This is a genomic window from Kosakonia sp. (genome assembly GCF_032052965.1).
GTDB lineage: Bacteria > Pseudomonadota > Gammaproteobacteria > Enterobacterales > Enterobacteriaceae > Kosakonia.
This window is the reverse complement of sequence record NZ_DAMBVN010000010.1, coordinates 1-115,343: the sequence shown is the minus strand read 5'-3', so window position 1 is coordinate 115,343 and position 115,343 is coordinate 1. Positions and strand designations below refer to the sequence as shown.

Sequence of the window (115,343 nt, the reverse complement as noted above, 5' to 3'; positions counted from 1 at the left end):
GAGCCGCTTAGGGTGCCAGGCGCGTGTGACCGACGAGGATTTAGTGGTTGAGATCCCGCGTTACACCATTAACCATGCGCGGGAGCATTGATATGGGCCTGAAATGGACAGACAGCCGTGAAATCGGCGAGGCGCTGTATGACAGCCGCCCGGATGTGGACCCGAAAACCGTGCGTTTTACCGATATGCACCAGTGGATTTGCGAACTGGAAGAGTTCGATGATGATCCGAATGCATCGAATGAAAAAATTCTCGAAGCGATTCTGCTAGTCTGGTTAGACGAAGCATCGTAATCATCAGCGGGCTGCCTTCGGGTGGCCCGTTTTCACGAATACGTCAGGCTATAAACGTAGGCCGGATACGTTAACACTGCCGTCCGGCTACTGCTAATAAGGATAAATACAATGACAGAAGCCATGAAAATTACGTTAACCACACAACCTGCCGATGCGCGCTGGGGTGAAAAAGCCGCGTACAGCATCAATGGAGACGGCATTGCGTTGCACCTGACCGGGAAAGACGATCTCGGGCTTATTCAGCGCGCGGCGCGCAAAATCGACGGCATGGGTATTAAACATGTCGCGCTGAGCGGCGAAGGCTGGGATGCCGATCGCAGCTGGGCGTTCTGGGCCGGTTACAAAGGGCCGAAAGGTACGCGTAAAGTTGAATGGGCGTCGCTGAGTGAGAGCGAACAGCAAGAGCTGGACAGCCGCCTGAAAGTGATCGACTGGGTGCGCGACACCATCAACGCTCCGGCAGAGGATCTGGGGCCGGAGCAACTGGCGCAGCGCGCCGTGGATTTGCTGCACAGTGTCGGTGGCGACCACGTTTCTTACCGCATCACCAAAGGTGAAGATCTGCGTGAGCAGAACTATCTTGGTTTGCACACCGTAGGGCGCGGCTCCGAGCGCCCGCCCGTGTTGCTGGCGCTGGACTATAACCCAACAGGCAACCCGGACGCGCCGGTTTACGCTGCGCTGGTTGGTAAAGGTATTACCTTTGATTCCGGTGGCTACAGCATCAAGCAAAGCGCGTTTATGGATTCGATGAAATCCGATATGGGCGGTGCAGCGCTGGTGACGGGTGCGCTGGCATTTGCCATTAACCGCGGCCTGAATAAACGCGTCAAACTGTGGCTGTGCTGCGCCGACAACCTGATTAGCGGCAACGCCTTCAAACTGGGCGATATTATTCACTACCGCAACGGCAAAACCGTCGAAATCATGAATACCGATGCCGAAGGGCGGCTGGTGCTGGCGGATGGTTTGATCGACGCTTCCGCGCAGAAACCGGAGCTGATTATCGACGCCGCCACACTGACCGGCGCGGCAAAAACTGCGCTGGGTAATGATTACCACGCGCTGTTCAGCTTTGATGACGCGCTGGCGGGTCGCTTGCTCAGCAGCGCGGCAGACGAAAACGAACCGTTCTGGCGTCTGCCTCTGGCTGAATTCCATCGTCACCAGTTACCGTCAAACTTCGCGGAACTGAACAATACCGCCAGCGCGGCGTTCCCGGCGGGAGCCAGTACCGCAGCCGGTTTCCTCTCTCACTTTGTTGAAAACTACCAGCAGGGCTGGTTGCATATCGACTGCTCCGCAACCTACCGTAAAGCGGCGGTTGAACAATGGGCAGCAGGTGCGACAGGGTTGGGCGTGCGTACACTCGCAAATTTGTTAACCCGGTAATCTTTTTCCTCTCCTCGCGGGGAGAGGAATGTTTGGAACTCCTATGTCAGACACGAAAAACGAATTAGAAACCCTGCTGGCGCAAGCGGCTACCGAGCCTGCTTATCGTCCGGCGTTTTTCCGCACGCTGTTGGTTTCCACCGTTTGGGTACCGGGAAACGCGGCGGAAGGTGAGGCCATTGTTGAAGACAGCGCGCTGGATCTGCAGCACTGGGAAAAAGATGACGGTACCTCGGTGATCCCGTTTTTTACCTCGCTGGAGGCCCTGCAACAGGCCGTTGAAGATGAACAGGCCTTCGTGGTCATGCCTGCTCGCACCCTGTTTGAAATGACGCTGGGAGAAACCCTGTTTCTCAACGCTAAGCTGCCAACCGGGAAAGAGTTTACTCCGCGCGAAATCAGTCATCTGGTCGGGGAAGAGGGCAGTCCTCTCAGCCAACAGGAAGTTCTGGAAGGCGGCAGTGCATTACTGCTTTCCGAAGTGGCAGAACCTCCGGCGCAAATGGTCGATTCGCTGACCACGCTGTTCAAAAGCATCAAAACAGTGAAGCGGGCTTTTCTCTGCTCTATTAAAGAAAAAGCGGATGAGCAGGCCAACCTGTTGATCGGTATTGAAGCCGAAGGCGATATTGAAGAGATTATTCACGCGGCGGGCAGTGTAGCAACCGATACGCTGCCGGGTGATGAACCGATTGATATTTGCCAGGTGGCAGAAGGCGAGAAAGGGATCAGCCACTTTATGCTGGCGCATATTACCCCCTTCTATGAGCGCCGTTGGGGCAGCTTCCTGCGCGATTTTAAAAACAACCGCATCATCTGATGACCGGGCGGTGCTTTTGCACCGCCTGTAGAATTTTCAATGCCTGAATTTGATGTACTTCCGGCCCATGCCGCACGGAATGGGCCGGAAGTGCCCGGTTTATGCTCATTGCGCCACGGTTAATTTTTATGGATAAAAAAAGCCTGCTCTACTGTTTTGGTATTCCGCTGTTGTTACTGCTCTGGTCCTGCTGGCAGTGTTCACGCCTCAGCAGTAGCGATGCCTGGGTGATCATTGAGTGGGGCACCACGCAGCACAGCGTACTGACCCCGTTTTCGCGGCTCTATCTTGCCGGCGTCTCCGTTATCCTCTCCTTGATTGCTGTGCTCGCCAGCGCAGGTACGGTAGCCTTAAGTTTTTATAGCACCCAACAAGCCCGTATCTCAACAGAGCACTTAGTCCGGGCATTTACACGCTGCCGGAAAATGTTGCCGCTGCTGATGGCCACGTTGATGACGGCTATTGGTTTCGCTCTCGTCACAATTATGTTGTACGAACTGCTGTGGCTACTGACGCTTAAAGATACCCCCACGCTGAATATTAAGCTGTTTGGCATGCTTATCGTGGTGACCGGCTGGCTTATCTTTATGGTGTTGAGCACGCTTTTTTTGCTGAAAAGATGTTACGTGCGCATGCAATCGCAAGAGCGGAGAGTATATGGCGGTTCGGTGACTGAGGATGAGGCACCAGGGCTGTGGCATTGGGTCCGGGAGCTGGCGCAGCGCGGACAGGCAAAAGTGCCGGATAATATCGTGGTGGGTTTGTTTCAGGGGTTTTATGTCACCGCATTGCCGCTGCGGCTGGAGACGGGCCTACGCCTGACGGGCAACACTCTCTATTTTCCCCTTACGCTTGCCGCCTTTCTGGATAAAGACGAAACGGCCGCGGTGATAGGGCATGAATTGGGGCATTTTGCGGGGCAGGATACGGCCTACACGCTACATTTTGCCGGGATCTATTCCGGCATGAAGCGCAGCCTGAGTCACTTTTATCAGAACCTCAAATTCTGCGGCTGGCTTGAGCGCATCGCGCTTTATCCCTCGTTACATATCGGTTTGTGGTTTTACCGCCGCTTTGATGAAACGGTCAGTCGCTGGAGCCGTATGCGTGAGCTGGCGGCGGATAGCGCAGGAGCGCGGGCCAGTTCACCGCAGGCGCTGGCCTCCTCGCTGTTGCGTTACACCACGCTGGAAATGGTCTTGAAAGAGCCCGTGCAGCGCTTTTTTGACCGTCAATTGGTTACAACAAACCTGGTGGATACGCTTTTTGCAGTGCTACACGAGCAAGGCCGGCTGGACGTTGCTGTAGCGCTGGGGTGCAGATTGTCACACCCCACAGACACGCATCCGACCACGCGTGAACGCCTGGAACAGGTGCAAGTGCCGCTGGATGACGCGTTGATGGCGAGGGCTTCGCGGCAGGTGAGCGAGGCGGATTATGCCAGGCTACATCGCCTGTTTGCCGACTTACCGGCGCTATGCCGGACGCTCACTGCCCAGGTGCAGAACGCTCTTCGTGCCAATCATCATGCTTACGTTGAGCAGTTACAGGAGCTGGTCGCCCAGGCTGGCGACACCGTAGAGGTGTTGCTGAAAAAGAGCATCTTGTGGGGCAATATCGCTTTAACGGCGGTAATCGGCCTCGCGGCTGGTGGGTTGTTGATCCTCAATAGCGTGTGGGGGGTGACTTTCCTGCAGTTTGGGATCGTGGTGGGCGGTCTGGTAATAATGGCGCTGATCTGTGCACTGAGCAGTTGGGGAATGTATACCCGGGTGCGGCAGCCACTGCTGGTATTGCATCCTCAGGCCATCGAAAGCTATCAACTCAGCGCGCCGCTACCGCTGGAAAAGATTGAAGCGACAGATACGGGCAAATATCGTGGGCAGCCTTGTCTTGAGTTGTACTGGCAACAGGGCTATCAGCCTCCAAAATGTATTGTCGGGAAGCTGTTGCGAAATTTTATTTTTGACGCCTCAACGCGCAAAGTGATCATCACCTTCCCCGGCGGTTTCACTCAGGGTGAGGAGGGTGAAAAAATGACCCTCGGCGAGTTGCATACCCGCATCCGTGACGCTATCACTGCCGCCTGGGCGCGGAAAAGACTCAACGAGATATAACAGCGATGCAGGGCGAATACGGCGAAGCCGCCGTATTTACTGCGTCGCTTCCAGCAACAGCAGATCCATCAGCAGCACGAGATTGGATTCGAATGAGGTTATGCCTGCCGCTTCGGCGGCAAAATGCACCGCCTCGTCGAACAACGCAAAATGGATATCCGCCATTTCCGCCAGCGTGTTCGCCGACGCACGGGTAAAGGCGACCACCGTCATGCCGACCGTCCGGGCAATGCGCGCTTTATCCAGCACCTGTTCGGTTTCACCACTGCGCGAAACGGCGATAAACACCTGGTAGCGAGCGGCGTTACTGAGGAAAATGTTACGACTGTCGCCAGGCCCGGAAATAAACGCAGTCTTACCCAGTACCTGCAATTTTTTGGTCAGGTACTCGGCAAACAGATACGAGAAGCCGGCGCCATACAGAAAAAAACTTTCGCGCTCGCGCAGCAGCCTGGCGAACTGGCGGCGTTTCTCTGCCGTCACCCAGCGAAAAGTTTGCTGATAATTGGCCATAAACTGGGCAAATAATGCAGGCAGTTCGGCGGTACCTTCAGGCTGCTGTTCAGCGATCCTGGGGGTATCCGCCAGCAGTTGTTTTCCGTACCAGATAAACTCGCTGTAACCGCTAAAGCCCAGCTTCTGGCACAGGCGGATAATGGTGGCGGTAGAGACAAATGTGGCCTGCGCCAGTTCGCGGATCGTTATGTTACCGACCAGAAGCGGATGCTCCGTCAGATGGGCAAGCACACGGTACTCGGCGCGGGTCAGTGACTCCCCGCGCGTGAGCAGTGGCGCAAGTCGGTTGTCCATTTAGGCCGGTTCGATCGGTAAATCATCACGGGCGCCCCATTCACTCCAGGAGCCGTCATACAGGGTCACATTCGGCGCACCCAACGTCGTCAGCGCCAGAATCACCACTGCCGCGGTCACGCCGGAGCCACAACTGGCGATAATGGGCTTATGCAAATCTACACCCTGGCGACGAAAAATGGCCACCAACTCGTCGGTGGTCTTCAGCTCGCCTTCTGTTACCAAATCGCCCCAGGGCACATTCAGCGCGCCAGGAATATGGCCACGTTTGAGTCCCGGACGCGGCTCATCAGCTTCGGCATTAAACCGGGGGGCGGGGCGGGCATCGACAATCTGCGCGGTACCTTCATGGCTCGCCAGCAGCACATCGGTCAGTTTTTTCACCACTGACGGATCAAAGCGGGCGTTGAAGTCAGATTCCGGCAGTGTGACATCGCCTTGTTGCAGCGGCAGGCCATCGCGCTGCCAGCCTGCAAGGCCGCCTGCGAGGATCGAGACGTTTTCCACCCCGTAATGACGCAGCATCCACCATGCGCGCGGGGCAGAGAACAGATCACCTTCATCGTAGATTACCAAATGCTTATCCTGGCTAACGCCCAGTTCGCGCATGGCTACGGCGAAGGCTTCCGGGCGGATCAACATATGCGGCACAGATGTGGCGTGATCGGAGAGGGCTTCAATATCAAAAAAGACCGCACCGGGAAGGTGCCCGGCGCGGTATTCCGCTTTAAGGTCGCGATGCTCCTGGCCCGCCGGTGCCATTCTGGCGTCAATCAGTTGGATTTCAGGATCATCGCTGTGCTCTATCAGCCAGTCGGCCGCGACAAAAAACGAGGTAGACATAGTTGCCTCCGTGTCATCAACAGTAACCTGAATTGTTAACGTTTTTTCATGACCCGACAAGCAGCCTTCGCGAATGCCGCGAGCAACCTCGTTATTTTTTCAACGCCTTGCCGTTTTCCCAGGCTTTTTGCAGCGTCGGCCAGTAGTCGCGGTTAGCCTCGATCATTTCATCCAGGATCGCTTTCGCATGCTGCATAGTGGGCACTGTACGATTGAGCGTAAACGCCTGCACGGCTTTCTCGTAGTTCCCCTCAATGGTGGCTTCGACCAGCAGTTGTTCGGACGCCAGTTGCTGCATTAACAATGTCTGGTAAAACAGCGGTACAGCGCCCATGCGCACTGGCTCCGGGCCGGCGCTGGTAATATAAGCCGGTACTTCTACCATCGCGTCATAGGGCAGATTAGCAATAGCGCCTTTGTTTTCAACAATCACCAGATGGCGTTGACCCAGGTTGAATGCGAGCGAACAGGCAACATCGACAATAAATGCACCATGCACGCCAACGTGGAAGGCGTCCGGCAGGATCCCGGTGCGTTTATACTCTTCGGCAGCGGCAAACAGTTTTTTCTCGCGCCCGTTCATCACTTCATTCGCACGGGTATAGTCCGGATCCTGATGGGCCACAATCTCATTTGGCATCAGGTAATACTGTAAATAGGGGTTCGGCAGGTATTCCGGGAAGTGATCCATAATGGGCTTGATATTACGCCAGGTTTTCACCCATGACGGATCGGCATGTTGCGGGTCGGTCTGCGCGGCATCTTCGGTGAGCAGGCCAAAACGGGCGATATGCTCACGCAATTCAGGCAGACGATCTTCGCCGTCAACGCGTACCTGAGTAAACCAGCCGAAGTGGTTCAGCCCAAAATAATCGACTTCCAGTTGATGGCGATCCACGCCAAGAATGGCCCCCATATTGCGCATTGCCGCCACAGGCATGTCACAAATATTCAGTACCCGCGCTTGAGGGCGCAGGCGGCGTACCCCTTCAGCAACAATTGCTGCCGGGTTTGAATAATTGACGATCCAGGCTTTTTTATCCGCATAGCGGTCGACCAGATCAATCAATTCCACCATCGGTAAAATGGTGCGCAACCCGTATGCCAGCCCGCCAGGGCCGCAAGTTTCCTGCCCGACAACACCATGACGCAGCGGGATTTTTTCATCCTGCTCGCGCATTTTGTACTGACCAACGCGCATTTGAGCAAAGACAAAGTGCGCACCGCTGAAGGCGGTTTCTGCGTCGGTGGTGACCGTAAATTTAATGCTCTGGCTGTGGTCGCGAATCACTTTTTCCACTACCGGCGCAATGGTGCTCTGCCTGGCTTCATCAATGTCATACAGGCGGATCTCCGCCAGCGGGAAGTCCGCCAGCCGGAGCATCAGGCTTTTCACAATGCCCGGCGTATAAGTGCTGCCGCCACCGGCGATGGATAAAATAAACGGGGGTTTAAACATTACTGGACTCCTTCAGAGAAACATCTCAACGGCTTCTCGCATTTTTTTGACATGCAGCCCGTAGACCACCTGAACGTTATTACCTTGTTTGATCACGCCTTTTGCGCCGGTGGCTTTGAGCTGGGGTTCGTTAATGACCGCAACATCTTTCACCGTCACGCGCAGGCGGGTGTAGCAGTTGTCTACCACTTCAATGTTGGCGCGCCCGCCCAGACCTTCGATAATGGCTTCGCCCACACCTGCGTTATTGCCCTTCGCCTGATACTCCTGTTTGCTGTAAAGCCGCGTTTCCTGGTCGTCCTCTTCGCGGCCGGGTGTTTTCATGTCGAAGCGCAAAATCAGGAAGCGGAAGATAAAGAAATAGAGGGCGAACATGATTAAGCCGACGACGATATACATCGGCCAGTTGGACTTTTCCGTTCCCAATGGCAAGTTGTAGAGCACGAAATCGATAATACCGTTGGCACCAATGGCATGGACGCCAAACAACGAGAACAGCATCATGCCGATGCCGGTCAGTACGGCGTGAACGACAAACAGCATCGGGGCGACAAACAGAAACGCGAACTCGATTGGTTCGGTAACGCCCACTAAAAATGAGGTCAGTGCCGCGGGGATCAGAATGGCTTTTGCCGCTGCTTTTCGTTCCGGACTGGCAGTGACGTACATCGCCAGTGCGGCTGCGGGCAAGCCATACATTTTACTGATGCCGCGCGCATCCCAGACGGCGGTGCTGCTCAACTGCGAAACCGTTGGGCAGGCCATTTCCGCAAAGTAGATGTTACGCGCGCCCTGATAAGTACTGCCGCACACATCGGCGGTGCCGCCCAGCTCGGTATAGAGAAACGGCGTATACACCAGATGATGCAATCCGGTGGGCACCAGAATGCGCTCCAGGAAACCATAAATAGCGACGCCAACAGGCCCTGCACCTTTGATGGCCAGCGCCATCGCGCTGATGCCATGCTGGGCGAAAGGCCATAACTCACTCATCACGACGCCCAGCACCATCGCCACGGGGAGCATAATAATGGCGACAAAGCAGTGACCAGAGTAAATGGCCAGCGCCCCGGAAAACTGTACCGGGGAGTATTTATCGTACAGATAACCGGAAAGTGCGCCGGTCAGGATGCCAGCAAAGACGCCCATTTCCAGCACCTGAACGCCTAATACCATGCTTTGTCCGGCGGCCTTCATTTCTGTTGCAGGCGCCAGTGCGCCCTGAAATTGCAGCATCACATTCATGGCATTGATAAAGACGATAAACGTAACCAGGCCAATTAGCGCGGCATAGCCTTTGTCACGTGAGGCAAGCCCGACCGGGATGCCGACGGCAAATACCAGCGCAAGATTTGCCAGTACCGAAACGGCGGATTTCGCAATCAGTTGACCGATATTCTGGATTAACGGATGACCAAGGAAAGGAAGATATTCGGCCAGATTGCCGTTGCCGAGGATATTTCCGCAGGCAATAAACAAGCCGACAATCGGTAAAATGAGCACCGGACCAAAGAGGGACTTACCAAAATTTTGTAGGGCATTCACGGCTCTGGACATAATGTTCTCTCTTATTAGAACCGCACACACAGGTGTACAGACCCGTTAACGTTAGCAGCTGATGGCGTTGTTTTTCCATCTATCTTATTGTTTTAAAAACAAATGACTCGTAACGTAACATGTTACGTTACGGTCTGTGATCGCCGTAACACCAGGCGTTTTCAGGGGGGAAAGGTTTTGCAAGCCACTTTCCACAACCCAGGACACATTTTGTAATTCTTGCCGTTGCGAATAATAATGTGTGGCAATGTTCAACAGGCTTTATGGGCCAGGGATAAAGAATGAAACCGCTACGCATTGCGGCGCTAACCGTCGCGCTGTTCACCACCTTCACGTTAGCTGGCTGTGATAACAACGATAAACCGCAGGCAACCAGCTCGCCTGCTGCCGCATCATCTGCGCAGCAGCAAGGCCAGGCCTCCCCCCCGCAAAGTAAAGAGAAGCTGGCGCAGCTTGCCGCGCGTAGCGAAGGCAAACCGCTCACGCTGCTGGATGCGTCAGAGGTTCAACTGGATGGCGCTGCCACGCTGGTGCTGACCTTTTCCGTTCCGCTAAACCCGGATCAGGATTTTGCCTCGACCGTCCATCTGGTGGACAAAAAGAGCGGCAAAGTCGATGGGGCCTGGGAACTGGCACCGAATTTGAAAGAGCTGCGTTTACGCCACCTGGAACCCAACCGCGAACTGCTGGTCTCGGTCGATCGTGGCCTTGTGGCATTGAACAAAGCCACCTTCGGAAGCGATTACGAGAAAGCGATCACCACGCGCGATGTTCAGCCAAGCGTTGGCTTTGCCAGCCGGGGCTCTTTGCTGCCCGGCAAAGTGGTGGATGGCCTGCCAGTAATGGCGCTCAACGTGAATAACGTAGATGTGAACTTCTACCGTATTAAACCGGAGTCACTGGCGGCGTTTATTAGCCAGTGGGAGTACCGCAATTCGCTGTCAAACTGGGAGTCGGACACCTTACTGAAAATGGCTGACCTGGTATATACCGGCCGTTTTGATCTGAACCCGGCGCGGAACACCCGCGAGAAGTTGCTATTACCGCTGAGCAGCATCCAGCCATTGCAGCAAACCGGCGTCTATATTGCGGTAATGAACCAGGCCGGGCATTACAACTACAGCAATGCCGCTACCCTGTTCACGCTCAGCAATATTGGTCTTTCTGCGCACCGTTATCATAACCGGCTGGATATCTTTACCCAGGGGCTGGAGAACGGTGCTGCGCTCTCCGGCATCGAGGTGGTGCTGCTTAATGAACAGGGGCAGACCCTGGCGCAGGCCACCAGTGATAAAGATGGCCATGCCACGCTGAACACCGACAAAGAGGCGGCCCTGATCCTGGCGCGCAAAGACGGTGAAACCACGCTGCTGGATCTGAAACTGCCCGCGCTGGATCTGGCGGAGTTCGCCATTTCCGGCGATCCTGGCTACAGCAAACAGTTCTTTATGTTCGGGCCGCGCGATCTCTATCGCCCAGGTGAAACGGTGATCCTCAACGGCTTGCTGCGCGATAGCGATGGTAAACCGCTGGCGGCGCAACCGGTGAAGCTGGAAGTGGTGAAACCCGACGGTCAGGTGATCCGCACCGTGGTTAGCCAGCCGCAGAACGGGCTGTATCACTTTACTTATCCTCTGGAGGCCAGCGCGCAAACCGGCATGTGGCATATTCGCGCCAACACCGGTGATAACCAGCTGCGTGAGTGGGGTTTCCATGTAGAAGACTTTATGCCTGAGCGCATGGCACTGAATATTACTCCGCAATCATCACCTGTCGCACCTGCGGACGATGTAGTGTTCAACGTCAATGGTCACTATTTATACGGCGCGCCCGCCAGTGGAAACACGTTGCAGGGGCAGCTCTACCTGCGTCCCCTGCGCGAAGCGGTTCCTGCACTGCCTGGCTTCCAGTTTGGCGATATCGCCGAAGAGAATCTCAGCCGTAGCCTGGATGAAGTGCACCTGACACTGGATGACAAAGGCCTTGGCGAAGTCACTACGACCAGCCAGTGGCAGGAGAGTCACTCGCCGTTAGAAGTCATTTTGCAGGCCAGCTTGCTGGAATCCGGTGGTCGCCCGGTCACCCGCCGTGCCGGGCAGGCTGTCTGGCCTGCGGCAATGCTGCCGGGCATTCGTCCGCAGTTTGCTTCTAAAGCAGTGTACGACTACCGGACCGATACTACCGTTAACCAACCGATTGTTGATGAAGACAGCAACGCGGCGTTCGACATCGTTTATGCAGATGTCGATGGCAAGAAAAAAGCGGTTAACGATTTGCAGGTGCGGCTGATTCGCGAACGCCGCGACTACTTCTGGAACTGGTCAGAAAATGAGGGCTGGCAGTCGCAGTTCAACCAGAAAGATCTGGTTGAAGGCGAGCAGACCCTGAATCTGGCGGCAGATGAAACCGGCAAAGTCTCCTTCCCGGTGGAGTGGGGCGCTTATCGTCTGGAGGTGAAAGCGCCTGATGACACCATCAGCAGCGTGCGTTTCTGGGCAGGTTATAGCTGGCAGGATAACAGCGATGGCGCAGGCGCTGCGCGGCCTGACCGCGTCACGATGAAGCTGGACAAACCGGCCTATAAACCGGGCGATACCCTCAAGCTGCATATCACCGCGCCAGCAGCCGGTAAAGGCTATGCGATGATCGAGTCGGCAGAGGGCCCGCTGTGGTGGCAGGAGATCGACGTTCCGGCTGATGGTCTTGATCTGAGTCTTCCGATCGATCAGAAGTGGCAACGCCATGATCTCTATATCAGCACGCTGGTAGTGCGCCCAGGCGACAAGTCAAAATCTGCTACGCCTAAACGCGCGGTCGGGCTGCTGCATCTGCCTATGGGGGATGAGAATCGCCGCCTTGATCTGACTCTCGATACGCCGCAAAAAATGCGCCCTAATCAGCCGCTGACAGTGAAAGTAAAAGCGGCCGTGAAAAACGGTGAAACCCCGAAACAGGTCAACGTCCTGTTGTCGGCCGTGGACAGTGGCGTACTGAATATTACCGATTACGTTACGCCAGATCCGTGGCAGGGTTTCTTCGGCCAGAAACGTTACGGCGCGGATATTTACGATATCTACGGCCAGGTGATTGAAGGGCAGGGACGTCTGGCTGCGCTGCGTTTTGGTGGCGACGGCGACGAAATGAACCGTGGCGGTAAACCGCCGGTGAATCATGTCACCATTGTTGCGCAGCAGGCACAGCCGGTCACGCTGGATGAACATGGTGAAGGTACGGTCACGCTGCCCATTGGGGATTTTAACGGTGAGTTGCGGGTGATGGCGCAGGCCTGGACGGCAGATGATTTTGGCAGCAGCGAAGGCAAAGTGATTGTTGCGGCACCGGTCATTGCCGACCTGAACATGCCGCGCTTCCTCGGCAGCGGCGACACCTCTCGCCTGACACTGGATGTGACCAACCTTACCGATCAGCCGCAAACCCTTAACGTCACACTGGCGGCCAGCGGCCTGCTGGCGCTGGAAAGCGGCCAGCCAGGTGCTGTGAAACTGGCCGCCGGGCAGCGCACCACGTTATTTATCCCTGTGCGTGCGCTGGATGGGTTTGGCGATGGCGAAATCCATGCACAAATCAGTGGCCTGACCCTGCCGGGTGAAACTTTCGCACCGCAACAGAAAGTGTGGAAACTGGGCGTACGCCCTGCGTTTCCGGCACAGACCGTTAACAGTGGCGCAATGCTGAACCCGGGCGAAAGCTGGCAGGCACCTTCCCAGCATCTGGCGGGGATTGCGCCGTCAACGCTGCAAGGGCGTTTACTGTTCAGCGGCAAACCGCCGTTGAACCTTGCTCGTTACATTCAGGAGTTGAAAGCTTACCCTTACGGCTGCCTGGAGCAAACTGCCAGCGGTCTGTTCCCGTCGCTGTACACCAATGCCGCGCAGCTGAAAGCGCTCGGTATTAAAGGTGAAAGTGACGAGCAGCGTCGCGCCGCGGTGGATATTGGCATTTCCCGCCTGCTGCAAATGCAGCGCGAGGATGGCGGCTTCTCGTTGTGGGATAAGAACGGGCCAGAAGAGTACTGGCTGACGGCCTATGTGACGGACTTCCTCGTCAGTGCTTCTGCACAGGGCTACAGCGTGCCGGGCGAGGCGCTGAACAACGCCAACAACCGCTTGCTGCGTTATCTGCAGGATCCGTCAACCATGGCTATTCGCTATAGCGACGATCTGCCTGCAACGAAATTTGCAGTGCAGAGCTACGCGGCGCTGGTGCTGGCGCGCCAGCAGAAGGCGCCTCTTGGGGCATTACGCGAAGTGTGGCAGCGCCATGAGCAGGCCAAAGCCGCGTTGCCGCTGATGCAGCTTGGCGTCGCCCTGAAAATGATGGGCGATGCCCAGCGTAGCGAGCAGGCGTTGCGCCTGGCGCTGAAAACTCCGCGTGCGCAGAGCAATCGCTGGCTGGCTGATTACGGCAGCGATCTGCGCGACAATGCGCTGATGCTGGCGCTATTGCAGGAAAATAACCTGCTGCCGCAAGAACAGACGCGACTGCTGACCATGCTCTCTGAGCAGGCATACGGCCAGCGCTGGCTGTCTACGCAGGAAAGCAATGCCCTGTTTTTAGCCGGGCGCAACCTGCAAAACGCAACGGGCAACTGGCAGGCGCAAACCTCGCTGGAAGCTGCTGCGCTGGCAGGTGACACCGCGCAAAGTCGTAATGTCACAGCCGATCAACTTGCCTCTTTGCAGGTCACGAACAGTGGCACTGCGCCGCTGTGGTTACGCCTCGATACCACCGGTTACCCTGAGCATGCACCGCTCCCGTCTGCCAAAGTGTTGCAGATTGAGCGCACTATCATGGGCACCGACGGGCGCAGCAAATCCCTGTCATCGCTGAAAAGCGGTGAACTGGTGCTGGTGTGGCTGGAGGTGAGCGCGACGCAGAATGTACCGGATGCGTTGGTGGTTGATCTGCTGCCTGCCGGGCTGGAGCTGGAAAACCAGAACCTCGCCAGCAGCAGTGCCAGTTTGCAGGATAGCGGCAGTGAAGTGCAGGATCTGCTGAACCGCATGCAACAGGCGGATATTCAGCATATGGAGTTCCGCGATGATCGCTTCGTTGCCGCTGTTCCGGTAAGTGAAGGCCAGAGCGTAACGCTGGTCTACCTGGCGCGGGCGGTAACACCGGGAACGTATCATGTGCCGGCACCACAGGTTGAATCTATGTATGTACCGCAGTGGCGGGCAACCGGCGAGACCAGCGGTCCGCTGATCATTGTGCCGTAACGTGAAAATTGTGCGTCTGATGCGCACCCGCTGGCGCTGGCTGGTGGGTGCGCCGTTGTTATTGGTGCTGGCGGTTATCGCGGCTGACAAACTCTGGCCGCTGCCGTTGACCGAGGTCGATCCGGCGCGGGTAGTGGTGGCGGAAGATGGTACACCGCTGTGGCGTTTTGCCGATGCCGACGGCATCTGGCGTTATCCGGTCACAATTGAAGAGGTATCGCCGCGCTATCTGCAGGCACTGATCCAGTATGAAGATCGCTGGTTCTGGGATCATCCCGGCGTCAATCCCTTCTCGATTGCGCGCGCGGCCTGGCAGGATCTCAGTTCGGGGCGCGTAATATCGGGCGGCAGCACGCTGACCATGCAGGTTGCCCGCTTACTGGATCCTCATCCCCGCACTTTTGGCGGTAAAGTGCGCCAGCTCTGGCGTGCATTGCAACTGGAGTGGCATCTTCCCAAACGCGAGATCCTCACGCTGTATCTTAACCGCGCGCCGTTTGGCGGCACTCTGCAGGGCATTGGCGCGGCAAGCTGGGCTTATCTTGGTAAACCACCTTCCAGACTCAGTTATGCAGAAGCTGCCTTGTTGGCAGTATTGCCGCAAGCGCCAAGCCGTTTACGCCCCGATCGCTGGCCGGAGCGGGCGCAGGCCGCACGGGACAAAGTACTGGATCGCATGGTTTCGCAAGGCGCCTGGTCGGCGGAGCAGGTCAAAGAGTCGCGTCAGGAGCCGGTATGGCTTGCGCCCCGGCAAATGCCGCAACTTGCGCCGCTGTTTTCGCGGCGCATGGTGGGAGAGAGCAATGCGTTGAAAATCACCACCACGCTGGACGCCTCTCTACAGCGGCAACTGGAGGAACTGGCGCTCAGTGTCAAAACGCGGCTGCCGCAGCGCAGTTCGCTGGCGATGATCGTGGTGGATCACACAACGATGAAAGTGCGCGGTTGGGTCGGCTCCGTTGACATCAATGACGATAGTCGCTTCAGCCATGTGGACATGGTGAGCGCAGTGCGATCGCCAGGATCGGTTCTGAAGCCGTTTATCTACGGTATGGCGCTCGACGAAGGCCTGATCCATCCCGCATCGCTGCTCCAGGATGTGCCACGTCGGGTGGGTGATTATCGCCCCGGTAACTTCGACAGCGGTTTTCACGGACCGGTAAGCATGAATGAGGCGCTGGTGCGTTCGCTGAACCTGCCCGCGGTACAGGTGCTGGAGGCGTACGGGCCGAAAAAGTTCGCCGGTAATTTGCGTAATGCGGGGCTGCCGTTGATATTACCGGCCGGTGCTGAACCGAACCTGGCGCTGATCCTTGGTGGCGCAGGCGCGCGTCTGGAAGACATTGCTGCCGCTTACAGCGCTTTTGCCCGCGGGGGAAAAGCGGGCAAGCTGCGACTGACACCAGACGCACCGCTGGTTGAACGTCGGCTGATGTCGCCCGGTGCCGCGTGGATCATCCGCCGTATTCTGGCGAACGAAGCCCAGCCAGTGCCCGATGCAGCCTTACCGCAGGTGGTGCCGCTGGCCTGGAAAACCGGTACCAGTTATGGCTACCGTGATGCCTGGGCTATTGGGATTAATGCGCGTTATATCATCGGCATCTGGACTGGCAGACCGGATGGTACGCCAGTCGCCGGGCAGTTTGGTTTTGCCAGTGCCGTGCCGCTGCTCAACCAGGTCAACAACATGTTGCAGGCGCGTTCAGCGCTTGAACAGGGGAAACTCCCGCGCGATCCGCGCCCGGACTCGGTCACGCAAGGGGTCATTTGCTGGCCCGGCGGGCAAAGTTTGCCGGCCGGAGACAACAACTGTCGCCGCCGTCTGGCTACATGGCTGCTTGATGACAGCCAGCCGCCGACGTTGCTGATGCCTGAGCAGGAGGGGCTGCATGGGATCAATTTCCCGCTGTGGTTGAACCATAAAGGGCTTCGGGTGGCGGCGGATTGCCCCGATGCGCAGCAGAAAAACTGGATTGTCTGGCCGTTGCCGCTGGAGCCCTGGCTGCCGCCAGGTGAAAGACGAGCCGCGCGTTTACCCGCCGCCGACCGGCAGTGCCCACCGCGTGATGACAATGCGCCGCCGCCTCTGTTGCTTAGCGGCGTGCGCGACGGAGCGGTGATCCGGCGTGTGCCGGGGCAGTCATTTGCGTTGTTACCCATACAGAGCAGTGGCGGAGAAGGCGCGCGCTGGTGGTTCCTTAACGGTGAACCGCTGTCGACGCACGACAATATAGTCAGCCTGAAACTTGATAAAACCGGGGAGTATCAGTTATTGGTTATGGATGAGGCCGGGCAGGTTGCAACGGTGCAGTTTGTTGTGCAATAACGCAGGAAATGGCGGGTTACGAGAAGGGTGTTGCTGAAACTCGTCTTATTTTAAAAAAATGTTACCTTCATCCATAGGCAAGGCCTGCGTTGCTCTTTATAATCCGCGCCAGGTCATACTTATGTGTATGTACGACAACAGAACAACTTACAGAGGTAATCATGGCTATTGAACGTACTTTTTCCATCATCAAGCCAAACGCGGTGGCAAAAAACGTTATTGGCGCTATCTTCTCTCGCTTTGAAGCGGCAGGATTTAAAATCGTTGGCACTAAAATGCTGCACCTGACTGTTGAGCAGGCGCGTGGCTTCTATGCAGAGCACGAAGGTCGCCCGTTCTTTGACGGTCTGGTTGAGTTCATGACCTCCGGCCCGATCGTGGTTTCTGTGCTGGAAGGCGAAAATGCGGTACAGCGTCACCGCGATCTGCTGGGCGCAACCAATCCGGCGAACGCACTGGCCGGTACCCTGCGCGCTGATTATGCAGACAGCTTCACTGAAAACGGCACCCACGGTTCCGATTCTGTTGAATCTGCAGCCCGCGAAATTGCCTATTTCTTCGCTGAAGGCGAAGTGTGCCCGCGCACTCGCTAATCACACATTAAACCGTGTAACGAGATTTATACTTTAATTTGTGAAATGCTGCGTGCAAACGTGGTATCTGTGCGACAGAATTTGTACAATGTTGCGCCCCAGGTTGAGCCGAAGCTTACCTGGGGCGCTTCTTTTTAACCCTCCAGGGGCCATAACGTGTAATAACGAGGCCGGAATACACTATGTCTGAACAAATTGTCATATCTGAGAACGCTGCTCTCACGGTTCCCAACAAAGATGCAAAAATCAACCTGCTGGATTTAAACCGTCAGCAGATGCGCGAGTTTTTTAAAAACTTAGGCGAAAAACCCTTCCGCGCCGATCAGGTGATGAAGTGGATGTACCACTACTGCTGCGATGACTTTGATGAAATGACCGACATCAACAAAGTGCTGCGTGGCAAATTGAAAGACGTGGCTGAGATCCGCGCCCCGGAAGTGGTGGAAGAGCAGCGCTCCTCCGACGGCACCATTAAATGGGCGATCGCCGTTGGCGACCAGCGCGTGGAAACCGTGTATATCCCGGAAGAAGACCGTGCGACGCTGTGCGTCTCTTCGCAGGTTGGGTGTGCGCTGGAGTGTAAATTCTGTTCCACCGCCCAGCAGGGCTTTAACCGCAACCTGCGCGTCTCCGAAATCATCGGTCAGGTGTGGCGTGCGGCAAAAATCATTGGCGCAGCGAGAATCACCGGCAACCGTCCTATCACTAACGTGGTGATGATGGGCATGGGCGAGCCACTGCTCAACCTGACCAATGTGGTTCCGGCGATGGAGATCATGTTGGACGATTTCGGTTTTGGTCTGTCTAAACGTCGTGTAACGCTCTCTACCTCTGGTGTGGTTCCGGCGCTGGATAAACTCGGCGACATGATTGACGTAGCGCTGGCGATTTCTTTGCATGCGCCGAACGATGAAATTCGTGACGAAATCGTCCCGATCAACAAAAAGTACAATATTGAAACCTTCCTTGCGGCGGTGCGCCGTTACCTTGAGAAGTCCAACGCTAACCAGGGCCGCGTGACCATAGAGTACGTGATGCTGGACCACGTGAACGATGGCACCGAGCATGCGCACCAACTGGCAGAGTTGCTGAAAGATACGCCATGTAAGATCAACCTGATCCCCTGGAACCCGTTCCCGGGTGCGCCGTATGGCCGCAGCTCTAATAGCCGTATCGATCGTTTCTGTAAGGTGCTGATGAGCTATGGGTTTACTACAATTGTTCGTAAAACCCGTGGTGATGATATCGATGCCGCCTGTGGACAACTGGCAGGCGACGTGATTGACCGTACCAAACGTACCATGCGTAAGCGTATGCAGGGCGAGCCCATCGCCGTGAAGTCGCTGTAATGCCAATATGCGGTGCGAAGATTGTGCTGCATTTTGTGAAAATGACGAATATTTGGCCTGTACACATGCAGGCCAATAATAATTACGGTGCGTTTCTCCTGACTTTAAGGCAGTATGTAGTGATGTAACAACGGCTTAGCAAAAAGTGCTGAAAGCGGTTCTGTTATGAGAAGCCTGACAGTCTTATACTATGGGTCCAGGCTTAATTGACCCGGTTTTTTTCGCGGCGCGTGTGGGCATTGCGGTCACGCGCGCCTGAATCTTTAATTTTCACGTACCAGTAGTTGTAGCGAATGAATACTGAAGCCACTCACGACCAAAATGAAGCACAAACCACTGGCGTACGTCTGCGCAGCGCCCGTGAACAACTTGGACTCAGCCAGCAAGCGGTTGCAGAGCGCTTATGCCTGAAGGTTTCCACGGTACGCGATATCGAAGAAGACAGATCCCCTGCCGATCTGGCTTCGACCTTTGTGCGGGGTTATATCCGCTCCTATGCCCGCCTTGTGCATATTCCCGAAGAAGAACTCCTGCCGATGATTGAGAAGCAGGCACCGGTCAGAGCTGCGAAAGTGGCCCCGATGCAGACGTTCGCTTTGGGTAAACCGCGTAAAAAACGCGACGGCTGGCTGATGAGCTTTACCTGGCTGGTGCTGTTTGTGGTAGTGGGGCTGACAGGCGCATGGTGGTGGCAAAACCACAAAGCGCAGCAGGAAGAGATCAGCACTATGGCCGATCAATCCTCTGCCGAGCTCAACGCCAACAACAGTAATGCGCAGAGCGTTCCGCTGAATACCGACACCTCTACTGCCACCGCAGATAACACCTCTACGCCAGTTGAGATGCCAGCGCCAACCACAACGGCACAGGCCCCGGCAGTTGCCCAGCAGGCTCCGGCTAACACCGCCAACCAGAACACCGTTGTGCCGCCGTCTCAGGCGAATGTCGATGCGGCTGCTGGCGCCACGGCCAACACGCTGCCGACCAGTCAGGCAGGAGTGGGCGCAGCTGCGGACAACAACGCACTGGTGATGAGCTTTAATGCGGATTGCTGGCTGGAAGTGAGCGATGCCACAGGCAAAAAACTGTTCAGCGGCATGCAGCGTAAAGATGGCACACTGAATTTAACCGGCCAGGCGCCGTACAAACTGAAAATCGGCGCGCCGTCCGCCGTACAAATCCAGTACCAGGGTAAACCTGTCGATTTGAGTCGATATATCAGAACTAACCAGGTTGCGCGTCTGACCCTCAATGCCGAACAATCAGCAGTACAGTAACAGACGGGCAAAGCGGGAGATTTTTCATGCATAACCAGGCTCCGATTCAGCGTCGGAAATCGAAACGGATCTACGTTGGTAATGTGCCGATTGGCGATGGGGCTCCCATCGCCGTGCAGTCAATGACAAACACCCGCACCACGGATGTTGACGCAACGGTCAACCAAATCAAAGCGCTGGAGCGCGTCGGTGCAGACATTGTCCGTGTTTCTGTTCCAACGATGGATGCAGCAGAAGCGTTTAAACTGATCAAACAGCAAGTGAGTGTTCCGCTGGTGGCGGATATTCATTTTGACTACCGCATTGCGCTGAAAGTCGCCGAATACGGCGTCGATTGCCTGCGTATTAACCCCGGCAATATCGGCAATGAGGAGCGCATTCGCACGGTTGTTGACTGCGCGCGCGACAAAAACATACCTATCCGTATTGGCGTTAATGCCGGCTCGCTGGAAAAAGATCTGCAGGAAAAATACGGCGAACCGACGCCGCAAGCGCTGCTCGAATCCGCCATGCGCCATGTTGATCATCTTGATCGCCTGAACTTCGACCAGTTTAAAGTCAGCGTCAAAGCCTCCGATGTCTTCCTCGCGGTGGAATCCTATCGCCTGCTGGCGAAACAGATCGATCAGCCATTGCACCTCGGCATCACCGAGGCTGGCGGTGCGCGCGCGGGCGCGGTGAAGTCAGCAATTGGCCTCGGCCTGCTGCTCTCCGAAGGGATTGGTGACACGCTGCGTATCTCGCTGGCGGCCGATCCGGTTGAAGAGATCAAAGTCGGTTTCGATATCCTGAAGTCGCTGCGCATTCGTTCGCGGGGTATCAACTTTATCGCTTGCCCGACCTGCTCCCGTCAGGAGTTCGATGTTATCGGCACAGTGAACGCCCTTGAACAGCGGCTTGAAGACATCATCACGCCAATGGATGTTTCCATTATTGGCTGCGTGGTGAACGGGCCTGGCGAAGCGCTGGTTTCGACGCTTGGCGTGACCGGCGGCAACAAGAAAAGCGGCCTGTACGAAGATGGTGTGCGTAAAGACCGCCTTGATAACAGCGATATGATCAGCCAGCTTGAAGCCCGCATTCGCGCGAAAGCGTCGATTCTGGACGAAGCGCGTCGCATTAACGTGCAACAGCTAGAAAAATAACGTGGCTGGGAAGCGGCTGGCTTCCCGTGTATGATGAACCCGCCAGGCGCTACGGCCCTGTGGGTTCATTTTTTGTATTCATAAAGAGAAAAAACGTGGCAAAGAATATTCAAGCCATTCGCGGCATGAACGATTATCTGCCTGGCGAAACCGCCATCTGGCAGCGCATTGAAAGCACCCTAAAAAACGTGCTCGGCAGCTACGGTTACAGTGAAATCCGTTTGCCGATTGTAGAGCAGACCCCGTTATTTAAACGCGCGATCGGCGAAGTGACCGACGTGGTTGAAAAAGAGATGTACACCTTTGACGATCGTAATGGCGATAGCCTGACATTGCGTCCTGAAGGTACGGCGGGCTGCGTACGCGCCGGCATCGAACATGGTCTTCTGTACAATCAGGAACAGCGCTTGTGGTACGTCGGGCCGATGTTCCGCTACGAGCGTCCGCAGAAAGGGCGCTACCGTCAGTTCCATCAGCTGGGTGTTGAAGTGTTTGGCCTGCAAGGTCCGGATATCGACGCTGAGCTGATTATGCTAACCGCACGCTGGTGGCGTGAATTGGGCATTGCTCAGCACGTCGCACTTGAGCTTAACTCCATCGGCTCGCTGGAAGCGCGTGCGACCTATCGCGATGCGCTGGTGGCGTTCCTGGAACAGCATAAAGATAAGCTGGACGAAGACTGCCTGCGTCGCATGTACACCAACCCGCTGCGGGTGCTGGATACCAAAAATCAGGACATTCAGGCTCTGCTGAACGATGCGCCGAAACTGGGTGATTATCTGGATGAAGCGTCCCGCGAACACTTTGCCGGTCTTTGCGCTTTCCTGGATGCGGCAGGTATTGCCTACACCGTGAACCAGCGTCTGGTGCGTGGTCTGGACTATTACAACCGTACCGTTTTCGAATGGGTGACGACCAGTCTTGGCGCCCAGGGTACCGTCTGTGCTGGCGGTCGTTATGACGGTCTGGTTGAGCAACTGGGCGGTCGCGCCACCCCGGCGGTGGGCTTCGCGATGGGCCTTGAACGTCTTGTTTTGTTAGTTCAGGCAGTTAATCCGGAATTTAAAGCAGAATCCGTTGTCGATATATACCTGGTGGCGTCTGGTGCCAATACGCAATCCGCTGCGATGCAGTTGGGTGAACAGGTACGCGATGCGTTACCTGGCGTACGGCTGATGATGAACCACGGCGGCGGCAATTTCAAAAAACAGTTTGCCCGTGCAGATAAGTGGGGCGCTCGCGTCGCACTGGTGCTTGGCGAATCTGAAATCGCCGACGGTAATGTTGTGGTGAAGGATTTACGCTCTGGTGAGCAGAGTACGGTAACGCAGGACAGCGTTGCGGCGCATTTGCGCACACTACTGGGCTAATCTCCCCGGTGAATTATCGTTAAGGAGAAGGACTGCGTGGAAATTTACGAAAACGAAAACGACCAGGTAGACGCGATTAAGCGCTTCTTTGCCGAGAACGGCAAAGCGCTGGCAGTTGGCGTTGTTTTGGGTATTGGTGCGCTGGTTGGCTGGCGCTACTGGACCAGTCATCAGGCAGACACAGCAAAAGTCTCATCGCAAGCCTATGAAAACGCGATCTCCGCGCTTCAGGCTGACAAACCAGAAACGTTCGCAGCGGCGGAGAAATTCGCCGCTGACAACAAAAACACTTACGGTGCGTTAGCGTCGCTGGAACTTGCGCAGCAGTACGTTGAGAAAAACGAACTGGATAAAGCCGCCGCTCAGTTGCAGCAGGGGCTTGCAGCAACCAGCGATGAGAATCTGAAATCGATGATCAACGTGCGTCTGGCCCGTGTCCAGGTTCAACTGAAACAGCAAGATGTTGCGTTGAAAACGCTGGATGCCGTAAAAGGCGACAGCTGGGCAGCTATCGTGGCTGATTTGCGCGGCGAAGCACTGCTGAGCAAAGGTGATAAACAAGGTGCGCGCACCGCATGGGAAAACGGCATTAAAAACAATGCTTCCCCTGCGTTGAGTGAAATGATGCAAATGAAAATTAATAATTTGTCCATCTAAGAGGGACCCGATGCAATTGCGTAAATTACTTCTGCCAGGACTGCTTTCTGTCACGCTATTGAGCGGTTGTTCCCTGTTCAGCGGCGAAGAAGATGTTGTCAAAATGTCCCCGCTGCCGGTGGTTGAAAACCAGTTTACGCCGTCAACGGCGTGGAGCACCTCCGTCGGCAACGGTATCGGCGACTTCTACTCTAATCTGCACCCGGCGTTTGCCGACGGTGTGGTATATGCTGCCGATCGCCACGGCGTGGTGAAAGCGGTGCATGCTGAAGATGGTCGTGAAGTGTGGTCGGTGAATCTGGCCGAAAAAGATGGCTGGTTCACTACTCGCTCAGCACAGTTGTCCGGCGGTGTGACCGTTTCTGGTGGTCATGTGTACGTGGGCAGCGAAAAAGCCCGTGTTTATGCGCTGAACACCAGCGACGGCTCTGTCGCCTGGCAGAGTAAAGTGGCGGGTGAAGCGCTTTCTCGTCCGGTTATCAGCGACGGTCTGGTGTTAATCCATACCAGCAACGGTCAGTTGCAGGCGCTGAATGAAGGTGATGGTGCGGTGAAATGGACCGTTAACCTGGATATGCCAGCGCTCTCTTTGCGCGGTGAATCTGCCCCGACGGCTGCCTTTGGTGCAGCCATTGTGGGTGGCGACAACGGTCGCGTGAGCGCGGTGCTGATGCAGCAAGGGCAGATGATCTGGCAACAACGTATCTCCCAGGCAAACGGCCCGACTGAAATCGACCGCCTGAGCGATGTCGATACGACGCCGGTTGTAGTGAATGGCGTGGTGTACGCGCTGGCCTACAACGGCAACATGACGGCACTGGATCTGCGCAGCGGCCAGATCATGTGGAAACGTGAACTGGGCTCGGTGAGCGACTTCATCGTTGACGGTAACCGTATCTATCTTATCGATCAGAATGACCGTGTTCTGGCACTTACCACCGACGGTGGCGTGACCCTCTGGACACAAAGCGATCTGCTGCACCGTAACCTTACCGCTCCGGCGTTGTATAATGGTTACATAGTGACAGGCGATAGCGAAGGTTATGTTCACTGGATTAACGTTGAAGATGGCCGCTTTGTGGCGCAGCAGAAAGTCGACAGTTCCGGCTTCCTGACCGAGCCGGTGGTTGCCGATGGCAAACTGCTGATCCAGGCAAAAGACGGTACGCTGTACGCCATCACGCGTTAATCGCGCTGAGGTTGTCGTTCCTGAAGACGGCTCCTGTTGCAGGAGCCGTTTTCCTGTTTTTAAAACGCTGCGTCAATCGCGACGTTTTGCTAATGAATTTTCTGTAATGAGGCTTCAAACATGGTACCTGTGGTCGCGCTTGTCGGGCGCCCTAACGTTGGAAAATCCACGCTATTTAACCGTTTAACACGCACCCGTGATGCGCTGGTAGCGGATTTCCCGGGTCTGACTCGTGACCGTAAGTACGGTCGTGCTGAAGTGGAAGGCCGCGAATTTATCTGCATCGATACCGGCGGTATCGACGGCACCGAAGATGGCGTAGAAACCCGCATGGCGGAACAGTCGCTGCTGGCGATTGAAGAAGCAGATGTGGTGCTGTTTATGGTGGACGCACGCGCGGGCCTGATGCCTGCCGACTCGGCCATTGCTAAGCATTTGCGTGCGCGTGAAAAACCGACCTTCCTGGTGGCGAACAAAACCGATGGTCTGGATCCTGACCAGGCCACGGCGGACTTCTACTCGCTGGGGCTGGGGGACATTTACGCTATTGCCGCATCGCATGGTCGCGGCGTAACCAGCCTGCTGGAACACGTGCTAATGCCGTGGATGGACGAACTGAACCCACCTGAAGAGGTGGACGAAGACGCGGAATACTGGGCGCAGTTCGAAGCCAGTGAAAACGGCGAACAAGAAGAGCCGGAAGATGACTTTAACCCGCAGGATCTGCCGATCAAGCTGGCTATTGTCGGGCGTCCGAACGTAGGTAAGTCCACACTCACTAACCGTATTCTGGGCGAAGACCGCGTGGTGGTGTACGACATGCCGGGCACCACCCGCGACAGCATCTACATTCCGATGCAGCGCGACGAACGTGAGTACGTACTGATTGACACCGCGGGTGTCCGCAAGCGCGGTAAAATCACCGACGTGGTAGAAAAGTTCTCCGTCATTAAAACGCTGCAGGCGATTGAAGACGCCAACGTGGTGTTGCTGGTGATCGATGCCCGCGAAGGCATCTCTGACCAGGATCTGTCGCTGCTGGGCTTTATTCTCAACAGCGGTCGCTCGCTGGTGATTGTTGTCAACAAGTGGGATGGCCTGAGTCAGGAAGTGAAAGAACAGGTGAAAGAGACGCTGGACTACCGTCTTGGCTTTATCGACTTTGCCCGCGTTCACTTTATCTCTGCCCTGCACGGCAGCGGCGTGGGTAACCTGTTTGAATCGGTACGTGAAGCTTACGACAGCTCCACTCGCCGTGTCAGCACCGCGATGCTGACCCGTATTATGACCATGGCGGCAGAAGATCATCAGCCTCCGCTGGTGCGTGGCCGCCGCGTGAAGCTGAAATATGCCCACGCCGGGGGTTACAACCCGCCGATTGTGGTGATCCACGGCAATCAGGTAAAAGACCTGCCGGATTCCTACAAGCGCTACCTGATGAACTACTTCCGCAAATCATTGGATGTGATGGGCACGCCAATCCGCATTCAGTTCAAAGAAGGGGAAAACCCGTTTGCGGAGAAACGTAACACTCTGACGCCGAACCAGATGCGTAAGCGTAAGCGCCTGATTAAGCACATCAAGAAAGGTAAGTAATCACTTGCTTAAAACCCGCCGTCCGGCGGGTTTTTTGTAAGTGGCGGTGTATGATAGAGGCAGTGAAACATAAAGGAGCGCAATATGGATCTGAAATGCCCAACCTGTCACACCCCGCTGGAACGTGTGGGAACACATGCCCATTGCCAGGTCTGCGACGTAAACCTTGAGCTCGAAGCCAGTTGCCCGGAGTGCCATCAGCCTCTGCAGGTATTAACCGCCTGTGGCGCGGTGGACTTTTTCTGCCAGCACGGACACGGGCTGATTTCTAAAAAACGCGTAGAATTTACCCTGTGTTAAGACTTGCAGATGCACTCTTCACCTTCGCGCCACAGCTCAACAAACGAGGGTGGCGCTTTGCTTTCCGGGATAAGCAGCAGCACGTTCGGTTGCGGCGAGGTCCAGGTGATTTGCAAACGGTAAAAGCGCTGATCGCCGCGCCCCGGCGATTCCGGCTGGCCGGGCGGTTGCCCCAGCGGTAACGCCTGATGCAGGATCTCAACCAGCCGCTGACGTTGCTCTTCACTGAGCTGGGCAATAATGATTTTGCGTTTGCCGCTCAGTTTCGGGATGTACGCCACCCCGCCTTCACGGGCTAACTCCACCACCGCATCGTCGGTTAATTCGGGTTCGTTCATCATAAAACTCCGACATCTTTCCACGCCTGTTCAATCGCTGCGGCGACTTTTTTACCGGAACGTTTTTCACCATGTTGAATGGTGAGCTTCGCGAACGTCGCAAAATCGGCGTTTTGCGCCAGCGATTTATCACAGACGGTATCGTACCAGGCGTACCCTGTTTGTTCCCAGGCATAACCGCCCACCGCCGTTGCCGCCAGGTAAAATGCGCGGTTAGGAATACCGGAATTCAGGTGGACGCCACCGTTGTCTTCACGGGTTTTGATAAAGTCTTTCATATGCGCAGGTTGCGGATCTTTCCCCAGCAGCGGATCGTCATAAGCGGTACCAGGCTCAGACATTGAGCGTAACCCTTTGCCTTTAATGCCCTTTGCCAGCAACCCTTCGCCAATGATCCAGTCGGCCTGTTCGGCTGTCTGCTGCTGATGGTACTGCTTCACCAGCGAACCGAAGACATCCGATAACGACTCATTCAATGCACCCGCCTGCTCAAAATAGATTAAGTTGGCTTCCGTTTCTGTGACGCCGTGGCTGAGTTCATGCGCCACCACATCAATAGCAATGGTAAAACGGTTGAAGATCTCACCGTCGCCATCGCCAAACACCATCTGCTGACCGTTCCAGAAGGCGTTTTGATACTCTTTACCGTAATGCACGGTACCGCTGAGGATCAGCCCCTGGTTATCCAGGGAGTTTCGCTGGTAAACCTGCCAGAAGAAATCATGTGTGACGCCAAGATAGTCATAGGCTTCATCCACCGCGACATCACCGTTTGACGGCTGGCCTTCATAGCGCACCTGCTCGCCGGGCAGTGTCTCTTTTTGTTGCGCGTCATAAATATCGCGTACCAGTTCACCGGGCGACGTCACCAACGGCGCATCGACTTTACCATGGCTGTGCGCCATCAATGTTTGCACGTGAGTTAAGGTCTGGCGGGCGTTACGTTGTTGTAGCTCAGAACCATTATCAATAATGCGACGAAGAAGGTAGGGCGGAATAACACAATGCAGCGGGCGTGAATTCATGTTGATCTCCTTGATAAACACCAAAAGGAACAACAAAAGTATAGGTTCGCCTGAGGTAATGATCGTACAAATTAGGAGGATTTACGCTGGCGCGGTTTTCTCGCGGGCTTGATAGCCTTGACTTCGCTCTCTACCCAGCCATCGTTCAGCCGTGTCATTAACGCGTCGCCTGCTTTTACCTGTTTTGTCTGTTTCAGCACTTTGCCGTCGGTTGCCGTGGTCACGCTATAGCCGCGCGCCAGAGTTGCCAGCGGGCTGACTGCTTCCAGGTGAGTGATGGCCGTTCCAAAACGCTCGCGTGTGCTGCTTAAGCGGTCTCGAATGTTCTGACTAAGGCGGTACTCCAGCTGCTGCACGCGGGTTTGCGCCCGATGAATTCGCGGTTGGGGGTTTTGCTGGTTCAGGCGTTGAAAGAGGCGTTGCTGGCGCACAGAGGAACGCTTTAGCTGGTTATCCAGCGCGTTGTGCATGCGTTGTTGCAGGCGTTCAAGCACGGTTTGCTGACGCGCCAGCCTCAATTGCGGATGCTGCTGTTGCAGGCGATGATTCAACTGCGCAAAGCGGCGGCTGCGGCCCGCGAGGTAATAATCCATCGCCATTTCGAGGCGCTGCTGCATCGCCTGCACCTGGCGCAATAGCTCCAGTTGATTACGGCTGACGATTTCCGCTGCCGCAGAAGGCGTCGGCGCACGCAGATCGGCGACAAAATCGGCAATCGTCACATCGGTTTCATGCCCGACAGCGCTGACCACTGGAATACGGCTGGCAAAAATCGCCCGCGCCACGCGCTCGTCGTTAAAACTCCATAAATCTTCCAGCGAACCACCGCCACGCCCAACAATCAGCACATCGCATTCCTGCCGCGCATTCGCCAGTTCGATGGCTCGCACAATTTGTGCGGGGGCGTCTTCGCCCTGTACCGCAGTAGGGTAAATCACCACCGGCAGCGACGGATCGCGGCGTTTCAGCACATGCAGAATATCGTGCAGCGCAGCGCCCGTTTTCGAGGTGATCACGCCTATACAGTACGCAGGTGAGGGGAGCGGTTGTTTAAACTGCTGATCAAACAGCCCTTCGGCAGCAAGTTTTGCTTTAAGCTGCTCGTACTTCTGTTGCAGTAAACCTTCGCCCGCCGGTTGCATGCTTTCAACCACCACCTGGTATTCACCACGTGGCTCATACAGGGTGATATTGGCGCGAACCAGCACTTGCTGGCCGTGCTGCGGACGGAAAGTGACACGGCGGTTGCTGTTACGGAACATCGCGCAGCGCACCTGGGCGGTGTCGTCTTTTAACGTGAAGTACCAGTGCCCGGAAGAGGGTTGGGTAAAGTTGGAGATTTCGCCGCTGATCCATACCTGGCCAAGTTCGCGTTCCAGCAGTAAGCGCACCGACTGATTCAGGCGGCTGACGGTATAAATGGAAGGGGACTGGAACGATGACATGTGAGCCAGATCAAATTCTAAATCAGCAGGTTATTCAGTCGATAGTAACCCGATACGAGGGGATAGCAAGTATTTTTCTCAAAAAAGTGTGGATGCAATCGGTTACGCTCTGTATAATGCCACGGCAATATTTAACCCCCCAGGTCAGAGATATTGCCCATGCTACGTATTGCTAAAGAAGCACTGACGTTTGACGACGTCCTCCTCGTTCCCGCTCACTCCACCGTTCTGCCGAATACTGCCGACTTGAGCACGCAGCTCACCAAAACCATTCGCCTGAACATTCCTATGCTCTCTGCGGCGATGGATACCGTGACCGAAGCGCGCCTGGCGATTGCCCTGGCACAGGAAGGCGGCATTGGCTTTATTCACAAAAACATGTCAATTGAGCGCCAGGCAGACGAAGTCCGCCGCGTGAAGAAACATGAATCCGGCGTGGTTAAAGATCCACAGACCGTGCTGCCAACTACCACCCTGCGCGAAGTCAAAGAACTGACCGAACGTAACGGCTTTGCCGGTTACCCGGTTGTCAACGGCGACAACGAACTGGTCGGCATCATCACCGGTCGTGACGTGCGTTTCGTGACCGACCTGAACCAGCCAGTCAGCGTTTATATGACGCCGAAAGAGCGCCTGGTGACCGTTCGTGAAGGCGAATCCCGCGAAGTGGTCTTCGCTAAAATGCACGAAAAACGCGTTGAAAAAGCGCTGGTTGTGGACGAGAGTTTCCACCTGCGCGGCATGATCACCGTTAAAGACTTCCAGAAAGCAGAACGTAAACCAAACGCCTGTAAAGATGAGCAGGGTCGCCTGCGTGTTGGCGCTGCAGTTGGTGCGGGTGCTGGCAACGAAGAGCGCGTCGATGCACTGGTTGCCGCAGGCGTTGACGTCCTGCTGATCGACTCCTCTCACGGCCACTCCGAAGGCGTGTTGCAGCGCATTCGCGAAACCCGCGCAAAATACCCGGATCTGCAAATCATTGGCGGTAACGTCGCGACTGGCGCAGGTGCACGTGCGCTGGCTGAAGCAGGCGTGAGCGCGGTGAAAGTCGGTATCGGCCCTGGCTCCATCTGTACTACCCGGATCGTGACGGGTGTGGGCGTTCCGCAGATCACCGCTGTTTCCGACGCCGTTGAAGCGCTGGAAGGTACTGGCATTCCGGTTATCGCCGATGGCGGTATCCGTTTCTCTGGCGACATCGCCAAAGCTATCGCCGCTGGCGCAGCCGCTGTGATGGTTGGCTCTATGCTGGCGGGCACCGAAGAATCCCCGGGCGAAATCGAACTCTACCAGGGCCGTTCTTACAAATCTTACCGTGGCATGGGTTCCCTGGGCGCGATGTCCAAAGGCTCTTCTGACCGCTACTTCCAGAGCGATAACGCCGCCGACAAGCTGGTGCCGGAAGGCATTGAAGGCCGCGTTGCTTATAAAGGCCGCCTGAAAGAGATCATCCACCAGCAGATGGGCGGCCTGCGTTCCTGTATGGGGCTGACCGGCTGTGGTACTATCGACGACCTGCGCACCAAAGCGGAATTTGTGCGCATCAGCGGTGCGGGTATCCAGGAAAGTCACGTTCACGACGTGACCATCACCAAAGAATCCCCGAACTACCGCATGGGTTCTTAATGATTTTCGCGCCCGGTTTTACCGGGCGCTTTCGTAACTTGCCTCGGAAGTAGCGTCAATGACGGACAACATTCATAAACATCGTATTCTGATCCTCGACTTCGGTTCCCAGTACACCCAGCTGGTTGCGCGCCGCGTGCGTGAACTGGGCGTTTACTGCGAACTGTGGGCGTGGGATGTCACCGAAGCGCAGATCCGCGACTTCAATCCAAGCGGCATCATCCTTTCCGGCGGCCCGGAAAGCACCACCGAAGACAACAGCCCGCGTGCACCGCAGTATGTGTTTGAAGCAGGCGTGCCGGTGCTTGGCGTGTGCTACGGCATGCAGACCATGGCCATGCAGCTGGGCGGCCACGTTGAAGGTTCTAACGAACGTGAATTCGGTTATGCGCAGGTTGAAGTTCAGACCGACAGCGCGCTGATCAGCGGTATTGAAGATTCGCTGACCGCAGACGGCAAAGTATTGCTGGACGTGTGGATGAGCCACGGCGACAAAGTAACGGCGATCCCGGCTGACTTTGTGACCGTTGCCAGCACCGAGACGTGCCCGTTCGCGATTATGGCGAACGAAGAAAAACGCTTCTACGGGGTGCAGTTCCACCCGGAAGTGACCCACACCCGCCAGGGCCTGCGTATGCTGGAGCGCTTTGTGCGCGACATCTGCCAGTGCGAAGCGCTGTGGACGCCGGCAAAAATCATTGATGATGCTGTTGAACGCATCCGCCAGCAGGTTGGCGACGACAAAGTCATCCTCGGCCTTTCCGGCGGTGTGGACTCCTCCGTGACGGCGATGCTGCTGCACCGCGCCATCGGCAAAAACCTGACCTGCGTCTTTGTGGACAACGGCCTGCTGCGCCTGAATGAAGCCCAACAGGTAATGGACATGTTTGGCGATCATTTCGGTCTGAATATTGTTCATGTTGAAGGCGAGTCCCGTTTCCTGGCCGCGCTGGCTGGCGAAAACGATCCGGAAGCGAAACGCAAAATCATTGGCCGCGTGTTCGTGGAAGTGTTCGACGAAGAAGCCCTGAAACTGGAAGACGTGAAATGGCTGGCGCAGGGCACCATTTACCCGGATGTGATCGAATCTGCTGCTTCGGCTACCGGTAAGGCGCACGTTATTAAGTCTCACCACAACGTGGGCGGCCTGCCGAAAGAGATGAAGATGGGCCTGGTTGAACCGCTGCGTGAGCTGTTCAAAGACGAAGTGCGTAAAATTGGTCTGGAACTGGGCCTGCCGTACGACATGCTGTACCGCCACCCATTCCCGGGCCCGGGCCTTGGTGTTCGCGTGCTGGGCGAAGTGAAGAAAGAGTACTGCGATCTGCTGCGTCGCGCCGATGCCATCTTTATTGAAGAGCTGCATAAAGCAGACCTCTACAACAAAGTGAGCCAGGCCTTCACCGTCTTCCTGCCGGTTCGCTCCGTAGGCGTGATGGGTGACGGTCGTAAATACGACTGGGTTGTCTCTCTACGTGCCGTCGAAACCATCGACTTTATGACCGCACACTGGGCGCACCTGCCGTACGATTTCCTCGGCCGTGTCTCCAACCGCATCATCAATGAAGTCAACGGTATCTCCCGCGTGGTATATGACATCAGCGGCAAACCGCCAGCTACCATTGAGTGGGAATAAGATTTAGTTCCTGTTGATATATTAAATCTCAAATATTAAAGCCCGCGAAAGCGGGCTTTTTTGTTTTTAGATAAAGTATTGTTGAGGGGTTATTAGTGGGTAATTAAATCTTTTCATCGGTTAATTAAGGGTAGGGTTAAACATGTATAAATGGTATTTAATGTAATGCGCTTTATAATTTGGGGGATATGGCATATTTACATGGCTGCGTTGTGGTTTGCTTTTGAACGAATAACATTCGCCTGAGATGTTTTTTTGATATAAAAATAAATTGTTAATATCCTTTGGAGGGCATTACTGGTACTTAATTCGGTAAACACGTGATGCTATAGATCTTAGATAGTCAGTTTTAGTGCCAGAAGCAGAATGAAAACGGCGCAACAGCGCCGGTTTATCGTAATATGATCGCATATTTATGTGCTTAGTCAGCCCGTTACTGAACGCTTTTTGTCGAGTGGCTTCTGTTGATGCTAAACATCAGTAAAGCAGCACAACACACTGATAGCAATGGAACAAACAGAGCGATTTTATAGCTGGCCAGCTGTGCCATCAGACCGGCAATCCCGTTACCCGCCATCATGCCTGTACGCATGGCATTGGAGTGAAATGCTGATGCGAAGCCGCTACGTTCAGGCAACGCGTCCTGAATAACAGAAATTCCCAGGCCGACAAAAATACCAAAGAATAATCCGTTAAAAAGTTGCAACACAATCAATTCGGACATGTTAGTGGCCAGCTGAAGCAGGCTGTAATAGACGGCTGCAAAGAGAAATCCGAACATAATCAGTAGCTCTTTCCCTGTTTTCTCTGCCAGATGAGCAGCGGCAAGCATAACGGGAATTTCCATTATCGCGGTTGCGCCTATCAGAAAGCCCGGAAACGAAGCGGGTAAATGAAGCTCGTGTACCAGGTACAGCGGCATAATGGTCAGGTACATATTATTGGATAAATTTGCCAGCATCATTACTGCGCCCAGTGCCCAAATCATACCCGTGATGCCCCCTTTACTGGCTTGAGGCGTTATTGTTCTGCCTGTATCGGCGATTTTTTTATTCTTCCCAGGCAGCAGCAACAGACTGGCAAGTAAGGTCATGGCTGAAAGCAGGGCTGAGGCCAGAAAATTAAAAGTAAATCCAAATTTGTCAGCAAAGACAAATGCCATAGCAGGTCCGGCAATCCATACAATTGACACGCCTGAACGCATTTGCGTATTAAGCCGTGTGGCGTTCAGCCCTGCCGTCAGTGAATGCTTTCGGATCATCGACAGGAGTAATGGAATAGACGCATTGCCTGGCCCCATAAGAAAAATGCCGATGGCCAGAGCCCCAATAGGTTGACGGCAGATACTGAAAGCTAAACCCGCCAGAAAAAGGGCCATAACAGAAATCATGAAAAGTTGCCTGACCGAATATCCCTTATCTGCAAGAGAACCCATCAGCTGGCTGAAAAACAATCCTGACAGGGCAAATCCCAGGCTGTAGAAAGTGATAAAAATAGGGCTTGCATGCAATCCGTTTATCAAAAACAGGCTCATAACAGGCAAAACGAAGGCATATGAAATGGCGGTCATTACGTTTATCAAGAACAGCCGCCCGGCAATCCCAGAAAAAAAAGCCATAAACAACAGTATCTCCATGTAAGTTAATCATATTTTTTAACACGGAAACTTCACAAAGCAATGCAATATTTCACTCCACATGAGTTGTACTGATTTTTTGGCTCTCAGAACTTCGTCGGCAGACTGTGTCAAACTCCTTAGATAGGATCACCCTGAACGTCCGCTTCACGCTCTTAGTGGACATGCAGGTGGTTATTTCCTCCTGATTAGCATTTAAAGGAAATACATCTCCTCTCTGGCACCTCTAAAGACGTTCCCTTTAATCAGAGTAAGTTTTAGTTTTTGTTCTGACAGTTGATTAAAAAATGAGAATCACCATGGAATACAGGACTGGCATCCGGCAGATATCATTGCGAGTTTACGGAAAAAAGGGACATCGTTGGCGGCGCTTTCTCGCGAGTCGGGGCTGGCTTCCTCCACGCTCGCTAATGCCTTAACCTGGCACTGGCCGAAAGGGGAGCGGTTAATTGCCGAAGCCTTAGATACCCGACCAGAAGTCATCTGGCCGTCGCGGTATCCGGGGTGTAAATCCGATCAGCGTGTGTATGAAGTGCAGAGCGTATAAAGTCTGAAGCGAAAAGCGGTAATGCTCCCGTGCCAGGGCCATTACCGCCTTCTCAATACATCCATTTCTCTACAACCTCATCGCCGAGGTGTTCGCGCAGCAGATCCTCATTGTCCTCCTCGTCGTGGGCTGCCAGCAGGCATTTGAACATCAGCACGTCGAGGTACTCGCCCGCGTCGCTGAAGATCTGCGTCAGCATCGGCGAACTGTCGTGATCGAAGTACCACACTTCGCCCGTTTCCCGGTGGAAGCACCACATATTGCCGTTGCCGAGGTAGTCGCCAAAAGCAACTAACTGATCAACCAGCGCCGGGAGTTGTTCTGCATCGGGCGCACCTTCCAGAATGTCGCTAATGCCGGGGTACGCCTCAAGCAGTGGTTCGATGCTGGCGTATTTCTCGGGCGTTACGCTGCACAGCCTTTCCGCCAGATCGAGTGCGCCAATCTGTTCGTGGTAACAGCGCAGCAAAGGGGGCAGGGCGCAGTTCAGGCGCTGCTCCAGTGCATCGATCTCTTCGGGTTGCACAGGCGTGATAGGCGGTGGGTTATTCCATAAGTCGAGGTAAGCCTGCGCGCAGGCTCGCCACCATGCCTGCCGTTCTGCTTCGTCGGTAAATGCTGGCCACGCGAGTGGCGGCAGTGCCTGGTAATCTGAATCCATTATCGTGTCCTGGTTAATAGGTCTGGCTATCGACAGTGAAGCGGTAGTTCATATCCATTTCGGCTGTCGCGTGATTGCGGCCGGTTCTCTTCAGCACGAACTCAATCGCAGGTTCATAATCGTCGCCGCGCAGCACCTCTCCGGCGAGGATCTCAACCTCATACATGCCGTTGTCGATGTCAATTTGCGGTCGTCCCGGCTGGCGATAGCGTTCCTCAAGCACGCGGATTTGCGCATCGGTGAAGTTTTGCAGGATCCGCCAGGTAAACAGCATTACCTGCCGGTTTTCGATGCGCAGCACGTAACCGCCGCGCTGGTGCTGCAAACGGCTCTGTGGCTTGAGCAGTTCCGGGGGTTCATCCGCAAGGGTGAAAAGCACGGTATAGGGGTAATTTTCAATGCCCGCCAGCGGGATAACAATGCCTTGTTGCACCGCGTTGTCGCTGCTCTCATTGCTGATAAATTCCGAAGCCAGGTCGTCCGCCAGCGCATGTTCTTCTTTCCAGGTCTGCAGCAGGCGAATGTCGCCCAGTAAAAAGTAATCAATCAGATCGTTGAGCACTTCAACGAATTCATACCGCATCATCAACTCCTGAGTCAGTTTTGCTGCCAGTGGGGACCATCGTTCAACCGTTCAGCGACGACAGACCCTAACTTATGGCTTTACTGAATGTTTTACTGAACGTTAATGTAATCGAAAATATGTCAACATGCTGAACGGAGCGCGCGATGCAGCGATCACGCTTAATGGGTGAGGGATATGAGCCGCAGGTGTGGCAGGAAGGCGGGCGGCTGACCTACTCGCTGCCTGTGGAGTCTGGATTTGTCAGCTTCGACTTCACATTTGAGATCCAGCAGCCGGATCTGGATGTGCTACTGACCGACGACTACCGCCGCGCGGTGCTGGAAATTGTCGCCCATACGCTGCTCCAGTGCGCGAGTGTGCGGATCAATTTTACGCAGAGCGACTTCGATAAACTGATCGCAGACACGCTACATGCCTCGCCCGAGGGTTTACAAGCGCTCATTGCTCGCGTCAGTCAGGATCATCACATTGGGATTGAACCGTACGCGCAGCAGATCATGGCGCGACGTTGCGGATTGAGGAGGTAGCGGCCTGCCATTTTGCCAGGCTTCAGGTGCGCCAGATTCAACTGACAGCAGGGCACTAACCCCTCGTAATTAGTAGCTTTTTTTTGGAAGGCCTGGCGGTTAAGGTCTAGGCTAATAGTGTCTAAAACGTCAGCAACCCACAAGGCAACTGTCATGTTCAAACGCCTGCTCTCTGCCATCAGCGGCAAAAACGCCTCTGAACCGACACCGACTACCGATACGCACACCACGGAACCGTCGCCAGACGAGCAGCCAATTGTGGCGTACGACGCTTATGGCCGCGAGATGCAGATCTCGCGCAGTGAGTGGCGCGAGAAGGTATTCTTGCCGTCTCTGGAACAGAAGCGTGATAACGCCGACGAACTCTATCAGGCGATTGTCGACGGGCTGAATGATGGATTTGCTGCGGACCTGGTGCAGGCAGCCGAGCGCCTGCTGGCGATTGATCCGGTTCCTGAACGCAGCCATACCATTCATGGCATTGTGCTGATGGATAACGGCCAGCTTACAGCGGCAGAGAACACGCTGCAGGCGGGCATCGCGAAGGTGGGGGCAACCGGCACGCTGCTCACTAATCTGGCGAAAGTGTTTTCTTCGCGCGGGGAAGACGCGCGCGCAGACGAAACGTTATGGCAGGCAGTGCAGGCTGATCCGAATCAGGAAAATGGCCTGATGTGGTGGGCGTCTATCCAGCAGGAGCGGGGTGGCGATGAGGCCTGGCTCGCCGCGCTGAAAACCGCTGCGGCGTTGCCGGGTAGCTGGCGTGCGCAGCTGTGGCTGGCGCGCCATTATTTGCAACAGCAGGATATTGCTGCCGCCCGCGCATTATATGCCGGGGTGCTGGCTGGCGGGCGGTACGACAGTGGCGCGTTGATGATGATTTCCGGGGATCTGGGTAATAACGGGCAGATCCCGATGATTGTTGAATTGGTGGCGCCGGTGTATGACGAACATCGCCACGATCCGATGGCGGGCCTGAATGTGCTGCGTGCCTGGCAGGCACTGGGTAATGCGCAGGAGGGGGAAAAACTGCTGGCGCGCATGTATGCGCTGGGGTATGCGCCTCTGAAGCAGCACCTTGATGAATTTGCCCGCGCGTTCCAGGAGATGAACCAGCAAGAGGCGACTTCAGTCCCTGCCGATGCCGACGGGCTGAAGGTCAACACGCTGGCGATCACCCAGCCGATCTGGCAATACGGCCTGTGTAAAGCCGACTGGTTGTTTGCCAGCAAAACGGAAGACGCGCCGTCTGTCGGCTTTTTTGCGTTGTCCAAACTGCAGAGCGGCCCCGAACGCACGGAATCGCAGCGCGAAGATGATATTGGGCGCATGTCGCGGGCGATCTCGCTCTATTTTGCCGAGGCCGCACACTACTGGAGCGACTATGCCAGCCGTTTCTATGTGCAGGTTGTCGAAGGGGGCGGGCCAGTGCTGATGGGCGGCGAAATCGACGGCCATGTGCTGTTCGATATTGTCCCGCCGACGATGAAATACTTCGTCACCGGGGAGATGGGCTGCACCGGCGAAGGCGCACAGCGTGAGTGGCAGCTTTCATTGAGCCTGTGGGATTGTGCTGCCCGGGCTAAAATATCGAGCATTACAGAGCGTTGCGCGGACGCGGAACTGGGCGCACTGGTGCTCAGTCTTGAGCAACAGTTACTTACGCAAACAGGCGCGCCGCGCCAGCAGCCGCTGGATGCGTTTTACCTGCGCCCGTCAGCAGAGGCGATGGCGATTTACCTGGGCGAGTTAGCGCAGGCATTTACCCTGACGCTGGTGGCGAACGATACTACCCCGCGCGAGGCGATGTGGGGAGAACGGGCGATGCTCGACTGGCCGCTACAAATGGCGCTGCAGTGGCCGCAGGTGGAGGTCCCAAAATTGATGTATCTCTCCGGGCTGGGTAAAGCGTTCGATTACCATTCCGACACCCTGGCTGAGTACCAACAACGCAGCCTGGAGCTGCTGCGCGATGCACAGCGGAGCAATAGCCCGGCAGCCTCGCTTGCGCCGCTGGTGTGGAAAATCTTTGGCATGAACGAGGAATTCAACGCCCACAGGCAGAATTTACCCGACGATGCGGATCCTGCCTACCGCGACTGGCTTCAGCGCGTGGAAGAAAAGTAGCCGTTGTCTTGGGGCCGCAAATCCTGCGTACGTAATGGCTTATTTAAAGCCCTTTACGGGTGTTTTTTCTTACAAAGGGGTTTCTTACGGCCTCTTTCGGGTCTTATTTCTCTCTTAATGATGCTTTATCAATAATGTTCATATATGTCTTTCTTACGCCTTTTGGGGGGAAGGGTTTCTATATGGCCGTTAATGGATGTGCAGCAATCCGCTTGCGTCTAATCTGCATTGACGCTCTTTGCCCACTGGAATCACACATTCTGCCGGGTGTATTGCTGGTTAAAGGCCGAAGAGTACATTGAACAGGCCCTGGCGGCGTTATCACCGTTAAAGATGTATTCGGCTGGCTAAAGATCCCTTACCAAGCCGGGTAGGGCATTGTTAGTGTGCTGACAAAGGCGCATGAAGATATCGAGAAATACCTGTCCCGAACTGCAGATGTGCGTAAACCCACGCGGTGAAACGTGTCGTAAAAGGACGTTAGATTTTAACGTTGGGCGGTGGAATCGATAGTCTGGCTGACTTGTTGCGACTGGACTTTATCCTGATGATGATACCAGGCGCCAATAGTGGAATAGACGAAACGGCCGAAGAAAAACAGGAAGCTGATAAGAAGTACGATACGGGTCATGCGACTGTCAAATCGATGTCGTTTTCGCATACTGGTTGCCTGACTCACAATGGTTCCTTTAAGAAAGCCCGATCAACGGGCGACGGTGCCATTAAGGCACACTCTTTTGGTGAGGTCAATTGCGCCTGGCGCAAAAATGAGGCGAATAAAAAATAAACAGGCTTTATATAAGATAAATTAAATATTTACGTATAGAATAAGTTTTCGCGATTTAGTTAAAAAAATAGCAAAATAATTCTGAGTGACGAGAAATTTTTGATTTAAATCAATTATCGGATATTGTTCAGCACTAAAATTTTGGTTTCTCTAAGCACGGGCACCCTTGTGTCTGCACAGTCAGGTCGGATACCTGCCTGAAACGCCCGCCCGGAACAGGGTTTCTCGTCGAGCATCTATGACATTGTTAAAAAAATATAATCATCTGAAAGATCGGTGGTGGGCACTGCCTCTTGTTGTTCCCGCAGTACTGTTTCCATTATTTAGTCTGGCTAATACTTTTGCGTCAGTCTCCGGCCAGCACGTCATTCTTTATTATCTGCCGATGGCATTGTTAATAAGCCTGATGATGTTTTTTGGCTGGGCGGCATTGCCCGGCATTATTGTCGCGCTGCTCTTGCGTTACGGTGTGCAGGAGCCGTTCATGGTTCTGTTGCATATCCTGCGGCTGCTGATCCCGGTGGTGCTGAGCTGGGGCGGTTACCGTGTGTTCGTAACCCGGCGGCATTGTGTGTCGTATGGTTCTTCGACGCTGATTTCTCAGCGCGTGTTCTGGCAGGTGCTGTGCCCGGCTACGATTTTGCTGATTATTCTTGAAATGGGCGTCTGGCTGAATCTGTACGATCAGCCGGTCAGCGAGTTGAATACACTGTCGCTCAATATGCCAATGTTAATCAACTACCAGGGGTTACTGGTCGGTTTAATTAGCGGCGTTCCGTTTAGTTATGTGGTTATCCGTGTGCTCCGTCATCCGCGTTACGCGCTGACGTGGTTGTCACAGTTGCGTCATGAGTTCGATCCCAAAGTCACCCGCCTGGAAGTGGTTGTCTGGTTTGGTATCGTTGCCGGTATCGTCTTTTTACTGCTCATGCCGCTAAACATGCACAGCTCGATTTTCAGCACCAATTACACCTTATCGTTGCTGTTACCTGTGATGTTGTGGGGCGCGATGCGCTATGGCTACCGCTTTATCTCGGTCATCTGGACGCCATTGCTGATCATCTCCATTCACTTTTTTGATCGCTATTTGCCGAAATTTCCCTCTTACGATGTGCAAATGGCGATCGCCTCGTCCAGTTACCTCGTCTTTACGTTCATTATTATCGCCATGTCGGTAATGGCGACCCGGCAGCGTAAAGTCAACGATCGTGCCCGCCGCCTGGCGTTTATCGATCCAGTGACAAATCTGCCCAACCTGCGGGCACTTAGCCGTGCGTTGGCAGATACACCGTGGTCAGTGCTCTGTTTCCTGCGGGTGCCAGAGCTGGAACTGTTAGGCCGTAATTACGGCGTATTATTGCGCATTCAGTACAAACAGCAGCTGGCAAGCTGGTTAAAGCCTCTGCTGACGGCGGAGGAGTGCGTTTACCAACTATCCGGGCATGATCTGGTTATTCGCCTGAGCACCCAGTCGCACCAGACACGTATCGAAGAACTGGATGCGCGCATTAAACAGTTCCGCTTTGTCTGGGATGATATGCCGCTGCAACCGCAGGTCGGGCTGAGCTATTGCTATGTGCGTTCCCCGGTCAAGCATCTCTATCTACTGCTGGGCGAGATGAGCACTATTGCTGATTTGTCGCTGGCGACTAACCATCCGGAGAATCTGCAAAATCGCGGGGCAGAAAACCTGCAACGTTGTCTGCGTCTGAAAGTCGACATGATGAATCGCCTGCAACTGGCGCTGGAGCAAAACCAGTTTGAGCTGATGGTACAGTTGATCCAGGGCGTTCGCGGAGACAGCTACTATGAAATTCTGCTGCGACTGAGCGACGAAAGGGGCGAAAGTATCAGCCCGGATGAGTTTTTACCGGTGGCCTATGAATTTGGCCTCTCTTCACGCATTGACCTGTGGGTTATCGATCATGTGCTGAGTTTTATGGCCCGCCACCGCGAGCGCCTGCCAGCACAACGCTTTTCCATTAACCTTTCTCCCGCCTCGGTGTGCCGAAAACAGTTCACACAGGAAGTGCGGCGCTTGTTACGTAAATATGGCATTGAAGCCTGGCAACTGATTTTCGAGATCACAGAAAGCAATGCATTGAATAATGTCGCGCAGGCCAACCAGACGCTGGTGCAGTTACAACTGATGGGTTGCCGGGTAGCGATTGATGATTTTGGTACGGGGTACGGAAGCTATGCCCGGCTGAAAACGGTCAATGCAGACATCCTGAAAATCGACGGCAGTTTTATCCGTAATATTGTTTCAAACAGCCTCGACTACCAGATTGTGGCTTCCATTTGCACGCTGGCGCGGATGAAGAAAATGCATGTGGTGGCGGAGTATGTCGAAACGGAAGAGATCCGTAGCGCGGCCATTGCTCTCGGCATTGATTATTTACAAGGGTATATGATTGGTAAACCTGCGCCGCTGGAAAAACTGCTGGAGCCGCCTTTGGCGCAGGTTTAAATGAATGACGAGGCGGTTCAGGCCGCCACGTCAGATTGCTCTTCTTCGATTTTCAACCGCCAGCCGGTCACCGCTTCCCAATAATCCTGCTCTTTTTCCAGATCGAGCAGTACCAGCGCATTCTGACTGAACCAGTCATACGGGAAACTCAGCGTCCAGTGGTTATCGTCGGTTTTCAGGCGCAGCGTCGGCGGTGTTGTCGTCGCCTGACGCTGGTTATTCAGCAGTACCCCGAGGCGTAAAATCTGCACCAGGGGCAAATATTGCTTCTTCTTAAACAGCGTGAAGCGCGGCAGCTCATCAAGCTTAATGCCTTTACGATGGAAGCGCACCAGCGTCGCCATCATCAGCTGTTGCTCCTGATTGAAGCCCGGCAAATCACTGTTTTGCAGAATATACGCTGAATGTCGATGCATACCGCTGTGGTTAATATTCAGCCCGACTTCGTGCAGCATCGCGGCCCACTTCAGCAGCGCTGCCAGTTGCGGATTCCCCAGCCTGGGGTTTTGCGCCAGCCACTGATCGTACATCAGGGTGGTGGTTTCCAGCACGCGTCGCGCCTGCTCGCGGTCAATGTTGTACTGACTGGCGAGACTCTGCGCAGTGCGGCTGCGGATGTCCTGATGGCGGAAGCGGCCCTCCATCTCATACAGCACGCCTTCACGCAGCGCGCCATCGGAGAGACGCAGTTCGCGGATCGCCAGGGCGTCAAACACGCCGCAAAGAATGGCAAGGCCCGGTACAAACACCGCTTTGCGCTCTTCGGACAGCCCCGGCAGGCTAAGTTCACTGAAGTTTTTATACTTCAGCACTTCTGCTACCAGTTTTTCCAGCCGCTCCGGAGTAATAAAACCGTCTTTCTCGCCGGAGGCGATCAGCACTTCGTGCGCGGCTTTAATGCTGCCCGACGCACCCAGCGCCACGTTCCAGCCCTGAATACGGAACTGCCAGGCCAGCGACTCCAGCTTCTGTGTTGCCGCCATGCGCGCACGGCGGAAGTTTTCGCCATTGATCACGCCATTTGGGAAGTACATCTGCGCAAAACTGACGCAGCCCATACGGCGGCTTTCAACCAGCTTCGGTTCGAAGTCTTCACCGATCACCAGTTCGGTTGATCCACCGCCGATGTCGATCACCAGCTTGCGGCCTTTTTCCGGCTGCGTATGTTCCACACCCATAAAAATCAGACGCGCTTCTTCGTTGCCCGGAATGATTTCAATGGGGTAGGGGATCACTTTTTCGGCACGTTTGAGAAACTCCGTGGCGTTCAGCGCCTGGCGCAGCGTATGCGTACCCACGATGCAGACGCTCGACGGATCGAAGCCCTGCAAACGTTCGGCGAATAGCGACAGGCAGGCCAGCCCGCGCTCCATCGCCTCTTCGCTCAGCATATTGTTGCTGTCCAGACCATCTGCCAGATGAACGCGTTGCTTCAGACGGCCGATGATTTGCATCGCGCCATCCACCACACGGGCAATCACCATGTGGAAACTGTTGGAACCCAGGTCGACGGCGGCAAACTCTTCCGGTCGTGGTGTCTTCTCTTGTATCGGCATAGGTTAATCGGGCTGTTCGAGTGATTTGATGTAGTCGTAAATCGCCAGCTGTGCCCGCACTTTGCGGCGGTTGCCGCGCGGCACATAGCGATTACTCAGTTCTTTATCGATATACCTGGCTTTAACGGTATCACTTAAAAGCAAATCAATGATATCCAGAACGCGCTGTTTAAGGCGCGGATCGAGCAGCGGCGCCGCCACTTCGATACGGTAATCGATGTTACGTGTCATCCAGTCAGCGGAAGAGAGATAGACTCTCTTATCGCCGCCATTCTCAAAAATATAGATGCGATCGTGCTCAAGATAACGGTCAACAATGCTGGTGACACGAATATTTTCGCTGATGCCTTCCAAATCCGGGATCAGCGAACACATGCCGCGCACTAATAAGTTCACCGGCACGCCGGAACTTGAGGCCGCATACAGCCTGTCGACCAGACCTTTATCGACGAGGTTATTCAGCTTCAACGTGATCCCCGACGGCTTACCTTCCTGTGCATTGGCAATTTCCGCGTCGATCATGTCATACAGCAGGCGACGTGAGTTCTGCGGCGACACCAGCAGGTAATCAAAGTGCACCGGACGGTACGGGTTTTCAATAAAGTTAAATACCCGGCGAACCTCATTGGTGATCCGCGCATCGGCGGTGATCAACGAGTAGTCGGTATAAAGCCGTGCGGTTTTTTCGTTAAAGTTCCCGGTCCCGATGTGGGCGTAACGTACCACTTCCTCGCCTTCCATACGGGAGATCAGGAACAGCTTGGCGTGAATTTTTAGACCCGGTGCAGAGAAGATAACCTGCACACCGGCTTCGGTCAGACGTTTTGCCCAGTGAATATTCGCCTCTTCGTCGAAGCGTGCCTGCAGCTCCACCACTACGGTCACTTTCTTGCCGTTGTGCGCGGCGTGGATCATAGAATCAATAATGCGGGAGTCTTTCGCCACGCGGTAGATATTGATTTTAATCGCCAGCACGCTCGGGTCGAACGACGCCTGGCGCAGCAGTTCCAGCACATGCTCAAACGTGTGGTAGGGGTAATAGAGCAGGACATCGCGTTCGCGAATGGCGTCGAACCCGTTGCGGAATTTATCAAACCACAGGTGACGCAGGCGCGGCAGCGGCTTGTTGACCAGGTTGGCTTTGCCCACGTTCGGAAAGCCAATAAAGTCTTTAAAGTTGTGGTAACGCCCGCCAGGGATAATGGAGTCATAGCGGGAGATGGTGAGCTTCTCACGCAGCATCTCCACCATTGCATCCGGCATATCGCGCTGGTAAACAAAACGCACCGGTTCGGCTGTCAGTCGCTGTTTCAGGCTGGAGGACATTAGCTCCATCAGGCTCGATTCCATTTCGTGCACCAGATCGTATTCGGCGTCACGGGTCATTTTCATCGAGTAAGCGTTCAGCGTGTCATAATCGAAGAAGCCTTTAAAAATATCATCCAGGCAGTAACGCAGAATGTTATCCAGCAGGATCATGGGCTTACGGCGGCGCGGTGTTTCCGGCGGCAGGTTAACGAAGCGCGGTACTTTGTCGGACGGGATTTCCAGCAGCGCGTAGCGGATTTCATCGCCGCGAATGATTTCTACCGCGAGGTAGGTGTAATCATCTTTCAGGAACTTCACCAGGTTGGTTTCGCGGTTAATCAGCGTTGGCGTAATGTGCTGACGCAGGTACTGTTTAAAGTAGTTGCGCAGCCAGCTTTGCTGGTTTTGCGAGAGCTGCCGTTCGTTAATCAAAAAGATTTGATTACGCGCCATCTCCAGCAGGAGTTCGTTATACAGGCTGTCAAACTCCTGGTCGGCTTTCAGTACGCGGGACTGAATTTTCCCCAGCAAGTGACGCGAGTTAGTCGGTAAGCCTTGCTCTTCGCTGATGATCAGCCGGCGCTTCAGTTCGGCGAAACGCACTTTGTAGAATTCATCGAGGTTATTGGAATAGATGCCCAAAAAACGCATGCGCTCGATCAACGGGTTGCTTTTATCTCCGGCCTCCTGGAGAACGCGTTCGTTGAAGCACAACCAGCTTAGTTCTTTTTCGAGATATAACTTTTCCTGACCCATTCCTGTTTACACTCCGGTTCAATCTCGGGACACGCAAGCCCGTCTCGCGCTTGCGGCGTCCCGACTTACAGGTGAACGTTGCTGGCGTTCCTTCGTATAACACAACTTATTATGGCGAGCTTTGCCATCAGATGTCCAACTGTGCCAAAAAAGTATGACAGTAATCTTTTTTCTGACGTAAGGTGATGAAAATACTGCGGGGAAAAGGCGCGGTTAATGCCGGATAAGCATTGCGCCATCCGGCTACTGGGCCCTGAAAGGTGAGAATTATTCGTCAGCCGCATGGCCTTGTGGCGGTAAGCAGACGCCATCCAGCCAGGCGCTGTTATTTTCCATCTTCAGGCGACCCTCAACAAACCAGCTCACCACCAGCGGATAAATGGCGTGCTCCTGCGCCTGCACGCGTGCGGTGATCTCTTCTTCTGTATCACCGTCAAACACCGGGACTTTGGCCTGCAGGATCACCGGCCCGCCGTCCAGCTCATCGGTCACGAAATGCACCGTGGTGCCGTGCTCGTCGTCGCCGTTCTCCAGCACCTGGCGATGGGTGTGCAGACCAGGGTATTTCGGCAGGAGGGAAGGGTGGATATTCAGTAAGCGCCCGGCATAATGCGCGACAAACGCCGGACTGAGGATACGCATATAACCCGCCAGCACCACCAGATCAGGGGCGTAGGCGTCAATTTCCTGCATCAGTTCACGATCGAAGGCATCGCGGCTGGCAAACTGGTCAGCGGTGAGGGCGTGGGCGGGAATAGCCGCTTCCCGCGCACGTTCAAGGCCGAACGCATCGGCCTTGTTACTGAAGACTGCCCGCAGGGTGCCGTTGATTCTCTTCTGTTTGCAGGCGTCGATAATCGCCTGCAAATTGCTTCCGTTACCGGAAATCAGCACCACGATATTTTTCATTCAATGACCACACGCTCGCTGGAATCGGAGGCTTTGATAATACCGATTTTCCACGCGCTTTCACCTTTTGCATTCAGCAGGGTGATGGCTTTTTCTGCTTCCGCTGCTGGCAGCGCAATCACCATTCCGACACCGCAGTTAAAGGTGCGATACATTTCATGACGGCTGACGTTGCCTGCGCTCTGCAGCCAGTTAAAGACCGCAGGCCACTGCCAGGATGACTCGTCGATCACCGCCTGGGTGTTGTCGGGCAGCACGCGCGGGATGTTCTCCCAGAAACCGCCGCCAGTCAGGTGGGCAATAGCGTGGACGTCGACATTCTCGATCAGATCCAGCACCGACTTCACATAAATGCGCGTTGGCTCCAGCAGGTGATCGGCCAGCGGTTTGCCTTCCAGCTGCGTGGTTTGCGGATCGCAGCCGCTTACTTCAATCACTTTACGTACCAGCGAGTAACCGTTGGAGTGCGGGCCGCTGGACGCCAGTGCCACCAGCACATCACCATCGGTTACTTTCGAACCGTCGATAATTTCTGATTTTTCTACCACGCCGACGCAGAAACCGGCCACATCGTAATCTTCGCCGTGATACATGCCCGGCATTTCGGCCGTTTCACCGCCGACCAGCGCACAACCTGATTGCAGGCAGCCTTCGGCGATACCGTGGATCACACTGGCTGCGGTGTCCACATCCAGTTTGCCGGTTGCGTAATAGTCGAGAAAGAACAGCGGCTCCGCGCCCTGTACCACCAGGTCGTTGACGCACATCGCCACCAGGTCAATGCCAATGGTGTCGTGGCGCTTCAGATCCATTGCCAGACGCAGTTTGGTACCTACGCCATCAGTGCCGGAAACCAGTACTGGCTCACGATATTTTTGCGGCAGAGCGCACAGCGCGCCGAAGCCGCCCAGACCGCCCATGACTTCCGGGCGGCGGGTTTTCTTCACCACACCTTTGATTCGGTCAACCAGAGCATTGCCCGCGTCGATATCAACACCGGCATCTTTGTAGCTAAGAGAGGTTTTATCGGTCACTGCTTCAGTCCCCACGCGTTTACTAGCGGTAGAAATAAAATTCGGCGCAATTCTAGCAGTCCAGGCAAACGTTTGCGAGCCTATTATTGTCGGGCCTGGCTTATAACTTTCGATATACTATTCTCCAGGTTGATTGATCGTGATCAAGCGCCTGCCTGTAGCGCAACGGAAAAAAAGCGGTATAATCCGGCGATTTTTTTTGTGGCTGCCACCTGTCTGGGGAAAGGAGAAGAGTATGAAGATCGTGGAAGTAAAACACCCACTCGTCAAACACAAGCTGGGTCTGATGCGAGAGAACGACATCAGCACCAAACGCTTTCGTGAACTCGCCTCGGAAGTAGGCAGCCTGCTGACCTATGAAGCGACTGCCGACCTGGAAACAGAAAAAGTCACTATCGAAGGCTGGAACGGCCCGGTACAGGTTGATCAGATCAAAGGGAAAAAAATCACCGTTGTGCCGATCCTGCGTGCAGGCCTGGGCATGATGGAAGGCGTGCTGGAGCACGTACCGAGCGCGCGTATCAGCGTGGTGGGTATTTACCGTAACGAAGAGACACTGGAGCCGGTGCCGTACTTCCAGAAGCTGGTGTCCAATATCGATGAACGTATGGCGCTGGTGGTTGACCCGATGCTGGCAACTGGCGGTTCGATGATCGCCACGATCGACCTGCTGAAAAAAGCGGGCTGCCACAGCATTAAAGTGCTGGTGCTGGTAGCCGCGCCGGAAGGTCTGGCGGCGCTGGAGAAAGCGCACCCGGACGTGGAGCTGTACACAGCGTCTATTGATCAGGGCCTTAATGAGCACGGGTACATTATTCCGGGCCTCGGCGATGCCGGCGATAAAATCTTTGGTACGAAATAACGCATTAAATATCGAAAGCCGACTTTGATAGTCGGCTTTTTTTTGGGATTCAAACCACTCCCTGCCGTTAAGGACAGGGAGACACACAACAACACTCAGAGGAAAACACTATGACGCGCCGTGCTATCGGGGTAAGTGAAAGACCACCGCTTTTGCAAACCATCCCGCTTAGTTTGCAGCACTTGTTCGCTATGTTTGGCGCAACCGTGCTGGTGCCAATCCTGTTTCATATTAACCCGGCCACCGTGCTGTTGTTCAACGGTATCGGGACACTGCTCTATATCTTTATTTGTAAGGGAAAAATCCCGGCATATTTAGGTTCCAGCTTTGCCTTTATCTCACCGGTACTGCTGCTGTTGCCGCTCGGTTACGAAGTGGCGCTTGGCGGCTTTATCATGTGCGGCGTGCTGTTTTGCCTGGTCTCTTTTATTGTGAAAAAAGCCGGTACCGGCTGGCTGGACGTGATGTTCCCGCCAGCGGCAATGGGGGCAATCGTTGCCGTTATTGGTCTGGAACTGGCGGGCGTGGCGGCGAACATGGCGGGTCTGCTGCCTGCCGACGGGCAGTCTGCGGACTCCAAAACCGTTATCATCTCGCTGGTGACACTGGGCGTAACGGTTTTTGGTTCCGTGCTGTTCCGTGGTTTTATGGCCATTATCCCGATCCTGATTGGTGTGCTGGCGGGCTACGCGCTCTCCTTTGCAATGGGCGTTGTCGATACCTCGCCCATTGCTCAGGCGCACTGGTTCGCGCTGCCGACGTTCTACACCCCACGTTTTGAGTGGTTTGCCATTTTCACCATTCTGCCTGCGGCGTTAGTTGTGATTGCCGAGCACGTTGGCCACCTGGTGGTGACGGCCAATATCATCAAGAAAGACGTGATCCGCGATCCGGGTCTGCACCGCTCCATGTTTGCCAACGGTCTGTCGACGGTGATTTCGGGTTTCTTCGGCTCCACGCCAAACACTACCTACGGTGAAAACATTGGCGTAATGGCGATCACCCGCGTTTACAGTACCTGGGTGATTGGCGGCGCGGCAATTATCGCTATTCTGCTCTCATGCGTGGGTAAACTGGCGGCGGCGATCCAGATAATCCCGGTGCCGGTGATGGGCGGCGTTTCTCTGCTGTTGTACGGCGTCATTGGTGCGTCCGGTATTCGCGTACTGATCGAATCCAAAGTGGATTACAGCAAAGCGCAAAACCTGATCCTGACCTCCGTTATTCTGATTATCGGCGTGAGCGGCGCGAAAGTGCACATTGGCGCGGCAGAGTTGAAAGGCATGGCGCTGGCGACCATCGTTGGTATTTGCCTGAGCCTGATCTTCAAACTGATCAGCGTCCTGCGCCCGGAAGAAGTGGTGCTGGATGCCGAAGAAAGCGACGTGACGAAGTAATTGTTGCCTCTGTTTGAACCGGGTTTCGCGCCCGGTTCAAACCTCACGCTTTTTTATGATAAACTCACTGCGTTTTTTGTAAGCCCTGTTGAGGTACTTCTGAACACGCCGGCACAGCTCTCCCTGCCATTATATTTACCCGATGATGAAACCTTCGCGAGTTTCTGGCCGGGTGATAACCCCTCTTTACTGGCGGCGTTGCAAAACGTTTTGCGCCAGGCGCACAGCGGTTACATTTATATCTGGTCGCGTGAAGGCGCAGGCCGCAGCCATTTGCTGCATGCTGCCTGTGCGGAGCTTTCTCAGCGCGGCGACGCCGTGGGCTATGTGCCGCTGGATAAACGCACCTGGTTTGTACCGGATGTGCTGGAAGGGATGGAGCAACTCTCGCTGGTCTGCATTGATAATATTGAATGCATTGCCGGTGACGATCTGTGGGAAATGGCGATCTTTAATCTCTATAACCGTATTCTGGAGTCGGGCAAAACCCGGCTTTTGATCACCGGCGATCGCCCGCCACGCCAGCTTAACCTGGGGCTGCCGGATCTGGCATCACGCCTGGACTGGGGGCAAATCTACAAGCTGCAGCCACTGTCTGATGAAGATAAATTGCAGGCGCTGCAATTGCGTGCGCGCTTACGCGGTTTTGAACTGCCAGAAGATGTGGGGCGTTTTCTGCTTAAGCGTCTGGATCGGGAAATGCGTACCCTGTTTGATACGCTGGATGAACTGGATCGTGCCTCAATCACCGCGCAGCGCAAGCTGACCATTCCCTTCGTCAAAGATATTCTCAAGCTGTAAATCACCGGCCGGATACGCGTTGCGCCCTCCGGCCACCTGATTACAGGATTTCCAACACCTGCTCCGGCGGGCGTCCTATACGCGCTTTACCGTTGGCCAGTACGATCGGGCGCTCAATCAGTTTTGGGTTGTCCACCAGTGCCTGCACCAGCGCATCTTCCGCAAGCGTGCTGTCATCCAGCTTCAGCGCTTTATAGAGATCTTCTTTGGTGCGCATCAATTCGCGCGCGCTGGACATGCCAAGCAGCGACAGCAGCTGGCGCACGGTTGCGGCATCCGGCGGCGTGTCGAGGTAGAGCACAACCTCCGGCTCCACACCCTGTTCTTTCAGCAGGTTCAGCGTTTCGCGGCTCTTGGAGCAACGCGGGTTATGGTAAATTTGCACGCCCTTTGACATTTCTTCTCCTTATTACATCTTCTGATACGGCTTGAAACGTTGCTGCATCTGCCGTAGCTGATCAATTCGCGCATCATAACGCGCCTGTTGCAGGCTGCCGAGTTTCACCTGCGAACTGGCACTGCTTAACAGGGTGATGGCCTGATCCAGTTTTCCCACCAGCGCCAGGCTTTCCGCACGGGCGGCCAGTTCCTGATCGCGGTTATTCAGGGCTGCTTCCGCCTGTGCCAGCAAGTCCCAGCCATTCACATCTTCTTTATAGCTAAAGGTATAGCGGTTGAGGATCCGCGCCGCTTCTGCCGGCTGGCCACCCTCGAGATACGCATTCGCCAGGTTAAGCTGTAACACCGGGTTGGTTTTTAGCTCCCGCGCGGCATTCAGCCGTTTAATGGCTTCGCCGCTTTTGTTCTGCCCTAAATCGATATCGGTTGCCAGGTCGATAAACCAGGCATTATTGGGATCGGCATTTAGCAGGGGCTGCAATATTTTTTCCGCCTCGGCAAATTTTTTCGCGTCCATTGCCTGTAGTGCACGGCCATATTGCGCGGCATGTTGCTCTCGCACGTTGCCGTTTGCCCAGCTGTCCAGCAGGTCGCTGGTCAGTTGGTTGCGGCCCGAGTTATACATCCCCAGCGTTCTGGCTTTTGCCATATAGAACTCAGCCGATGATTGCACTACCACCGGGCGCATCTGGTTGGCGCGGTTGCGCGCATCTGACAGGCGGCTTTCCGGTAACGGGTGCGTCAGCAGGATTTCCGGCGGGCGGGTGGAGTAGCGAGACTGGTCAAGCAATTTCTCCAGAAAAGTCGGCATCGCCTGCGGGTCGAAACCGGCGCGCTGCAACACCTGAATGCCGATACGGTCCGCTTCCTGTTCATTCTGCTGCGTAAAGCTGATCATCCCTTGCTGCGTACCGGCCAGCGTACCGGTTAGCGCAGCCATCCCGGCTTGCGGGTTCGCCATTGCCAGTAAAATTGAGCCGAGTGCGCCTGCCCAGGTGAGCGGTGCGCTGCGTTTTTGGTCTTCCATCGCCCTTGCCAGATGGCGCTGGGTGACGTGTGAAATTTCGTGCGCCATTACCGAAGCCAGCTGACTCTCATTATCCGTATAGCGGAACAACGCAGAGTGCAGCACCACATTGCCGCCAAAAAAGGCGAAGGCGTTAATTTCGTCGTTATTAATGAGATAGAAGTGGAAGGGGGTTTTTACCGAATCTGCATGGGCAACCAGCCGCATTCCGAGTGTGTTGATGTACTGAACCAGCAGCGGATCGTTAATCAATGGCGCGCTGCCGCGCAACTGGCGCACATAGTAGTCGCCCATTTGCATCTCCTGACCGATGGAGAGCGTGCTGCCTGCGGAGGTGCCCATATCTGGCAGGCTGTCTGAGGAGTCCGCAAAGGCCGGGGTCAACGGGCCTGCGCTCAGCGCCATGACAAGGGTTGCGACCAGCGTTCGTTTCAACTGCCTGAACATAACCTCTTCCTGTATTGTAGGGGGTACCAATATGACCTGCGTTTGCGGGCTTCGTTCCTGCTTCCGGCACAGGGAGTGTAGCCGCCTTCCCGGTTGAAGAAAATCCTATTCACCACATTGTTATGTTTCCTGGAAAGGATAAGAAAAGCGAAGTCTTTTTTGTGACATTTCGATACACTTCCCCCTCTTACCCGCCAATGAGGCTCAAGAAAAAACGTTATGCTCGAAATGTTGATGCAGTGGTATCGCCGTCGCTTTAGCGATCCGGAAGCGATAGCACTGCTGGTCATTCTCCTCGCGGGATTCTGTATTCTCTTCTTTTTTAGCGGCCTGCTTGCGCCTCTGCTGGTGGCGCTGGTCATTGCTTATCTTCTGGAGTGGCCTACCGCGCGCCTGCAACGCATCGGGTGTTCGCGTAGCGTTGCCGCCACACTGGTGCTGTTGCTGTTTGTGGGCATCCTGCTGGTGATGGCATTTGTGGTAATGCCGGTTGCCTGGCAGCAGGGAATTAACCTGATTCGGGATATGCCCGGCATGCTCAATAAACTCTCCGATTTCGCCGCCACGCTGCCGCGTCGTTACCCGGCATTGATGGATGCCGGCATCATCGATGCGATGGCGGAAAATATGCGATCGCGCATGCTGACCATGGGCGATTCGGTGGTGAAATATTCGCTGGCATCGCTGGTCGGGCTGCTAACGCTGGCGGTCTATCTTGTGCTGGTGCCGCTCATGGTTTTCTTCCTCGTCAAAGACAAAGATCCATTGCTGAACGCCGTGCGCCGTATTTTGCCGCGCAACCGTGGCCTTGCGGGCCAGGTGTGGAAAGAGATGAACCAACAGATCACCAATTATATTCGCGGCAAAGTGCTGGAGATGATTGTGGTCGGCATCGCCACCTGGATTGGCTTTATTCTGTTCGGCCTCAACTACTCGCTGCTGCTGGCGGTGCTGGTGGGGTTCTCCGTGTTGATCCCCTATATCGGCGCGTTTGTGGTAACTATTCCGGTGGTGGGGGTGGCGCTGTTCCAGTTCGGGTTGGGTACCGAGTTCTGGAGCTGTTTCGCGGTCTATCTCATTATTCAGGCGCTGGACGGTAACTTGTTGGTTCCGGTGTTGTTCTCTGAAGCCGTTAACCTGCACCCGCTGGTGATCATCCTGTCGGTGATTATATTTGGCGGACTGTGGGGCTTTTGGGGCGTGTTTTTCGCCATCCCGCTGGCGACGCTGATCAAGGCGGTGATCCACGCGTGGCCGGATTCGCCGGCGATTGAAGAATAAAGATGCCGGGCGGAGGCCTGAGCGCCGCCCGGCAGGTATTCACTGTGCCTAACGCTGATTACGCAGATAAATTATCCAGTACGTCACGCCAACCAGTAACCCGCCGCCGATAATGTTACCCAGCGTCACCGGGATCAGGTTGGCGGTTATAAAGTTGCTGAACGTTAATGCGGGGAAGCTGTCCGCCGTGCTGTGTATGGCGCTCCAGAAGCTGTCCGGTGCGCAGTAACGAATAATAATCGCTAGTGGGATCAAAAACATATTGGCGATGCTGTGCTCAAACCCGCTGGCGACAAACATGCCAATCGGCAGCAGCATTGCCATCACTTTATCGGTCAGCGTATGGCCGGAATAACTCATCCATACTGCCAGGCAGACCATCAAATTGCACAAGGTGCCGAGGCACACCGCTTCAATAAAGGTGTGATGCATTTTATGGTCGGCAGTAAGCAACACATTCAACCCCCACAACCCGTTGCCGCTCATGGGTTGCCCGGCAAACCAGATCAGCGCGACAAAAAACAGCGCTCCGGTCAGGTTGCCAATATAAACGATGACCCAGTTCAGCGTCAGTTGCCGCCAGCTGATCAGGCCACTGGCTTTCGCCATGACGGTCAATACTGTCGAAGTGAACAGATCCGCGCCGCAAACCACCACCAGAATCAGCCCGAGGGAAAAACACAGCCCTCCCGCCAGCCTGGCCAGCGCGCTGGCCGGTGCCGGCCCGGTGGTCACAGTAATATAGAAAACAAAGGCAATAGAGATAAAAACGCCCGCGGTGATGGCGAGAAAGAACGACAGCTCTTTTTTCTTGCTGACTTTATACAGACCAGACTGCTCGGCGACTTTTGCCATTTCCGCAGGAAGTCGCAGGTCAAACGCATTGCCGGTATCCATTTGATTCTCCTGATTCAATGCACATAAGCGAGATAACGGCCTGATTATGCATAGCGCATACCAGTCATCAGCAGGAGAGTGTTAACGGCTTCACATAACAGGAGAGGGTTACAGCACTTCGCGCACCGCAATCCCCAGGCGTTGCATGCGGGACAAGAGCGTGGTGCGTTTCATTCCCAGTTTTGCGGCGGCGCCGCGTGGTCCGGCGACGATACCATTGGTTTCACGCAGGATCTGGATAATACGTTGACGTTCCTCTTCGTCATTTTCCGGCGGTTCGGGGTTTATCATTTTCGCCACTTTCGGCAAGGTAAACGGGAACGGATCGTGCGCCACCGGTTGCACCATGCTGACCGGCTGGGCGTGCAGTTGCAGGCTGAGGGTATTATCGCGCGACAGCAGGACGGCGCGTTCAATCACGTTCTCCAGTTCGCGCACATTGCCCGGCCACTCGTAGCGCATCAACTGGCGTAGGGTGTCGGCCGGAATGGTGTCGATGGTACGGTTCAGGCGACGCGCCAGTTTTTGTGTAAAGTAGCGAGCCAGCAGGGGAATATCTTCCGGTCGTTCACGCAGCGGCGGCAACACCAGCGGGAACACATTCAGCCTATAAAACAGATCGTTACGGAACTCGCGGTCAATCACCATCTGGCGCAGATCGCGGTTGGTGGCGGCGATGACTCGCACGTTAACCGGAATGGTGCGACTACCGCCAATGCGTTCGATCTCCCGCTCCTGCAAAACGCGCAGCAGTTTCGGCTGTAACTCCAGCGGCATATCGCCAATTTCATCCAGAAACAGCGTGCCCTCATCGGCCATTTCAAAGCGCCCGCGATGGGCATTAATCGCCCCGGTAAACGCGCCTTTATCATGACCAAATAGCTCGCTCTCCAGCAGACTGGCAGGAATGGCGGCACAGTTAATTTTTACCAGCGGTTTATCTTTACGCGGGCTCATCTGGTGCAGCGCGCGGGCGATGATCTCTTTGCCGGTACCAGTTTCGCCGAGGATCAGCACCGTGCTGTCGCTCAGCGCCACAATTTTCACCTGCTGGAGCACGTCACGCATGGCGTCGCTCTGGTGAATAATGTCACCGAAGCTCTGGCTGGATGAGATTTGCTCATTCAGTTTGCGGTTTTCGCTGTTGAGGTTCTCTTTCAGTTCAATGACGTTACGCCAGGCGTCGGCATTATCGACGGCGATGCCGATTCTGTCGGCGATCTGTTGCAGTAATCGACAGTTTTGCTCGCTGAACACGCTGTCGTCATGGTGCGCCAGCAACAGTACGCCGGTGGATTTGTGACTGAAGGCCAGCGGCAGAATAAATACTGCTGCCAGTGATTGCGCCGCCAGAGGCTGCAATAGCGGATCGTTTTGCCACAACGCTTCATCCTCTTCCCGGCGCAGCAATGCGCAGTGCTGGTCGTTTAGCGCCGCCAGTAACAATGGGCTTTCACTGCGCAGCGGGAATTGGGCCGTGGTGGGCGGGCAGGGGGGGAAATGGGTGGCGTGGCAAACCAGCTTGCCTGCATGCAAACTGTCGCGCAGGACCATGCGAATATTATCAATGCCAAAAAAACGGTGGATAGCCTGCGACACATCCGCAATCAGCGCATCGAGATCGAGATGTGATAGCACCGAGTTGGTAATGTCCACCAGCACCCGATCGTGATCCCGCTCCTGCTGTAACTGTGCAACAGACTGGCTCAGCTGATCGCGGGCACCTTGCTCTTCCAGCGCCTGGGCGGCCAGTCGGGCCAGCCAGGCAAACAGGGCGTTATCGGCGTCATTAAACGTGCCGTTGTCAGTGCGCACAAAACGCAGTTCCACCATCTCGCGCCCGTCAAGCAGGGCGACATGCACTGAACTGTCGCTGACTTTTCCGCCATATGGCTGGTCGCTACACTCAACGCTGCCATCATCAAAGCAGCGCCAGAAGCGGGTGTTATTGAACGATAACTCGATGTGCTGAACGGGACTGAAGGGCGGCGGCAGGGGGATAAATGCCCGGAGAAGTGAAGCCTGCTCGTTATCGTGTAAAATCATGGATACGTCGCCCTTCCAGATTGACCTGTTATCCCCCAAAGTGAGTAGGCAGAGTACAATATCCCTTGTTTTTGTAGTGTTACAAGCTTCACGGATAAGTCACTGTTCTTGTATAAACCAGAGAAATATCTTAACGAAGCAATCGCACCATCAGATAGAGCGCCGGTTCCTGCGTCATATCCTGCAAATGCTGTAATAACTGGCGGCTCCAGCCGCGCCAGGGTTCCGCTGTGGTTTCTGCCAGCCTTGCCAGCGCGGGGGCCAGCGTATTGACGTGGCTGGCATCCATCACAATTTCGCCAAAGGTTAACAACCCCTGCAATTTGCGGCGTGCGTCGCCTTCTTCCAGCAGGGCGATCCACTGTTGATAGTCTGCAAGCGGGCACTCAAGCACAACATTCAGGCAATCTATTACCCCAACGTGGTGACCAATCGCCAGTGAGTAATACATTACCTGGCGACTTTTCTCTTCCAACTCTACGCTGTCATCAACAAATTTTTGCCGTAACGCCCAGAACATCACTCTGGCTTCTGTTTCAGACATGGTTGCGCTCCAGTGTGGACATCAGCTCCTGGACAATGACAGTCAGCCGCGGATCGTCCGCCTGCTGAAGCCAGGCATTTACCCGTGCTGCTCGTTGCTCTGGTGCGCCTGCTGTTAACAGGGCGAACAGGTGATCGGTGATCTCGCGCCCCTGTCGGTACCCGGCCAGTTGCCGCGCCTGCCGCTCCAGGCTCACCCGCAACGCCAGCGGCAGCGCGGGCCAGCGTAACTGCGCGATTTCACTCTCGCCTTGCTCCGTCTCCACCGCATGCAGTTTTTGCTCCAGCAAACCCAGCGCAACCGCAAAACCATGAATGGTTGCAGCGGGTGTGGGCGGGCAACCTGGGATCCACACATCAATCGGCACGATGGTGTCGCTGCCGCCCCATACGCAATAGAGGTCGTGAAAAATACCGCCACCGACGCCGCAAGCGCCGTAAGAGATGGCGATTTTATGGTCTGGCGCAGCCTCCCAGGCGCGCAGGGCGGGCATGCGCATCGCACGGGTGACTGCGCCGGTAAACAACAAGATATCGGCGTGGCGCGGTGAAGCCACCGCTTTGATACCAAAACGCTCGGCATCGAAGAGCGGGGTGATGGCGGCGAAAATTTCGATTTCACACCCGTTACAACCTCCGCAGTCAACCCGGTAAACATAGGCGGAACGCTGGATGTCGCGCAGCAGCAGTTGTTTGATTTTCTGCGCCGACGCATCAAGCTGTACCGGCTGGCTGACATGCTGGCTAAGCACCTGACTCATGCTTGCTCCTTAAGGTAATAGTGAACATTAACGCTACCGTGGTGTTCCAGCGCGTCGCGACGGCGGCAGGCCGGGCAGACACAGGCCAGGTCGCGTAGCCTCTGTGCCTGCTCTGGTGCTGACTGGTTGAGCGCCAGCAGATCCGCCGCCAGCGCGACGGATTTTTCCGGTGCAAACGCCACACCGCACTGGCTACAGTGCTGCAGACGAAAGGTGGCGCGTACGTACAGATCCGCTTTACGAGTCACAGCCAGTTCAAACTCTTCAGATAAGTGGATGGCCCGTGTCGGGCACACCTCTTCGCAACGCCCACAGTAAATGCAGCGGCCAATAAATAATTGCCAGACACGGCGGTTCTCTTCGGCGAGCGTTTCCATGGTCAGCGCATTCGCCGGGCAGGCGGTGGTGCAGGCACCGCAGGCAATACATTGCCCGGGATCCAGTTCCGGTTTGCCGCGAAATCCTGGGCACACCTCCAGCGGCGCAAACGGGTATTTCACCGTGACGTCACCCGCTCTGAGGATAGTTTTCAACAATTTCAGCATCGTTTCTTTCCTTACTTCAGCGGCGAATGGCGACGTTCAAGGCTGTACCGTTCGATCTCTTTATAGGGAACCGTGGTCGATTTCCGTTTCCGCACATCCACCAGCGTGACCCGGTCAGTACAGGAGTAACAGGGATCGAGACTGCCAATGATCAGCGGCGCGTCGGAGACGGTATTGCCGCGCAGCATATAACGCAGCACGGGCCAGTTGGCGTAGGTGGCCGCCCGGCAGCGCCAGCGAAAAAGCTTTTGGTTATCGCCAAGCATGCTCCAGTGCACGTCCTCGCCACGCGGAGCTTCCACATAACCGAGGGCGAACTGATGCGGCTGATAGCTGAAGCCTTCGGTCAGCAGCGGCGTGTCGGGCAGGTTATCAAGGGCGAACTCAATCATCGCCAGGGAGTCAAACACCTCTTTAACCCGCACCATTACACGCGAGAACACGTCGCCATCCGGCCACGTGAACAGGGTTTTCGGCAAGTTGCCGTAGTCGGCATAGGGGTGATCAAAGCGTAAATCGCGGGTAAAACCGCTGCCGCGGATCAGCGGCCCCACCGGGCTGAAATCCCGGGCAACTTGTCGATCCAGCACGCCAACGCCCTGGGTACGCTGCGCCATGTTCGGCGTGGAGAGCAGCATATCCACCAGTTGTGATACTTCCGCACGCATCTCTTTCACCAATTGAATCGTCTTCACACGCTGCGCTTTCAGGATGTCGCGACGAATACCGCCAATCAGGTTCAGACCATAGGTTTTACGCGAGCCGGTGAGCAGTTCCGCCATGGTCATCGATTTTTCACGGATACGGAAAAACTGCATAAAGCCGGTATCGAAGCCGACAAAGTGGCTGGAAAGGCCAATATTCAGCAGATGGCTGTGCAGGCGTTCGACTTCCAGCAACACTGAGCGGATAGTGTGTGCCCGTTGCGGTACCACAATGCCAAGCGCGTTTTCCACCGAGGTGGTATACGCCACGCTGTGGGCGAAACCGCAAATGCCGCATACCCTGTCCGAGAGAAACGTGACCTCGTTATAGCCCATCCGGGTTTCCGCCAGTTTTTCCATGCCACGGTGTACGTAGAACAGGCGGTAGTCGGCATCGACAATCCGTTCCCCATCAACGAACAGACGAAAATGACCCGGTTCATCAGACGTAATATGTAACGGCCCAATCGGGACAATGCGTGCCGAACTGCCGCCATCGTTAACAAAGGCGTAGTTTTCCGTCTCGCGGGTGGGTTCCGGGCGCAGGCGGTAATCCATGGTGTCTTTACGCAGCGGGTGGAGATCGTCCGGCCAGTCATCTGGCAACACGAGGCGGCGCTGATCCGGCAGACCCACCGGGATCAGACCGTACATATCGCGGATTTCGCGCTCGCCCCATACGGCGGCGGGTACACGTGGCGTCACAGACGGAAACTCGCGGGTTTGTGCATCCACCAACGCTTTGACAACGATCCAGCACTTTTCTGCCCCTTCCATCGAGAGGGCGTAGTAGACCGCATAGTGACCATTCAGGGTGCGTTCATCATTGCCAAACAGCACGGGGAGCCAGCCGTCATGCTGGTAGTAAAGATAGTGCACAATATCTGGCAGCAGGTTGAGTTTCACCGTAATGGTCACCTGCTCAAAGGTTTGACGCTCTTCGTCCAGTACCGCACCAGGAAACTGCGTTTTTAACGCGGCCAGACAAGCGTTGCCGCGCGGTTGTTGAAGACTGACACTGGCTAAATAACTCACTTTGACTCTCCCGGAACATGCAATGGCGTTGCGAAGGTCGTGGTGTCGAAAGCAGTCCACAGCCCGCTAAATGAGGGTGACGGTTGATCGTTGCCAGACAAGACAATCGTGGAGGCTTTCGCCAGCAGGCTGCTGACCGGCTGCGGAATATGGGTGCCCATCACCAGCATCATCGCCAGCAAAATCATCATTGGTAGGGTCGTCAGCCAGCCCAGCTCGCCGCCTGCTACTTGCTGCGGCGGAGTGGCAAACAGCGCTTTGGCGACCATGCGCACCAGCCCGCCGAGCACCAGTGTCAGCAGTAGCAATAACAGCACGGTCACCAGCAGGTGCTCTGCCGCCAGCCCGGCTGTCACGGTCATAAACTCGCTGAGGAAAATGTTGAAGGGCGGCATCCCGCCGAGCGCCAGCGCGCCGCCGCCGAGCAGAACGGCGGTGAGGGGCATCACTTTCAGCATGCCGCATACCACGTCCAGATTACGGGTACCGTACTTCAGCAATACATTCCCGGAGCCGCAGAACAGCAGGGTTTTGGCGAGGCTGTGGTTCAGCGTATGCAGCAGCGCCGCCAGAATACCCAGCGGGCCGCCAATCCCCAGAGCCACTGCCACCAGCCCCATGTTCTCCACGCTGGAGTAAGCCAGCAGGCGTTTCATGTCCTGTTGCACCAGGATAAAAAAGGCCGCCACCGCTACCGACAACATGCCAAAAATCAGCAACAACCGGCTGGGGAAGGTTTCGCCAATGGCGTGGCAAATGATGATGTAATAGCGGATCAACACCAGCAGTGCGCAGTTGAGCAGCACCGCTGAAAGCAGGGCGCTGACCGGGCTGGGGGCTTCACTGTGCGCATCCGGCAGCCAGGCGTGCATCGGGAAGAGGCCGGTTTTGGTACCAAACCCAATCAGCACAAACACAAAGGCCAGCGTCATCAGCGTGGGATCCAGCTGACTGCTCGCTTTCAGTACTTCGGTCCACAAAATAGCGTGATCCGGCTCTGCCATAAAGCTGGCGGCGTTGGCATAAACCAGTACCGTGCCGAACAGGCCAAACGCGACGCCAACGGTGCAGATAATGATGTATTTCCATGCCGCTTCCAGCGATGAGCGCTGACCATAAATGCCCACCAGAAACGCCGAACTGAGGGTAGTGGCTTCAATGGCTGCCCACATCACAATCAGGTTATTGCTGGTGACTACCAGCAGCATGGTGAACAGGAACAGATGGAAAAAGCCGTAGTAGTTGCATAGCGTGGGGACGGTGATTTCACCGTGATCCACTTCATGGCGCATATAACCAATGGAGTACAGGCCGGTAAGAAAGCCAATAATGCCCAGCAACGACAGGAATAACCCGCTGAGGCTGTCGATATGCAGCCAGCGATGGGCCGCAAAAATTTCCCCTTCGCCGACGCCTTCCACCACGGTAAACAGGGCGATGACCAGCAACAGACTGATGCCGATACTGTGGATCGTTGTGACGAGCGAGCGTGCCGCCGCACGGCTGAGACGGCAAGCGAAGCAGAGCAGTGAAACCCCCAGCGGCGTCAGCAGCAACAGCGTAAACATCAATGCATGACTCATGATGTTACCCCTTCAGCGCCGTAAGATTGTTCACATCCAGCGTGCCGTGGGTGCGCCAGATTTTGCGCGCCAGCAACGCCATCACAATCACTGCAAAAATGGCATCGGTGGCGATGCCGATCTCCACCAGCTCCGGCGCACGCCAGGCCAGCAGCGCCAGCACCAGATGCGAGCCGTTCTCCATCAGGCAATAGCCAAACACCTGGCGCAGAATGTTGCGCTGACTGATGATGCACAGCAGCCCCAGCAGAAAGTGGCCCAGCGCGACAGCCAGCGCCGGTTTCAGTTGCGCCACCATCGGCAGTTGCACCGGGCGCACCACAAACCAGCACAGCAGAACAATGACGGCCGCCATCAGCACCAGCGTTGCCGGGCCAAACAGCCGGCCGCCTTCGTCATCGGGTGCCATTTTGCGAAACGCATAACCCATGATCAGCGGCACCAGCAGCACCTTGGTGAAAAGGGCGCTAAACGACCACATCAGCAGTTGATCGGCATGAAGTAACTGCGAAAGGGTAAAGAAGAGAGACACCAGCACCAGCGATTGCAAGGCATACAGCCAGCAGGAGACGGAGTAGCGTCTGGCGCAGGTGACCAGCAGCGAGGTAAACATCATTAACCCCGCCAGATTATTGACTATCAGTGTTCCGGTCATTGTCGGTTCCCTTATCCAAGCCACGCCGCAGCAATTACGCTTGAGCACAGCGACATCACGATCAGAATGATCAGCACCAGTTGCATGGCATATGGCAGCGGAGCGGCCTGTGCCACCTCTTCACTGGGTTCACCCGGCACCACCCGCCCGAACCACCAGATAAACCAGCCGAAACTGGCGACCGACTCCACCAGCGCCAGGACCATTACAGGTAACAAAAGAGGGTACTGGGCGGAGAGGGCAAAACCGGCGGCAAAGAGCGGGAACTTACTGAAGAAGCCGTTAAACGGCGGCACACCGGTGATAGCCAGTGCCGCAACGCAAAAGCCGATACCGGCAACGGGCAATATACGTATCACGCCGCGCAGACGCGGCAGCATCCTTGTACCGCAGCTGTAGCTGAGCGCACCTGCAACAAGGAAAAATAAGCTCTTGGCAAACGCGTGGTTGAAGATGTAGACCACCCCCGCTTTGAAGGCGAGCGGCGAACCGAGCGTAGAGAGCGACAGCGCGAGAAAGATCCATGCCAGTTGCGAGATGGTTGACCATGCCAGCAGGCGCTTCATATCTTTTTGCGGCAGGTACATTAAAAAACCGTACACCAGCGTCAGGGTCGCCATGGCAATGGCTGTCCAGCTTATGGCAGGCGGGATTGAACCGCCTTCTGCGATCGCCCGCGCGAAGATATAAACCCCGACTTTCACCATTGACGCGGCATGTAAGTACGCACTGACCGGCGTTGGGGCTTCCATCGCATCCGGCAGCCAGGCTTGTAACGGCAACTGCGCCGATTTGCCCCACGCGGCAAAGAGGATGCCGCCATACACCAGATACGCCGCGGGCCCGTGCAACTGGCTGAGTGCGCTCAGCGCAAAAGTGCCGGTATTGAGAAACAGCGCGGCGGCCGCCAGGTAGAGGCCAAGCGAACCGACATGGGTGATCAGCAGGGCTTTCATCGCGGAACGCTGGGCTTTTTCACTCTGGTAATAACTGATCAGGGCCCACGAGCAACCGCCAGTGATTTCGAAAAACAGCAATTGCCCCAGCAGCGTGGAGGAGAGTACCAGCCCGGACATGGCGCCAATGAAAACCAATAAAAACGCGTAATAACGGTTACTGCCTTCATGGGGATGTTCGCGGTTGCCACGCGTCAAATAACCCGTGGAGTAGAAAGCCACCAACAGACCGAGAAAGACCACCACAAAGAGGATCAGCGTGCTAAGTCGATCGATTTGTAAGCCAAACAACGCCACCTGCCCGACCGCCAGCAGCGGGATGTCGACGGCTTCACGACCCGCCTGGTAAAAGTGAAATGCCAGCGCGACGGTGGCGACCGTCACCAGCAATGCAAATAGCGTGGCCAGCTGTGGCGCGATTCGCCGGGGAGCCAGAGAGACGACCAGCGCGCCGATAAAAGGCAGCAACAGCGTCGTCAGCGCAAGATTTTCCATAGTGTTCCAGTGCTCCTTACAAACCGGTAAGCCAGAGAACGTATGACAGCGCAGCCAGACTAAAGCCGAGCCAGGTCAGGTGATGCGTCAGTAAAAAACGGCCGCGTGCCAGTGCGTTCTCCACCATGGACGCCAGCGTGAACACCAACAGCAGTTTGAGCAGCGTGCTCGCCAGCGACAGCGCCATCGCCCCGATGGTGAGGGTGGTGGCATTACCCCACGGGAAATAAAGCGCGACGAACAACGAGGCCATCACCACTTGTTTCAGGCCAACGCCCCACTTCACCAGCGCCAGTCCGGCACCGGAATATTCGGTTAATGGCCCCTCTTGCAACTCTTGCTCGGCTTCGGCGACATCGAAGGGGATTTTGCCCATCTCAATAAAACAGGCGAACCCACACGCCAGCAGAGCCAGTAGCGTGGCGACTGGCGAGATCCAGCCAGTAGCTAGTGTGCTGCTGATGGCACTGATATTGGTGGAGCCAGCCAGTAACGCCAGTACCAGCAATGAGAGGATCAGCATCGGCTCGACCAGTATGCCCAGCGTCAGTTCGCGGCTCGCGCCCAACCCGGCGAAGGGACTGCCGGTATCCAGCCCGGAGAGCGCGAAGAAAAAGCGAAACAGCGCAAAGAGATAAATTAAGGTGATCAGATCGCCCGCTCCGGCAAAGGGTGAGGTGCGGAAAAACAGCGGTAAGGTCATGGCCACCAGCAACATACTGCTGAGCAGTACCCAGGGCATTACACGGAACATCAACCCTGAGGATGCCGGCGCGACGGCCTGTCGCTTAAGCAGTTTTTGTAAATCACGGTAATCCTGCAAAATTCCCGGCCCGCGCCGGGAGTGCATGCGCGCGCGGATCTGCCGGGACAGGCCAGTAAACAGCGGCGTTAGTGCCAGCAGCAGGGCTGACTGAAGCAGGGCAAACAGCCCGAGTGACCACGCAGAAAGTTGTTCGGTCATTATTGTTCTCTCCTTACAGCGCTATCGTCAGCAACAGGGTTACCAGGGCGGCAATCATGTACAGGCAGTAGAGCCGGAAATCACCGCTTTGCAGGTGTTGCACTCCTTGGGCAATGCGCTGTGTGCCGCGAACCAACGGGCGGATGAGCTTCTCATCCCAGAACGGTTCGGTACGCGTTGCCGCCTGGGTAATGCCGCCAAGGCTTCGCTGGAGCGGTTGAGCCGGATCAAGCTGTTGGCGCAGGCGATAGAGCGGGCCAAACATCACCCGTAATGGCTGGGTAAAACTGCCTGCCGACGGGGCCATACCTTTTTCCCATGCGTAACCACAGGCCCAGGCATCGCCGCTGCGGCGATAAACACCACGCGTAGAGCGATTGATAGACCAGAGCAGGCCCGGCAGGAGTGGCAGGACTAACAACAGCAGGAATACCGTCGAAGGCGTCAACATGGCTTGGTGAACATCGCCGGGGATAAGTGTTGCGCCCTGCGCCACGGCCAGCGTGGCAGGTGGCGTTAAGGTAAGAACAATCTGCATCAGATACGGTGCAACAACACTCGCGCCGACGCCAGTCAGTACACACAGCAGTGCCAGCAGCAACATGGCCGCCACCATCGGCCAGGGCGCTTCGCGCGCCTGATCAGCTTGTTCACTGCGGGCATTACCGCAAAAGCTGACGCCATATACTTTGACGAAGCACATGGCCGCCAGCGCCCCGGTGATCGCCAGCATTACAATGGCAATGGGGCCAGCAAGGCGGGGGATGAGGGTGTCAATGCGGGTCAGGGAAAAGAGGGACTGATAGGTGTACCACTCGCTGATAAATCCGTTCAGCGGCGGCATGGCGGAAATCGCCAGGCAACCGACCAGAAAGGCACCTGCCGTCCACGGCATCCGTTTCGCCAGCGCGCCCATTTTCTCCATATCACGGGTATGCAGACGGTAGATAATCGCGCCGGCGCCGAGAAACAGCAGCCCTTTGAACAGTGCATGGTTCAGCAGATGAAACAGAGCGCCGAGCAGACCCACAGCGGCAATCACCGGCTGATGCAGGGCAATGCCCGTCATCCCCACGCCCACGCCCATCAGAATGATGCCGATGTTCTCAACGGTATGCCATGCCAGCAGGCGTTTGATATCGTGTTCCGCCAGCGCGTACAACACGCCCAGCACCGATGAAACAGCGCCGAAGGCCAGTACCAGTACTCCCCACCACAGCGGAATGCCGCTGTGACCGAGCAGATCAATACCGACTTTGATGATGCCGAAAATACCTATTTTCACCATTACGCCGGACATTAATGCCGACGCGTGCGATGGCGCTGCCGGGTGCGCGCGCGGCAACCAGCTGTGCAGAGGTAACATCCCCGCTTTGGCGCCAAAACCCAGGAACGCCAGCAAAAACACAGCCGATGCCGTGCCAGGGGAAAGCGACAGGGAACGGAAACTGGCGAAATCCAGGCTGCCGCTCTGCCGCCACATCAGGAAGAAGGCGATCATGATCAGCACAGACCCGGCATGGGCAATAAAAAAGTAGAGCAACCCGGCGTGGATCGACTCTTCATCCTGGTCGGTGATCACCAGGAACCAGGAGGCGAGGGACATCATTTCGAACAAGACAATGAACCAGAAGGCGTTATCCATCACCACCAGACCGACCATTGAGCCGATAAACAGGTTCATGAAAAAGCCCATTGCCGCTGCACCTTTATGCAGGTATTCGCGAACATAGGCGAGAGAGTAGAGCCCGCATACCGTTACCAGCAGCGAAATCACCAGCACCATGAAGGCGCTGAGGCTGTCCAGCCGTACCTGCAAAGGCGCAAAGTCGAACGGCCCTGCGACGTGCCAGTTGAGGGTTTCGCCCCCGCTAAGCGCCACCAGGGCACTGGCAATACCCAGCACACCGCCGAGCATTGCGGTAATGCCCGCGACGTTAATCGCCAGCGCCTGGCGGTGTGAGAGCAGCAGGGAGATCACGCCGCCTGCAACGTAGAGAATAATTGACCACATTAATAATTGCAGGGCATCCATTAGCGTTGCTCCGACGAAGAGGAAAACGTACCGACCGTCAGATCCGTCGACTGCATCGCGGCCTGTTCCCGGCGTGCTTTGAGGTGCTTATTGACCACGGCATCGGTGACCAGGTGCAGAGCGTTGGTGGGGCAGGCCCGCACGCAGGATGGCCCTTCAGGCAGGAAGTGGCAGAGATCGCATTTCACGGCGATGGTTTGTACACCGGCGTTCCAGCGTAAAAAGGGGTGATCCGTTTGCGCGCTCGCGGGAACATCCCGCAATTGCTCCTCGGGAACAGAGTGTTCGTAGCGGGCGGGAACATTCAGCGGGCGGCTGCCGGAAGGCGTAATGGCACCGAAAGGGCACACCAGTCCGCACAGTTTGCAGCCAATGCACAGCGTTTCATTCAGATAAACGGCGTCATCCTGCAAGGAAATGGCATTGACCGGGCACACCTGTTTACAGGGGGCGTCATCGCAGTGCCGGCAGAGTATCGGCGCGGTTTTGCTCTCGGTACGCACCAGCGTCAGCCGGGGATGGTGCTGTAAACCCTGGATTTTATGTACATCCGAACACGCGGCAAGGCAGGTATTGCATCCTATACACCACTCGGGACTGGCCATCACAAAGCGGTTCATGTCGGCTCCTTGAAAACAAAGACAAAAACGTTGAGCCTGCCTAAGCACAAGCTATGCCAGAATTGAATTGTCTTTTATTTCAATAGGTTAATATTTTCCGGAAAACGGGGTGAACAAAAGTGATGGTCAGTATCGAACGAAAAATATCCTTTCGACACCAGTGACGAGCGCGGAGAATAAAGTGTGATTAACGTCAAAATTGCGGTAAAGGAGGGCACAGAAGAGGAGAGGGCAAACCCGGTCGGGCTGCCCTCCGGAAGCGGGATACGCGATCAGGCGTTCTCTTTCAGCCAGGCGACCACAATGTCGTGGTGATTGCTGGTTTTGAAATCATCAAACACATGTTCGATTTTGCCGTCTGCATCAATCAGGAAGCTGATACGGTGAATGCCGTCATAGGTTTTGCCCATAAACGACTTCTCGCCCCAGACACCAAATTGCTCGCATACCTGATGGTCTTCATCAGAGAGTAGCGTAAAGTTGAGCAGCTCTTTTTCGGCGAAACGGGAGAGTTTTTCCGGTTTATCCGTGCTGATACCCAGCACTTCTACACCCGCTTTTTTTAACTCATCCATGTTATCGCGCAGGCCGCAAGCCTGGACAGTACAGCCTGGTGTCATGGCTTTCGGGTAGAAATAGACCAGTACACGCTGTCCCTGGAAGTCGGCCAAATTTACTTGTTCCCCGTCTTGATCCGGCAAGCTAAATTTCGGTGCGATATCACCGGCTTTCAGTGGATTCATTACTTAACTCCATCCTGTTCATCATGCTGTGAATAGTTGACGATGTTTATACTGCCTTGTGCATTCAATTCTGTACATAGTGCTTTGAACGCCCGCTCAATATTTGATGCGTCTTGTGACGCAGGACTGTGAGCGGTTATCTGGATAAACAACTGCGGCGTGGCGTCGTGATTTCCGGGTTGTGTGCGGGAAACCAGCTCCGCGATATTCATATCATGGGCATCGAAAAGTGCGGTGAAACGCTCAATTAAATGCGGTGAATCAGGGACGTCAACCTGCACCCAAACGGTGGCTGGCATATCAGGACGCGGGCGCGCGTCGGTGCGCTTCATCACGATCAGCAAATCCAGCTCTGCGCCTTTCAGCGGTAAGGTTGATTCGATGAGCGTAATGGCGTTCCACGACCCGGACAGCAGCATAATGAACGTGAACTCTTCCCCCAGCATCGCCAGACGGCTGTCTTCAATATTACAGCCGCAGCTGCTGACGTGGCGTGTGATCGTGTTCACAATGCCAGGCCTGTCGGCCCCCAGCGCAGTGATAACCAAAAAATGTTGTGATGAGGCTGTCAAACCTGTGCTTCCTGTCAAACGTGAGGTAATCATAAGGAAAGCATAAAAAAAACCGGCATACAACCGCCACAGGGACTCAGGTCTCTTGCTTTTCTTACAGTACCGCACGTACCATTGAGAATCTTGTTCGCACAGAGGATGGCCCATGTTTACGGGAAGTATTGTCGCGCTTGTCACGCCGATGGATTCGCAAGGTAAAGTCTGCCGGTCAAGCCTGAAAAAACTGATTGATTACCATGTCGCCAACGGAACATCGGCGATCGTTTCGGTAGGGACTACCGGTGAATCCGCCACGCTGAGCCATGACGAGCACGGCGATGTGGTGATGCTGACGCTGGAACTGGCTGACGGGCGTATTCCTGTTATCGCTGGTACAGGCGCGAATGCCACCGCTGAGGCCATCAGCCTGACGCAACGTTTTAACAACAGCGGCGTAGTGGGTTGCCTGACCGTTACCCCGTATTACAATCGCCCGACTCAGGAAGGTCTGTTCCAGCATTTTAAAGCCATCGCCGAACATACTGACTTGCCGCAAATTCTGTATAATGTGCCGTCGCGCACTGGTTGCGATATGTTGCCGGAAACCGTAGGCCGTCTGGCGAAAATTAAAAATATTATCGGTATTAAAGAAGCGACAGGGAACTTAAGTCGTGTTCACCAGATCAAAGAGCTGGTTTCAGACGACTTTATCCTGCTGAGCGGCGACGATGCCACTGCGATGGACTTTATGCAGCTCGGCGGTCACGGCGTGATCTCCGTGACCAGCAACATAGCGGCACGTGATATGGCCGATATGTGCAAGCTGGCGGCGCAAGGGCACTATGCTGAAGCGCGCGTGATTAACCAGCGTCTGATGCCGTTACACAACAAACTATTTGTCGAACCCAATCCGATCCCGGTCAAATGGGCATGTAAGGAGTTGGGACTTGTAGCAACCGACACGCTGCGTTTGCCGATGACGCCCATTACCGATAACGGTCGTGAGGTTGTCCGTGCAGCGCTTAAGCATGCCGGTCTGCTGTAAAGTTTAGGGAGATTTGATGGCTTACTCAGTACAGAAGTCGCGCCTGGCGAAGGTAGCGGGTGTTTCACTTGTGATGTTGCTCGCCGCCTGCAGTTCCGATTCACGTTACAAGCGTCAGGTTAGCGGTGACGAATCCTATCTGGATGCTGCTCCGCTCGCTGAACTTCATGCGCCGGCCGGGATGATCCTTCCGGTGCAGAACGGGGATTACAATATCCCTGTCACCAATGGCAGTGGTGCCCTTGGTAAACAACTGGACATCCGCCCGCCCGCACAGCCGCTCGCGCTGGTAACCGGTGGACGTACGCAATTCACTGGCGATACCGCGACGTTAATGGTGGAAAATGGCCGTAACAGCACGCTGTGGCCGCAGGTTGTGAGCGTTATTCAGGCGAAGAATTACGCCATCGCCAAACGCGATGATGCGACGCAGACCCTGACCACCGACTGGGTTGACTGGAACCGTCTGGATGAAGATCAGCAGTACCGTGGTCGTTATCAAATCTCGGTAAAACCGCAAGGTTATCAGCAAGCGGTCGTGGTCAAACTGGTTAACCTGGAACAGGCAGGCAAACCGGTTGCTGATACCGCATCGCTGCAGCGTTACAGCACCGAAATGCTGAACGTGATTTCCGCCGGTCTGGATAAATCCGCCAACGATGCACAAAAAGCCGCAGACAACCGCAGCGTATCGTCGCTGGATGTACAGAGCGGCGCGGATGATACCGGTCTGCCGATGCTGGTGGTTCGTGGTCCGTTCAACGTGGTGTGGCAGCGTTTGCCTGCCGTGCTGGAAAAAGTGGGCATGAAAGTGACCGACAGCACCCGTTCTACCGGCAGCATGGCGGTGACTTACAAACCGCTGTCTGACAGTGGCTGGCGCGATCTCGGCGCTCGCGATCCGGGCCTCGTTTCCGGTGATTATAAACTGCAGGTCGGCGATTTAGATAACCGCAGCAGCCTCCAGTTTATCGATCCGAAAGGTCATACTCTGACGCAGTCGCAGAATGATGCGCTGGTAGCCGCATTCCAGTCTGCCTTTAACCACTAATCCCGAAGGCCGGATCGCATCCGGCCTTTTTTTATTATGGTGACGCAAACGTGTGCGTCGGCGTAAAATAGTGAAATTCGATTTATATCCTCACACCTGGAGTAACAAAGATGCAAAAGCAAGCTGAGTTGTATCGTGGCAAAGCGAAGACCGTATACAGTACGGAAAACCCGGATCTGTTGGTGCTCGAATTCCGCAATGATACATCAGCAGGGGATGGCGCGCGCATCGAGCAGTTCGATCGTAAGGGCATGGTGAACAACAAGTTTAACCATTTCATTATGAGCAAATTGCAAGAAGCCGGAATCCCGACCCAGATGGAAGCGCTGCTCTCTGATACCGAATGTCTGGTAAAAAAACTGGATATGGTGCCGGTTGAGTGCGTTATCCGTAACCGTGCCGCGGGTTCGCTGGTGAAACGTCTGGGCATTGAGGAAGGTATCGAACTGAATCCGCCGTTGTTCGATATGTTCCTGAAAAACGACGCGATGCACGACCCGATGGTCAACGAATCCTACTGTGAAACCTTCGGCTGGGTGAACAAAGAAAATCTGGCGCGCATGAAAGAGCTGACTTACAAAGCCAACGATGTGCTCAGCAAATTGTTTGATGACGCGGGCCTGATCCTGGTCGATTTCAAGCTGGAATTCGGCCTGTTCAACGGTGAAGTAGTACTCGGCGATGAGTTCTCTCCGGATGGCAGCCGTCTGTGGGACAAAGAGACCCTGGATAAAATGGATAAAGACCGTTTTCGCCAAAGTCTGGGCGGCCTGATTGAAGCTTATGAAGCTGTCGCACATCGTCTCGGTGTGAAGTTAGACTGAGTATACCTGCCGTTTGCCTGGGGGATGCCCGCATCCTCTGGGTTCCTGTACCTTTTTTCCTGTGGTAATCCTTTCCTAAGCGCCTACGATCATATATACACTGAGTCCATTACTGGGAAAGTGAGGTGGTTATGCGCTGGCAAGGGCGTCGAGAAAGTAACAATGTTGAAGACCGGCGCAATGAGTCGGATGGGTCGTCATTTCGCGGGCCGCGTTTTCGCCTGCCTGGCGGCAAAGGGGGCATTATTCTGCTGTTGCTGGTGATGGTCGCCAGTTATTACGGGGTGGATTTAACCGGTCTGCTGACCGGGCAGCCCGTCAGCCCACCGTCCCAACAGCGTAGCGTCAGTCCGAATGAGGACGAATCCGCGCATTTCACCCGTGTCATTTTTGCCACCACCGAAGATACCTGGGGGCAACTTTTTGCCGGCATGGGCCGTCAATACCAGCAACCCACGCTGGTGATGTACCGCAATTATACCCGCACGGGTTGCGGAACCGGGCAGTCGATTATGGGGCCGTTTTACTGCCCGGCGGATAGCAAGGTCTATATCGATCTCTCTTTTTATGACGACATGAAAAACAAACTGGGCGCTGATGGCGACTTTGCCCAGGGGTACGTGATTGCGCATGAAGTTGGCCATCACGTACAGAAGTTACTTGGCACAGAAGAGAAAGTACGACGCCTGCAACAGAACGCCTCGCAGAAAGAGGCCAACGCGCTATCGGTGCGCATGGAACTGCAGGCGGATTGTTATGCCGGCGTCTGGGGGCACAGTATGCAGCAGCAGGGAGTGCTCGAGCCGGGCGATCTGGAGGAGGCGCTGAATGCCGCCCAGGCCATTGGCGATGATCGCTTACAGCAGCGTAGCCAGGGGCGTGCGATCCCGGACAGTTTTACCCATGGTACCTCGGCCCAGCGTTACAGCTGGTTCAAACGCGGCATGGACAGTGGCAATCCGGCGCAGTGCGATACCTTCAGCGGGCAGCTGTAACCGTTAACGATGCAGGTATTTCTTCGACTGAGCGCGCAAATGGCGCGTGAAGGCATTCGCCGTTTGCTGGTGGTGAGCGGCGGCGCCCGGTGGTGTGAACAGCAGGCGGAGCGACTGCGTGACGCGCTGCCTGGCGACTGGTTATGGGTGGGGGACAGCGCAAACTGGACAAAGCAGTGCTCTCCGCGCGCGCTGTCCACGTTACTGGGGCGCGAATTCACCCATGCCGTTTTTGATGCGCGCCAGGGTTTCGATGTTGCGGCTTTTGCCGCCCTGGGAGGCACGCTCAGGGCCGGTAGCTGGCTGGTGCTGCTCACCCCTTCGCACGACCTGTGGCCGGCGTTGCCGGATGCGGACAGTTGCCGCTGGAGCGACACGGCAGAACCCGTTGCCACACCCGTCTTTGTGCACCATTTCTTACGCACTCTCGCAGCGGATAAGCAAGCGGTGGTGTGGCACGAACCTCATTCTTTTACCTTGACGCATTTTCCTGCGCGCGAGGACTGGCACCCGGCCACGGGGGAACCCGTGCACGAGCAGGCCGACATTCTTGCCGCACTGCACGCCATGCCCCCCGGCGTGGCAGTCGTTACCGCACCGCGAGGCCGCGGTAAGTCGGCGCTGGCCGGAATGCACATCGCGCAGCTTCCTTCACCGTCGACGGTGACCGCTCCGGCACGAGCGGCGACCGATGTGCTGGCACATTATGCCGGCGAACGCTTTGTATTTACCGCCCCGGATGCCTTATTGCAAAAGATCGCCGACGCTGGCCCGCAGCGTGGCTGGCTGGTGGTTGATGAAGCCGCGGCGATCCCCGGCCCCTTACTGCATGCGCTGACCACAGCGTTTGAGCATGTGCTCCTTACAACCACGGTGCAAGGGTATGAAGGAACCGGGCAGGGGTTTTTGCTGAAGTTTTGCGCCAGCTTCCCCCGGCTGCATCATTATGCGTTGAGCACGCCGCTACGCTGGGCGAAGGGGTGTCCACTGGAGCAGTTTATCAACACGTTACTGCTCTTTGACGATGCGCAAATCGCTGAGATTGCCCCCGGCGCCAGCACTCTGCAACCGTTGGCACAGAATGCCTGGCAAAACCAGCCCGCACAGCCCATGGCACTTTATCGCCTGCTGGCAAGCGCCCACTATCGTACTTCCCCCCTGGACTTGCGGCGCATGATGGATGCGCCAGGGCAGCACTTTTGGCTGAGCAGTCACGGCCCGGCGCTGACAGGCGCATTGTGGCTGGTGGAAGAAGGTGGATTAAGCCCGGAACTCAGCCAGGCGGTATGGGCCGGTTTTCGCCGTCCGCGCGGGAATTTAGTGGCACAGTCGCTGGCGGCACACGGCGGCAGCCCGCTGGCAGCGACCCTTCGCGGGCTACGAGTGAGCCGTATCGCCGTGCACCCTTTCTGCCAACGCCAGGGCATAGGGTCGGCGCTGATCGCCAGCGCGCAGGCGCATTCTGGTGATTATGATTATCTGTCGGTCAGCTTTGGTTATACCCCGGGTTTATGGCGTTTCTGGCAGCGCTGTGGTTTTGCACTGGTGCGTCTCGGCAGCCACCGTGAGGCCAGTAGCGGCTGCTATACGGCGATGGCGCTGCTACCACTGACGGCGGCGGGAGAGGCGCTGGTCAGGCACGAGCAGGCTCGTCTGTCGCGTGATTTACCGTTCCTGGCACACTGGCGAGAGGAAAAGTTGCCACTGCCTGCTGTGCAGACGACTACCCTTAATGATGAAGACTGGCGCGAACTGGCGGGGTTCGCCTTTGCGCATCGTCCGCTCTCCAGCGCGCAGGGGGCATTGTGCCGCCTGCTTCAGCACAGTGATTTAGCGCTGGCATCGCTGCGTGGCGTACTCACCGAGGGGAAAAGTGAGCACTTGCTCTGCCGTGAGTTGAGCATTCACGGGCGTAAAGCTCTGCTGGCGCGGCAACGCCAGGATACCGCGCTGGCCCTTAGCATGTGCGATCCTCAACGCACAGCATGTCTGAAAGAACAGGTACAAAAGCTGCAGTTTTTTTAACTAACTCATTCAGTTAAATGGCATGGTCATTATTGCTCCCCGGCGTAAACTGCACTCATCGAGTTAAGGAGACCACCATGAAACATGACCATTTTGTAGTGCAAAGCCCGCAATCCCCGGCAAAACAGTTGCTGCTGCTGTTTCATGGCGTTGGTGATAACCCGGTTTCGATGGGGGAAATTGGCCGCTGGTTCACCTCCCACTTCCCCGAGGCGCTGATTGTCAGCATCGGCGGCGCGCAGCCCAGCGGCATGGCGCCGGGGCGGCAGTGGTTCTCCGTAGTGGGCGTGACGGAGGAGAACCGCCAGCAGCGGGTCAACGAGGCAATGCCTGTATTTATCGATACGGTGCGTTACTGGCAACAGCAGAGCGGTGTCGGGCCGCAAGGCACGGCACTGATTGGCTTCTCGCAGGGAGCGATCATGGCGCTGGAAGGGGTAAAAGCACAGGACGATCTGGCGTCGCGGGTTATCGCTTTTAATGGTCGCTACGCCACGCTGCCGCAGAAAGCCCATGCAGCGCAGACCATCCATTTGATTCACGGCGGTGAAGACAACGTCATTGATCTGGCCTGGGCAGTTTCCGCGCAGGAGGCGTTGCTAGGCCACGGTGGCGATGTCACGCTGGATATTGTTGATGATTTGGGGCATGCCATAGACGATCGCAGTATTGAGCTGGCGCTAAACCACCTGCGCTATACCGTGCCGAAGCACTACTTCGACGAAGCGTTAAGCGGCGGAAAACCTAACGACGATGATATTGTTGAACTGCTGATGTGAAATCGCCACTCCTGAGGAGTGGCGTGCGGCAGGTTACTTCTTCGGCTGGTCTTTGTTGGGCCAGTCGTCATCGTCATCCCACTTATCGTTAAAATCACGATGCGGAGGAAGATCCGGTTTGTTAGCGAGGAATTTTTTATGATCGACGCGCGTCAGATCTTTAATCACGTTAATGATCACGCCGAGTAAAAAGACCAGTACCAGGATCCACCAATATTTAGCAAGCCACTCCATGCAATCCTCCAGGCCCGTCAGGCGATAAGCTGTTCCATAATGCGTTGATACATACGCGCAAGCATCTGCAAATCGGCGGCGTTCACGCATTCGTTAATCTTGTGAATGGTCGCGTTGACAGGCCCGAGTTCCACGACTTGTGCGCCCATCCGCGCGATAAAACGGCCATCGGACGTGCCGCCTGTGGTCAACAGCTGCGGTTTGATCTCATTATAGTGCTCAATGGCGTTCACTACCGCATCCACCAGTTTGCCGCGCCCGGTCAAAAACGGCTGCCCTGAAATCCACCACTCTACCGTATAACGCAACTGATGTTTCTCCAGCAATGCAGCCACTTTTGCTTTGATCATCTCATCCGTCAGTTCAGTACTGAAGCGGAAGTTGAACTGCACAAACAGTTCCCCGGGGATGACGTTGTTGCTGCCCGTACCGGCTTTAATATTGGCTATCTGCATGCTGGTCGGCGGAAAATACTCATTGCCGTGATCCCACTCAATGCTCACCAGTTCGTTTATCATCGGCGCAGCACGGTGCACCGGGTTATCCGCAAGGTGCGGATAGGCAACGTGCCCTTGCACGCCATGAATCGTCAGGTTGCAGGTCATCGAGCCGCGACGGCCGTTTTTCACTACATCGCCGACCACTTCGGTACTTGAGGGTTCACCGACCAGGCAGTAATCCAGGCGTTCATTGCGCGCCATCAGCGCTTCCACCACTTTAACGGTACCGTGAGTGGCGCTGGCTTCTTCATCTGAAGTGATCAGAAATGCCAGGCGACCTTTGTGCTGCGGATGCTGAGCGACAAAACGCTCTGCGGCAACCACCATCGCTGCCAGCGAACCTTTCATATCGGCCGCGCCGCGACCAAATAGCATGCCATCGCGGATGGTGGGTTCAAACGGTGGATTGATCCAGCGATCGGCATCCCCTGGCGGAACCACATCGGTATGACCAGCAAAGGCCAGCGTTTCGCCCTGACCGCGCCATGCCCAGAAGTTTTGCGTGTCGCCAAAATTCATCGGCTCAATGGTAAAACCGATAGCGCGCAGGCGTTCAATCATTAACGCCTGGCATCCCGCATCATCAGGACTCAGAGAAGGGCGACGAATAAGCTGCTGTGTCAGCTCAATAACCGGGCACGACATAAACTACACCTCGTTGATAAACTTCTCGTAACTGGAATCATTGAAACCCAGCAGCATAGGCTTACCGGGCGCGCAGAGCAATGGGCGTTTAATCATTGCCGGCATTTCCAGCATCAGCGCGGCGGCGGCCTCAGGGTTCGTAATGGTGGCGCGCAGCGATTCATCCAGTTTACGCCAGGTCGTGCCGCGCGTGTTCAGCAGCGCCTCCCAGCCAAGTTCTGCAATGAAACTATGCAGTAATGATGCATCAATACCGTCGACCCGGTAATCATGAAAGCGATATGCCACCTGGTTATCTTCCAGCCAGCGGCGCGCTTTTTTGATGGTGTCGCAGTTTTTGATGCCATACATCGTCAACATGGTGAATCCTTTTGTCTCATTTCAGGTTATTCGTACAAGAAATTAGAATAACGGAATTAATAAAGAATTTCATTCGCCAGTTAATTATATTTCAGCGAATATAACCACTCTGCTCCAGCTTGAATAAACTCTCAGCGGTAGCGCATACCATGCCGGTGGTTAAAAAACGAAAACCATATTGTTGATAAAATCCTGTTTTTTCGGGTACGGAATAAATAAAGAGTTTGCCGAAAGGTAATAACGTTTTCACGATGTCAGTCATTAATTGTTTGCCGTAACCACGGCCCTGATGAGAAGGCGAGACAACAATATCAGCCACATAGCTGGCCCATGTCAGATCGCTGATGGCGCGTGCGGTAGCGACCAGTTCGCCGTCATGGTAACCGAACCAGCAAAAGGTGTTGTTACGCCATGCCTGTTCGACCTGTTGCAGCGGGCGCTGGTTGAGTCCTCCGGCGGCAAGTAAGTGGCTTAACCTCTGCCAGTCAACCGCATTAATGGTAGATTTATCACACAATGTGATCGTCATTTCATTTAGTCCTAAAGTTTTTATGGAATATTGCCGTTACTCACATTAAATGAAAGAACAACGGCTCATAGTAATATCACGTTATTCAAAATACCCTGCAAACAACGATTGAAGCAATTGTTTAAAATATCTTCACAGTGGTCATCAGATTGAGTAAAATGGCCACAATAATAAGAGAAAGAGAGGTAGTTATGATTGAACATGAACTGGGGAACTGGAAAGACTTTATCGAAGGCATGCTTCGTAAATAATTTCCAAAAGCTTATTAAGCAGTGACGGCTTATAACTAAAAGTGTGAAAACAATCACATGAAAAAGGCGACCCGCAGGTCGCCTTTTTTGTTGCCTGGCTTACATCACCGCCAGGTCATCGGTGATGCATTGGCTGTATTACTGCGCGCGTTCTCTCAGCGGGAAGCGGCGACGTACCAGCACAAAGAACAAAGGTACAAAGAAGATAGCCAGCACGGTAGCGGAGATCATCCCGCCTATCACCCCGGTTCCTACCGCATGCTGGCTACCGGAGCCTGCGCCCGTGCTGGTTGCCATGGGCAACACACCAAACACAAACGCCAGCGAGGTCATCAGGATCGGGCGTAAGCGCTGGCGACAGGCATGTAACGTCGACACCAGCAAATCTTCACCTTTTGCATTCATATCATTGGCGAATTCGACAATCAGAATGGCGTTCTTCGCCGAGAGGCCGATGACCGTCAACAGACCCACCTGGAAATAAACATCGTTCTCCAGACCACGCGCCCAGGTCGCCAGCAGTGCGCCTATCACCCCGAGCGGCACCACCAGCATGACCGAGAACGGCACTGACCAGCTTTCATATAACGCGGCGAGGCACAGAAACACCACCAGCAGAGAAACGGCATATAGCGCCGGCGCTTGCGCACCAGAGAGGCGCTCCTGATAAGACATGGCCGTCCACTCCAGACCAAAGCCGCCCGGAAGTTGATTCACCAGCTTTTCCATCACGTTCATTGCCGTACCGGTGCTGACGCCAGGCGCTGATTCACCGACAATTTCCACGGCAGCATAACCGTTGTAACGCTCCAGGCGCGGTGAGCCGGTTTCCCAGCGCGAGGTGGCGAAGGCCGAGAAGGGCACCATACCGCCGCTGCTGTTGCGCACATACCACAGGTTAATATCCCCCGGCAGCATGCGATATTTTGCCGCCGCCTGGACATACACTTTCTTGACGCGGCCACGATCCATAAAGTCGTTAACGTAGCTGGAGCCCCACGCCGTTTGTAACGTGTCGTTGATATCATCAATGGACACGCCCAGCGCCTGCGCTTTGCGCTGATCGATATCGATTTGCAGCTGCGCGCTGTCATCAAGCCCGTTATGACGAACCCGTGTCAGCGCAGGGTCTTTCGACGCCATGTCAAGCAGGCGGTCGCGGGCGGCCATTAGCGCATCGTGGCCTGCACCTGCATGATCCTGCAGCTCCATATCGAAACCGGCGGAACTGCCCATACCGCTGATCGCCGGCGGGCTGCTGGCGAAGACGCGAGCTTCGTTAATACGGTTAAACGCTTTGGTGGCCCGCTCAATAATGGCAAACGCGCTGCCACTGGTGGGATCGCGTTCATCCCAGTCCTTCAGGCGGACAAACAGACGCGCCACGTTTTGCCCGTTGCCGCCAGGGCCGGAGCCAACGGTGGAGAAGACCGACTCGACATTGGCTTTTTCGTGAGTCGCAAAATAGTTTTCGACTTTTTCGACCACTTTCAGGGTTTGTTGCTGCGTTGCCCCGCTGGGTAACTGCACCGAGGTGGTGAACATTCCGCGATCTTCCAGCGGCAGAAACGAGGTGGGCAGACGCAGGAATAACAGCACCATGCCGCCAATCAGCAAAATGTAGAGCACCATCCAGCGCAGACTGCGGTGCAGAATCTTACCCACTGCGGTTTCGTAACGGGCGGCGTTGCTGTCAAACAGGCGATTGAAGGCGCCAAAGAATCCTTTTTGCCCGTGCAGTTCGCCTTTATGCAGCGGTTTGAGCAACGTGGCGCACAGCGCCGGGGTGAGGATCATCGCCACCAATACCGACAGCACCATCGCCGACACAATGGTGATCGAAAACTGACGGTAAATGGCACCCGTAGTGCCGCCGAAAAACGCCATCGGCACAAATACGGCCGAGAGCACCATCGCGATCCCCACCAGCGCGCCCTGAATTTGCCCCATCGACTTACGCGTCGCTTCTCGTGGCGAAAGCCCCTCTGCTGACATGATCCTTTCTACGTTCTCCACCACCACAATGGCGTCATCCACCAGCAGGCCGATAGCGAGCACCATGGCGAACATGGTTAAGGTATTAATGCTGTAGCCGAAGGTATAGAGCACCGCGAAAGTCCCCAGCAGCACCACCGGTACGGCGATGGTGGGGATCAACGTTGCGCGGAAATTTTGCAGGAATAAATACATCACCAGGAACACCAGTGCGATAGCTTCCAGCAGGGTTTTTACCACATCGATAATTGAGGCTTTCACAAACGAAGTGGTTTCGTAAGCGACTTTGTACTCCAGTCCATGCGGAAAGAAGGGCGCCAGCTCATCAAGGCGCTTGATGACCTGTTCCGCCGTCTCCATTTCGTTCGCCCCGGAGGCGAGTTTTACCCCCAGCCCGGACGCCGCATTGCCGTTATAACGGCTGAGATAGTCATATTTCTCAGCGCCCAGTTCGACGGTGGCGACATCGCCAAGCTTCACTTCAGAACCGTCCTGATTGACACGCAACGTAATATCACGGAACTGTTGCGGGGTTTGTAGCAGTGACTGGGAATTGATGGTGGCATTCAGCGCCTGGCGATCGACCGAAGGCGTGCCACCCAACTGGCCAACGGCAATTTGCGCATTTTGCGAGCTAATGGCAGATGTCACGTCGGAGGTGGTCATCTGGTAACTATTGAGTTTGGCGGGATCAAGCCAGATACGCATGGAGTACTGTGAACCGTAGGCATCAATATCGCCGACGCCATTTACCCGGCTGATAGGGTCCTGAATATTACTGGCCACGTAGTCCGCAATATCTTGTTTATCCATTGAGCCGTCGGTCGATACGAAGGCCAGCGTCAGGATGTTGGTATCACCAGTTTTGCGCACCGTCACGCCCTGGTTCTGCACCTTCTGCGGCAGCTTACGCAGGGCGGATTGTAACTGGTTTTGCACCTGCTGCACGGCTTCGTCAGGATCGGTGCCGGCTTTAAAGTTCAGGGTGACAGTAGCCTGGCCTGTCGCGCTGCTTTGCGAAGACATATACATCAGGTTATCGAGCCCGGTCATGTTCTGCTCAATCACCTGGGTGACGGTGTTCTCCAGCGTTTGCGCAGAAGCGCCCGGATAACTGGCCGTAATGCGCACGTTGGGTGGGGCTAAATCGGGGTATTGTTCGACCGGGAGAGAAATAATGGCAAGTGTTCCCGTAAGACAGATGAGGATCGCCAGTACCCACGCAAAAATGGGGCGATCAATAAAAAAATTCGCCATCAGAAGCCAGACCTCTATTGCTGCGCATCATTATTATTACATTGCTCGCCACAATGTAGCGGCAATGCAGCAACCAATCGTGGAGAAATTAAGGAGAAAATGTAAATTATCATGCTGGGTTGAGGCATAACGCCGCACCGCGTGATTTAAGCAAAATTGCGTCCTCTTAAGAGTTGTAATTGTTTGCTTTTCTTTACGTTTATTGACGTCCGGCAGCGTCTGCCAGTGGAAAACGCAACATCACCTGTGTACCGTGCTCCGCTGCCGACGTAATCTCCAGTTCACCCGCCAGTCGCCCGGCGCGTTCACGCATAATACTCAATCCGTAATGGCCGTCCGGCTCTATTGTGCTACGCATTCCAATGCCGTTATCACGAATATAAACGGTATGCAGTCCGTCGGGATCGGTCACACAGCTCACGCTGATTTCACTGGCATTGGCATGTTTAATCGCGTTGATCACCGCCTCGCGAATAATGTGCAAGACGTTAATTTGTTGCTGCGCGTCCAGCGCCTGGGTCGGCAGGCGGCAATCCAGTGTCAGCCGTGCCTGGGTCTGGCTTTGCAACAGATCCAGCGCTTCGCGCAGCGCTGCCGTTAAGTCGCTTTGCTGTAAAGAGAGGCGAAACGTGGTAAGCAGCTCGCGAAGCTGTTGGTAGGCATTGTTCAGCCCGCGCGAAAAGTCATCAATAATCGTATGCGCGGGCGCGTTGCTCTCCGGCACGGCGCGCTTGAGCAACGCAAGCTGAATGCGCAAATACGACAACATCTGCGCCAGCGAGTCGTGCAGTTCGCGGGCAATGGTGGCGCGCTCCTCCATAAGGATCAGTTGCTGGTGCTGTTTCTGCGCCTGGTTGATGTACAAGCCGCGGCCAAGAATGGTGGCGATATTGCGCATTAACGGCAGTAAAGCCTGCTGCTCCACGCTTTGCCAGCGCAACTCGCCCAGCACGGTTTCCAGCATATTCACCGGCAGACTGTGCAATGGCTGTTGCGGGTCCCGTACGCCCTGCTGAAGGCACCAGTTTTCGTTCACGCTCAGTTCAAGAAAACTGACCGCTTCATGTTCATAAACAATGTTCAGCACCTGGCGCAGGCAATGTGCGTCAATCTGGCTGGTATTCAGCGCCTGCGAGCACTGGTACATCAGTTCAAGACGTCGGTGTGCTTCGTGGAGGTCCCGCGTTTTCTCGGCAACCGATGCTTCCAGCGAGCGGTACAGTTTTAACAACTCTCCGGACATCCGATCGAATGTTGAGGCCAGCAGCCCCAGCTCATTATCCAGTTGCGTCTTAAGCGGTGGATAAGAGAAGTGTCCCTTCTGGATCTGCTGACTGGCGGTCATCAGTTGTTGCAGAGGAGCCACCACTTGCTGGCGAATGCGGCGCAGGGTAAAGAAGACCAGCGTGAATATCCCGCACGCCCCCAGCAGTGAAATCAATACCACCAGCAGCATTTTGCGTTCGGCATAGTGCTGCAACGCCAGTACGAACAGATCGATATTGCCAACATAATGCTGAATATTTTGCTGGTACCACTGGCGGTCATTGTGGGCCAGGCGCGCATCCATCTCGCGCCATGTTTCGTGCAATTGCCCATAACGCAGTTGCACGTCCTGCGGAATGTACCAGCGCTGCAAGTGCTGCAATACCGGCGAATTCAGCGTTTGCAGGTAGCGCTGGCGGTGTTCAGCGAGCATGGACGGAGCGCTTTGCAGATCGTAACCAAGGCGATAGCTCTGCATGCGCAGCGAACCAGCAATGTTAACGGCTTCTGCATCTTTCAGGCTGCTGGCGAGGGTGGTTAGCGCAACGCCAGTGGAGAGTAAAGAGAGCAGAACAATATAAAAAAACGCCCGGGCAAGGCTGGTTGAAACGGGTTTTTTGACTATCACAGCAGTAGTTTCCAATTCCTGATGTTACCCGCGAGGGACGGCGGTTCGCATAGCCATAGAATGAAATGAGTGTTCAGAAATCCTGAAATAAATTGATCTGCTACAAGTTCGTGACAAATAGATAAACATTATGGGCAATTGAACATTGCCTGGCACCAATAGCCCCGGTAAATACAGGGGATATAAAAATGAGGTTTATTAAACCAGAAAAGAAGGGTGCCATGAATCGTTTTATTATGGCGAATAGCCAGCAGTGTATAGGGTGTCATGCTTGCGAAGTCGCGTGTGTCATGGCGCACAATGATGAGCAACATGTGCTGCACCCGGCGCAATTTCACCCGCGCATTACGGTGATCAAACAGCAACAGCAACGCAGCGCGGTAACATGCCGCCACTGCGAAGCTGCCCCCTGTGCCCGTAGTTGCCCGAATGGCGCGATCGCGCGTGTCGATGATTCTGTGCAGGTTAACCAGCAAAAGTGTATCGGATGTAAAGCCTGTGTGGTGGCCTGCCCGTTTGGCACTATGCAAGTGCTGGTGACTGCCGTTGGCGAGGGCGCGGTAAAAGCCACTGCGCATAAATGTGACCTGTGTGCTGGTCGGGCTGACGGCCCGGCTTGCGTGCAAAACTGCCCGGCGGATGCGTTGCAACTGGTGAATGGTGACGCGCTGGCAGGCATGGCGAAAGCGCGTCGTCTGCGCACTGCCAGCCATGAAGCGCAACCCTGGCACCGCGTTGCCGCGCTGGCCCCGGCGTTTGATGATCGCAAAGTGCGGCAAATGCGCAAGACACCGTCGCGCGGAGAACCCGATAAATTACCGCTGGCGGCCCGCAAAGTGGGCTTCGACGAAATTTATCTGCCGTTTCGCGCCGGACAGGCACACCGCGAAGCAGAGCGCTGCCTGACGTGCGGTGAGCATAGCGTGTGTGAATGGACCTGCCCCTTGCATAACCATATTCCGCAGTGGATCGCGCGGGTGAAAGAGGGCGATATTGCCGCTGCGGTCGAGCTTTCTCATCAAACGAACTGTTTGCCAGAAATTACCGGTCGCGTTTGCCCGCAGGACCGTTTGTGTGAAGGCGCCTGCACCGTGCGCGACGATTATGGCGCGGTCACCATCGGCAATATTGAGCGCTATATCTCCGATCAGGCGCTGGCGCAGGGCTGGCGTCCAGACTTGCGGCAGGTACAAGCGGTAGACAAACGTGTGGCGATTATCGGTGCCGGTCCGGCAGGACTGGCCTGTGCCGATGTACTGGCGCGGCATGGCGTCAGTGCGACGGTGTTCGACCGTCATCCTGAAATTGGCGGGCTGCTGACATTTGGTATCCCGGCCTTCAAACTGGACAAATCGTTACTGGCGCGTCGGCGCGAGATTTTCAGCGCGATGGGCATTCGTTTTGAGCTGAATTGCGAAATTGGTAAAGACATCGCACTCGACACGTTGATCAACGACTTTGATGCGGTATTTGTCGGCGTGGGTACCTACCGTTCGATGAAAGCGGGCCTGCCGAATGAAGATGCGCCGGGCGTATATGATGCGCTGCCCTTCCTGATTGCCAATACCCGGCAATTAATGGGGCTGCCAGAGAGCGCCAATGAACCCTTTATCAACACAGAAGGGCTGAACGTGGTGGTACTGGGCGGTGGCGATACGGCGATGGATTGCGTGCGCACGGCGCTGCGTCACGGTGCCGGTAAAGTGACGTGCGCATACCGCCGCGACGAAGCCAATATGCCCGGCTCGAAAAAAGAGGTGCAAAACGCCCGCGATGAAGGCGCGGCATTTGAGTTCAATGTGCAGCCGGTGGATCTGCAACTGGATAGCGACGGTAAGGTTTGCGGCATTCGCCTGCTGCGTACGCAACTGGGCGAACCGGATGCCAAAGGGCGCCGTCGCCCGGTACCGATTGCCGGTAGTGAATTCGTGATGCCCGCCGATGCCGTGATCATGGCGTTTGGTTTTAACCCGCATGCCATGCCGTGGCTGGAGCAGCAGGGCGTGCGACTGGACGATTGGGGACGGATCGCCGCCGCGGTCGATTCGCGCTATCGCTACCAGACCAGTAATCCGAAAATTTTCGCCGGTGGCGATGCGGTGCGTGGGGCAGATTTGGTGGTGACCGCAATGGCGGAAGGTCGCCATGCCGCGCAGGGAATGATGGACTGGCTTGGCATTACCGCACCCGGTAAACATTAACGGCTTTCGCGACAAAACAGGCTTCACGGCGTACTATGACGTTAAGTTGTTAGCGCTTTGGAGCCTGTATGTCGCTGAAAATTGAAGTTATCAAAGATAAACTCCTCTCTGAAAATTACTTTATCCTGCGCAATATCACCTACGATCTGACCCGTCAGAATGGCGAAGTAGTGCGCCATAAGCGCGAGGTTTACGATCGCGGAAATGGCGCGACAATCCTGCTCTATAACCGTGAAAAGCAGAGCGTGCTGTTGATCCGTCAGTTTCGTATCGCTACCTGGATCAACGGTAATGAAGACGGCCGCTTAATTGAAACCTGCGCCGGTTTGCTGGATGACGATGAGCCAGAAGTTTGCATTCGTAAAGAGGCTATCGAAGAGACCGGGTACGAGGTCGGCGAGGTACAAAAAGTCTTCGAGCTGTATATGTCACCGGGTGGCGTGACGGAATTGGTGCATTTTTTTATTGCTGAATACAGCGATGCGCAGCGCGCGAATAACGGCGGCGGCGTGGAAGATGAAGAGATTGAAATCGTGGAATTGCCCTTCACTCAGGCTTTATCAATGATGGCCCGTGGAGAGATCCGCGATGGCAAGGCGGTGATTTTACTGCAATACTTACAACTCTCCGGGATAATGAACTGAATATTAAGGTCTTTTTGGTCCTTCTTTCACATGAAGCTATCCGACAAATCTGATTGAGCAAGCGAACCGGGGAATAGAAGATGGCGCACGTCTTACATCTATTATTCTTCCGGGGTTGTTCCGTTCATGCGTTATCGCAGTTTATGTTTGCTATTCGGGCTTTTTACCGCGCCGTGGCTGTGGGCTGCGCCTGCACAACAGGCTTTTTCCGACTGGCAGGTCACCTGCAATAACCAGAACTTTTGCGTCGCGCGCAATATTGGCGGGCATAACGGTCTGGTGATGACGCTCGAACGCAGCGCTGGTGCGCGTACCGACGCCACCCTACGTATCGATCTTGGCAGCAAAGACACTCCACCATTAAAAGAACCGCCTATTGCGCCACGCCTGTTGCTTGACGGGCAGCCATTGCCGCTGGCGGGCGAACACTGGCAAATCACGCCCTGGCATTTAATGACTGACAATGCGGGCGGCATTGCCACCTTTTTAAACGTGATCCAGGAAGGGAAGACGATCACCCTGCAAAATGGTAAGGGCTCACTGTCGCTCATTGGCCTCAAAGCAGCACTGCTGTTTATTGATGCGCAACAAAAACGCGTTGGCAGTGAAACGGCGTGGATAAAAAAAGGCGATGAGCCGTCGCTGAGCGTACCTCCGGCCCCCGCGCTGAAGAAGGTAGTACAGACCAATGATATGCCCGCGCCGCTGACGCATAGTCAACTGAACGACTTACTGGATTATGCCAACTGGCGCATGAACAACAGCCAGTGTTCCCTGGATCCAATGCGCCGCCAGGTGCGTGTGACGGCCCTGACGGATGACAAAGCCCTGTTGATCATCGACTGCGAAGCTGGCGCGTATAACACCGTGGAACTGGCGTGGCTGGTTTCCCGGCAAAAGCCCTTTGCCTCGCGCCCCGTTCGTTTGCGTTTGCCGTTCACCCCGGACAATGGCAACGATGAAATGGAACTGATGAACGCGGCTTTTGATGAGAAAACCCGTGAACTGACCACTCTGTCAAAAGGGCGTGGACTGGTGGATTGCGGTGTGTCGAGCCGCTGGCGTTTTGACGGGCAACGTTTTCGTCTGGTGCGCTACGCTCAGGAACCGACCTGCGATAACTGGCACGGCCCTGATGCCTGGCCAACGCTGTGGGTGACGAGATAAGCGTAACCTCTCTATAATCCCCCCTGGGATTTTGACAGGGAAAACAACAATGAAGCACGTTTATGCACAGTGGGTTGCCGTTTGCCTGCTGTTTTTTGCCGCTGTACCCGTACAGGCGGAACTCAGCAGTACCGATCGCCAGGCCATTACTCAGCAAGTCCAGCACTGGAACAGCTATCTCAATGGTGAGCAGGGCGCGACCGACAGTAATCTTTACGCCGCCCAGGTGCAGTGGTTTGGCCAGAACCTGGCCAGCGATGCGGTGCTCAGCAAACAACGCGATTTCAAACTCCATTCGCCGCAGTACGCGCAGCGGATTATCAGCACGCTCGACATCAACGAAGATGAGACGGGCCAGGTGTGGGTAGAGTTTGTTAAACAGGCGGGTATCACCGCAGACAAGCTGAAAAACTACCCGGCGCAACTGGGGTTTAAAAAAGAAGCGGCGGGCTGGCGTATCCGTGATGAGACGGATTTGCTCACCCGACTGAATCAAAAAGATCCGGCAGCAGAAGGGCGACTTGCCAAAGGCAAATTCGATGGCGTGAATAAAGATGTGGTGTGGGTTACCGCCCGCGATCCAAAAAGCGGTGGCAGCTGCGATATGGACGGCGACTGCCAGTGCTCGTTATGGAGCAGCAATCCTGCGGTTCAACCGGCTATTGTGCCGCAGTGCATTGGCGGCGGCGTTGATGTGCTGTCGACGCTGGATGACAGCGGACGCGATCGGGTCGTTATCTTCCCGGAATGGTGGACCAGTGCCTGGCGTGTGGTTTATGTCTATGACATTCAGCAAGGGCAGTGGATCAAAGCGTTACCCCCTTTCCCCATGAATATTAATGTTCAGGAACAGGATGATGCGGCGACGCTGGTGCAGCGCGATCCGCAGCACAGCGGCAGGGTGCTGGTGAAAAAAGCGCTGTGGGACGATAAGCAAGAAGAGATTGTCACACCGCAGGTTAGCGAAGCATTAATCAGCCTGAAATGAACGATAACCACCTCCAGAGGCGGTGGTTTAAAACTGATAATAAAAAAAGCGCCAGCCGGACGGCTGGCGCAGGGACTTATTTTTTCAGTACGGCTTTGGCTTTTGCCACCACGTTTTCGACCGTAAAGCCGAAGTACGGGAAAAGTTTCTCCGCAGGCGCAGATTCGCCGTATCCGGTCATTCCGACAATGGCCCCTTTCAGGCCCACGTATTTGTACCAGTAATCCGCAATGCCGGCTTCCACCGCGACGCGCGCGGCGACATCCGACGGCAGCACGGATTCGCGCCAGGCCTCGTCCTGGGCATCGAAGATGTCGGTAGAGGGCAGGGAAACGACTCGCACTTTATGGCCTTCAGCACTGAGCTGCTCGGCGGCCTTCATGGTGATCTCCATTTCTGAGCCGGTGGCAATCAGGATCAGATCCGGTTTACCGTCGCTGTCTTTGAGGATATACCCCCCACGGCTAATGGCTTGCACCTGCTCCGGGGTTCGCTCCATTTGCGTCAGGTTCTGACGAGACAGGATTAACGCTGTTGGGCCGTGGTGGCGTTCTACCGCCAGTTTCCAGCCCACGGCCGCTTCCACCTGGTCACAGGGGCGCCAGGTACTGAAGTTTGGCGTCAGACGCAGGCTGGCAAGCTGCTCAACAGCCTGGTGCGTCGGGCCATCTTCCCCTAAGCCAATTGAGTCATGGGTATAGACCATAATCTGCCGCGCTTTCATTAGCGCCGCCATACGCGCGGCGTTACGGGCATATTCTACGAACATCAGGAAGGTGGCGGTATAGGGGATAAACCCCCCGTGATGCGCAATACCGTTGGCAATTGCCGTCATGCCAAACTCACGTACGCCATAATGGATGTAGTTACCGGCAGGATCTTCTTTGAGCGAGGTCGAACCCGACCAGATAGTCAGGTTGCTCGGTGCCAGGTCCGCTGAGCCGCCCAGTAGCTCCGGTAACAGCGGGCCGTAGCTATTAAGGGTGTTTTGTGACGCTTTACGGGTGGCAATTTTTGCCGGGTTAGCTTGCAGATTGTCGATCCATTCGCGCGTCGTTTGTTCCCACCTTTCCGGCAGGCCGCCGCTCATCCGGCGTTTAAATTCGGCGGCGAGATCGGGGTAGGCTTTCTCCCATGCTGCCAGTTTTTCATTCCAGGTTTGCTGGGTTTTGGCGCCGCGTTCACGGGCGTCCCATGCCTGGTAAATCTCTTTCGGGATCTCGAATGCCGGGTATTTCCAGCCCAGCTGCTGGCGGGTCAGTGCCACTTCTTCTTCACCCAGTGCCGCGCCGTGCGACTCCTCTTTCCCGGCTTTGTTTGGTGAGCCAAAACCAATCGTTGTGCGGCAGATGATCAGCGACGGTTTGTCGGTGACGCTTTGCGCCTCAAGGATGGCTTTTTTCACCTCTTCGGCGGAGTGACCGTCGATTTCGCCCACCACATGCCAGTTATAGGCTTCAAAACGTTTGGCCGTGTCGTCGGTAAACCAGCCTTCGGTTTCACCATCAATCGAGATGCCGTTGTGATCGTAAAAACCAATCAGTTTACCCAGCCCCAGCGTGCCTGCCAGCGAGCACACTTCATGCGAGATGCCCTCCATCAGGCAGCCGTCACCCATAAACACATAGGTGTAGTGATCGACAATGTCATGACCCGGACGGTTGAACTGCGCCGCCAGCGTCCGTTCGGCAATCGCCAGCCCGACGGCATTTGCCAGCCCCTGACCCAGCGGGCCGGTGGTGGTTTCTACGCCAGGCGTATAGCCAATTTCCGGGTGTCCCGGCGTTTTGGAGTGCAACTGGCGGAAGTTTTTCAGCTCCTCAAGCGGCAGATCGTAACCGCTCAGATGCAGCAGGCTGTAGAGCAGCATCGAGGCATGGCCATTCGAGAGAATAAAGCGGTCGCGATCGTACCAGGTGGGATCGGCCGGGTTATGGCGCAGAAAATCATTCCACAGCACTTCGGCAATATCTGCCATCCCCATCGGCGCGCCAGGGTGGCCGGAATTGGCTTTTTGCACCGCGTCCATACTCAGGGCGCGAATGGCGTTAGCAAGCTCTTTACGGGACATAATTCACTCCATGGCAAGGGTTAAAATTTGGCGGCGATCAGATCTTCGAGTTTGCGCTGGTCGACGGCAAACTGGCGAATGCCGTCCGACAGTTTCTCTACCGCCATCGGATCCTGGTTGTGTTCCCAGCGGAATTCCGCTTCGCTCAACGGTTCGGGGCGGTGGAAGGTTTGGCGAGATGGCACCAGCTTGCGCTCAACAATGCCTTCCTGGTCCTGCAACTCCTGCAACAGCGCCGGCGAAATGGTCAGGCGGTCGCAGCCAGCCAGCGCGAGGATCTGCTCGGTGCGCCGGAAACTGGCACCCATCACAATGGTCTGATAGCGATGTTGTTTGAAATAATCGTAAATGTTGCGCACGGATTTCACGCCAGGATCTTCATCCACCACATAAGGTTCCAGCGGCTTGCGTTCGTTATACCAGTCGTAAATACGCCCTACGAAAGGCGAAATCAGAAACACGCCAGCTTCGGCACATGCGCGCGCCTGGGCAAACGAGAACAGCAGCGTCAGGTTGCAGTGGATACCCTCTTTTTCCAGCTCTTCCGCCGCGCGGATCCCCTCCCACGTGGCAGCCAGTTTGATCAGAATGCGTGAGGTATCGATCCCTTGCTCTTTGTACAGAGCAACCAGTCGTTTGGCTTTGGCGATGCTTTTAGCTTTGTCGTAAGAGAGGCGGGCATCGACTTCGGTAGAGACTCTCCCCGGCACACTTTTCAGAATTTCCGCACCAAAATTGACCGCCAGTTTGTCGCACGCTTCTGCGACTTGCTGTTCCTGGGTGTCACCGTGCGCTTTGCCAAAGGCGATGGCGTCTTGAATCAGGTGGGCAAAGTGATCGAGTGCGGCGGCCTTCAGCAGCAGAGAGGGGTTGGTCGTGGCATCTTCAGGCTGATAGTGACGGATTGACTCAATGTCGCCGCTGTCCGCTACTACGGTAGTGAATTGTTTAATGCCGTCTAAGTGGTTCATGAAATTAACTCCTTTAAAAGCAGTAGGTTATTGGAGTGCTTTCGTTGGCACTTTTGTGAGGATGAGAGGTGCATAACAAAAAAGCATAGCAGACAGCCCCCTTGCTTGCTGTTAGTGACGGGTAACAAAGATGTGAGTAATTGATAGAAATTTTGTTTATGGAATGGCGAGATTTTGGCTATGTTCAAAGTTTGTCACCGCGACAGAGGCCATACTAGGCGGCGCATCGGGATCGTAATCACGCTTTATCACTCTGAAAGCAACGTGAAAGGAACCTCAAATGGATGACCAGTTAAAACAAAGTGCCCTCGATTTCCACGAATTCCCTAGACCGGGGAAAATTCAGGTTTCCCCGACTAAGCCCCTCGCCACCCAGCGCGATCTGGCGCTGGCCTATTCGCCTGGCGTTGCCGCACCGTGCCTTGAAATCGAAAAGGATCCTCTCGCGGCTTACAAATATACCGCCCGCGGTAATCTGGTGGCGGTGATCTCTAACGGCACCGCGGTGCTGGGCCTTGGCAATATTGGCGCGCTGGCCGGTAAACCGGTGATGGAAGGGAAAGGGGTACTGTTCAAGAAATTTGCCGGTATTGATGTTTTCGATATCGAAGTGGATGAGCAGGATCCGGACAAATTGATCGACGTTGTGGCCGCGCTGGAGCCGACCTTTGGCGGCATCAACCTTGAAGATATCAAAGCGCCGGAGTGTTTCTACATTGAAGCCAAATTGCGCGAACGGATGAATATTCCGGTATTTCATGACGATCAACACGGCACAGCAATTATTAGCACGGCTGCCATTTTGAATGGTTTGCGTGTCGTTGAGAAAAATCTCTCTGATGTGCGCATGGTCGTCTCTGGCGCAGGCGCGGCGGCCATTGCCTGTATGAATCTGCTGGTGGCCCTCGGGATGCAGAAACACAATATTGTGGTCTGCGACTCGAAAGGGGTGATTTACAAAGGGCGTGAGCCCAACATGGCCGAAACCAAAGCCGCATATGCCGTGGACGATGACGGTAAACGCACGCTGGCGGAAGTGGTGGCCGGCGCGGACATCTTCCTCGGCTGTTCCGGGCCAAAAGTTCTGACGCCAGAGATGGTAAAAGAGATGGCGCGCCAGCCGCTGATCCTCGCGCTGGCTAACCCGGAGCCAGAGATCCTGCCCGATTTGGCGAAAGCGGTACGTCCGGATGCCATAATCTGTACCGGCCGTTCTGATTACCCCAACCAGGTGAACAACGTCCTTTGCTTCCCGTTTATTTTCCGTGGCGCGCTGGATGTTGGCGCAACGGCGATCAATGAAGAAATGAAACTGGCGGCGGTGAACGCAATTGCCGAGCTGGCGCATGCTGAACAAAGCGAAGTCGTGGCCTCCGCCTATGGCGATCAGGATCTGAGTTTTGGCCCGGACTACCTGATCCCGAAACCGTTTGATCCGCGCCTGATTGTCAAAATCGCCCCTGCGGTCGCGAAGGCGGCCATGAAATCCGGTGTGGCGACACGGCCGATTGCCGATTTTGATGCTTATATCGATAAACTTACTGAGTTTGTCTACAAAACCAATCTGTTTATGAAACCGATCTTCTCACAGGCCCGTAATGCGCCGAAGCGCGTGGTGCTGGCCGAGGGGGAAGAGCCGCGTGTACTGCATGCCACGCAGGAACTGGTCACGCTGGGGCTGGCAAAACCGATCCTCATTGGTCGCCCGAGCGTTATTGAAATGCGCATTCAAAAGCTTGGTCTGCAAATTCGCCCGGAAGTGGACTTCGAGATCGTCAATAACGAATCTGACCCGCGCTTTAAAGAGTACTGGACCGAGTACTTTGCCATCATGAAACGCCGTGGGATCACGCAGGAGCAGGCGCAGCGTGCGGTGATCGGCAACACCACCATTATTGGCGCCATCATGGTTCATCGTGGCGAAGCGGACGCGTTAATCTGCGGCACCATTGGCGACTACCATGAGCACTTTGGCGTGCTGCAGCAAATCTTTGGCTATCGCGATGGCGTGCATGTGGCCGGGGCGATGAACGCGCTACTGCTGCCAAGCGGCAACACCTTTATTACCGACACTTACGTGAATGAAGATCCTACCGCTGAGCAACTGGCGGAGATCACCCTGCTGGCGGCAGAAACAGTGAGACGCTTTGGCATTGAACCGCGTGTTGCGCTGCTGTCACATTCGCAGTTTGGCTCCTCCAATGCCCCGGCGGCAGTGAAAATGCGTGAGACGCTGGCGCTGGTACGGGAGCGAGCGCCGGAGTTGATGATCGATGGCGAAATGCACGGCGATGCCGCGTTAGATGAAACCATTCGCCACGAGCGTATGCCGGACAGCCCGTTAAAAGGGGCGGCGAATATCCTGATCATGCCGAATGTGGAAGCGGCGCGCATTAGCTATAACCTGCTGCGTGTTTCCAGTTCGGAGGGGGTCACCGTCGGGCCGGTATTGATGGGAGTAGCGAAACCGGTGCATGTCTTAACGCCGATAGCCTCGGTACGCCGTATTGTAAATATGGTCGCGCTGGCGGTCGTTGAAGCGCAAACACAACCGTTGTGATTTTCCATGCTATCCGGCACAGGCTGCCGGATAGCAGCTGGAAAGTTACACCCACTCTCTGACTTTTATAAACTCGCTGAGGGCGGCCTCCGGGCTGCCTTCTGCGGGCTGGTAGTTGTATTCCCAGCGCACCAGCGGCGGCATTGACATCAGAATCGACTCGGTACGCCCGCCCGTTTGCAAACCGAACAGCGTTCCGCGATCCCACACCAGGTTAAACTCCACATAACGCCCACGCCGGTAGAGCTGGAAATCACGCTCGCGTTCGCCATACGGCAGGTCTTTACGCCGCGCCACAATCGGCAGGTAACCCTCGGTATACCCTTTCCCCACGGCCTGCATAAAGGCGAAGCAGTGATCAAAGTCCGGGGTGTTCAGATCGTCAAAAAACAGCCCGCCAATCCCGCGCTGCTCATCCCGGTGTTTGAGGTAGAAGTAATCATCGCACCACTTTTTGTAACGCGGATAGACCTCTTCGCCAAACGGCTGACAGAGATCCCGGGCCGTGCGGTGCCAGTGCTGCGCATCCTCATCAAAACCGTAATAGGGCGTGAGATCGAAACCGCCGCCAAACCACCATACCGGATCGGCGCCGGGTTTTTCGGCAATAAAAAAGCGCACATTAGCGTGGCTGGTCGGCACATAAGGGTTGCTCGGGTGCACCACCAGCGACACGCCCATGGCTTCAAAACTGCGTCCTGCCAGTTCCGGACGGTGTGCAGTGGCGGAGGCGGGCATGGCATCGCCGTGCACATGCGAGAAGTTAACTCCGGCTTGCTCAAACACACTGCCGCCGCGCAATACCCGGCTGCGCCCGCCGCCGCCCGCTTCCCGTTGCCATACGTCCTCGGCGAATTCACTGCCGTCGATGGCGGAAAGCTGGCGACAAATCTCATCCTGCAGCTGGAGCAGGGCTTCTTTTACCGGTTGTACATCGGGTTTCATCCGCGTCTCTTCACATGGGCTTTGTGGTTATCGAACCAGCTAAAGTAACTCAACACACCATCGGCGATGGCGGTAGCGATCTTCTGGCGAAAGGCCGTGGTGCCGAGCAGCTTCTCCTCCGCCGGGTTGGTGATAAAGGATGTTTCCACCAGTACCGAGGGGATCGACGGGGATTTTAGCACCACAAACGCGGCCTGTTCCGTGCTGCTACTGTGCAGGCGATGCACTGGCTTGATCTGTTTAAGAATGTGCGAGCCCAGCGTCAGGCTGTTTTTAATGGTGTCGGTTTGCACCAAATCGAACAGCACCTGCTGAAGCAGGTGGTCTTTATCTGTCGCTTTTTTACCGGCGACTTCATCGGCGGCGTTTTCTTTATCCGACAAGTATTTCGCCATCGCGCTACTGGCGCCGCGGTTAGAAAGCGCAAAGACCGATGCGCCCGCCGCACTGGGGTTAGTAAAGCCGTCGGCGTGGATCGACATAAACAGATCCGCACCATGCTGGTGGGCAATCTCTACCCGGTCATACAACGGGATAAATTTATCGCCGGTGCGCGTCAGGCGAGCGTCTATGCCCTTGGCGCGCAGCTGCGCGCGAACATTTTTGGCGATCGCCAGCACCACGTGCTTCTCTTTTGAGCCGTTATGGCCAATGGCGCCGGTATCAATCCCGCCGTGGCCGGGGTCAAGCATCACAATGCGACGTGCACCGGCTTTTTTCGCTTTTGGCTTACTGTGGCCGGTGGTGGTTTTTAAGGGGGGCTCTTCCCTGGCGATGGCGCGAGACATGCCCGACAATGTCAGTGCGGCCAGACCTGCTTTCAGGATCTGACGACGCGATGTGAGGGTTTTTAAAGGTTTAAAGGTGCTCATACAGCCTGAATTGTATTATCCGTGGTCTTAGGTGTTATATCGTATCGTGTTTGCGGTTACGACAGTCCGTAAGAACTATTGTTTTACTTTTCATTTCAATACGTGACAGAGTGACATTATGCCATTTTTCCTGGTCGATGACGCCGGATATTGGCTACGGCGCCGCTTCGGGCCATAATCGCTATTATCACAGCTAAAAAAGATGGGAAATACCATGGAGATACGCGTTTTTCGCCAGGCAGATTTCGAAGAAGTGATCACCTTGTGGGAGCGTTGTGGTCTGCTGCGCCCCTGGAACGATCCGGAAATGGATATTGAACGCAAAGTGAATCACGATGTGAGTCTGTTCCTGGTAGCAGAAGTGGGTGGCGAAGTGGTCGGCACGGTAATGGGGGGGTACGACGGCCATCGCGGATCGGCCTATTACCTGGGTGTTCATCCTGAATTTCGTGGGCGCGGCATTGCCAATGCGCTGCTCAACCGTCTGGAAAAAAAGCTGATTGCCCGCGGTTGCCCCAAAATTAATCTGATGGTGCGGGAAGAGAACGAGATGGTCATCGGGATGTATGAACGTCTGGGCTATGAGCACGTCGACGCGGTGAGTCTGGGCAAGCGTTTGATTGAAGATGAAGAGTACTGATATCCACCCCGCCGATTACGATAGCCACGGTCGCCTAAAACTTCCTTTCCTGTTCTGGTGCGTGTTGTTGTTACAGGCCCGCACCTGGGTGCTGTTTGTGATTGCCGGCGCGTCGCGCGGGCAGGGCGATGCGTTGCTCACCTTGTTTTACCCCGATCATGACGCCTTCTGGCTCGGGCTATTGCCTGGTATGCCTGCGGCGCTGGCGTTTTTACTCAGCGGACGGCGGGCGCGTTTTCCCCAACTCTGGCGCGCGATGTACGTCTTACTGTTGCTGGCGCAGTTGTTGCTGCTGGTCTGGCAGTTCTGGCGCTGGTTTAGCGGCGAAGCCGTTTCAGGCACGGCGTTGGGGCTGGTGATTGCCGATAGTGTGGCATTATGGTGGTGGCTGACTAACCGTCGTCTGCGCGCCTGTTTTACAACAGATGCAGATTAAACGGCACTTTTTATCCTTTAGCGACTCCAACAGGCGTTAAATGAACAAGAAAGGAATGTGTGCATGAAATCCCTGCGTATGGTTATTTGCGTGTTGCCGCTGGCGTTAGCGGGCTGTTCCACGCTCTCCTCTGTGAACTGGTCTGTGGCGTATCCGTGGAACTGGTTTGGTTCGTCCCTTGAGGTTAGTGAAAATGGCGTGGGCACTATCACCGCCAGCACGCCGCTCAGCGAGCAGGCAATAGGCGAGGCATTAAGCGGTTATCATTTGCGCAGCGGCATGAAAACCGAAAAAGGCACCATCGTGCGTTATTTCGAAGCGCTGAAGGATGACCAACTGGCATTGGTGATTAACGGTGAGAACGGGGCCGTAAGTCGCATTGATGTTCTGGACACCGAGGTTGCCAGCGAAAAAGGCGTGAAGATCGGCACACCGTTTACTGACCTGTATGACAAGGCCTTCGGTAACTGCGTGATGGGCAGCGGCGACGACAGCGCCAGCGTGGAATGTAAAGCCCCTGGCAGCCAACATATTAGCTATCTGTTCAGTGGTGCATGGAGCGGCCCGCAAGGGTTAATGCCGTCTGACGACCTGCTGAAACACTGGAAAGTCAGCAAGCTGATTTGGCGCCGTTAATTTGATCGAAACGCGCCGATAAGCGACAGAAAACGAGTACAATGCGGGCATCAATGCCACGGATGCGTGGCATTTTTCTCAGGAGGAGTGATGTCCCAGGTTCAAAGTGGCATTTTGCCAGAGCATTGCCGTGCGGCAATTTGGATTGAGGCCAGCGTAAACGGGGACACAGATGCCCTGCGCGCAGGTTGTAAAGCGTTTGCCGATAAACTGGCAACGTTTCAGGTTAAATTCCCCGATGCGGCTCTCGGCGCGGTGGTGGCTTTTGGCGACCGCGTCTGGCGCGAACTGAGCGGCGGCGAAGGGGCTGAGGAGCTGAAAGCCTTCCCGGGTTATGGGAAAGGGCTGGCCCCGGCAACGCAGCACGATGTGCTGTTCCATATTCTTTCGTTACGTCATGACGTTAACTTTTCGGTGGCGCAGGCCGCACTGGACGCTTTTGGCGATGTGCTTAGCGTGAAAGAAGAAACCCATGGTTTCCGTTGGGTGGAAGATCGCGATCTCAGCGGCTTTGTTGATGGCACGGAAAACCCGGCAGGCGAAGAGAAACGCCGTGAGGTGGCGATTATTCAAACGGGGGTTGACGCCGGTGGCAGCTACGTGATGGTGCAGCGCTGGGAACATAACCTGAAGCAGCTTAACCGCATGAGTGTGGGCGACCAGGAGATGATGATTGGCCGTACCAAAGAGGCCAACGAAGAGCTCGACGGCGATGCGCGCCCGCTCACATCTCATCTGACCCGCGTTGATTTGAAAGAAGATGGCAAGGGACTGAAAATTGTCCGCCAGAGTCTGCCTTACGGCACCGCCAGCGGCACGCACGGTCTCTATTTTTGCACCTATTGCGCGCGCCTTTATAATATTGAGCAGCAACTGTTAAGTATGTTTGGCGATACCGACGGTAAGCGCGACGCAATGCTGCGCTTCACCCGCCCGGTCACGGGCGGATATTATTTCGCGCCCTCTCTCGACAGACTGCTGACGCTGTAGTTTTACACCGCACAACAGCAAGGCCGGGCAAGGCTGCAACTGCCCGGCACACTCCCTTCTCCTTATATTCTTTTCTGATTCCAAATCACCAATTGGTATATAAAACCGTTACTGGTTTCATGCGCGTTATAAATAAACTGATGGTCGAAGAGTCATCAGCTTATAAAGGTGCGCAATGGCCGTTAACTTACTTAAAAAAGGATATCTGACGCTGGCAGCCATGACGCTGTGTGTTGCGCAGGCGCAGTCGACGGAACTGCTTAATAGCTCCTACGACGTTTCTCGTGAGCTTTTTGCGGCGCTCAATACGCCGTTTGAACAGCAGTGGGCTAAAGATAACGCAGGCGATAAGCTGACGATCAAGCAATCCCATGCCGGTTCCTCAAAGCAGGCGCTGGCTATTCTGCAAGGCCTTAAGGCCGATGTTGTGACCTATAACCAGGTGACCGATGTGCAGATCCTGCATGACAAAGGTAACCTGATCCCGGCGAACTGGCAGAGCCGTTTACCGAACAACAGTTCACCGTTCTATTCGACCATGGCGTTCCTGGTACGTAAAGGCAACCCGAAAAATATCCACGACTGGAACGACCTGGTGCGTTCTGACGTGAAGCTGATCTTCCCGAACCCAAAAACTTCCGGCAACGCACGCTACACCTACCTGGCGGCGTGGGGGGCAGCCGAGCAGGCGGAGGGTGGCGATAACGCCAAAACGCAGCAGTTTATGACGCAGTTTTTGAAAAACGTTGAAGTGTTTGATACCGGCGGGCGCGGTGCGACTACCACTTTTGTTGAGCGCGGCCTTGGCGATGTGCTGATCTCCTTCGAGTCTGAAGTAAATAATATCAGCAAGCAGTATGCAGCCCAGGGATTTGAAGTGGTGGTGCCGAAGGTCAACATTCTGGCTGAGTTCCCGGTCGCGTGGGTGGATAAAAACGTGAAAGCCAACGGCACAGAAAAAGCGGCGAAAGCCTATCTCAACTGGCTGTATTCCCCACAGGCGCAGACCATTATTACGGATTACTACTACCGTGTGAACAACCCTGATGTCATGGCAAAACTGAGCGATAAGTTCCCGCAGACGGCGTTATTCCGCGTGGAAGAGAAGTTTGGTTCATGGCCGGAAGTGATGAAAACCCATTTCGCCAGTGGCGGCGAGCTGGATAAGTTACTGGCGGCGGGGCGTAAGTAATGTTTGCAGGAGCGGCTAAACGTGTCTTGCCCGGTTTCGGTTTAAGCCTGGGCAGCAGCCTGTTTTTTGTGTGCCTGGTGTTGCTGTTGCCGTTGAGCGCGCTGGTGATGCAACTGGCGCAGATGAGCTGGGGGCAGTACTGGGAGGTGATTTCGAACCCGCAGGTGGTGGCGGCGTACAAAGTCACACTGCTGTCTGCGTTTGTCGCCTCGGTGTTTAATGGCGTGTTCGGCCTGTTGATGGCCTGGATCCTTACTCGCTACCGCTTTCCTGGCCGCACGTTGCTGGATGCATTAATTGATCTGCCTTTTGCATTGCCGACAGCAGTTGCCGGTCTGACGCTGGCGTCGCTGTTTTCAGTGAACGGTTTCTACGGTGAATGGCTGGCGAAGTTCGATATTAAAGTGACCTACACCTGGCTGGGGATCGCCGTGGCGATGGCGTTTACCAGCATTCCCTTTGTGGTGCGCACCATTCAACCGGTACTGGAAGAACTGGGACCGGAATATGAAGAAGCGGCGGAAACGCTGGGTGCAACGCGCTGGCAGAGTTTTCGCAAAGTGGTCTTACCGGAGCTTTCTCCGGCGTTGATAGCCGGTGTGGCGCTCTCTTTTACCCGCAGCCTGGGCGAATTCGGTGCGGTGATTTTTATCGCCGGGAATATTGCCTGGAAGACGGAAGTGACCTCGCTGATGATTTTTGTCCGGCTGCAGGAGTTTGACTACCCGGCCGCCAGCGCGATTGCGTCTGTAATCCTTGCTGCTTCATTGCTGCTGCTGTTCTCCATTAACACTTTGCAAAGTCGCTTTGGCCAGCGTGTGGTAGGTCACTAATGGCGGAAATAACTGAATTGAAACGCTACGACAAACCTCAGGTGAACTGGGGTAAATGGTTGTTGATTGGCGCGGGTATTCTGCTCTCTGCCTTTATCCTCGTCGTGCCGATGATTTACATCTTCGTGCAGGCGTTCAGTAAAGGGCTGGCGCCAGTGCTGCAAAACCTGGCCGATGCCGACATGCTGCATGCTATCTGGCTCACGGTATTGATTGCGTTGATCACGGTGCCGGTGAACCTGGTGTTTGGTACGTTGCTGGCATGGCTGGTGACGCGGTTTAATTTCCCCGGCCGCCAGTTGCTGTTGACGCTGCTCGATATTCCGTTTGCGGTATCGCCAGTGGTCGCCGGTCTGGTATATCTGCTGTTTTACGGCTCCAATGGGCCGCTCGGTGGCTGGCTGGACGAACACAACCTGCAAATTATGTTCGCATGGCCCGGTATGATACTGGTGACAGTGTTTGTAACCTGCCCGTTCGTGGTACGTGAGCTGGTGCCGGTGATGTTGAGTCAGGGCAGCCAGGAAGATGAAGCAGCTATTCTGCTGGGCGCGTCCGGCTGGCAGATGTTCCGGCGTGTGACGCTGCCGAACATCCGTTGGGCGCTGCTCTACGGCGTGGTGTTGACCAACGCCCGTGCGATTGGCGAGTTTGGTGCGGTGTCGGTGGTTTCCGGTTCGATTCGCGGCGAAACGTTGTCGCTGCCGTTGCAGATTGAATTACTGCAGCAGGATTACAATACGGTCGGTTCGTTTACCGCCGCGGGCCTGCTGACCCTGATGGCTATTTTGACGCTGTTTTTGAAGAGTGCGGTGCAGTGGCGTTTGAACAATCAGGAAAAACGCCAGCAACAGGAGGGAAATCATGAGCATTGAGATTGCCAATATTAAGAAGTCTTTTGGTCGCACCCAGGTGCTGAATGATATCTCGCTGGATATCCCTTCCGGGCAAATGGTGGCGTTGCTGGGGCCGTCCGGTTCCGGTAAGACCACATTGCTGCGCATTATTGCCGGTCTGGAGCATCAGACCAGCGGTCGCATTCGTTTTCACGGTACCGATGTCAGCCGGTTGCATGCCCGCGAGCGCCGCGTAGGTTTTGTGTTTCAGCATTATGCGCTGTTTCGCCATATGACGGTGTTCGACAATATTGCTTTCGGGCTGACGGTGTTGCCGCGGCGCGAACGACCGAATGCGGCTGCCATCAAAGCCAAAGTGATGAAGTTACTGGAAATGGTGCAGCTTGCACACCTGGCCGATCGCTTCCCGGCTCAACTTTCTGGCGGACAGAAGCAGCGTGTTGCCCTGGCGCGTGCGCTGGCGGTAGAGCCGCAAATCCTGCTGCTGGATGAACCCTTTGGCGCGCTGGATGCGCAGGTGCGTAAAGAGCTGCGTCGCTGGCTGCGTCAGCTTCATGAAGAGCTGAAATTTACCAGTGTGTTTGTCACTCATGACCAGGAAGAGGCCACTGAAGTGGCGGACCGCGTGGTCGTAATGAGCCAGGGTAATATTGAACAGGCCGATGCGCCGGATCAGGTCTGGCGTGAGCCAGCGACCCGTTTTGTGCTGGAATTCATGGGTGAGGTTAATCGCCTGAAAGGAACGGTGCGTGGCGGGCAATTCCATGTTGGCGCACACCGCTGGCCGCTGGGATATACGCCTTCTTATCAGGGCGAGGTGGATTTGTTCCTGCGCCCGTGGGAAGTGGACGTTAGTCGGCGCACCAGTCTTGATTCACCGTTGCCGGTACAGGTGCTGGAAGCCAGCCCGAAAGGGCACTACACGCAGTTAGTTGTGCAGCCGCTGGGCTGGAATCCGGACCCGCTCACCGTGGTTATGCGTGATGAGCCGGCTCCGGTGCGCGGCGAGCGGCTGTTCGTCGGCTTGCAGAATGCGCGCCTGTATAACGGTAACGAACGTATTGAAGCCGCGCAGACGCTTGCTCTGGCGGAATCTGCCTGATAGGTTAGTCAGCATGTCTATCGCCCGGTGGCGCTTTGCTTACCGGGCCTACAATCTCTACATAGCTTTGTAGGCCGGGTACGCGTAGCGTCACCCGGCTTTTTTATTGAGCGAAAATCGTGAACACATTAGAACAAACCATTGGCCATACGCCGCTGGTCAAACTACAACGTCTGACACCGGGTAACGGCAGTGAAATCTGGGTCAAGCTTGAAGGAAATAACCCCGCAGGATCGGTTAAAGATCGTGCTGCATTGTCGATGATAGTGCAGGCGGAAAAACGCGGCGAAATTAAGCCTGGCGATGTGTTGATTGAAGCGACCAGCGGCAATACGGGAATTGCGCTGGCGATGATTGCGGCACTGAAAGGCTACCGGATGAAGTTGCTAATGCCAGACAACATGAGTCAGGAGCGGCGCGCAGCTATGCGGGCCTACGGAGCTGAACTGGTGCTGGTCAGCAAAGAGCAGGGGATGGAAGGTGCACGCGACCTTGCACTGGCAATGGCGCAACGCGGCGAAGGCAAGCTGCTCGATCAGTTCAACAATCCCGATAACCCTTATGCCCACTACACCACCACCGGCCCGGAAATCTGGCAACAGAGCGGCGGGCGCATAACCCATTTTGTCTCCAGCATGGGCACGACGGGCACCATTACCGGCGTCTCGCGCTTTTTGCGCGAGCAGAACAAACCGGTGACCATTGTCGGCCTGCAACCGGAAGAGGGCAGCAGCATCCCGGGGATTCGTCGCTGGCCCGCAGAGTATATGCCCGGCATTTTTAACGCCGCTTTGGTTGATGAGGTGCTGGATATCCATCAGCGTGAGGCGGAAAATACCATGCGTGCACTGGCGGTGAAGGAGGGGATCTTCTGCGGCGTCAGTTCCGGCGGTGCCGTTGCAGGGGCTTTACGCATCGCGAAAGCGAATGCCGGTGCGGTGGTCGTGGCGATTATCTGCGATCGTGGCGATCGCTACCTCTCCACCGGTGTGTTTGGAGAAGAGAGTTATTCGCAGGGCGCGGGGATTTAACCCGTAAAGGAGACGTAATGGAGATGATCCTGTTCAGGGACAAAACCCGGGCGCAGCAGGCCGATATTGTGGCAGTGCAGTCGCAGGTTGTGTATGGCAGCGTAGGTAACAGCATTGCGGTACCCAATATTCGTCAGCACCAGTTGAATGTTTTGGCGGTGCCGACGGTGCTGTTCAGTAACACGCCGCACTATGACACCTTTTACGGCGGTGTTATCCCTGATGAGTGGTTCAGCGGTTATTTACGGGCGCTGGAAGAGCGCGACGTTTTGCGTGACGTCAAAGCCGTCACCACTGGCTATATGGGGAGCGCCAGCCAGATAAAATTGCTGGCGCAGTGGCTCATGACGCTGCGAGAAAAGCATCCGCAACTGACGATTCTGGTCGACCCGGTAATTGGCGATACGGACAGCGGCATCTATGTAAAACCGGAAATCCCCCAGGCCTATTGCGACCATTTGTTGCCGCTCGCGCAGGGTATCACGCCGAATGTGTTCGAGCTGGAGGTGTTAAGTGGTAAACCATGCCGGGATCTGCAAAGTGCCATTGAGGCGGCGCAGGGGCTATTATCAGAAACATTGCACTGGGTGGCGATCACCAGTGCGCCCGTGGATGTGGATGACGGGCAAATTCATGTGGTTTTGGTGACGGCAAGCGGGGTGACCATCAGCGGTTATCCGCGCGTGGCAACGGAGTTAAAAGGCACGGGCGATCTGTTTTGTTCTGAGCTGGTGAGCGGCATTGTACAGGGTAAGTCGCTTGATGAGGCCGTGCGCGCAGCGGGAGAGCGGGTAGTCGATGTGATGGGATATACCCTTGAGAAGGGTTACGACGAGCTGATCCTGCCGACGCGATAAAAAAAGGCGCCTTGCGGCGCCTTTTTTTATATGTGGTGAGCTTACTTCTTGATGCGGATCACCGGGGTTTCGCCCACGGTCACGCTACCAGACAGCTTGATCAGCTCTTTGATTTCATCCATGTTGGAGATAACAACCGGCGTCAGGGTAGACTTGGCTTTTTCTTCCAGCAGGGCCAGATCAAATTCGATTACCGGATCGCCAACTTTAACGCGCTGGCCTTCTTCCGCGATACGTTTGAAACCTTCGCCTTTCAGTTCAACAGTATCGATACCGAAGTGAACGAACAGCTCGATGCCGCTATCGGACTCGATAGAGAAGGCATGGTTGGTTTCAAAGATTTTGCCGATAGTGCCGTCAACCGGAGCTACCATTTTATTGCCGGTCGGTTTGATAGCAATGCCATCACCAACGATTTTCTCAGCGAAAACAACATCAGGTACATCTTCAATGTTAACGATTTCGCCAGAAAGCGGGGCAATAATCTCAATGGTTCCGGTGTCTTTTTTATCATCAGAAACCAGAGATTTCAGTTTATCGAACAAACCCATGATCTTCTCCTAAGCAGTAATTTGGGCCGCATCTCGTGGATTAGCAGATTGTTTTTTCTTCAATGAACTTGTTAACCAGCGTCATTAACTCGTCCGTTGTCGGTTGAGCAAGAGCCTGCTCTGCTAACACCTTCGCATCTTCGAAGTTCGTGTTACGAATGATCTTCTTAATGCGCGGGATAGAAATGGCACTCATACTGAATTCATCCAGACCCATCCCCAGCAACAGAAGTGTAGCACGTTCGTCGCCAGCAAGCTCACCACACATGCCAGTCCATTTGCCTTCAGCATGAGAAGCATCAATAACTTGCTTGATCAAAGTGAGTACGGACGGTGACATCGGCTGGTAAAGATGTGAAATCATATCATTACCACGGTCAACTGCCAGAGTGTACTGCGTTAAATCATTGGTACCGATACTAAAGAAATCAACTTCTTTCGCCAGATGGCGAGCAATTGTCGCAGCGGCAGGGGTTTCCACCATTACGCCAATTTCAATCGTTTCGTCGAAGGCTTTGCCTTCATCGCGCAGTTCCTGTTTGTAGATCTCAATCTCTTTCTTCAGTGCACGCACTTCTTCAACAGAGATGATCATCGGGAACATAATACGCAGTTTGCCGAAAGCCGAAGCACGCAGGATAGCGCGAACCTGATCGCGAAGGATCTCTTTACGATCCATGGCGATACGCACTGCGCGCCAGCCAAGGAACGGGTTCTCTTCTTTCGGGAAGTTCATGTACGGCAATTCTTTATCGCCGCCAATGTCCATGGTACGCACGATAACAGCCTGTGAGCCACACGCTTCAGCTACCGCTTTATAGGCGTCGAACTGCTCTTCTTCAGTCGGCAGCGCGTCGCGATCCATAAACAGGAATTCGGTACGGTACAGGCCAACACCTTCAGCGCCATTGCGCTCCGCGCCCGCGATATCGCGAACGGTACCGATGTTGGCGCAGACTTCAACCTGATGGCCATCAAGGGTGATTGCCGGCAGATCTTTGAGTTTCGCCAGTTCGGCTTTCTCTTCGGCGACCTGAGCCTGCGCAGCGCGCAGTGTCTCGATCTCTTCATCGCTCGGGTTGACGTAAACTTTGTTGTTTACGGCATCGAGGATCAGATAGTCGTCATTTTTAACCTGAGCGGTAACGCTACTGGTACCCACAATCGCTGGCAGCTCAAGGGAACGCGCCATGATGGATGTATGGGAAGTACGGCCGCCAAGATCGGTGATAAAACCGAGCACTTTTTTCAAGTTCAGCTGTGCGGTTTCTGACGGCGTCAGATCCACAGCAACCAGGATCACTTCGTCCTGAATTGCGCTGAGGTCGATAATCGGCATACCCAGAATATTGCGCAGCAGGCGTTTACCGATGTCGCGCACGTCAGCTGCGCGCTCTTTCAGGTATTCGTCGTCCAGCTCTTCCAGGGCAGTTGCCTGACCTTCGATAACTTCATGCGCCGCAGCATCGGCAGTCATGCTCTTATCTTTAATCAGGGCTATGATTTCCTGCTCCAGCTCCTCATCTTCGAGCAGCATGATGTGCCCTTCAAAGATGGCTTCTTTTTCTTCACCGAAAGTTTCACCCGCTTTCGTTTTGATCGCTTCCAGCTGTGCCGATGCCTTGGCACGACCGCTCAGGAAACGCTCAACTTCCTGGTCAACCTTGTCGGCAGAAATTTTCTTCCGGTCGATGACGATCTCGTCTTCTTTCAGCAACAATGCCTTGCCGAAAGCGATACCCGGGGATGCTAAAATGCCTGAAATCATAACCCTACCTTTACTTGTGACTGATCTTGAAGAGAACCCGGAAAAACTTACTCGAGTTCCGCCATCAGTTTAACCAGATGTTCAACTGCTTTTTGCTCGTCTTCGCCTTCAGCGGTCAGCGTGACAACGGTGCCCTGAGTCAGGCCCAGAGTTTGCAGTTTGAACAGGCTTTTCGCGCTGGCGCTTTTGCCGTTGGAAGTCACAGTGATCTCAGAAGAGAAGCCTTTCGCTTCTTTAACAAACTGAGCAGCAGGGCGGGTGTGCAGACCGTTCGGAGCGGTAATGGTAACTTCTTGCTGGAACATTGTATTTCCCCAACTTATAGGTTTAGTGTTGTGGAACTAAAGTCTAGCCTGGCGGTTGGACTTTAGCCTGTATAGTTAGCGCTGGCGTAACAGAACAAGAGACAGAAGCCGACTGACCAAACAGCCGTAGACCTTCGATCGCTGACGTTTCGACCACCATTAAACATTATGCCGCTAAAGCCAGAATTGAACCAAATCATAAAATCGATTCAGCTAGCTCAAATCAGACATCAGATTAATTTCGCGCTTCAAAATAAATGTGATGGTTAAATACCAGACCCTGAGGATCCAGGCAATGCCAGGTGGGGTAAAAATTTGATGTACGCCACAAAAAAGCACCTCGATGGGTGCTTTTTTGCGCGTATTTAACAATCTGGCATCACTGTTGCAGTTCTTTTTCCGTGAACAGGTCTGCAAACAAAGCGGTACTTAAATAGCGTTCGCCTGAAGAGGGCAGGATCACCACGATATTTTTGTTGGTGAAGGTTTCGTCTTCTTGCAGTTTCAACGCGGCAGCAACTGCTGCGCCAGAAGAGATCCCAGCCAGAATACCTTCTTCTTCCATCAGACGACGTGCAGTGCTAATGGCTTCTTCGTTGGTGATTTTGACAACTTTATCGATCAGTTTCAAATCCAGGTTGCCAGGAATAAAACCTGCACCGATACCCTGAATTTTATGCGGGCCGGGTTTCAGCTCTTCACCCGCCAGCGCCTGTGAAATAACCGGCGAGTCGGTCGGTTCGACCGCTACCGAAATTAGATCGGTTTTGCCTTTGGTATTTTTGATGTAGCGGCTAACGCCAGTCAGCGTACCACCGGTACCCACGCCGGAGATAAACACATCAACCTGACCGTCGGTATCTTCCCAAATTTCCGGGCCGGTAGTTTTTTCGTGGATTTCCGGGTTAGCCGGATTACTGAACTGCTGCAACAGCAGGAATTTAGCCGGATCGCTGGCAACAATCTCTTCTGCTTTCTGGATCGCGCCTTTCATGCCTTTTGCGCCTTCGGTCAGCACCAAATTTGCGCCCAGGGCTTTCAGCAGTTTACGGCGTTCGATGCTCATGGTTTCCGGCATGGTCAGCGTCAGTTTGTAACCGCGCGCCGCCGCCACGTAAGCCAGCGCAATACCGGTATTACCGCTGGTGGGTTCTACCAGCTCAACGCCCGGTTTCAGTACGCCACGTTTTTCGGCATCCCAAATCATATTGGCACCGATACGGCATTTCACGCTGAAGCTTGGGTTGCGGGACTCGACCTTCGCCAGGATACGTCCGTTACCGATGCGGTTCAGTCGAACCAGCGGCGTATGACCAATAGTCAACGAGTTATCTTCAAAAATCTTACTCATAGCCTGTCCTTAACTGTCTGAATTTTGGGAACCACATCAGCATACGCACTTACTGTTGATGCGGAAGTAAGGAATTCGCATATCTATATACTGCGTCGAAATAATGCTAAGCAGTATGGAATAAGAAAAGGAATAATTCCTTAACGCCACGCCGCATGCTTATCACGGTAGCAATCGACCCACATTGCCGTTGCGCCACAGACCGCAACCGGCATTACGACCAGATTCAACACCGGGATCAGCGTAAAAAGGCTGGTCAGCGCGCCAAACTGCATATTGGTGACCTTACGGGCACGCAGCGCAACGCGCATCTCTTTAAAGGGCACTTTGTGGTTGTCGAAGGGATAATCGCAGTACTGAATCGCCAGCATCCACGCGCTGAACAGAAACCACACCACCGGCGCAACGGTTTGCCCAACGCCAGGAATAAAATAAAGCAGCAACAGAACAGCAGCGCGCGGCAAATACCAGGCGAGTTTCTGCCATTCGCGTTTCATAATACGCGGCACATCTTTAAGCATCTCACCAATCCCGGCATCCGGCGGCGTAGCGCCGGTGAGGCGCGCTTCAAGTTGTTCTGCCAGCAGGCCGTTAAACGGTGCGGCAATCCAGTTGGCGATGGTCGAGAAGAAATAGCCGAACACTAACAGAATAGAGATAACCACAACCGGCCATAACAGATAGCTGAGCCACTGCAGCCAGTCAGGTACGTGACGCATTAAGGAAGGGATCCAACTATCTAGACGGGTAAACAGCCACCAGAATGCGCCGCCCATCAGCAGAATATTCACCAGTAACGGCAGGATCACGAAACGACGAATGCCGGGCAGCGTGACCAGCTTCCAGCCCTGAGAAAAGTAAAAAACACCGCTGCGTACAGAGGCCGGGGTCGAGGGATTCATAATCTGGCTATACTCCTTTTCTTACAGCCGGAAAAACTGAAGCTTATAATATTCATCAGACGGGGGAAACCCGTTCAGAAATGTTCGAAAAAACAGCAAAAAGCACGATTTAGCAGATCTTTATGCGGTGAATGCCAACCGCGCACTTGCACTTGAGGTAATGGGCAAATACTCTTAGTGAGTAAAGGTTTGCCGTGGTGGCAAGGTGTTAGAACAACAGAGAATATAATGATGCAGGATTTGCGTCTGATATTAATCATTGTTGGCGCGATCGCCATAATTGCGTTACTGGTTCACGGGTTCTGGACCAGCCGCAAAGAACGTTCTTCTATGTTCCGCGATCGCCCATTAAAACGCATGAAGTCGCGTCGCGACGATGACGAGTTATATGACGAGGATGTCGAAGACGACGAAGGCGTTGGTGAAGTGCGTGTTCATAAAGTGAATACCGCAGCCAGAGGCGCAAGCGAGCAGGATGCGCCGCGTCAGCCGCCGCAGCATCAATATCAGCCGCCTTATGCGTCGGCACAGCCGCGCCCATCGGCGCCGGTACACGCGCCGGAAGATCCCGTGCACGCTGCACCGCAACAGCCTGTTTCTTCGCCGCAACCTGAGCGTCCCGCTCCGCAGGCGCCTGTGTTTGATGCATCGCCGGTGCGCCAGCCTCAGGCTCCGCAGCAGCATGCGCCGCTGCACCAACATCAGCCTCAGCAGCAACCTCAACAACAACCTCAACCGCAGGTACAGATGCAGGAACCGGCTCCGCAGCCGGAACCTGAGCCGGTTGTCGACGCGCCGGTAGAAAAACCGCAGCGTAAAGAGACGGTGATCATTATGAACGTGGCTGCACATCATGGCAGTACGCTGAATGGTGATGTCCTGCTGAACAGCATTCTGCAGGCTGGCTTTAAATTTGGCGATATGAACATTTTCCATCGCCATCTCAGCCCTGACGGTAGCGGTCCGGCGTTGTTCAGCCTGGCGAATATGGTGAATCCTGGTACATTCGACGTCGAGATGATGGGCGAACTGACCACGCCAGGCGTGACGATTTTCATGCAGGTGCCTTCGTACGGCGACGAGTTGCAAAACTTTAAGCTGATGCTGCAATCCGCTCAGCATATTGCCGATGAAGTCGGCGGCGTGGTGCTTGACGATCAGCGCCGCATGATGACGCCGCAAAAACTGCGTGAATACCAGGATCGTATTCGCGAGGTTAAAGACGCCAACGCGTAATGGTCCGCTAAAACGATCCCCTTCCAGAACCCCCGCCAGTCGGGGGTTTTTTATCATTGATGGTGCGATATGGAATCAATTGAACAACAACTGACTGAACTGCGAACCACCCTTCGCCATCATGAATATCTGTATCATGTTATGGACGCGCCGGAGATCCCGGATGCGGAGTACGATCGTCTGATGCGCGAGCTGCGCGAGCTGGAGACGGCACACCCCGATTTGATCACCCCGGATTCACCGACACAACGCGTTGGTGCTGCGCCATTAACTGCCTTCAGCCAGGTGCGCCATGAAATGCCGATGCTGTCGCTCGATAACGTCTTTGACGAAGAGAGCTTTCTCGCCTTCAACAAACGCGTGCAGGATCGCCTGAAAAGTGTGGATGCCCTGACCTACTGCTGTGAACTGAAGCTTGATGGCCTGGCGGTAAGTATTCTTTACGAGCAGGGTGTCCTTATCCGCGCGGCAACGCGTGGTGATGGCACAACGGGTGAGGATATCACCACCAATGTGCGAACAATTCGCTCTATTCCATTGAAACTCCACGGCGACAATATCCCTGCGCGGCTTGAAGTCCGCGGAGAAGTGTTTTTGCCGCAATCTGGGTTTGAGAAAATCAACGAAGACGCACGCCGTACCGGGGCAAAAGTGTTTGCTAACCCGCGAAATGCAGCTGCCGGTTCGCTGCGTCAGCTCGATCCGCGAATCACCGCCAAACGCCCGCTCACTTTCTTCTGTTATGGCGTCGGTGTCCTGGAGGGAGGAGAACTGCCGCGTAGTCATCTGGCGCGCTTACAGCAGTTCAAAGCCTGGGGTTTGCCTGTGAGTGATCGCATACGCCTGTGTGACAGCCCGGAAGCGGTACTGGCGTTTTACCATCAGGTGGAAAATGATCGCCCTACGCTGGGTTTTGATATTGATGGTGTGGTGATCAAGGTTGATTCTCTCGACCTGCAGGAGCAACTTGGTTTCGTTGCCCGCGCGCCGCGTTGGGCTGTGGCGTTTAAATTCCCGGCGCAAGAGCAGATGACGTACGTGCGTGACGTGGAGTTTCAGGTCGGGCGAACCGGGGCTATCACGCCGGTAGCTCGCCTTGAACCCGTGCAGGTTGCCGGGGTGCTGGTGAGTAATGCCACTCTGCATAATGCCGATGAGATTGACCGTCTTGGATTACGCATTGGCGATAAAGTGGTGATCCGCCGCGCCGGGGATGTGATCCCACAGGTTGTGAATGTGGTGCTTTCCGAGCGCCCGCCAGAGACGCGGGAAGTGGTGTTCCCGGCGCACTGCCCGGTCTGCGGCTCTGATGTGGAACGTGTGGAAGGCGAAGCGGTAACGCGCTGTACAGGCGGTTTGATTTGCGGCGCACAGCGCAAAGAAGCGCTGAAACACTTCGTCTCCCGCCGCGCGATGGATGTCGACGGTATGGGCGATAAAATCATCGATCAACTGGTCGAAAAAGAGTACGTGCATACGCCTGCCGATCTGTTCCGTTTAAGTGCCGGAAAACTGACCGGGCTGGATCGCATGGGGCCGAAATCGGCACAAAACATCGTTAATGCGCTGGAAAAAGCCAAAGAGACAACCTTTGCCCGCTTCCTTTATGCGCTTGGCATCCGGGAAGTGGGTGAAGCAACAGCCGCCGGGCTTGCTGCGTATTTTGGAACACTGGAAGCCCTGATGGCAGCCTCTGTTGATGAACTGCAAAAAGTCCCGGATGTGGGCGTCGTCGTGGCTAAGCATGTCGACAATTTCTTTAATGAAGAGAGTAACCGCGAGGTTATTCGCCAGTTGGTCAGCGATGTGGGCATCCGCTGGCCCGCACCGGTGGCGGTAAATGCAGAAGAGATCGACAGCCCGTTTGCCGGAAAAACGGTCGTCCTGACCGGCAGTCTGAGCCAGCTTTCCCGCGATGAAGCCAAAGCGCGCTTAACCGCGCTGGGGGCGAAAGTGGCGGGGAGCGTCTCGAAGAAAACCGACCTGGTTATTGCGGGCGAAGCGGCAGGCTCCAAACTGGCGAAAGCGCAAGAGCTGGGCATTGCCGTGATTGACGAAGCGGAAATGATCAGGTTGCTGGGAGAGTAAATGGAAAAGGAGCACCTGGTCGAGATTGCCAATACCGTCATGCCTTTTGGTAAATACCAGGGGCGACGGTTGATTGATCTGCCGGAAGAGTACCTGCTGTGGTTTGCCCGCAAGGATGAGTTTCCCGCCGGGAAGCTGGGCGAACTGATGCAAATTACGTTGCTGATTAAAACCGAGGGGCTGACGCATCTGGTTCAGCCCCTGAAACGTCGTTAAGCTTTCGCTGCTTCCTGCGCCTGGCTTTTTTCCGCCTGGCGTTTGTAGCGACGTGCCAGTACAGCGCAAACCATCAACTGGATCTGATGGAAAATCATCAACGGCAATACCATCATGCCAATGGCCGATGTCGGGAACAGGATATTGGCCATTGGGATACCATTGGCGAGGCTTTTCTTCGAGCCGCAGAATACGATGGTGATTTCATCGGCTTTGTTAAACCCGCATTTGCGCGCCACCACCACGTTCACCGCAATCACGATTGCCAGCAGCACCATACTGACGACCACGATAAACAGCAGCGACCCCAGCCCGACTTTGTGCCAGATTCCGTTCACCACCGCTTCACTGAAGGCGGAGTAAACCACCAGCAGAATCGAGGTCTGGTCGGTTTTGGAAATCCACTTTTTGTGTTTTGCCACCCATGCGCCAGTCCACGGGCGGGAAAGGTGGCCGAGCACAAACGGCAGCAACAGTTGCAGCATAATCTTGCCCACCTGGTCGAGGCTACCCTCGGCGCCATGCAGGTTCATCAGTAGTCCGACCAGCAACGGCGACAGGAAGATCCCTAACAGGCTGGATGCCGATGCGGAACAGACGGCTGCGGCCACATTACCGCCAGCAAGCGAGGTAAAGGCGATAGCCGACTGGACCGTAGCCGGCAAAATGCACAGGTAGAGGAAACCGCTATACAGCTCCTGGCTGACATTCACGGGCGACCACCAGACAAACAACACGCCCAGTGCGGGGAACAGAACAAACGTGCTGCACATGACCCACAGGTGTAAACGCCAGTGGCTGCCACCGGCAATAATCGCTTCGCGGGAGAGTTTGGCCCCGTGCATAAAAAACAGTAATGCAATCGCGGCAGTGGTCAGCCATTCGAAAAAAGGCACAAAGCTGCCGCGCGCGGGAAAGAAGGAAGCCAGTAAAACAGTACAGATGAGGGTCAGTGTAAAAGGGTCGAGAATACGAAACAGTTTCATATGCACTCCTGAAAGACGATGCCGCTATTGTGCTTTTTCTGCTTTGAGAAATAAAATTGATTTATTGCATCCATTCATGAATTTTTAATATGAATTATTCTTTACGTCAGTTGCGCGTATTTGTCACGGTAGCGCAGGCCAAAAGCTTTAGCCGGGCAGGGGACATCATTGGCCTGAGTCAGTCTGCTGTCAGTCACAGTGTTAAGGAGCTGGAACAGCAAGTGGGTGTGCGTCTGCTGGATCGTACCACCCGTGAAGTGGTGCTCACGGAAGCCGGGCAACAGCTGGCACTGCGCCTTGAGCGTGTGTTAGATGAGCTTAGCAGCACGCTGCGTGAAGCCGGGCGGGTAGGGCAGCAATTAACCGGCACAGTGCGTGTTGCGGCCAGTCAGACGATTTCGGCACATCTTATCCCGCAGTGCATTGCCAGCAGCAATCAACTTTATCCGGAGATTGATTTTGTGCTTCACGACAGGCCGCAACAATGGGTGCTGGAGAGCATCCGCCAGGGCGAAGTCGATTTCGGTATTGTTATCGATCCTGGCCCTGTCAGCGATTTACTGAGTGAGGAGATCCTGCAAGAGCCGTTCTTTTTGCTGTGCCGTAACGATCACCCATGGTCGCAACTGGCTTCTGTGCCCTGGCTGGCGTTAGATGGCGCGCGGCTGGTGGTGCAGGATTACGCGTCGGGAAGCCGGGCTTTGATTGACGCCGCGCTGTTGCACTTCGGCATACAGGCGCAGATTGTGCAGGAGATCGGCCATCCGGCTACGCTCTTTCCGATGGTGGAAGCGGGTATTGGCATCAGTATTTTACCGGCACTGGCGTTACCGTTGCCCCAGGGAAGCCAACTGGCGGTAAAACGTCTGGCGCCGGAGATGTTGCGTAAAATTATGCTGGTACGACGAAAAAACCGTTCGCTTTCCGGGGCGGCGCAGGCGTTATGGGAAGTCGTAAAAGAACAGGCCCGGTGTTTAAACCGGGCCCGAGAGGACGATCCATTATTTACTCAGACGTAAATATCAATCTGGTGATCGTCTGAAGGGTTATTTACACCTTCCGCTTTTGCTTGCGGTTGCTGCTGAGCTTGTTTCTGTTCAGCTTCTTCCGCTTGTTTACGCTGTAATTGTGCCAGTTGCGCTTGCAGCTGTTGGATCTTCGCCTGGATGATTTCTTGCTGTTTCTTTTTCTCTTCCGTACTACCACTGCCGTTAGAAATTTCTTTCAGCTGTTGAGTCAATTTGGTGATCTGCGCGCTGATCCGGGAGATCTGCGCAGCGGTATCGCTGCTGGCAGAGGATGAACTGCCGCTGGTTTTACTGGTATTGCTTTGTACTACTGACGGGGTTGTTGCTGAGATTGTTGTCATTGTGCCTCCCTTTTTGCCATAAAACATCATTATCGGCGTAACCAAAAACTTCTTGAGTTGCGTTCAAACAGTGAGCGCAATGTGAGCATCATATTCACAGAATAAGGATAAATTATGGATCTCTGTTGCGTCATTTAACTATTGAAAAATAAAGAATTTTATTGTGTTAATGATTGCAGATAACACGGCTTTTAGTGCCAGCTTAAGGTAAATGTAAGGTATTGTGTCCGTGCTGGCAGGCACTTATGACATATAAAAAATAATCTTTATGTGGTGATATCTCTGGCTGCATTTTTAGCATCATAGATGGGATAAGGCGCAGATGACTTCTTGGCGCAATGCTTAGCAGGGCGGGAGAGTAAAGGGCAAAAATGGGTAGAAAATGGCCCGGATTTGCTCGCGCCTCGATAAGCCGTTGTCTCATGGGATATGCTGTGAAATTTCAGATAGCAAAAAAGCGCCTTTAGGGCGCTTTTTTACATTGGTGGGTCGTGCAGGATTCGAACCTGCGACCAATTGATTAAAAGTCAACTGCTC

At 55.0% G+C, this 115,343-nt stretch carries 100 protein-coding genes (1 of these 100 running past the window's edge); 52 read left to right on the top strand and 48 right to left on the bottom strand.

Features of this window, described 5'->3' with window-relative positions; genetic code table 11:
- The 5 genes from fdx to RTX30_RS13840 form a co-directional block, all read left to right on the top strand.
- Window positions 1–91: the 3' end of an ISC system 2Fe-2S type ferredoxin gene (fdx, locus tag RTX30_RS13860; RefSeq protein ID WP_312690693.1), read on the top strand. The gene continues 245 nt to the left of window position 1, outside the view; 91 of the gene's 336 nt are visible here — the last part of the coding sequence; the start codon falls outside the window, past its left edge; it ends in the stop codon at window positions 89–91.
- Window position 92: 1 nt separating this feature from the next.
- Window positions 93–293 carry a Fe-S cluster assembly protein IscX gene (gene iscX / locus RTX30_RS13855; RefSeq protein WP_007370809.1) on the top strand — a complete coding sequence of 67 codons (201 nt, stop codon included), beginning with the start codon at window positions 93–95 and terminating at the stop codon, window positions 291–293.
- 111 nt (window positions 294–404) lie between these two features.
- Window positions 405–1,688, top strand: a complete 1,284-nt coding sequence (gene pepB, locus RTX30_RS13850; protein WP_312690691.1) for an aminopeptidase PepB — start codon at window positions 405–407, stop codon at window positions 1,686–1,688.
- Between the two features lie 43 nt (window positions 1,689–1,731).
- Entirely contained in the window at window positions 1,732–2,508 is a 777-nt protein-coding gene (gene sseB / locus RTX30_RS13845; RefSeq protein ID WP_312690689.1) for an enhanced serine sensitivity protein SseB, read from the top strand.
- Window positions 2,509–2,636: 128 nt separating this feature from the next.
- Window positions 2,637–4,625 (top strand): M48 family metallopeptidase, encoded by a 1,989-nt coding sequence (locus RTX30_RS13840; RefSeq protein WP_312690687.1) that lies wholly within the window; start codon window positions 2,637–2,639, stop codon window positions 4,623–4,625.
- Window positions 4,626–4,661: 36 nt separating this feature from the next.
- Here RTX30_RS13840 and RTX30_RS13835 read toward each other — a convergent pair whose 3' ends face one another.
- From RTX30_RS13835 to RTX30_RS13820, 4 genes are all read right to left on the bottom strand, one after another.
- On the bottom strand, window positions 4,662–5,435 hold the full coding sequence (locus RTX30_RS13835) for a MurR/RpiR family transcriptional regulator (RefSeq protein WP_312690685.1): 774 nt from the start codon (window positions 5,433–5,435) through the stop codon (window positions 4,662–4,664).
- Window positions 5,436–6,278 carry a 3-mercaptopyruvate sulfurtransferase gene (gene sseA, locus RTX30_RS13830; protein WP_312690683.1) on the bottom strand — a complete coding sequence of 281 codons (843 nt, stop codon included), beginning with the start codon at window positions 6,276–6,278 and terminating at the stop codon, window positions 5,436–5,438.
- Between the two features lie 91 nt (window positions 6,279–6,369).
- On the bottom strand, window positions 6,370–7,737 hold the full coding sequence (locus RTX30_RS13825; RefSeq protein ID WP_312690681.1) for a 6-phospho-alpha-glucosidase: 1,368 nt from the start codon (window positions 7,735–7,737) through the stop codon (window positions 6,370–6,372).
- Between the two features lie 12 nt (window positions 7,738–7,749).
- The gene (locus RTX30_RS13820; RefSeq protein WP_312690679.1) at window positions 7,750–9,294 is read right to left on the bottom strand and encodes a PTS transporter subunit EIIC; all 1,545 of its coding nucleotides are present in this window, start codon (window positions 9,292–9,294) and stop codon (window positions 7,750–7,752) included.
- Window positions 9,295–9,575: 281 nt separating this feature from the next.
- Between RTX30_RS13820 and RTX30_RS13815 the strand changes: the two genes are divergently transcribed.
- The 11 genes from RTX30_RS13815 (at window position 9,576) to RTX30_RS13765 (ending at window position 26,336) form a co-directional block, all read left to right on the top strand.
- Window positions 9,576–14,534 (top strand): alpha-2-macroglobulin, encoded by a 4,959-nt coding sequence (locus tag RTX30_RS13815; RefSeq protein ID WP_312690677.1) that lies wholly within the window; start codon window positions 9,576–9,578, stop codon window positions 14,532–14,534.
- Between the two features lies 1 nt (window position 14,535).
- Complete coding sequence (gene pbpC / locus RTX30_RS13810; RefSeq protein ID WP_312690675.1) at window positions 14,536–16,860, top strand: peptidoglycan glycosyltransferase PbpC; 2,325 nt, start codon at window positions 14,536–14,538, stop codon at window positions 16,858–16,860.
- Window positions 16,861–17,021: 161 nt separating this feature from the next.
- Window positions 17,022–17,453: a nucleoside-diphosphate kinase gene (gene ndk, locus RTX30_RS13805; protein ID WP_312690673.1), complete on the top strand. Its 432-nt coding sequence runs from the start codon at window positions 17,022–17,024 to the stop codon at window positions 17,451–17,453.
- Window positions 17,454–17,635: 182 nt separating this feature from the next.
- Window positions 17,636–18,802: a bifunctional tRNA (adenosine(37)-C2)-methyltransferase TrmG/ribosomal RNA large subunit methyltransferase RlmN gene (locus RTX30_RS13800; protein WP_312690671.1), complete on the top strand. Its 1,167-nt coding sequence runs from the start codon at window positions 17,636–17,638 to the stop codon at window positions 18,800–18,802.
- Window positions 18,803–19,095: 293 nt separating this feature from the next.
- Window positions 19,096–20,079 carry a cytoskeleton protein RodZ gene (gene rodZ / locus RTX30_RS13795; RefSeq protein ID WP_312690669.1) on the top strand — a complete coding sequence of 328 codons (984 nt, stop codon included), beginning with the start codon at window positions 19,096–19,098 and terminating at the stop codon, window positions 20,077–20,079.
- A gap of 26 nt (window positions 20,080–20,105) precedes the next feature.
- Window positions 20,106–21,224, top strand: coding sequence for a flavodoxin-dependent (E)-4-hydroxy-3-methylbut-2-enyl-diphosphate synthase (ispG, locus tag RTX30_RS13790; RefSeq protein ID WP_312690667.1), 1,119 nt, complete (start codon window positions 20,106–20,108; stop codon window positions 21,222–21,224).
- A 95-nt stretch (window positions 21,225–21,319) separates the two neighbouring features.
- Entirely contained in the window at window positions 21,320–22,594 is a 1,275-nt protein-coding gene (gene hisS / locus RTX30_RS13785; RefSeq protein ID WP_312690665.1) for a histidine--tRNA ligase, read from the top strand.
- 36 nt (window positions 22,595–22,630) lie between these two features.
- Window positions 22,631–23,251 (top strand): YfgM family protein, encoded by a 621-nt coding sequence (locus RTX30_RS13780; protein ID WP_312690663.1) that lies wholly within the window; start codon window positions 22,631–22,633, stop codon window positions 23,249–23,251.
- A 10-nt stretch (window positions 23,252–23,261) separates the two neighbouring features.
- A complete protein-coding gene (gene bamB, locus RTX30_RS13775; RefSeq protein WP_312690661.1) occupies window positions 23,262–24,440 on the top strand; it encodes an outer membrane protein assembly factor BamB in 1,179 nt (392 codons plus the stop codon).
- 120 nt (window positions 24,441–24,560) lie between these two features.
- Window positions 24,561–26,036 carry a ribosome biogenesis GTPase Der gene (gene der, locus RTX30_RS13770; protein WP_312690659.1) on the top strand — a complete coding sequence of 492 codons (1,476 nt, stop codon included), beginning with the start codon at window positions 24,561–24,563 and terminating at the stop codon, window positions 26,034–26,036.
- 84 nt (window positions 26,037–26,120) lie between these two features.
- The gene (locus tag RTX30_RS13765) at window positions 26,121–26,336 is read left to right on the top strand and encodes a zinc ribbon domain-containing protein (RefSeq protein WP_312690657.1); all 216 of its coding nucleotides are present in this window, start codon (window positions 26,121–26,123) and stop codon (window positions 26,334–26,336) included.
- Here RTX30_RS13765 and RTX30_RS13760 read toward each other — a convergent pair.
- From RTX30_RS13760 to xseA, 3 genes are all read right to left on the bottom strand, one after another.
- Window positions 26,333–26,674 carry a protealysin inhibitor emfourin gene (locus tag RTX30_RS13760; RefSeq protein WP_312690784.1) on the bottom strand — a complete coding sequence of 114 codons (342 nt, stop codon included), beginning with the start codon at window positions 26,672–26,674 and terminating at the stop codon, window positions 26,333–26,335. The genes RTX30_RS13765 and RTX30_RS13760 overlap by 4 nt on opposite strands.
- Window positions 26,674–27,699: a M4 family metallopeptidase gene (locus RTX30_RS13755; RefSeq protein ID WP_312690655.1), complete on the bottom strand. Its 1,026-nt coding sequence runs from the start codon at window positions 27,697–27,699 to the stop codon at window positions 26,674–26,676. The genes RTX30_RS13760 and RTX30_RS13755 overlap by 1 nt, the downstream gene beginning before the upstream one ends.
- Window positions 27,700–27,770: 71 nt before the next feature.
- The gene (xseA, locus tag RTX30_RS13750) at window positions 27,771–29,144 is read right to left on the bottom strand and encodes an exodeoxyribonuclease VII large subunit (RefSeq protein WP_312690653.1); all 1,374 of its coding nucleotides are present in this window, start codon (window positions 29,142–29,144) and stop codon (window positions 27,771–27,773) included.
- Between the two features lie 159 nt (window positions 29,145–29,303).
- Here xseA and guaB point away from each other — a divergent pair, with 159 nt between their 5' ends.
- Together guaB and guaA are read left to right on the top strand one after the other, a co-directional pair.
- Window positions 29,304–30,770, top strand: a complete 1,467-nt coding sequence (gene guaB, locus RTX30_RS13745) for an IMP dehydrogenase (protein WP_312690651.1) — start codon at window positions 29,304–29,306, stop codon at window positions 30,768–30,770.
- A 58-nt stretch (window positions 30,771–30,828) separates the two neighbouring features.
- Window positions 30,829–32,406, top strand: coding sequence for a glutamine-hydrolyzing GMP synthase (guaA, locus tag RTX30_RS13740; RefSeq protein ID WP_312690649.1), 1,578 nt, complete (start codon window positions 30,829–30,831; stop codon window positions 32,404–32,406).
- Window positions 32,407–32,839: 433 nt separating this feature from the next.
- Here guaA and RTX30_RS13735 read toward each other — a convergent pair whose 3' ends face one another.
- Complete coding sequence (locus RTX30_RS13735) at window positions 32,840–34,024, bottom strand: sugar efflux transporter (RefSeq protein WP_312690647.1); 1,185 nt, start codon at window positions 34,022–34,024, stop codon at window positions 32,840–32,842.
- Window positions 34,025–34,346: 322 nt separating this feature from the next.
- On the opposite strand from RTX30_RS13735, the gene RTX30_RS13730 reads away from it, so the two are divergent.
- Complete coding sequence (locus RTX30_RS13730; RefSeq protein WP_312690783.1) at window positions 34,347–34,589, top strand: helix-turn-helix transcriptional regulator; 243 nt, start codon at window positions 34,347–34,349, stop codon at window positions 34,587–34,589.
- Between the two features lie 52 nt (window positions 34,590–34,641).
- Here RTX30_RS13730 and RTX30_RS13725 read toward each other — a convergent pair whose 3' ends face one another.
- Window positions 34,642–35,250, bottom strand: a complete 609-nt coding sequence (locus RTX30_RS13725) for an SMI1/KNR4 family protein (protein WP_312690645.1) — start codon at window positions 35,248–35,250, stop codon at window positions 34,642–34,644.
- A gap of 13 nt (window positions 35,251–35,263) precedes the next feature.
- Window positions 35,264–35,836, bottom strand: coding sequence for a hypothetical protein (locus RTX30_RS13720; protein WP_312690643.1), 573 nt, complete (start codon window positions 35,834–35,836; stop codon window positions 35,264–35,266).
- 143 nt (window positions 35,837–35,979) lie between these two features.
- Here RTX30_RS13720 and RTX30_RS13715 point away from each other — a divergent pair, with 143 nt between their 5' ends.
- Window positions 35,980–36,363, top strand: coding sequence for a hypothetical protein (locus tag RTX30_RS13715; RefSeq protein WP_312690641.1), 384 nt, complete (start codon window positions 35,980–35,982; stop codon window positions 36,361–36,363).
- 153 nt (window positions 36,364–36,516) lie between these two features.
- Window positions 36,517–38,490, top strand: a complete 1,974-nt coding sequence (locus tag RTX30_RS13710) for a tetratricopeptide repeat protein (RefSeq protein WP_312690639.1) — start codon at window positions 36,517–36,519, stop codon at window positions 38,488–38,490.
- A gap of 487 nt (window positions 38,491–38,977) precedes the next feature.
- Here the strand turns inward: RTX30_RS13710 and RTX30_RS13705 are convergent, their stop codons facing one another.
- Window positions 38,978–39,169 (bottom strand): YfgG family protein, encoded by a 192-nt coding sequence (locus tag RTX30_RS13705; protein ID WP_312690637.1) that lies wholly within the window; start codon window positions 39,167–39,169, stop codon window positions 38,978–38,980.
- 346 nt (window positions 39,170–39,515) lie between these two features.
- Here RTX30_RS13705 and RTX30_RS13700 point away from each other — a divergent pair, with 346 nt between their 5' ends.
- Window positions 39,516–41,747, top strand: coding sequence for an EAL domain-containing protein (locus RTX30_RS13700; protein WP_312690635.1), 2,232 nt, complete (start codon window positions 39,516–39,518; stop codon window positions 41,745–41,747).
- Between the two features lie 17 nt (window positions 41,748–41,764).
- Here the strand turns inward: RTX30_RS13700 and ppx are convergent, their stop codons facing one another.
- From ppx to purM, 4 genes are all read right to left on the bottom strand, one after another.
- A complete protein-coding gene (ppx, locus tag RTX30_RS13695) occupies window positions 41,765–43,303 on the bottom strand; it encodes an exopolyphosphatase (RefSeq protein WP_312690633.1) in 1,539 nt (512 codons plus the stop codon).
- A gap of 3 nt (window positions 43,304–43,306) precedes the next feature.
- The gene (gene ppk1, locus RTX30_RS13690) at window positions 43,307–45,367 is read right to left on the bottom strand and encodes a polyphosphate kinase 1 (RefSeq protein ID WP_312690631.1); all 2,061 of its coding nucleotides are present in this window, start codon (window positions 45,365–45,367) and stop codon (window positions 43,307–43,309) included.
- A gap of 267 nt (window positions 45,368–45,634) precedes the next feature.
- A complete protein-coding gene (gene purN / locus RTX30_RS13685) occupies window positions 45,635–46,276 on the bottom strand; it encodes a phosphoribosylglycinamide formyltransferase (protein ID WP_312690629.1) in 642 nt (213 codons plus the stop codon).
- Complete coding sequence (gene purM / locus RTX30_RS13680; protein ID WP_312690627.1) at window positions 46,273–47,310, bottom strand: phosphoribosylformylglycinamidine cyclo-ligase; 1,038 nt, start codon at window positions 47,308–47,310, stop codon at window positions 46,273–46,275. The genes purN and purM overlap by 4 nt, the downstream gene beginning before the upstream one ends.
- Window positions 47,311–47,545: 235 nt before the next feature.
- Here purM and upp point away from each other — a divergent pair, with 235 nt between their 5' ends.
- The 3 genes from upp (at window position 47,546) to RTX30_RS13665 (ending at window position 50,370) form a co-directional block, all read left to right on the top strand.
- A complete protein-coding gene (gene upp / locus RTX30_RS13675) occupies window positions 47,546–48,172 on the top strand; it encodes a uracil phosphoribosyltransferase (protein ID WP_312690626.1) in 627 nt (208 codons plus the stop codon).
- 110 nt (window positions 48,173–48,282) lie between these two features.
- Window positions 48,283–49,569, top strand: coding sequence for a uracil permease (gene uraA / locus RTX30_RS13670; RefSeq protein ID WP_312690625.1), 1,287 nt, complete (start codon window positions 48,283–48,285; stop codon window positions 49,567–49,569).
- 99 nt (window positions 49,570–49,668) lie between these two features.
- The gene (locus RTX30_RS13665) at window positions 49,669–50,370 is read left to right on the top strand and encodes a DnaA inactivator Hda (RefSeq protein ID WP_312690782.1); all 702 of its coding nucleotides are present in this window, start codon (window positions 49,669–49,671) and stop codon (window positions 50,368–50,370) included.
- Between the two features lie 40 nt (window positions 50,371–50,410).
- On the opposite strand, the gene arsC is transcribed toward RTX30_RS13665, so the two are convergent.
- Both arsC and bepA read right to left on the bottom strand, forming a co-directional pair.
- The gene (arsC, locus tag RTX30_RS13660) at window positions 50,411–50,767 is read right to left on the bottom strand and encodes an arsenate reductase (glutaredoxin) (RefSeq protein WP_312690624.1); all 357 of its coding nucleotides are present in this window, start codon (window positions 50,765–50,767) and stop codon (window positions 50,411–50,413) included.
- A gap of 12 nt (window positions 50,768–50,779) precedes the next feature.
- A complete protein-coding gene (gene bepA / locus RTX30_RS13655) occupies window positions 50,780–52,243 on the bottom strand; it encodes a beta-barrel assembly-enhancing protease (protein ID WP_312690622.1) in 1,464 nt (487 codons plus the stop codon).
- Window positions 52,244–52,462: 219 nt separating this feature from the next.
- Between bepA and RTX30_RS13650 the strand changes: the two genes are divergently transcribed.
- Window positions 52,463–53,524 (top strand): AI-2E family transporter, encoded by a 1,062-nt coding sequence (locus RTX30_RS13650; protein WP_312690620.1) that lies wholly within the window; start codon window positions 52,463–52,465, stop codon window positions 53,522–53,524.
- 48 nt (window positions 53,525–53,572) lie between these two features.
- Here RTX30_RS13650 and focA read toward each other — a convergent pair whose 3' ends face one another.
- The 14 genes from focA to RTX30_RS13580 all read right to left on the bottom strand — a co-directional run bounded on the left by focA (window position 53,573) and on the right by RTX30_RS13580 (window position 68,678).
- Window positions 53,573–54,421, bottom strand: a complete 849-nt coding sequence (gene focA / locus RTX30_RS13645) for a formate transporter FocA (RefSeq protein ID WP_312690618.1) — start codon at window positions 54,419–54,421, stop codon at window positions 53,573–53,575.
- A gap of 108 nt (window positions 54,422–54,529) precedes the next feature.
- Complete coding sequence (locus RTX30_RS13640; RefSeq protein WP_312690616.1) at window positions 54,530–56,467, bottom strand: sigma 54-interacting transcriptional regulator; 1,938 nt, start codon at window positions 56,465–56,467, stop codon at window positions 54,530–54,532.
- A 130-nt stretch (window positions 56,468–56,597) separates the two neighbouring features.
- Window positions 56,598–57,011 (bottom strand): formate hydrogenlyase maturation HycH family protein, encoded by a 414-nt coding sequence (locus RTX30_RS13635; protein WP_312690614.1) that lies wholly within the window; start codon window positions 57,009–57,011, stop codon window positions 56,598–56,600.
- Complete coding sequence (locus RTX30_RS13630; protein WP_312690612.1) at window positions 57,004–57,771, bottom strand: NADH-quinone oxidoreductase subunit B family protein; 768 nt, start codon at window positions 57,769–57,771, stop codon at window positions 57,004–57,006. Before RTX30_RS13630 ends, RTX30_RS13635 begins: the two co-directional genes overlap by 8 nt.
- Entirely contained in the window at window positions 57,768–58,316 is a 549-nt protein-coding gene (gene hyfH, locus RTX30_RS13625; protein WP_312690610.1) for a hydrogenase 4 subunit H, read from the bottom strand. Before hyfH ends, RTX30_RS13630 begins: the two co-directional genes overlap by 4 nt.
- An 11-nt stretch (window positions 58,317–58,327) precedes the next feature.
- Entirely contained in the window at window positions 58,328–60,055 is a 1,728-nt protein-coding gene (locus tag RTX30_RS13620; RefSeq protein ID WP_312690608.1) for a hydrogenase large subunit, read from the bottom strand.
- On the bottom strand, window positions 60,052–61,638 hold the full coding sequence (locus RTX30_RS13615) for a hydrogenase 4 subunit F (RefSeq protein ID WP_312690607.1): 1,587 nt from the start codon (window positions 61,636–61,638) through the stop codon (window positions 60,052–60,054). The genes RTX30_RS13620 and RTX30_RS13615 overlap by 4 nt, the downstream gene beginning before the upstream one ends.
- Window positions 61,639–61,642: 4 nt before the next feature.
- Window positions 61,643–62,293, bottom strand: a complete 651-nt coding sequence (gene hyfE / locus RTX30_RS13610) for a hydrogenase 4 membrane subunit (RefSeq protein WP_312690605.1) — start codon at window positions 62,291–62,293, stop codon at window positions 61,643–61,645.
- An 11-nt stretch (window positions 62,294–62,304) separates the two neighbouring features.
- Window positions 62,305–63,744: a hydrogenase 4 subunit D gene (locus RTX30_RS13605; protein WP_312690603.1), complete on the bottom strand. Its 1,440-nt coding sequence runs from the start codon at window positions 63,742–63,744 to the stop codon at window positions 62,305–62,307.
- 16 nt (window positions 63,745–63,760) lie between these two features.
- Complete coding sequence (locus tag RTX30_RS13600; protein WP_312690601.1) at window positions 63,761–64,708, bottom strand: respiratory chain complex I subunit 1 family protein; 948 nt, start codon at window positions 64,706–64,708, stop codon at window positions 63,761–63,763.
- A gap of 13 nt (window positions 64,709–64,721) precedes the next feature.
- Window positions 64,722–66,743 (bottom strand): hydrogenase 4 subunit B, encoded by a 2,022-nt coding sequence (gene hyfB / locus RTX30_RS13595; protein ID WP_312690599.1) that lies wholly within the window; start codon window positions 66,741–66,743, stop codon window positions 64,722–64,724.
- Complete coding sequence (locus tag RTX30_RS13590) at window positions 66,743–67,363, bottom strand: 4Fe-4S dicluster domain-containing protein (protein WP_312690597.1); 621 nt, start codon at window positions 67,361–67,363, stop codon at window positions 66,743–66,745. Before RTX30_RS13590 ends, hyfB begins: the two co-directional genes overlap by 1 nt.
- 272 nt (window positions 67,364–67,635) lie before the next feature.
- Window positions 67,636–68,106 carry a thioredoxin-dependent thiol peroxidase gene (bcp, locus tag RTX30_RS13585; RefSeq protein ID WP_312690595.1) on the bottom strand — a complete coding sequence of 157 codons (471 nt, stop codon included), beginning with the start codon at window positions 68,104–68,106 and terminating at the stop codon, window positions 67,636–67,638.
- Window positions 68,106–68,678 (bottom strand): glycine cleavage system transcriptional repressor, encoded by a 573-nt coding sequence (locus RTX30_RS13580; protein WP_312690594.1) that lies wholly within the window; start codon window positions 68,676–68,678, stop codon window positions 68,106–68,108. Before RTX30_RS13580 ends, bcp begins: the two co-directional genes overlap by 1 nt.
- A 145-nt stretch (window positions 68,679–68,823) precedes the next feature.
- Between RTX30_RS13580 and dapA the strand changes: the two genes are divergently transcribed.
- The 6 genes from dapA to ypfH all read left to right on the top strand — a co-directional run bounded on the left by dapA (window position 68,824) and on the right by ypfH (window position 75,376).
- Window positions 68,824–69,702, top strand: a complete 879-nt coding sequence (gene dapA / locus RTX30_RS13575; protein ID WP_312690592.1) for a 4-hydroxy-tetrahydrodipicolinate synthase — start codon at window positions 68,824–68,826, stop codon at window positions 69,700–69,702.
- Between the two features lie 16 nt (window positions 69,703–69,718).
- On the top strand, window positions 69,719–70,753 hold the full coding sequence (gene bamC / locus RTX30_RS13570; RefSeq protein WP_312690590.1) for an outer membrane protein assembly factor BamC: 1,035 nt from the start codon (window positions 69,719–69,721) through the stop codon (window positions 70,751–70,753).
- A 110-nt stretch (window positions 70,754–70,863) separates the two neighbouring features.
- Complete coding sequence (purC, locus tag RTX30_RS13565) at window positions 70,864–71,577, top strand: phosphoribosylaminoimidazolesuccinocarboxamide synthase (RefSeq protein WP_312690589.1); 714 nt, start codon at window positions 70,864–70,866, stop codon at window positions 71,575–71,577.
- A gap of 131 nt (window positions 71,578–71,708) precedes the next feature.
- The gene (locus RTX30_RS13560; protein ID WP_312690587.1) at window positions 71,709–72,572 is read left to right on the top strand and encodes a neutral zinc metallopeptidase; all 864 of its coding nucleotides are present in this window, start codon (window positions 71,709–71,711) and stop codon (window positions 72,570–72,572) included.
- Window positions 72,573–72,581: 9 nt separating this feature from the next.
- A complete protein-coding gene (locus RTX30_RS13555; RefSeq protein ID WP_312690585.1) occupies window positions 72,582–74,597 on the top strand; it encodes a GNAT family N-acetyltransferase in 2,016 nt (671 codons plus the stop codon).
- A gap of 77 nt (window positions 74,598–74,674) precedes the next feature.
- Window positions 74,675–75,376, top strand: a complete 702-nt coding sequence (gene ypfH, locus RTX30_RS13550) for an esterase (RefSeq protein WP_312690583.1) — start codon at window positions 74,675–74,677, stop codon at window positions 75,374–75,376.
- A 33-nt stretch (window positions 75,377–75,409) separates the two neighbouring features.
- Here ypfH and RTX30_RS13545 read toward each other — a convergent pair whose 3' ends face one another.
- From RTX30_RS13545 to RTX30_RS13530, 4 genes are all read right to left on the bottom strand, one after another.
- The gene (locus tag RTX30_RS13545) at window positions 75,410–75,610 is read right to left on the bottom strand and encodes a YpfN family protein (RefSeq protein WP_312690581.1); all 201 of its coding nucleotides are present in this window, start codon (window positions 75,608–75,610) and stop codon (window positions 75,410–75,412) included.
- A gap of 17 nt (window positions 75,611–75,627) precedes the next feature.
- Entirely contained in the window at window positions 75,628–76,755 is a 1,128-nt protein-coding gene (gene dapE, locus RTX30_RS13540; protein ID WP_312690579.1) for a succinyl-diaminopimelate desuccinylase, read from the bottom strand.
- A gap of 3 nt (window positions 76,756–76,758) precedes the next feature.
- Window positions 76,759–77,115, bottom strand: coding sequence for an ArsC family reductase (locus RTX30_RS13535; RefSeq protein ID WP_312690578.1), 357 nt, complete (start codon window positions 77,113–77,115; stop codon window positions 76,759–76,761).
- 91 nt (window positions 77,116–77,206) lie between these two features.
- Window positions 77,207–77,644 carry a GNAT family N-acetyltransferase gene (locus RTX30_RS13530; protein WP_312690577.1) on the bottom strand — a complete coding sequence of 146 codons (438 nt, stop codon included), beginning with the start codon at window positions 77,642–77,644 and terminating at the stop codon, window positions 77,207–77,209.
- 191 nt (window positions 77,645–77,835) lie between these two features.
- Here RTX30_RS13530 and ypfM point away from each other — a divergent pair, with 191 nt between their 5' ends.
- Window positions 77,836–77,895 (top strand): protein YpfM, encoded by a 60-nt coding sequence (gene ypfM, locus RTX30_RS13525; RefSeq protein WP_100181659.1) that lies wholly within the window; start codon window positions 77,836–77,838, stop codon window positions 77,893–77,895.
- Window positions 77,896–78,033: 138 nt separating this feature from the next.
- Here the strand turns inward: ypfM and acrD are convergent, their stop codons facing one another.
- Entirely contained in the window at window positions 78,034–81,147 is a 3,114-nt protein-coding gene (acrD, locus tag RTX30_RS13520) for a multidrug efflux RND transporter permease AcrD (RefSeq protein WP_312690576.1), read from the bottom strand.
- 199 nt (window positions 81,148–81,346) lie between these two features.
- The gene (gene narQ, locus RTX30_RS13515; RefSeq protein WP_312690781.1) at window positions 81,347–83,041 is read right to left on the bottom strand and encodes a nitrate/nitrite two-component system sensor histidine kinase NarQ; all 1,695 of its coding nucleotides are present in this window, start codon (window positions 83,039–83,041) and stop codon (window positions 81,347–81,349) included.
- A gap of 221 nt (window positions 83,042–83,262) precedes the next feature.
- Between narQ and aegA the strand changes: the two genes are divergently transcribed.
- The 4 genes from aegA to RTX30_RS13495 all read left to right on the top strand — a co-directional run bounded on the left by aegA (window position 83,263) and on the right by RTX30_RS13495 (window position 88,041).
- On the top strand, window positions 83,263–85,242 hold the full coding sequence (aegA, locus tag RTX30_RS13510; protein WP_312690575.1) for a formate-dependent uric acid utilization protein AegA: 1,980 nt from the start codon (window positions 83,263–83,265) through the stop codon (window positions 85,240–85,242).
- A 68-nt stretch (window positions 85,243–85,310) separates the two neighbouring features.
- Window positions 85,311–85,886: a GDP-mannose pyrophosphatase NudK gene (nudK, locus tag RTX30_RS13505; protein WP_312690574.1), complete on the top strand. Its 576-nt coding sequence runs from the start codon at window positions 85,311–85,313 to the stop codon at window positions 85,884–85,886.
- A gap of 126 nt (window positions 85,887–86,012) precedes the next feature.
- Window positions 86,013–87,053: a DUF1176 domain-containing protein gene (locus RTX30_RS13500; protein ID WP_312690572.1), complete on the top strand. Its 1,041-nt coding sequence runs from the start codon at window positions 86,013–86,015 to the stop codon at window positions 87,051–87,053.
- A 49-nt stretch (window positions 87,054–87,102) separates the two neighbouring features.
- Window positions 87,103–88,041: a hypothetical protein gene (locus RTX30_RS13495; protein ID WP_312690570.1), complete on the top strand. Its 939-nt coding sequence runs from the start codon at window positions 87,103–87,105 to the stop codon at window positions 88,039–88,041.
- 76 nt (window positions 88,042–88,117) lie between these two features.
- Here RTX30_RS13495 and tkt read toward each other — a convergent pair whose 3' ends face one another.
- Both tkt and tal read right to left on the bottom strand, forming a co-directional pair.
- Window positions 88,118–90,112, bottom strand: a complete 1,995-nt coding sequence (gene tkt, locus RTX30_RS13490) for a transketolase (RefSeq protein ID WP_312690568.1) — start codon at window positions 90,110–90,112, stop codon at window positions 88,118–88,120.
- 20 nt (window positions 90,113–90,132) lie between these two features.
- Window positions 90,133–91,083, bottom strand: a complete 951-nt coding sequence (tal, locus tag RTX30_RS13485) for a transaldolase (protein ID WP_312690566.1) — start codon at window positions 91,081–91,083, stop codon at window positions 90,133–90,135.
- A 280-nt stretch (window positions 91,084–91,363) separates the two neighbouring features.
- Between tal and maeB the strand changes: the two genes are divergently transcribed.
- Window positions 91,364–93,643, top strand: a complete 2,280-nt coding sequence (gene maeB, locus RTX30_RS13480; protein ID WP_312690564.1) for an NADP-dependent oxaloacetate-decarboxylating malate dehydrogenase — start codon at window positions 91,364–91,366, stop codon at window positions 93,641–93,643.
- A 45-nt stretch (window positions 93,644–93,688) separates the two neighbouring features.
- On the opposite strand, the gene hemF is transcribed toward maeB, so the two are convergent.
- Window positions 93,689–94,588 carry an oxygen-dependent coproporphyrinogen oxidase gene (gene hemF, locus RTX30_RS13475; RefSeq protein WP_312690562.1) on the bottom strand — a complete coding sequence of 300 codons (900 nt, stop codon included), beginning with the start codon at window positions 94,586–94,588 and terminating at the stop codon, window positions 93,689–93,691.
- The gene (amiA, locus tag RTX30_RS13470) at window positions 94,585–95,460 is read right to left on the bottom strand and encodes an N-acetylmuramoyl-L-alanine amidase AmiA (protein WP_312690561.1); all 876 of its coding nucleotides are present in this window, start codon (window positions 95,458–95,460) and stop codon (window positions 94,585–94,587) included. Before amiA ends, hemF begins: the two co-directional genes overlap by 4 nt.
- A gap of 214 nt (window positions 95,461–95,674) precedes the next feature.
- Here amiA and RTX30_RS13465 point away from each other — a divergent pair, with 214 nt between their 5' ends.
- The 10 genes from RTX30_RS13465 (at window position 95,675) to pdxK (ending at window position 104,034) form a co-directional block, all read left to right on the top strand.
- Window positions 95,675–96,100: a GNAT family acetyltransferase gene (locus RTX30_RS13465; RefSeq protein ID WP_312690559.1), complete on the top strand. Its 426-nt coding sequence runs from the start codon at window positions 95,675–95,677 to the stop codon at window positions 96,098–96,100.
- On the top strand, window positions 96,087–96,536 hold the full coding sequence (locus tag RTX30_RS13460; RefSeq protein WP_312690557.1) for a DUF2919 domain-containing protein: 450 nt from the start codon (window positions 96,087–96,089) through the stop codon (window positions 96,534–96,536). Before RTX30_RS13465 ends, RTX30_RS13460 begins: the two co-directional genes overlap by 14 nt.
- A 63-nt stretch (window positions 96,537–96,599) precedes the next feature.
- Complete coding sequence (locus RTX30_RS13455; RefSeq protein ID WP_312690555.1) at window positions 96,600–97,172, top strand: RpoE-regulated lipoprotein; 573 nt, start codon at window positions 96,600–96,602, stop codon at window positions 97,170–97,172.
- Window positions 97,173–97,262: 90 nt separating this feature from the next.
- Complete coding sequence (locus RTX30_RS13450) at window positions 97,263–98,162, top strand: Dyp-type peroxidase (protein ID WP_312690553.1); 900 nt, start codon at window positions 97,263–97,265, stop codon at window positions 98,160–98,162.
- Between the two features lie 175 nt (window positions 98,163–98,337).
- Window positions 98,338–99,354 carry a sulfate ABC transporter substrate-binding protein gene (locus tag RTX30_RS13445; protein WP_312690551.1) on the top strand — a complete coding sequence of 339 codons (1,017 nt, stop codon included), beginning with the start codon at window positions 98,338–98,340 and terminating at the stop codon, window positions 99,352–99,354.
- Window positions 99,354–100,187 (top strand): sulfate/thiosulfate ABC transporter permease CysT, encoded by an 834-nt coding sequence (cysT, locus tag RTX30_RS13440; RefSeq protein WP_312690549.1) that lies wholly within the window; start codon window positions 99,354–99,356, stop codon window positions 100,185–100,187. The genes RTX30_RS13445 and cysT overlap by 1 nt, the downstream gene beginning before the upstream one ends.
- Entirely contained in the window at window positions 100,187–101,062 is an 876-nt protein-coding gene (gene cysW, locus RTX30_RS13435) for a sulfate/thiosulfate ABC transporter permease CysW (RefSeq protein ID WP_312690547.1), read from the top strand. The genes cysT and cysW overlap by 1 nt, the downstream gene beginning before the upstream one ends.
- Window positions 101,052–102,146 (top strand): sulfate/thiosulfate ABC transporter ATP-binding protein CysA, encoded by a 1,095-nt coding sequence (gene cysA / locus RTX30_RS13430; protein ID WP_312690545.1) that lies wholly within the window; start codon window positions 101,052–101,054, stop codon window positions 102,144–102,146. The genes cysW and cysA overlap by 11 nt, the downstream gene beginning before the upstream one ends.
- Window positions 102,147–102,265: 119 nt before the next feature.
- Window positions 102,266–103,177 carry a cysteine synthase CysM gene (gene cysM, locus RTX30_RS13425; RefSeq protein WP_312690544.1) on the top strand — a complete coding sequence of 304 codons (912 nt, stop codon included), beginning with the start codon at window positions 102,266–102,268 and terminating at the stop codon, window positions 103,175–103,177.
- Between the two features lie 17 nt (window positions 103,178–103,194).
- Window positions 103,195–104,034, top strand: a complete 840-nt coding sequence (gene pdxK, locus RTX30_RS13420) for a pyridoxine/pyridoxal/pyridoxamine kinase (RefSeq protein WP_312690542.1) — start codon at window positions 103,195–103,197, stop codon at window positions 104,032–104,034.
- A 41-nt stretch (window positions 104,035–104,075) separates the two neighbouring features.
- On the opposite strand, the gene crr is transcribed toward pdxK, so the two are convergent.
- The 5 genes from crr to cysZ form a co-directional block, all read right to left on the bottom strand.
- Window positions 104,076–104,585: a PTS glucose transporter subunit IIA gene (gene crr, locus RTX30_RS13415; protein WP_049841435.1), complete on the bottom strand. Its 510-nt coding sequence runs from the start codon at window positions 104,583–104,585 to the stop codon at window positions 104,076–104,078.
- Between the two features lie 40 nt (window positions 104,586–104,625).
- Window positions 104,626–106,353, bottom strand: coding sequence for a phosphoenolpyruvate-protein phosphotransferase PtsI (gene ptsI / locus RTX30_RS13410; protein ID WP_312690540.1), 1,728 nt, complete (start codon window positions 106,351–106,353; stop codon window positions 104,626–104,628).
- Between the two features lie 47 nt (window positions 106,354–106,400).
- On the bottom strand, window positions 106,401–106,658 hold the full coding sequence (gene ptsH / locus RTX30_RS13405) for a phosphocarrier protein Hpr (RefSeq protein ID WP_007370907.1): 258 nt from the start codon (window positions 106,656–106,658) through the stop codon (window positions 106,401–106,403).
- Between the two features lie 379 nt (window positions 106,659–107,037).
- Entirely contained in the window at window positions 107,038–108,009 is a 972-nt protein-coding gene (gene cysK, locus RTX30_RS13400) for a cysteine synthase A (protein ID WP_312690537.1), read from the bottom strand.
- A 140-nt stretch (window positions 108,010–108,149) separates the two neighbouring features.
- Entirely contained in the window at window positions 108,150–108,911 is a 762-nt protein-coding gene (gene cysZ, locus RTX30_RS13395; RefSeq protein WP_312690535.1) for a sulfate transporter CysZ, read from the bottom strand.
- Between the two features lie 228 nt (window positions 108,912–109,139).
- On the opposite strand from cysZ, the gene zipA reads away from it, so the two are divergent.
- The 3 genes from zipA (at window position 109,140) to RTX30_RS13380 (ending at window position 112,451) form a co-directional block, all read left to right on the top strand.
- Window positions 109,140–110,147, top strand: coding sequence for a cell division protein ZipA (zipA, locus tag RTX30_RS13390; protein ID WP_312690533.1), 1,008 nt, complete (start codon window positions 109,140–109,142; stop codon window positions 110,145–110,147).
- A gap of 69 nt (window positions 110,148–110,216) precedes the next feature.
- Window positions 110,217–112,235, top strand: coding sequence for an NAD-dependent DNA ligase LigA (gene ligA, locus RTX30_RS13385; RefSeq protein WP_312690531.1), 2,019 nt, complete (start codon window positions 110,217–110,219; stop codon window positions 112,233–112,235).
- Entirely contained in the window at window positions 112,236–112,451 is a 216-nt protein-coding gene (locus RTX30_RS13380) for a DUF3820 family protein (protein WP_312690529.1), read from the top strand.
- Here the strand turns inward: RTX30_RS13380 and RTX30_RS13375 are convergent.
- The gene (locus tag RTX30_RS13375; RefSeq protein ID WP_312690527.1) at window positions 112,448–113,437 is read right to left on the bottom strand and encodes a bile acid:sodium symporter family protein; all 990 of its coding nucleotides are present in this window, start codon (window positions 113,435–113,437) and stop codon (window positions 112,448–112,450) included. The genes RTX30_RS13380 and RTX30_RS13375 overlap by 4 nt on opposite strands.
- Before the next feature lie 89 nt (window positions 113,438–113,526).
- On the opposite strand from RTX30_RS13375, the gene RTX30_RS13370 reads away from it, so the two are divergent.
- Complete coding sequence (locus tag RTX30_RS13370; protein WP_312690525.1) at window positions 113,527–114,456, top strand: LysR family transcriptional regulator; 930 nt, start codon at window positions 113,527–113,529, stop codon at window positions 114,454–114,456.
- Here RTX30_RS13370 and RTX30_RS13365 read toward each other — a convergent pair.
- Complete coding sequence (locus tag RTX30_RS13365) at window positions 114,447–114,806, bottom strand: FlxA-like family protein (protein ID WP_312690523.1); 360 nt, start codon at window positions 114,804–114,806, stop codon at window positions 114,447–114,449. The two genes, RTX30_RS13370 and RTX30_RS13365, sit on opposite strands and share 10 nt — an antisense overlap.
- Window positions 114,807–115,343: the final 537 nt, after the last annotated feature.

Excerpts from the sequence above, each read along its gene's own strand:
- iscX (WP_007370809.1), top strand. The coding sequence starts at position 93 with ATGGGCCTGAAATGGACAGACAGCCGTGAAATCGGCGAGGCGCTGTAT.
- pepB (WP_312690691.1), top strand. The coding sequence starts at position 405 with ATGACAGAAGCCATGAAAATTACGTTAACCACACAACCTGCCGATGCG.
- sseB (WP_312690689.1), top strand. The coding sequence starts at position 1,732 with ATGTCAGACACGAAAAACGAATTAGAAACCCTGCTGGCGCAAGCGGCT.
- RTX30_RS13840 (WP_312690687.1), top strand. The coding sequence starts at position 2,637 with ATGGATAAAAAAAGCCTGCTCTACTGTTTTGGTATTCCGCTGTTGTTA.
- RTX30_RS13835 (WP_312690685.1), bottom strand. The coding sequence starts at position 5,435 with ATGGACAACCGACTTGCGCCACTGCTCACGCGCGGGGAGTCACTGACC.
- sseA (WP_312690683.1), bottom strand. The coding sequence starts at position 6,278 with ATGTCTACCTCGTTTTTTGTCGCGGCCGACTGGCTGATAGAGCACAGC.
- RTX30_RS13825 (WP_312690681.1), bottom strand. The coding sequence starts at position 7,737 with ATGTTTAAACCCCCGTTTATTTTATCCATCGCCGGTGGCGGCAGCACT.
- RTX30_RS13820 (WP_312690679.1), bottom strand. The coding sequence starts at position 9,294 with ATGTCCAGAGCCGTGAATGCCCTACAAAATTTTGGTAAGTCCCTCTTT.
- RTX30_RS13815 (WP_312690677.1), top strand. The coding sequence starts at position 9,576 with ATGAAACCGCTACGCATTGCGGCGCTAACCGTCGCGCTGTTCACCACC.
- ndk (WP_312690673.1), top strand. The coding sequence starts at position 17,022 with ATGGCTATTGAACGTACTTTTTCCATCATCAAGCCAAACGCGGTGGCA.
- RTX30_RS13800 (WP_312690671.1), top strand. The coding sequence starts at position 17,636 with ATGTCTGAACAAATTGTCATATCTGAGAACGCTGCTCTCACGGTTCCC.
- rodZ (WP_312690669.1), top strand. The coding sequence starts at position 19,096 with ATGAATACTGAAGCCACTCACGACCAAAATGAAGCACAAACCACTGGC.
- ispG (WP_312690667.1), top strand. The coding sequence starts at position 20,106 with ATGCATAACCAGGCTCCGATTCAGCGTCGGAAATCGAAACGGATCTAC.
- bamB (WP_312690661.1), top strand. The coding sequence starts at position 23,262 with ATGCAATTGCGTAAATTACTTCTGCCAGGACTGCTTTCTGTCACGCTA.
- der (WP_312690659.1), top strand. The coding sequence starts at position 24,561 with ATGGTACCTGTGGTCGCGCTTGTCGGGCGCCCTAACGTTGGAAAATCC.
- RTX30_RS13765 (WP_312690657.1), top strand. The coding sequence starts at position 26,121 with ATGGATCTGAAATGCCCAACCTGTCACACCCCGCTGGAACGTGTGGGA.
- RTX30_RS13760 (WP_312690784.1), bottom strand. The coding sequence starts at position 26,674 with ATGAACGAACCCGAATTAACCGACGATGCGGTGGTGGAGTTAGCCCGT.
- RTX30_RS13755 (WP_312690655.1), bottom strand. The coding sequence starts at position 27,699 with ATGAATTCACGCCCGCTGCATTGTGTTATTCCGCCCTACCTTCTTCGT.
- xseA (WP_312690653.1), bottom strand. The coding sequence starts at position 29,144 with ATGTCATCGTTCCAGTCCCCTTCCATTTATACCGTCAGCCGCCTGAAT.
- guaB (WP_312690651.1), top strand. The coding sequence starts at position 29,304 with ATGCTACGTATTGCTAAAGAAGCACTGACGTTTGACGACGTCCTCCTC.
- guaA (WP_312690649.1), top strand. The coding sequence starts at position 30,829 with ATGACGGACAACATTCATAAACATCGTATTCTGATCCTCGACTTCGGT.
- RTX30_RS13735 (WP_312690647.1), bottom strand. The coding sequence starts at position 34,024 with ATGGCTTTTTTTTCTGGGATTGCCGGGCGGCTGTTCTTGATAAACGTA.
- RTX30_RS13725 (WP_312690645.1), bottom strand. The coding sequence starts at position 35,250 with ATGGATTCAGATTACCAGGCACTGCCGCCACTCGCGTGGCCAGCATTT.
- RTX30_RS13720 (WP_312690643.1), bottom strand. The coding sequence starts at position 35,836 with ATGATGCGGTATGAATTCGTTGAAGTGCTCAACGATCTGATTGATTAC.
- RTX30_RS13715 (WP_312690641.1), top strand. The coding sequence starts at position 35,980 with ATGCAGCGATCACGCTTAATGGGTGAGGGATATGAGCCGCAGGTGTGG.
- RTX30_RS13710 (WP_312690639.1), top strand. The coding sequence starts at position 36,517 with ATGTTCAAACGCCTGCTCTCTGCCATCAGCGGCAAAAACGCCTCTGAA.
- RTX30_RS13700 (WP_312690635.1), top strand. The coding sequence starts at position 39,516 with ATGACATTGTTAAAAAAATATAATCATCTGAAAGATCGGTGGTGGGCA.
- ppx (WP_312690633.1), bottom strand. The coding sequence starts at position 43,303 with ATGCCGATACAAGAGAAGACACCACGACCGGAAGAGTTTGCCGCCGTC.
- ppk1 (WP_312690631.1), bottom strand. The coding sequence starts at position 45,367 with ATGGGTCAGGAAAAGTTATATCTCGAAAAAGAACTAAGCTGGTTGTGC.
- purN (WP_312690629.1), bottom strand. The coding sequence starts at position 46,276 with ATGAAAAATATCGTGGTGCTGATTTCCGGTAACGGAAGCAATTTGCAG.
- upp (WP_312690626.1), top strand. The coding sequence starts at position 47,546 with ATGAAGATCGTGGAAGTAAAACACCCACTCGTCAAACACAAGCTGGGT.
- uraA (WP_312690625.1), top strand. The coding sequence starts at position 48,283 with ATGACGCGCCGTGCTATCGGGGTAAGTGAAAGACCACCGCTTTTGCAA.
- arsC (WP_312690624.1), bottom strand. The coding sequence starts at position 50,767 with ATGTCAAAGGGCGTGCAAATTTACCATAACCCGCGTTGCTCCAAGAGC.
- bepA (WP_312690622.1), bottom strand. The coding sequence starts at position 52,243 with ATGTTCAGGCAGTTGAAACGAACGCTGGTCGCAACCCTTGTCATGGCG.
- RTX30_RS13650 (WP_312690620.1), top strand. The coding sequence starts at position 52,463 with ATGCTCGAAATGTTGATGCAGTGGTATCGCCGTCGCTTTAGCGATCCG.
- focA (WP_312690618.1), bottom strand. The coding sequence starts at position 54,421 with ATGGATACCGGCAATGCGTTTGACCTGCGACTTCCTGCGGAAATGGCA.
- RTX30_RS13640 (WP_312690616.1), bottom strand. The coding sequence starts at position 56,467 with ATGATTTTACACGATAACGAGCAGGCTTCACTTCTCCGGGCATTTATC.
- RTX30_RS13635 (WP_312690614.1), bottom strand. The coding sequence starts at position 57,011 with ATGTCTGAAACAGAAGCCAGAGTGATGTTCTGGGCGTTACGGCAAAAA.
- RTX30_RS13630 (WP_312690612.1), bottom strand. The coding sequence starts at position 57,771 with ATGAGTCAGGTGCTTAGCCAGCATGTCAGCCAGCCGGTACAGCTTGAT.
- hyfH (WP_312690610.1), bottom strand. The coding sequence starts at position 58,316 with ATGCTGAAATTGTTGAAAACTATCCTCAGAGCGGGTGACGTCACGGTG.
- RTX30_RS13615 (WP_312690607.1), bottom strand. The coding sequence starts at position 61,638 with ATGAGTCATGCATTGATGTTTACGCTGTTGCTGCTGACGCCGCTGGGG.
- hyfE (WP_312690605.1), bottom strand. The coding sequence starts at position 62,293 with ATGACCGGAACACTGATAGTCAATAATCTGGCGGGGTTAATGATGTTT.
- RTX30_RS13605 (WP_312690603.1), bottom strand. The coding sequence starts at position 63,744 with ATGGAAAATCTTGCGCTGACGACGCTGTTGCTGCCTTTTATCGGCGCG.
- RTX30_RS13600 (WP_312690601.1), bottom strand. The coding sequence starts at position 64,708 with ATGACCGAACAACTTTCTGCGTGGTCACTCGGGCTGTTTGCCCTGCTT.
- hyfB (WP_312690599.1), bottom strand. The coding sequence starts at position 66,743 with ATGGATGCCCTGCAATTATTAATGTGGTCAATTATTCTCTACGTTGCA.
- RTX30_RS13590 (WP_312690597.1), bottom strand. The coding sequence starts at position 67,363 with ATGAACCGCTTTGTGATGGCCAGTCCCGAGTGGTGTATAGGATGCAAT.
- bcp (WP_312690595.1), bottom strand. The coding sequence starts at position 68,106 with ATGAATCCACTGAAAGCCGGTGATATCGCACCGAAATTTAGCTTGCCG.
- dapA (WP_312690592.1), top strand. The coding sequence starts at position 68,824 with ATGTTTACGGGAAGTATTGTCGCGCTTGTCACGCCGATGGATTCGCAA.
- bamC (WP_312690590.1), top strand. The coding sequence starts at position 69,719 with ATGGCTTACTCAGTACAGAAGTCGCGCCTGGCGAAGGTAGCGGGTGTT.
- purC (WP_312690589.1), top strand. The coding sequence starts at position 70,864 with ATGCAAAAGCAAGCTGAGTTGTATCGTGGCAAAGCGAAGACCGTATAC.
- RTX30_RS13560 (WP_312690587.1), top strand. The coding sequence starts at position 71,709 with ATGCGCTGGCAAGGGCGTCGAGAAAGTAACAATGTTGAAGACCGGCGC.
- RTX30_RS13555 (WP_312690585.1), top strand. The coding sequence starts at position 72,582 with ATGCAGGTATTTCTTCGACTGAGCGCGCAAATGGCGCGTGAAGGCATT.
- ypfH (WP_312690583.1), top strand. The coding sequence starts at position 74,675 with ATGAAACATGACCATTTTGTAGTGCAAAGCCCGCAATCCCCGGCAAAA.
- RTX30_RS13545 (WP_312690581.1), bottom strand. The coding sequence starts at position 75,610 with ATGGAGTGGCTTGCTAAATATTGGTGGATCCTGGTACTGGTCTTTTTA.
- dapE (WP_312690579.1), bottom strand. The coding sequence starts at position 76,755 with ATGTCGTGCCCGGTTATTGAGCTGACACAGCAGCTTATTCGTCGCCCT.
- RTX30_RS13535 (WP_312690578.1), bottom strand. The coding sequence starts at position 77,115 with ATGTTGACGATGTATGGCATCAAAAACTGCGACACCATCAAAAAAGCG.
- RTX30_RS13530 (WP_312690577.1), bottom strand. The coding sequence starts at position 77,644 with ATGACGATCACATTGTGTGATAAATCTACCATTAATGCGGTTGACTGG.
- acrD (WP_312690576.1), bottom strand. The coding sequence starts at position 81,147 with ATGGCGAATTTTTTTATTGATCGCCCCATTTTTGCGTGGGTACTGGCG.
- aegA (WP_312690575.1), top strand. The coding sequence starts at position 83,263 with ATGAATCGTTTTATTATGGCGAATAGCCAGCAGTGTATAGGGTGTCAT.
- nudK (WP_312690574.1), top strand. The coding sequence starts at position 85,311 with ATGTCGCTGAAAATTGAAGTTATCAAAGATAAACTCCTCTCTGAAAAT.
- RTX30_RS13500 (WP_312690572.1), top strand. The coding sequence starts at position 86,013 with ATGCGTTATCGCAGTTTATGTTTGCTATTCGGGCTTTTTACCGCGCCG.
- RTX30_RS13495 (WP_312690570.1), top strand. The coding sequence starts at position 87,103 with ATGAAGCACGTTTATGCACAGTGGGTTGCCGTTTGCCTGCTGTTTTTT.
- tkt (WP_312690568.1), bottom strand. The coding sequence starts at position 90,112 with ATGTCCCGTAAAGAGCTTGCTAACGCCATTCGCGCCCTGAGTATGGAC.
- tal (WP_312690566.1), bottom strand. The coding sequence starts at position 91,083 with ATGAACCACTTAGACGGCATTAAACAATTCACTACCGTAGTAGCGGAC.
- maeB (WP_312690564.1), top strand. The coding sequence starts at position 91,364 with ATGGATGACCAGTTAAAACAAAGTGCCCTCGATTTCCACGAATTCCCT.
- hemF (WP_312690562.1), bottom strand. The coding sequence starts at position 94,588 with ATGAAACCCGATGTACAACCGGTAAAAGAAGCCCTGCTCCAGCTGCAG.
- amiA (WP_312690561.1), bottom strand. The coding sequence starts at position 95,460 with ATGAGCACCTTTAAACCTTTAAAAACCCTCACATCGCGTCGTCAGATC.
- RTX30_RS13465 (WP_312690559.1), top strand. The coding sequence starts at position 95,675 with ATGGAGATACGCGTTTTTCGCCAGGCAGATTTCGAAGAAGTGATCACC.
- RTX30_RS13460 (WP_312690557.1), top strand. The coding sequence starts at position 96,087 with ATGAAGAGTACTGATATCCACCCCGCCGATTACGATAGCCACGGTCGC.
- RTX30_RS13455 (WP_312690555.1), top strand. The coding sequence starts at position 96,600 with ATGAAATCCCTGCGTATGGTTATTTGCGTGTTGCCGCTGGCGTTAGCG.
- RTX30_RS13450 (WP_312690553.1), top strand. The coding sequence starts at position 97,263 with ATGTCCCAGGTTCAAAGTGGCATTTTGCCAGAGCATTGCCGTGCGGCA.
- RTX30_RS13445 (WP_312690551.1), top strand. The coding sequence starts at position 98,338 with ATGGCCGTTAACTTACTTAAAAAAGGATATCTGACGCTGGCAGCCATG.
- cysT (WP_312690549.1), top strand. The coding sequence starts at position 99,354 with ATGTTTGCAGGAGCGGCTAAACGTGTCTTGCCCGGTTTCGGTTTAAGC.
- cysW (WP_312690547.1), top strand. The coding sequence starts at position 100,187 with ATGGCGGAAATAACTGAATTGAAACGCTACGACAAACCTCAGGTGAAC.
- cysA (WP_312690545.1), top strand. The coding sequence starts at position 101,052 with ATGAGCATTGAGATTGCCAATATTAAGAAGTCTTTTGGTCGCACCCAG.
- pdxK (WP_312690542.1), top strand. The coding sequence starts at position 103,195 with ATGGAGATGATCCTGTTCAGGGACAAAACCCGGGCGCAGCAGGCCGAT.
- crr (WP_049841435.1), bottom strand. The coding sequence starts at position 104,585 with ATGGGTTTGTTCGATAAACTGAAATCTCTGGTTTCTGATGATAAAAAA.
- ptsI (WP_312690540.1), bottom strand. The coding sequence starts at position 106,353 with ATGATTTCAGGCATTTTAGCATCCCCGGGTATCGCTTTCGGCAAGGCA.
- ptsH (WP_007370907.1), bottom strand. The coding sequence starts at position 106,658 with ATGTTCCAGCAAGAAGTTACCATTACCGCTCCGAACGGTCTGCACACC.
- cysK (WP_312690537.1), bottom strand. The coding sequence starts at position 108,009 with ATGAGTAAGATTTTTGAAGATAACTCGTTGACTATTGGTCATACGCCG.
- cysZ (WP_312690535.1), bottom strand. The coding sequence starts at position 108,911 with ATGAATCCCTCGACCCCGGCCTCTGTACGCAGCGGTGTTTTTTACTTT.
- zipA (WP_312690533.1), top strand. The coding sequence starts at position 109,140 with ATGATGCAGGATTTGCGTCTGATATTAATCATTGTTGGCGCGATCGCC.
- ligA (WP_312690531.1), top strand. The coding sequence starts at position 110,217 with ATGGAATCAATTGAACAACAACTGACTGAACTGCGAACCACCCTTCGC.
- RTX30_RS13380 (WP_312690529.1), top strand. The coding sequence starts at position 112,236 with ATGGAAAAGGAGCACCTGGTCGAGATTGCCAATACCGTCATGCCTTTT.
- RTX30_RS13375 (WP_312690527.1), bottom strand. The coding sequence starts at position 113,437 with ATGAAACTGTTTCGTATTCTCGACCCTTTTACACTGACCCTCATCTGT.
- RTX30_RS13370 (WP_312690525.1), top strand. The coding sequence starts at position 113,527 with ATGAATTATTCTTTACGTCAGTTGCGCGTATTTGTCACGGTAGCGCAG.
- RTX30_RS13365 (WP_312690523.1), bottom strand. The coding sequence starts at position 114,806 with ATGACAACAATCTCAGCAACAACCCCGTCAGTAGTACAAAGCAATACC.